Origin of the sequence: Sorangium sp. So ce381 (genome assembly GCF_051473845.1) — a bacterium.
Taxonomy (GTDB): Bacteria; Myxococcota_A; Polyangia; order Polyangiales; family Polyangiaceae; genus Sorangium; species Sorangium atrum.
Map to the genome: position 1 here is coordinate 8,057,744 of NZ_CP150336.1, position 115,343 is coordinate 8,173,086.

At 69.8% G+C, this 115,343-nt stretch carries 88 protein-coding genes and 1 pseudogene (2 of these 89 running past the window's edge); 43 read left to right on the plus strand and 46 right to left on the minus strand.

The features are described from left to right. Window positions 1-335: the final stretch of a DNA polymerase II gene (locus WMF29_RS29750; protein ID WP_437323522.1), read on the plus strand. The gene continues 2,002 nt to the left of window position 1, outside the view; 335 of the gene's 2,337 nt are visible here — the last part of the coding sequence; the start codon falls outside the window, past its left edge; its stop codon occupies window positions 333-335. 99 nt (window positions 336-434) lie between these two features. Here WMF29_RS29750 and pgm read toward each other — a convergent pair whose 3' ends face one another. After that, on the minus strand, window positions 435-2,081 hold the full coding sequence (gene pgm, locus WMF29_RS29755; RefSeq protein ID WP_437323523.1) for a phosphoglucomutase (alpha-D-glucose-1,6-bisphosphate-dependent): 1,647 nt from the start codon (window positions 2,079-2,081) through the stop codon (window positions 435-437). Between pgm and WMF29_RS29760 the strand changes: the two genes are divergently transcribed. Continuing rightward, window positions 2,080-2,265, plus strand: a complete 186-nt coding sequence (locus WMF29_RS29760) for a hypothetical protein (protein ID WP_272094442.1) — start codon at window positions 2,080-2,082, stop codon at window positions 2,263-2,265. The two genes, pgm and WMF29_RS29760, sit on opposite strands and share 2 nt — an antisense overlap. 79 nt (window positions 2,266-2,344) lie before the next feature. Here the strand turns inward: WMF29_RS29760 and WMF29_RS29765 are convergent, their stop codons facing one another. The 5 genes from WMF29_RS29765 to WMF29_RS29785 form a co-directional block, all read right to left on the minus strand. Beyond that, entirely contained in the window at window positions 2,345-3,247 is a 903-nt protein-coding gene (locus WMF29_RS29765; protein WP_437323524.1) for a hypothetical protein, read from the minus strand. Between the two features lie 122 nt (window positions 3,248-3,369). Then, a complete protein-coding gene (locus WMF29_RS29770) occupies window positions 3,370-4,557 on the minus strand; it encodes an oxygenase MpaB family protein (RefSeq protein WP_437323525.1) in 1,188 nt (395 codons plus the stop codon). A gap of 164 nt (window positions 4,558-4,721) precedes the next feature. After that, a complete protein-coding gene (locus WMF29_RS29775) occupies window positions 4,722-5,387 on the minus strand; it encodes an STAS domain-containing protein (RefSeq protein WP_437323526.1) in 666 nt (221 codons plus the stop codon). 293 nt (window positions 5,388-5,680) lie between these two features. Beyond that, complete coding sequence (locus WMF29_RS29780) at window positions 5,681-7,810, minus strand: bifunctional serine/threonine-protein kinase/formylglycine-generating enzyme family protein (protein ID WP_437323527.1); 2,130 nt, start codon at window positions 7,808-7,810, stop codon at window positions 5,681-5,683. Window positions 7,811-7,946: 136 nt separating this feature from the next. Then, a complete protein-coding gene (locus WMF29_RS29785; protein WP_437323528.1) occupies window positions 7,947-9,221 on the minus strand; it encodes a patatin-like phospholipase family protein in 1,275 nt (424 codons plus the stop codon). 116 nt (window positions 9,222-9,337) lie between these two features. Between WMF29_RS29785 and plsY the strand changes: the two genes are divergently transcribed. Beyond that, window positions 9,338-9,997, plus strand: a complete 660-nt coding sequence (plsY, locus tag WMF29_RS29790) for a glycerol-3-phosphate 1-O-acyltransferase PlsY (RefSeq protein WP_437323529.1) — start codon at window positions 9,338-9,340, stop codon at window positions 9,995-9,997. Between the two features lie 36 nt (window positions 9,998-10,033). Here plsY and WMF29_RS29795 read toward each other — a convergent pair whose 3' ends face one another. The 6 genes from WMF29_RS29795 to WMF29_RS29820 form a co-directional block, all read right to left on the minus strand. Next, a complete protein-coding gene (locus tag WMF29_RS29795) occupies window positions 10,034-11,137 on the minus strand; it encodes a purple acid phosphatase family protein (RefSeq protein ID WP_437323530.1) in 1,104 nt (367 codons plus the stop codon). 498 nt (window positions 11,138-11,635) lie between these two features. Then, on the minus strand, window positions 11,636-12,817 hold the full coding sequence (locus tag WMF29_RS29800) for a glycosyl hydrolase family 8 (protein WP_437323531.1): 1,182 nt from the start codon (window positions 12,815-12,817) through the stop codon (window positions 11,636-11,638). Between the two features lie 97 nt (window positions 12,818-12,914). Beyond that, complete coding sequence (locus WMF29_RS29805; RefSeq protein WP_437323532.1) at window positions 12,915-13,685, minus strand: hypothetical protein; 771 nt, start codon at window positions 13,683-13,685, stop codon at window positions 12,915-12,917. Beyond that, window positions 13,682-14,269 (minus strand): RNA polymerase sigma factor, encoded by a 588-nt coding sequence (locus WMF29_RS29810; RefSeq protein WP_272094452.1) that lies wholly within the window; start codon window positions 14,267-14,269, stop codon window positions 13,682-13,684. Before WMF29_RS29810 ends, WMF29_RS29805 begins: the two co-directional genes overlap by 4 nt. 198 nt (window positions 14,270-14,467) lie before the next feature. Continuing rightward, window positions 14,468-15,439: a hypothetical protein gene (locus tag WMF29_RS29815; protein ID WP_437323533.1), complete on the minus strand. Its 972-nt coding sequence runs from the start codon at window positions 15,437-15,439 to the stop codon at window positions 14,468-14,470. Window positions 15,440-15,594: 155 nt separating this feature from the next. Continuing rightward, entirely contained in the window at window positions 15,595-16,236 is a 642-nt protein-coding gene (locus WMF29_RS29820) for an HAD family hydrolase (protein WP_437323534.1), read from the minus strand. Window positions 16,237-16,642: 406 nt separating this feature from the next. On the opposite strand from WMF29_RS29820, the gene WMF29_RS29825 reads away from it, so the two are divergent. From WMF29_RS29825 to WMF29_RS29845, 5 genes are all read left to right on the plus strand, one after another. Next, entirely contained in the window at window positions 16,643-16,774 is a 132-nt protein-coding gene (locus WMF29_RS29825; protein WP_269454198.1) for a hypothetical protein, read from the plus strand. 177 nt (window positions 16,775-16,951) lie between these two features. Then, window positions 16,952-17,734, plus strand: a complete 783-nt coding sequence (locus tag WMF29_RS29830) for an ABC transporter permease (protein WP_437323535.1) — start codon at window positions 16,952-16,954, stop codon at window positions 17,732-17,734. Beyond that, a complete protein-coding gene (locus tag WMF29_RS29835; protein ID WP_437323536.1) occupies window positions 17,734-18,816 on the plus strand; it encodes an ABC transporter substrate-binding protein in 1,083 nt (360 codons plus the stop codon). The genes WMF29_RS29830 and WMF29_RS29835 overlap by 1 nt, the downstream gene beginning before the upstream one ends. A gap of 128 nt (window positions 18,817-18,944) precedes the next feature. Further along, window positions 18,945-20,489: a hypothetical protein gene (locus tag WMF29_RS29840; protein ID WP_437323537.1), complete on the plus strand. Its 1,545-nt coding sequence runs from the start codon at window positions 18,945-18,947 to the stop codon at window positions 20,487-20,489. A 572-nt stretch (window positions 20,490-21,061) separates the two neighbouring features. Then, window positions 21,062-22,114, plus strand: a complete 1,053-nt coding sequence (locus tag WMF29_RS29845) for an SMP-30/gluconolactonase/LRE family protein (RefSeq protein WP_437323538.1) — start codon at window positions 21,062-21,064, stop codon at window positions 22,112-22,114. A gap of 33 nt (window positions 22,115-22,147) precedes the next feature. On the opposite strand, the gene WMF29_RS29850 is transcribed toward WMF29_RS29845, so the two are convergent. Next, complete coding sequence (locus WMF29_RS29850) at window positions 22,148-24,538, minus strand: glutamine amidotransferase (RefSeq protein ID WP_437323539.1); 2,391 nt, start codon at window positions 24,536-24,538, stop codon at window positions 22,148-22,150. Between the two features lie 248 nt (window positions 24,539-24,786). On the opposite strand from WMF29_RS29850, the gene WMF29_RS29855 reads away from it, so the two are divergent. Next, window positions 24,787-26,091 carry a PAS domain-containing protein gene (locus WMF29_RS29855; RefSeq protein ID WP_437323540.1) on the plus strand — a complete coding sequence of 435 codons (1,305 nt, stop codon included), beginning with the start codon at window positions 24,787-24,789 and terminating at the stop codon, window positions 26,089-26,091. Between the two features lie 34 nt (window positions 26,092-26,125). Here WMF29_RS29855 and WMF29_RS29860 read toward each other — a convergent pair whose 3' ends face one another. From WMF29_RS29860 to WMF29_RS29870, 3 genes are read right to left on the minus strand one after another with little or no spacing between them, the layout of a single operon-like run. Beyond that, window positions 26,126-26,548 (minus strand): hypothetical protein, encoded by a 423-nt coding sequence (locus WMF29_RS29860; protein WP_437323541.1) that lies wholly within the window; start codon window positions 26,546-26,548, stop codon window positions 26,126-26,128. Between the two features lie 4 nt (window positions 26,549-26,552). Beyond that, window positions 26,553-27,467, minus strand: a complete 915-nt coding sequence (locus WMF29_RS29865) for a DUF4159 domain-containing protein (protein ID WP_437323542.1) — start codon at window positions 27,465-27,467, stop codon at window positions 26,553-26,555. Beyond that, on the minus strand, window positions 27,464-28,159 hold the full coding sequence (locus WMF29_RS29870; RefSeq protein ID WP_437323543.1) for a hypothetical protein: 696 nt from the start codon (window positions 28,157-28,159) through the stop codon (window positions 27,464-27,466). Before WMF29_RS29870 ends, WMF29_RS29865 begins: the two co-directional genes overlap by 4 nt. Before the next feature lie 143 nt (window positions 28,160-28,302). Between WMF29_RS29870 and WMF29_RS29875 the strand changes: the two genes are divergently transcribed. From WMF29_RS29875 to WMF29_RS29890, 4 genes are all read left to right on the plus strand, one after another. Next, on the plus strand, window positions 28,303-29,766 hold the full coding sequence (locus WMF29_RS29875; RefSeq protein ID WP_437323544.1) for an N-6 DNA methylase: 1,464 nt from the start codon (window positions 28,303-28,305) through the stop codon (window positions 29,764-29,766). Further along, the gene (locus tag WMF29_RS29880) at window positions 29,763-31,094 is read left to right on the plus strand and encodes a restriction endonuclease subunit S (RefSeq protein WP_437323545.1); all 1,332 of its coding nucleotides are present in this window, start codon (window positions 29,763-29,765) and stop codon (window positions 31,092-31,094) included. Before WMF29_RS29875 ends, WMF29_RS29880 begins: the two co-directional genes overlap by 4 nt. A 221-nt stretch (window positions 31,095-31,315) precedes the next feature. Further along, on the plus strand, window positions 31,316-32,728 hold the full coding sequence (locus WMF29_RS29885) for a B12-binding domain-containing radical SAM protein (protein ID WP_437323546.1): 1,413 nt from the start codon (window positions 31,316-31,318) through the stop codon (window positions 32,726-32,728). A gap of 397 nt (window positions 32,729-33,125) precedes the next feature. Then, window positions 33,126-34,055 carry a trypsin-like serine protease gene (locus tag WMF29_RS29890; protein WP_437323547.1) on the plus strand — a complete coding sequence of 310 codons (930 nt, stop codon included), beginning with the start codon at window positions 33,126-33,128 and terminating at the stop codon, window positions 34,053-34,055. Between the two features lie 111 nt (window positions 34,056-34,166). Here the strand turns inward: WMF29_RS29890 and WMF29_RS29895 are convergent, their stop codons facing one another. Continuing rightward, window positions 34,167-34,757: a hypothetical protein gene (locus WMF29_RS29895; protein ID WP_437323548.1), complete on the minus strand. Its 591-nt coding sequence runs from the start codon at window positions 34,755-34,757 to the stop codon at window positions 34,167-34,169. 281 nt (window positions 34,758-35,038) lie between these two features. Here WMF29_RS29895 and WMF29_RS29900 point away from each other — a divergent pair, with 281 nt between their 5' ends. Then, on the plus strand, window positions 35,039-35,596 hold the full coding sequence (locus WMF29_RS29900; RefSeq protein ID WP_437323549.1) for a hypothetical protein: 558 nt from the start codon (window positions 35,039-35,041) through the stop codon (window positions 35,594-35,596). A 27-nt stretch (window positions 35,597-35,623) separates the two neighbouring features. On the opposite strand, the gene WMF29_RS29905 is transcribed toward WMF29_RS29900, so the two are convergent. Next, window positions 35,624-36,814, minus strand: a complete 1,191-nt coding sequence (locus WMF29_RS29905) for a hypothetical protein (protein ID WP_437323550.1) — start codon at window positions 36,812-36,814, stop codon at window positions 35,624-35,626. A gap of 398 nt (window positions 36,815-37,212) precedes the next feature. Here WMF29_RS29905 and WMF29_RS29910 point away from each other — a divergent pair, with 398 nt between their 5' ends. Beyond that, window positions 37,213-38,670, plus strand: a complete 1,458-nt coding sequence (locus WMF29_RS29910) for a hypothetical protein (protein WP_437323551.1) — start codon at window positions 37,213-37,215, stop codon at window positions 38,668-38,670. 67 nt (window positions 38,671-38,737) lie between these two features. Continuing rightward, on the plus strand, window positions 38,738-40,114 hold the full coding sequence (locus tag WMF29_RS29915) for a cytochrome P450 (protein ID WP_437323552.1): 1,377 nt from the start codon (window positions 38,738-38,740) through the stop codon (window positions 40,112-40,114). Window positions 40,115-40,360: 246 nt separating this feature from the next. Here WMF29_RS29915 and WMF29_RS29920 read toward each other — a convergent pair whose 3' ends face one another. Beyond that, window positions 40,361-40,588: a hypothetical protein gene (locus WMF29_RS29920; RefSeq protein WP_437323553.1), complete on the minus strand. Its 228-nt coding sequence runs from the start codon at window positions 40,586-40,588 to the stop codon at window positions 40,361-40,363. Between the two features lie 702 nt (window positions 40,589-41,290). Beyond that, window positions 41,291-43,444: a DUF2169 family type VI secretion system accessory protein gene (locus WMF29_RS29925; protein WP_437323554.1), complete on the minus strand. Its 2,154-nt coding sequence runs from the start codon at window positions 43,442-43,444 to the stop codon at window positions 41,291-41,293. Window positions 43,445-43,700: 256 nt separating this feature from the next. Here WMF29_RS29925 and WMF29_RS29930 point away from each other — a divergent pair, with 256 nt between their 5' ends. The 6 genes from WMF29_RS29930 (at window position 43,701) to WMF29_RS29955 (ending at window position 50,673) form a co-directional block, all read left to right on the plus strand. Next, complete coding sequence (locus tag WMF29_RS29930; protein ID WP_437323555.1) at window positions 43,701-45,611, plus strand: type VI secretion system Vgr family protein; 1,911 nt, start codon at window positions 43,701-43,703, stop codon at window positions 45,609-45,611. Between the two features lie 224 nt (window positions 45,612-45,835). Then, window positions 45,836-46,909, plus strand: coding sequence for a DUF2169 family type VI secretion system accessory protein (locus WMF29_RS29935; RefSeq protein WP_437323556.1), 1,074 nt, complete (start codon window positions 45,836-45,838; stop codon window positions 46,907-46,909). Beyond that, window positions 46,906-48,315 (plus strand): DUF4150 domain-containing protein, encoded by a 1,410-nt coding sequence (locus WMF29_RS29940; protein ID WP_437323557.1) that lies wholly within the window; start codon window positions 46,906-46,908, stop codon window positions 48,313-48,315. The genes WMF29_RS29935 and WMF29_RS29940 overlap by 4 nt, the downstream gene beginning before the upstream one ends. A 19-nt stretch (window positions 48,316-48,334) precedes the next feature. Next, the gene (locus WMF29_RS29945; RefSeq protein WP_437323558.1) at window positions 48,335-49,345 is read left to right on the plus strand and encodes a hypothetical protein; all 1,011 of its coding nucleotides are present in this window, start codon (window positions 48,335-48,337) and stop codon (window positions 49,343-49,345) included. A gap of 104 nt (window positions 49,346-49,449) precedes the next feature. Then, entirely contained in the window at window positions 49,450-49,587 is a 138-nt protein-coding gene (locus WMF29_RS29950) for a hypothetical protein (protein WP_272104033.1), read from the plus strand. A 330-nt stretch (window positions 49,588-49,917) separates the two neighbouring features. After that, a complete protein-coding gene (locus WMF29_RS29955; protein WP_437323559.1) occupies window positions 49,918-50,673 on the plus strand; it encodes a hypothetical protein in 756 nt (251 codons plus the stop codon). Between the two features lie 183 nt (window positions 50,674-50,856). Here the strand turns inward: WMF29_RS29955 and WMF29_RS29960 are convergent, their stop codons facing one another. From WMF29_RS29960 to WMF29_RS29990, 7 genes are all read right to left on the minus strand, one after another. Further along, window positions 50,857-51,960, minus strand: coding sequence for a toll/interleukin-1 receptor domain-containing protein (locus WMF29_RS29960; RefSeq protein ID WP_437323560.1), 1,104 nt, complete (start codon window positions 51,958-51,960; stop codon window positions 50,857-50,859). A gap of 96 nt (window positions 51,961-52,056) precedes the next feature. Next, window positions 52,057-53,772, minus strand: coding sequence for a serine/threonine-protein kinase (locus tag WMF29_RS29965; RefSeq protein WP_437323561.1), 1,716 nt, complete (start codon window positions 53,770-53,772; stop codon window positions 52,057-52,059). A gap of 396 nt (window positions 53,773-54,168) precedes the next feature. Next, window positions 54,169-54,663, minus strand: a complete 495-nt coding sequence (locus WMF29_RS29970) for an HNH endonuclease (RefSeq protein WP_437331180.1) — start codon at window positions 54,661-54,663, stop codon at window positions 54,169-54,171. 1,519 nt (window positions 54,664-56,182) lie between these two features. Next, window positions 56,183-58,153: a DUF3732 domain-containing protein gene (locus tag WMF29_RS29975; RefSeq protein WP_437323562.1), complete on the minus strand. Its 1,971-nt coding sequence runs from the start codon at window positions 58,151-58,153 to the stop codon at window positions 56,183-56,185. Continuing rightward, window positions 58,153-58,647 carry a three component ABC system middle component gene (locus WMF29_RS29980; protein ID WP_437323563.1) on the minus strand — a complete coding sequence of 165 codons (495 nt, stop codon included), beginning with the start codon at window positions 58,645-58,647 and terminating at the stop codon, window positions 58,153-58,155. Before WMF29_RS29980 ends, WMF29_RS29975 begins: the two co-directional genes overlap by 1 nt. Then, on the minus strand, window positions 58,644-59,762 hold the full coding sequence (locus WMF29_RS29985; RefSeq protein WP_437323564.1) for an ABC-three component system protein: 1,119 nt from the start codon (window positions 59,760-59,762) through the stop codon (window positions 58,644-58,646). Before WMF29_RS29985 ends, WMF29_RS29980 begins: the two co-directional genes overlap by 4 nt. 567 nt (window positions 59,763-60,329) lie before the next feature. Beyond that, window positions 60,330-60,569 (minus strand): hypothetical protein, encoded by a 240-nt coding sequence (locus WMF29_RS29990; protein WP_437323565.1) that lies wholly within the window; start codon window positions 60,567-60,569, stop codon window positions 60,330-60,332. A gap of 1,619 nt (window positions 60,570-62,188) precedes the next feature. Between WMF29_RS29990 and WMF29_RS29995 the strand changes: the two genes are divergently transcribed. Beyond that, window positions 62,189-62,902 carry a hypothetical protein gene (locus WMF29_RS29995; protein WP_437323566.1) on the plus strand — a complete coding sequence of 238 codons (714 nt, stop codon included), beginning with the start codon at window positions 62,189-62,191 and terminating at the stop codon, window positions 62,900-62,902. Between the two features lie 4 nt (window positions 62,903-62,906). After that, complete coding sequence (locus WMF29_RS30000; RefSeq protein WP_437323567.1) at window positions 62,907-64,004, plus strand: hypothetical protein; 1,098 nt, start codon at window positions 62,907-62,909, stop codon at window positions 64,002-64,004. Between the two features lie 11 nt (window positions 64,005-64,015). Here the strand turns inward: WMF29_RS30000 and WMF29_RS30005 are convergent, their stop codons facing one another. The 3 genes from WMF29_RS30005 to WMF29_RS30015 all read right to left on the minus strand — a co-directional run bounded on the left by WMF29_RS30005 (window position 64,016) and on the right by WMF29_RS30015 (window position 68,340). Further along, window positions 64,016-65,551 carry a hypothetical protein gene (locus tag WMF29_RS30005; RefSeq protein ID WP_437323568.1) on the minus strand — a complete coding sequence of 512 codons (1,536 nt, stop codon included), beginning with the start codon at window positions 65,549-65,551 and terminating at the stop codon, window positions 64,016-64,018. Between the two features lie 37 nt (window positions 65,552-65,588). After that, entirely contained in the window at window positions 65,589-67,160 is a 1,572-nt protein-coding gene (locus WMF29_RS30010) for a hypothetical protein (protein WP_437323569.1), read from the minus strand. A 67-nt stretch (window positions 67,161-67,227) separates the two neighbouring features. Continuing rightward, entirely contained in the window at window positions 67,228-68,340 is a 1,113-nt protein-coding gene (locus WMF29_RS30015; protein ID WP_437323570.1) for a hypothetical protein, read from the minus strand. Window positions 68,341-68,562: 222 nt separating this feature from the next. Here WMF29_RS30015 and WMF29_RS30020 point away from each other — a divergent pair, with 222 nt between their 5' ends. The 6 genes from WMF29_RS30020 (at window position 68,563) to WMF29_RS30045 (ending at window position 73,222) form a co-directional block, all read left to right on the plus strand. After that, on the plus strand, window positions 68,563-69,615 hold the full coding sequence (locus WMF29_RS30020; protein WP_437323571.1) for an RNA polymerase sigma factor: 1,053 nt from the start codon (window positions 68,563-68,565) through the stop codon (window positions 69,613-69,615). A 150-nt stretch (window positions 69,616-69,765) separates the two neighbouring features. Continuing rightward, window positions 69,766-70,632 carry a helix-turn-helix transcriptional regulator gene (locus WMF29_RS30025; protein WP_437323572.1) on the plus strand — a complete coding sequence of 289 codons (867 nt, stop codon included), beginning with the start codon at window positions 69,766-69,768 and terminating at the stop codon, window positions 70,630-70,632. A gap of 63 nt (window positions 70,633-70,695) precedes the next feature. Next, the gene (locus WMF29_RS30030) at window positions 70,696-70,908 is read left to right on the plus strand and encodes a hypothetical protein (RefSeq protein ID WP_437323573.1); all 213 of its coding nucleotides are present in this window, start codon (window positions 70,696-70,698) and stop codon (window positions 70,906-70,908) included. 496 nt (window positions 70,909-71,404) lie between these two features. Then, entirely contained in the window at window positions 71,405-71,995 is a 591-nt protein-coding gene (locus WMF29_RS30035; protein ID WP_437323574.1) for a hypothetical protein, read from the plus strand. Window positions 71,996-72,485: 490 nt separating this feature from the next. Next, window positions 72,486-72,929: an ATPase gene (locus WMF29_RS30040; RefSeq protein WP_437323575.1), complete on the plus strand. Its 444-nt coding sequence runs from the start codon at window positions 72,486-72,488 to the stop codon at window positions 72,927-72,929. 14 nt (window positions 72,930-72,943) lie between these two features. Further along, window positions 72,944-73,222, plus strand: a complete 279-nt coding sequence (locus WMF29_RS30045; RefSeq protein ID WP_437323576.1) for a hypothetical protein — start codon at window positions 72,944-72,946, stop codon at window positions 73,220-73,222. Between the two features lie 798 nt (window positions 73,223-74,020). On the opposite strand, the gene WMF29_RS30050 is transcribed toward WMF29_RS30045, so the two are convergent. From WMF29_RS30050 to WMF29_RS30070, 5 genes are all read right to left on the minus strand, one after another. Beyond that, entirely contained in the window at window positions 74,021-76,657 is a 2,637-nt protein-coding gene (locus WMF29_RS30050; RefSeq protein WP_437323577.1) for a hypothetical protein, read from the minus strand. A 168-nt stretch (window positions 76,658-76,825) separates the two neighbouring features. Further along, a complete protein-coding gene (locus WMF29_RS30055) occupies window positions 76,826-77,461 on the minus strand; it encodes an IS630 family transposase (RefSeq protein ID WP_437323578.1) in 636 nt (211 codons plus the stop codon). Beyond that, window positions 77,394-77,975: a helix-turn-helix domain-containing protein gene (locus tag WMF29_RS30060; protein WP_437323579.1), complete on the minus strand. Its 582-nt coding sequence runs from the start codon at window positions 77,973-77,975 to the stop codon at window positions 77,394-77,396. The genes WMF29_RS30055 and WMF29_RS30060 overlap by 68 nt, the downstream gene beginning before the upstream one ends. A gap of 791 nt (window positions 77,976-78,766) precedes the next feature. Continuing rightward, complete coding sequence (locus WMF29_RS30065; protein ID WP_437323580.1) at window positions 78,767-80,179, minus strand: hypothetical protein; 1,413 nt, start codon at window positions 80,177-80,179, stop codon at window positions 78,767-78,769. A gap of 17 nt (window positions 80,180-80,196) precedes the next feature. Next, complete coding sequence (locus WMF29_RS30070; RefSeq protein WP_437323581.1) at window positions 80,197-81,645, minus strand: hypothetical protein; 1,449 nt, start codon at window positions 81,643-81,645, stop codon at window positions 80,197-80,199. Between the two features lie 147 nt (window positions 81,646-81,792). Between WMF29_RS30070 and WMF29_RS30075 the strand changes: the two genes are divergently transcribed. Next, on the plus strand, window positions 81,793-82,113 hold the full coding sequence (locus WMF29_RS30075; protein WP_437323582.1) for a transposase: 321 nt from the start codon (window positions 81,793-81,795) through the stop codon (window positions 82,111-82,113). A gap of 318 nt (window positions 82,114-82,431) precedes the next feature. On the opposite strand, the gene WMF29_RS30080 is transcribed toward WMF29_RS30075, so the two are convergent. After that, on the minus strand, window positions 82,432-82,731 hold the full coding sequence (locus tag WMF29_RS30080) for a hypothetical protein (protein WP_437323583.1): 300 nt from the start codon (window positions 82,729-82,731) through the stop codon (window positions 82,432-82,434). Between the two features lie 950 nt (window positions 82,732-83,681). Between WMF29_RS30080 and WMF29_RS30085 the strand changes: the two genes are divergently transcribed. The 3 genes from WMF29_RS30085 to WMF29_RS30095 all read left to right on the plus strand — a co-directional run bounded on the left by WMF29_RS30085 (window position 83,682) and on the right by WMF29_RS30095 (window position 87,275). Next, complete coding sequence (locus tag WMF29_RS30085; RefSeq protein ID WP_437323584.1) at window positions 83,682-84,167, plus strand: hypothetical protein; 486 nt, start codon at window positions 83,682-83,684, stop codon at window positions 84,165-84,167. Between the two features lie 520 nt (window positions 84,168-84,687). Beyond that, window positions 84,688-85,215, plus strand: a complete 528-nt coding sequence (locus tag WMF29_RS30090) for a hypothetical protein (protein WP_437323585.1) — start codon at window positions 84,688-84,690, stop codon at window positions 85,213-85,215. A gap of 71 nt (window positions 85,216-85,286) precedes the next feature. Then, window positions 85,287-87,275 (plus strand): tyrosine-type recombinase/integrase, encoded by a 1,989-nt coding sequence (locus tag WMF29_RS30095; protein ID WP_437323586.1) that lies wholly within the window; start codon window positions 85,287-85,289, stop codon window positions 87,273-87,275. Here WMF29_RS30095 and WMF29_RS30100 read toward each other — a convergent pair. Both WMF29_RS30100 and WMF29_RS30105 read right to left on the minus strand, forming a co-directional pair. Then, complete coding sequence (locus WMF29_RS30100) at window positions 87,272-88,870, minus strand: SNF2-related protein (RefSeq protein ID WP_437323587.1); 1,599 nt, start codon at window positions 88,868-88,870, stop codon at window positions 87,272-87,274. The genes WMF29_RS30095 and WMF29_RS30100 overlap by 4 nt on opposite strands. A 303-nt stretch (window positions 88,871-89,173) precedes the next feature. Continuing rightward, window positions 89,174-89,806, minus strand: coding sequence for a hypothetical protein (locus tag WMF29_RS30105; RefSeq protein WP_437323588.1), 633 nt, complete (start codon window positions 89,804-89,806; stop codon window positions 89,174-89,176). A gap of 113 nt (window positions 89,807-89,919) precedes the next feature. Between WMF29_RS30105 and WMF29_RS30110 the strand changes: the two genes are divergently transcribed. After that, on the plus strand, window positions 89,920-91,296 hold the full coding sequence (locus WMF29_RS30110; protein WP_437323589.1) for a TolB family protein: 1,377 nt from the start codon (window positions 89,920-89,922) through the stop codon (window positions 91,294-91,296). An 80-nt stretch (window positions 91,297-91,376) separates the two neighbouring features. Here WMF29_RS30110 and WMF29_RS30115 read toward each other — a convergent pair whose 3' ends face one another. After that, window positions 91,377-92,252, minus strand: coding sequence for a hypothetical protein (locus WMF29_RS30115; RefSeq protein ID WP_437323590.1), 876 nt, complete (start codon window positions 92,250-92,252; stop codon window positions 91,377-91,379). A gap of 194 nt (window positions 92,253-92,446) precedes the next feature. Continuing rightward, window positions 92,447-96,418 carry a serine/threonine-protein kinase gene (locus tag WMF29_RS30120; protein ID WP_437323591.1) on the minus strand — a complete coding sequence of 1,324 codons (3,972 nt, stop codon included), beginning with the start codon at window positions 96,416-96,418 and terminating at the stop codon, window positions 92,447-92,449. A 113-nt stretch (window positions 96,419-96,531) separates the two neighbouring features. Here WMF29_RS30120 and WMF29_RS30125 point away from each other — a divergent pair, with 113 nt between their 5' ends. Both WMF29_RS30125 and WMF29_RS30130 read left to right on the plus strand, forming a co-directional pair. Continuing rightward, window positions 96,532-98,037, plus strand: a complete 1,506-nt coding sequence (locus WMF29_RS30125; RefSeq protein ID WP_437323592.1) for a serine/threonine-protein kinase — start codon at window positions 96,532-96,534, stop codon at window positions 98,035-98,037. 136 nt (window positions 98,038-98,173) lie between these two features. Then, window positions 98,174-99,103 carry an RCC1 domain-containing protein gene (locus WMF29_RS30130; protein ID WP_437331181.1) on the plus strand — a complete coding sequence of 310 codons (930 nt, stop codon included), beginning with the start codon at window positions 98,174-98,176 and terminating at the stop codon, window positions 99,101-99,103. A 344-nt stretch (window positions 99,104-99,447) separates the two neighbouring features. Here the strand turns inward: WMF29_RS30130 and WMF29_RS30135 are convergent, their stop codons facing one another. Then, window positions 99,448-99,582 carry a hypothetical protein gene (locus WMF29_RS30135; protein ID WP_437323593.1) on the minus strand — a complete coding sequence of 45 codons (135 nt, stop codon included), beginning with the start codon at window positions 99,580-99,582 and terminating at the stop codon, window positions 99,448-99,450. 63 nt (window positions 99,583-99,645) lie between these two features. Beyond that, entirely contained in the window at window positions 99,646-99,927 is a 282-nt protein-coding gene (locus WMF29_RS30140) for a cupin domain-containing protein (protein ID WP_437323594.1), read from the minus strand. A gap of 380 nt (window positions 99,928-100,307) precedes the next feature. Between WMF29_RS30140 and WMF29_RS30145 the strand changes: the two genes are divergently transcribed. Together WMF29_RS30145 and WMF29_RS30150 are read left to right on the plus strand one after the other, a co-directional pair. Next, window positions 100,308-101,372 carry a LysR substrate-binding domain-containing protein gene (locus tag WMF29_RS30145; RefSeq protein ID WP_437323595.1) on the plus strand — a complete coding sequence of 355 codons (1,065 nt, stop codon included), beginning with the start codon at window positions 100,308-100,310 and terminating at the stop codon, window positions 101,370-101,372. Window positions 101,373-101,848: 476 nt separating this feature from the next. Continuing rightward, a complete protein-coding gene (locus WMF29_RS30150; RefSeq protein WP_437323596.1) occupies window positions 101,849-102,073 on the plus strand; it encodes a DUF1993 family protein in 225 nt (74 codons plus the stop codon). A gap of 118 nt (window positions 102,074-102,191) precedes the next feature. Here the strand turns inward: WMF29_RS30150 and WMF29_RS30155 are convergent. Next, window positions 102,192-102,560: pseudogene (locus WMF29_RS30155) on the minus strand (hypothetical protein); the annotation flags it as partial. 698 nt (window positions 102,561-103,258) lie between these two features. Here WMF29_RS30155 and WMF29_RS30160 point away from each other — a divergent pair. The 4 genes from WMF29_RS30160 (at window position 103,259) to WMF29_RS30175 (ending at window position 108,953) form a co-directional block, all read left to right on the plus strand. Next, entirely contained in the window at window positions 103,259-105,133 is a 1,875-nt protein-coding gene (locus WMF29_RS30160) for a sigma 54-interacting transcriptional regulator (protein WP_437323597.1), read from the plus strand. A 375-nt stretch (window positions 105,134-105,508) separates the two neighbouring features. After that, window positions 105,509-106,327, plus strand: a complete 819-nt coding sequence (locus WMF29_RS30165; RefSeq protein ID WP_437323598.1) for a class I SAM-dependent methyltransferase — start codon at window positions 105,509-105,511, stop codon at window positions 106,325-106,327. A gap of 2 nt (window positions 106,328-106,329) precedes the next feature. After that, a complete protein-coding gene (locus WMF29_RS30170; protein ID WP_437323599.1) occupies window positions 106,330-107,784 on the plus strand; it encodes a TfuA-like protein in 1,455 nt (484 codons plus the stop codon). Then, complete coding sequence (locus tag WMF29_RS30175) at window positions 107,781-108,953, plus strand: YcaO-like family protein (RefSeq protein ID WP_437323600.1); 1,173 nt, start codon at window positions 107,781-107,783, stop codon at window positions 108,951-108,953. The genes WMF29_RS30170 and WMF29_RS30175 overlap by 4 nt, the downstream gene beginning before the upstream one ends. On the opposite strand, the gene WMF29_RS30180 is transcribed toward WMF29_RS30175, so the two are convergent. From WMF29_RS30180 to WMF29_RS30190, 3 genes are all read right to left on the minus strand, one after another. Continuing rightward, the gene (locus tag WMF29_RS30180; protein WP_437323601.1) at window positions 108,950-114,580 is read right to left on the minus strand and encodes an AAA family ATPase; all 5,631 of its coding nucleotides are present in this window, start codon (window positions 114,578-114,580) and stop codon (window positions 108,950-108,952) included. The two genes, WMF29_RS30175 and WMF29_RS30180, sit on opposite strands and share 4 nt — an antisense overlap. Before the next feature lie 63 nt (window positions 114,581-114,643). Continuing rightward, the gene (locus WMF29_RS30185) at window positions 114,644-114,838 is read right to left on the minus strand and encodes a hypothetical protein (RefSeq protein ID WP_437323602.1); all 195 of its coding nucleotides are present in this window, start codon (window positions 114,836-114,838) and stop codon (window positions 114,644-114,646) included. A gap of 11 nt (window positions 114,839-114,849) precedes the next feature. Then, window positions 114,850-115,343: the end of a hypothetical protein gene (locus WMF29_RS30190; RefSeq protein ID WP_437323603.1), read on the minus strand. 1,183 nt of this gene lie beyond the right edge of the window; 494 of the gene's 1,677 nt are visible here — the last part of the coding sequence; the start codon falls outside the window, past its right edge; its stop codon occupies window positions 114,850-114,852.

Below are 115,343 nucleotides of genomic sequence, written 5' to 3' on the forward strand. Positions count from 1 at the left end.
TCGTGCGAACCTTCGTGACGGACCTCCGCGCGGGGCGGTTCGACGCGGAGCTCGTCTACAAGAAGGCGCTGAGGAAGCCGCTCGGCGCTTACACGAAGACGACGCCGCCGCACGTGAAGGCGGCCCGCAAGCTGGGCGGGGACGCGGGGAGGATCGTGGCCTATGTGATCACGCGCGCCGGCCCGGAGCCGGCGGGCCAGACGACCGCGCCGCCGGACTACGATCATTACGTGTCGCAGCAGCTCAAGCCGATCGCGGACTCGGTGCTGCGGTGGCTGGGCGGGGCCGATTTCGATGAGATGACGGGCGCGCGGCGGCAGCTCTCGCTGTTCTGACCCGGCGCCGGTCGCGCGAGGCGAATCCGGGGGCGGGCGGCCGCGAGGTCCCCGGCGGAGCGCCGGGAGATCAGGAGTTCGCGGGGGCGCCCGGGAAGCTCACTTGGCCGACAGCGCGTCGGTGACCATCGCGCGCGCCTCGTCGAGCACGCGATCGAGGTGCGCCTGGTCCTTGAAGCTCTCCGCGTAGATCTTGTAGACGTCCTCGGTGCCCGACGGCCGCGCGGCGAACCAGCCGTTCTCCGCGACGACCTTGAGCCCGCCGATCTCGCCGCCGTTGCCGGGCGCGCGCGTGAGCTTCGCGGTGATCGGCTCGCCCGCGAGGGTCTCGGCGCGCACCGCGTCGGGGGAGAGCTTCTTGAGCACGCTCTTCTGGCTCGGCGTGGCCGGCGCGTCGATGCGCGTGTAGATCGGCGCGCCGAACCGCGCGGTGAGGTCGCGGTAGTGCTCGGCCGGATCGCGCCCGGTGCGGGCGAGGATCTCGGCGGCGAGCAGGTCGAGGAGGATGCCGTCCTTGTCCGTCGACCACACCTGCCCGTTCTTCCGCAGGAACGAGGCGCCCGCGCTCTCCTCGCCGCCGAAGCCGAGCGAGCCGTCGAGCAGCCCGTCGACGAACCACTTGAAGCCGACCGGCACCTCGCGGAGCGGGCGGCCGAGGTCCTTCGCCACCCGATCGATCATGCTGCTCGAGACGAGCGTCTTGCCCACGGCCGCGTCGGGCCGCCAGAGCGGGCGGTTCCGGAAGAGGTAGGACACCGCCACGGCGAGGTAATGGTTCGGGTTCATCAGCCCGGCGCTGCGCGTGACGATGCCGTGGCGATCCGAGTCGGCGTCGTTGCCGAACGCGAGATCGTAGTCGTCCTTGAGCGCGATGAGGTTCGCCATCGCGTGGGGCGACGAGCAGTCCATGCGGATCTTGCCGTCGTGATCGAGGGGCATGAAGCCGAAGGTGGGGTCGACTGCCTGGTTCACCACCGTGATATCCAGCCCGAATTTCTCGGCGATCGGCGCCCAGTACGCGATGTTCGAGCCGCCGAGCGGATCGACGCCGATGCGCAGCTTCGCGCCGCGGACGGCCTCGAGATCGACCACGTTGCCGAGATCGGCGACGTAGGGGCCGATGAAATCGTACGGGTGGGTCGTCGGCGCGCGCAGCGCGGCCTCGTAGGGCGTGCGCTTCACGCCAGCGTTGTCGGCGCGGAGCAGCTCGTTGGCGCGATCCTCGATCCAGCCGGTGACGGCGGTGTCGGCCGGCCCGCCGTTCGGCGGGTTGTACTTGATGCCGCCGTCGTCGGGCGGGTTGTGCGACGGCGTGATCACCACGCCGTCCGCGAGCCCCGAGGTGCGCCCGCGGTTGGCGGTGAGGATCGCGTGCGAGATGGCCGGCGTCGGCGTGACGCCGCTCCGCTCGGCGATGAGGACGTCGACGCCGTTGGCCGCGAAGACCTCGATGACGCTGCGCTGCGCCGGCTCAGAGAGCGCGTGCGTGTCCATGCCGAGGTAGAGCGAGCCCGTCGTGCCCTCCTTCGCGCGGTAGTCGCAGATGGCCTGCGCGACCGCGAGGACGTGCGCCTCGTTGAAGCTGCGCCGGGCAGCCGAGCCGCGGTGGCCCGAGGTGCCGAAGGCGACGCGCTGCTGCGGATCGCCCATGTCGGGGCGCTCGCTGTAGTACTGCGCGCGCAGCTTGTCGGGATCGATCAGCACGTCGGGAGGGGCCTTGCGGCCTGCGAGGGGGTGGAGCGGCATGAGCCTCCGCATAGCCGAGCGCGCGGGACGAGCCAACCCTTCCACGGGTGCCGCGGGTCCCGGGCACGGCGAATCTGGATTGCCGCTCGCGCTCCGCCTGGCCTGCTGGAGCGCCGGCCAACTCGTCGGCGTGGCGCTCGTGGAGGGGTTCCTGGGGCGCGCGGCCGTCAAGGTGGAGGCCTGAGCGCCGTTCGCCGCCGCCCGCGGGGGCGCGATGGGCGATGGCGAGGAGAGCCGAACGCCACGCGCTCAGGAGCGGCGGTTCACAGCGGCCTGTCCTTCGCCGCCGCCTCGAGCCAGTCCGCGCACGCGCCGTCCTCGGCGGGCGGCTGAACGCCCTTGATGAGATACCACGCCTCCCGGTGCTCCACGCGGGCGCCGGGCTCCACGTGCTGCAGCGGGCCGAGCGACTCGACCTCGAGCATGTCCGCGTTCGTGAACGTCTCGAAGTTGCACCCCATGTCCGGGTACCTGGCGCCCTCGATGAACGGGAACCGCTTCAGGAACACGTTCCCGTGGTTCGCGTACGCCGCGTAGCCCTGGCTCACGAGCGCGCCCACCTTCTGCGGGTCCTTGCCGGCGACCTGCCGCAGGCGGATCACGCGCTTGCCCCATGTCCACCGGGGCTCGGCCATGTCGGTATACGACCACAGCACGAGCGGCCGCGCCGGCAAGACGCGATCGGGGTGCGGGACGAACGGCGCCTGCGGGAACAGGCACTCGCCGCCGGCCGCCATCACGGAGAGCGACCACGGGGCGAACTCGACGGCATAGGCGCTGTGGTTCTCGATCGCGTGATCGATGACGAACCTGCCCGCCGCGGCGTCCGCCGCGATGCGGACCTCCTTCTGCATTCCGTACCTGTCCGGCGCGGTCCGGAGCACGAGCGCGCCGTTCTCCTCCCGGTGCTCGACCGGATCGTTGTCGGGCTGCAACGTCCGCTGCTCATCCTCGGGACCGATCCAGAGCCGGTGACCGCCGTAGAACCTGTACTTGGTCCCGCCTGTCGCGCCCATGTCCTCGGGGATCTCGGAGAGCTCGTTCGGGCCGCCGATGACGCCGTACCGGATGATGCGCGGGCCGATGTCGAGCGTGACGACGAGCTCCGTGTCGCCGCAGACGAGGCGCGCGGCGCGCTTCCAACCGCCGTAAGGGATGATCTCCATGCGGGAGGTCTCGTACCGCAGAACCGGAGGGCGGTTCAACCCCGACTGCCGCGCCCGCTCCCACGCCGTCGCCCTGGACATCCGGCGCCGCAGCCGCCTCGCCCTGCGAGCGGCGCGACCGCTCAGGTGCCGCCGCCGGCCAAGCGCTCCGGAGGCGCGAAGTCGGCCGGGCGGCCGCCGAGGCCCATGGAGATGACGCGCCGCCAGCGGAGGTCGCCGAGGTCGAGCGCGAGATCCTGCAGGGGCGGCAGCGCGTGCGCGCGGCTCGACGCGGCGGCGACCGCGCGGAGCAGCGGCACGACGAGGGGCGCGCGCTGCCGGGGCACGCCGAGCTGCTGGGCGAGCTCGTCGCCCAGCACGGCCCTGGAGAGGCTGCAGGAGATGGCCATGAACCGCTCGGCGCTCCGGCGCTCGCCGGCGGTGCGCGCGCTGCGGACCTTGCCGGTGAGCAGCGCGTCCACGAGCATGCGCGAGTCGTGGTCCGGCGCGCCCTGCGTCGCGAAGATCATCTCGGCCAGCCTTCGCGCCTCGGCGTAGGACCCGGGGATGAGCTCGGGCTCGACGCCGATGACGTGGGCCACGTAGCGCCAGAGGTGCACGAGGTCCTCCCTCTGGGCGGGCGTGAAGCGGTAGGCGAGCTTGTCGAGGCCGTCGATGACCGCGACCGAGAAGAGCAGCGCCGTCGCCACCATGTCGTGCTGGTTGATCGGCTCGCCCCAGAGGGCCGTCTGCCACCGGCCGCTCGCGCGGATGAGGCGCCGCACCTGCGCGTGCATGACGCGCACCTTGACGGTGATCGCGAAGCCCTCGCCGGAGCGGCGCATTCCGTTCGCCTGGCTCACGGCGTAGACGAACCGGCTCGTCTCGGCGAGGCGGCGCGCGGCCTGCTCGCGGAGCCTCCCCGAGAAGACGAGCGGCTTGTTCCCGCCGGGCGACGCGTACCCGAGGACGAGCGACTGCATCGCGAGCAGGATCCCGCCGAGGAAGCCCGTGCGCAGGAACGCCGCCCCGCCGCGGTTCACCGCCTCCCAGTCCACCCAGAGGGGCACGTGATCGACCGACGCGAAGAGCGCCCGCAGCTCGGCCGGCGCCTCTTTCGCCGCGCGGTCATCGTCGATGCCGCGCGCGAGGGCAGCCTCCAGGAGGCGGAAGCCCTGGCCCGGGGGCATCGACGCGAACGCCTCCACGACGGCGTCGGCCGCCGGATCGACGCGGAGCAGGAAGGGCCCCAGGCGATCGAGCTGGTCGCCGAAGCGACGGCGGGCGTCTGCGGTGTCCTGGAAGCGAGCCGGAATCGTCGCGTTCTCCATGCGCTGGAACAGAATATCGCCTGGCGCACCGGCTGCACTCCGCAAAGGCGACGCCGCGCGGATCGTCACGCCGAGGCGAGCAGCCGAGCGCTCCACCGCGGGGCGTCGCTGCGGCTCAGGGCGCCGCCTTGCGCGACGCCGCGCGCGGACCGGAGCTCCGCGGATCACCTCGGTGAGATCGTGCGCCCGCGCTGCGCAAGGCAGAACCTGAGCCCCTCCCGCAGGCTGCGCATCGGGTTCAGCTCATCGAGCGCGACGCCGATCGTGACGAGCGTCTCCGCGACATGACCGCCCAGCCCGGTGAGGACGCAGCGCGCGCCGAGGAGTTGCACCGCCTGAGCCAGCTTGATGAGGTGCTGGGCGGTCATGGAGTCGATGAGCGTGACGCCGGTCAGATCGAGGATCACCCACTCGACGTCGCTGTCCTCCGCCACGCGCACGAGGAGCCGCTCGGTCACCTCGACGGCGCGCACCGAGTCGAACAGCCCGACGAGCGGGAGCGTGAGGATGCCGTGCCAGATATCGATGATCGGCACCGAGAGCTCCCGGATCGCGCACTCCTGGCGCTGGATGGTGTCGAGCTGATGCTCGAGCTCTCGCTTCGAGGCGGCGAGCGCGGCGAGCGCCTGGCTCTTCTGCTGCGTGGTCACGGAGAGCTCGGAGAGAAAGACGCGCAGCGCCTCCTCGATCACCCCGAAGGCGTCATGTTCGACCTCCGCCAGCTGCGTCAACGCGAGCTCGACCTCTCCGGTGGACGCGAGCGCAACCGCATCGATGACGCGTTGCATCCGGCGTTCCTCGATGGAGATCATGTTCTCGGATTCTTGCATGGGCTCCTGGGGGCGCAGCAGGGGTTGACCGGTGAGGAAGCGGAGTCACCGGGCTCATGCGCTGGGTCGACCTCGCCGGCCGCATGGGAGGACGTGCCCGCGGTGATCTGGCCTCGTGTGCCCGATCGCACGGCTCTACCTATCTATCCCCACATCCTACCTCGCGACCGGGCGTGTGAATCGACCTTCGACCAAGACGGGATAGATAGCCTATCCGCGGCGCGGCTGAAATGAGCCTGGCCGGTTGATCCGCGCTTCCGCGCTCCCCGCCGCCCGCTCTGGCGACCTCGTGTTCAATCGACCGAGCGAACGCAACGAAACCCGGTCGATACGTCACCTGCCTCACGATCGTACGCCAGCCGGAATGTCGCCTTTGCGGTGCTAGCGGAGAAGTCCCACGATCCACCCCGGAGCACGCCCCTGCTGCCGGTCGCCGGCACCTGGGGATCTGTCTGGGCGCCTCTGGCGTACACACCCGGATCCCAGCCGTCGGCCACCCATTCCCAGACGTTGCCCGCCATGTCGAGCGCGCCCGACGGGCTCGCTCCGGCCTCGGCCGAGCCGACCTCCTGGGTGCCCTTGCCGCGCCCGCCGCAGCCCTGCCCAGGAGGCCGAGACACGATCGCGTGCGCGCACCCTGGCGCCTCGTTGCCCCACGGATACTCGCGGCCGTCGGCGCCGCGCGCGGCGTATTCCCACTCGGCCTCGGTCGGGAGCCGCTTGCCGGCGAAGGCGCAGTACGCGGCCGCCTGCGCCTGGTCGACGCACGAGATCGGGTGTCGCGACTTCGCGGGATCCGCCGCGGTGCAGAGCGCGCCGCGCTGCTCGACGTCGGCCTCGGTCGCGCGGGGGCCGTGCAGGCCGCTCGGCGTGCACCGGCCCGCCTCGACGCAGCGCTGGTAGGCGGCGACCGTCACCTCGGTGCGATCGACGTCGAACGCGCGGGTCAGCGTCACGTCATGGGGCGGGCGCTCGGATTTGCCGCCCTTCTCGCTGCCCATCGTGAAGCGGCCCGCCGGAACCCGGACCATGTCGGGCGGGGGCGGCGCCTTCATCTGGGGCGCGGTCAGGCCGCCGAGCGCGCGCGCCGGCCGCGCATCGTCGGGCGCGCGGTAACGGACGAACGCGACGGCGCCTGCGCCGGCCGCGGCGGCCAGCGCGACCGACGAGGCGAGCGCGGGCAACAGGCGCCGCCGCGGAGCGGCCCTGGCGGCCTGCGGCGCGGGAGGGGGCGACGCCGGTTGCGGGGCTGCCAGCGGCGGCGCGCTCGTCGCCAGGCCGCGCATCGTCGTGAGGGACGGCGTGGGCGGCGCGCCGACGGACGTGGGCGGCGCGCCGACGGACGTGGGCGGCGCGCCGACGGACGTGGGAAGCCCGCCGGCGGGCGGGCCAGCGGCCACGCGCTCCGTCCCCGCCACGCCCAGCGCCGCAGCGCCGGGCGCTGCGCCCGCAGGCGGGCTGCCCGCCGCGGGCGCGACCGCGCCGGCGGGCGCGGCCGTCGCCATCGCAGCCTCGAGCGCTCCCCAGAGCTCGCCTGCCGTGCGGTAGCGCTCCCGCGGGTCGATCGCGAGCGCGCGGCGCACCACCGCCTCGACGGCGTCGGGCGCGCTCACGCCCGCGCCCTGCAAGCTCGGGCGGAACGCCGGATCGGTCGCCGCGATGTAGAGCTGCGTGACGTCGCTTCCCAGGAGGGCGCGGTTGCCCGAGGCGACCTCGATGAGCACCAAGGCGAGCGCGAAGACATCGGTCCACGGCCCGGTCGCGCCGAAGCGGTGGTGAAACTGCTCCGGCGCGCCGTAATGGACGGTGAAGGCCCGGAGCGCGCTCCCTGTCTCGGCCATCGCCTGCGTCATGCTCGAGAGCTCGCCGAGCACCTTGGCGATGCCGAAGTCGAGGACCTTCAGCGTGCGCCGGCCGCCGATCTCCGCGAGGAACAGGTTGGCCGGCTTGACGTCGCGGTGGGCGACGCCCTGCGCGTGCGCGACCTCGAGCGCGTAGGCCGCGGGCGCGAGCAGGGCGACCGCCTCGGCGAGCGGGCGCGCCGCATCGCCGCGGGCGCGCCGCTCGGCGATCTCGCGGTCGAGCGGCACGCCATGGAGCCACTCGAGCACGAGATACGGCGTCCACTCGCCCGACGGCGAGACCGCGGCGCCGGTGTCGAGGGCCTGCACGATGCCGGCGCTCGCGCGGGAGAGGCGGTGGAGGAGCCGCCCCTCGTCGAGGAGCATCCGCTGGAACGACGCGCGCTCCGCCGGGGCCAGCGATCCGAGCAGCTTCAGGCACTTGACCGCGACCGGCTCGTCGAACCCGAGGTGCTGGCCGCGGTAGACGACGCCGAACCCGCCCTCGCCGACCACGGCGTCGAGCCGGTACTTGCCGCCGATCGTCGCGCCCACCCAGCCGAAGGGATCCGAAGGTGCCATCTCGCGGCGCGAGTCTACACCGGGCGCCACGGCCGCGCGGAGCTCACGCCGAGATAGGCGCCGAGCGCCCCGACGTCCTCTGAGCGTGAGCGCCCGGGAGGATCCGGACGGATCCAGCGCGTGTCTCCCGATCCCCTCAGGGCGCCCGCTCCTCGAACCCGCCCGGCCTCAACGCCCGCTCGAAGAACGCGCACAGCTCCTCGTGCCGCGCGCGCGCGTCCGCGCGGCCTATCTCGATGAGCGCCCCGGCGAACTCCCCGTCGAACAGCAGGTAAGACAGGAAATCGGCCTCCCGCTGCTCGTCTCCCTCGGCGAGGCGCCGCATCACGCGGCCGAGCACGCTGGTAGTCCGCGCGCGGAACGCGGGGGAGCGCACGAACTCCGCCGCCAGGCTGCCGATGTCCTTGGAGGCGCGGATGAGCAGCGACCGCATCGGCCGCAGCGCGCGCCCCGGCGGCAGCCCGAGCTCGTCGTTGAGCTCGCCGATGAAGCTCTCTCCATAGCGCCGCCGCCCCGCCTCCAGGATCCCGTTGATGCTCTCGAGGCGCGCCAGATCGTTGTCGATCCGGTCGAGCATCAGCGCGTTCAGCGTCTTGCCGAGCAGGAAGAGGGGCCCGGGGAAGCCCGGCGCGTCGCGGTCGGCCGCGCTCGAGGCGGGCTCGATGTACCGCGGATTGACCACGATCACGCCGTCGGCGCCGAGGCGCCGCGCGGGCGACAGCGGGACGTTCTGGCGCAGCCCGCCGTCGCAGTAGAGCTCTCCGTCGATGCTCACCGGGCGGAACAGGATGGGGAGCGCGGACGAGGCGAGCGCGTGCTGCGCGCGGATCGCGGTGGCGCGCGGGGAGATCGTCGGGTCGTGGCTCCAGGGCGGCAGGCCGGGCTCGCGGCGGTGGACGAAGACGACGGTGCGGCCGCTCTTGACCAGCGTCGTCGACACGGTCAGCGCCGACAGGAGCCCCCTCTCGAGGTGGCCGTCGATCCGCTCGAAGGGCACGGCCTCCGCGATCTGCCGCTCGAGGCCCGACGTGTCGAGGATCGCGGCGCGGCCGCTCGAGGGCGCGCTCGCGGCGCCTCCACGGAGCAGGTCGTGCCCGACGGCGAGCACGCCGCGCACGTCGAGGCGCACGAGGTCGTCGATGCGCAGGCGCGTCCATACCCCGGCGAGCCGCCGCGCGCGGCTCCGCGCCTCGTCCGCGAACGCGGCGAGACCACAGACGTTGATGGCGCCGACCGAGGTGCCGCACAGGATATCGAGCGGCGCCTCGCGGCCGAGATCGCGAGAGACGTCCTCGAGGATGTGCTGCACCACGCCGACCTCGTAAGCGCCGCGGGCGGCGCCGCCGGCCAGGACGAGCGCGATCTTGGGGGCGCGGCCACTCCGGGTCGAGACGGGCGCCAGGTCAGCCATGTTCGCAGAATACCATGATCGCCATCACGACATGGGCTCTTTGGCGCGCTTCACGCGTCGCCGCGGCGTGCTACACCCGCCGTGAGCGCGGGCACGGAGGCGCGCGGTGACGGCAGATGACGGCAATCTACCTGGCCCTTGCCTACCTCCTCGGAGCGATCCCGACAGGCTACCTCTTCGCGCGGTTCGTCAAAGGGGTCGACCTCCGCCAGGTCGGCTCGGGGAACATCGGCGCCACGAACGTCTTGCGCGCCTTCGGCTGGGGGCCTGGCCTGGCCGTCCTGGCCGCGGATGTGGCGAAGGGCGCGCTCGTCGCCGGGCCCCTCGCGTCGTGGCTCTCCGTCGCGCCGGGCGGGTGGGTCGCCGCGGCGGGCGGCCTCACCGCGGTGCTGGGCCACGACTACACGGTCTTCCTCGGGATGCGGGGCGGCAAGGGCGTCGCGACCTCCTGCGGCGTCCTGCTCGTGCTGGCGCCGCGATCCACGCTCGCCACGCTGGCCGTCTTCGCGGTCACCGTGCGGGCGACCCGCATGGTCTCGGCGGGCTCCCTCGCCGGCGCCCTCGCCCTGCCCCTCTTCCTCTGGCTGCTCGGCGAGCGGGCCGCCCCGGCCCTCTGCCTCTCGCTGCTCCTCGCCGGGCTCGTCTGGCTGAAGCACATCCCGAACATCCGGCGGATGCTCGCGGGCACCGAGAACACGATCTCGTTCGGGAAGCGGCGCGACGAGGAGCCCGACGACGAGCGCGACGGCGCGCCGCGCGACGACGAGCGCCGCTGACGGCCGCGGCGTCGCTCGTCGTCGCGCGGCGCCCGCTCACTTGGAGATGGTCTTCGCGAAGATCACCGCGCCTTGCTTGTCGATGAACTCGAACAGCAGGTTCCTCCCCTCGAACCGCAGATAGGCGAAACCCTCGATCTTGTCCGTGAAGAAGAGCTGCCCCCGCTCCGTCGGGACCGAGGGGGACACCGGGCGGGTCTTCGAGCCGGCGCCGCTGACGGCGAAATAGGTGCTCGGGCAGCCCTCGTCTCGCCCCTTGTCGATGAACTCGAGGTTGTGGTCGTGGCCGGCCATATACATGTCGGCCCCGCAGTAGATGGCCTGCTGCATGGCGAACATCCCGCTCATCCCGAGCGACGGGTTGTCCGAGGCGTGAGCTCCGGACGTGTAGCGGGGGTGATGGCCAAAGACGATCTTCCACGTGGCGTCCGAGGCGGCGACCCGCGCGCTCATGTCGCGCGCCTGGTCATCGGAGGTGAAGTCGACGGTATCGATCCCGAAGAGATGGACGTCGCCGACGCGAACGTCGTAGTACGAGGCGGGCATGTGCCACTTGGCGCTCATCCGCATGCCGGGCCCGTCGCCCACGGGCAGCTGCGAGTAGTCGATCTGCGCTTGCCGCACGCCGTTGCTGCTGGGGCCGTGGTCGTGGTTCCCCAGCACCGCATAGAACGGGAGGCCGTTCAGGCCGGCCCTGTCGTAGGGCTGCTCGAACTTGGGCCCCCACTGCGTATCGCCCGTGTCGGCCACGCCGTTGTCGTAGAAATTGTCGCCGTTCATCATCACCGCATGACAGCCCCCGACCTCGATGCACTTCTCGCTCATCCGATCGGCGACCTGGTTCTGCGCGAGGTTTCCCTCGCCGGTGTCGCCGATAGCGATGATCCTCACGACATCGAGGTGAGAGACGACGGTCCCGATGGCCTGGGCGCCCGCCGCGCCCAAGGTCGCGCCGTGGTCCCCGGGGATCCCGCCGCTCGGCCCGGCGCCGCTGCTCGCGGCGCCCGTGCTGGTCGGCTCATCGCCTGCCCCCGCCAGCGCTCCTGCGCCCGGGATCGGCACGCTGTCCGCCACGCCGCAGCCCGCGCCGAAGACGATGGCCGGCGACGCGGAGAGGACGAGGGCAACAAGGGACTTCATGGAGATCGCGAGAGGACGTGCTGCGCGGAGAGGCTTCATCTGGCGCTCATTGTAACCAACGCCGGTCTCCGATGATCACCCGTCCAAAGCTTTGTTCGTCCCGGCGCGCCAGGAAACTCGAGCACACCAGCTCTTCCACCCAGGCCGGACACAGGCATCAACACGGTATCCGCGCCGCGGGCCGGCCCCCTCCAGCGGTGCCCGTTTTTGCTTGACGTCGGCGAGATCCACACGCACAAATTGAACATCACTTTCAATATCAACAATGAAGCCAACGTGATCCGAGGGACGGCCCCTGCCTCGAGCCTGTACCGATGCGCCGCGCTCGCCGCTTTCCTCTGGTCCGACGTTCGCCGGGAAGAAGCCTCGTGAGCTCGCGCACTCCGCTTTCTGTCGGCCGCCTGCTCCCATCGGAGCTCTCGTGCCTGCCGGAGCCCGCGCACGAGGAGGGCTCGCCTCCGCCGCCGACGATCCTCGCGAGCGCGAGCTCGCGCCGGATCAGTACACGCGAAACTGCCCGCTCAGCGTCAGCAGCGAGAGCATGTGGAGCAACCCCGAGAAGTAGCGGGTCTCCCCGGTCGCCGGCGGCGTCGTCCACACCGCCGCGATGTAATCGGCGCGATCTTCGGTCGTCGCGACCAGCCCGGTGACCCCGTTCATGAAGATGAGCGCCGACTCCGGCGTGGCGTTGAGCATCGCGCCGTCGATCTTGAAGACCGCGCCGTACTTGCCGATGCCCAGCTTCGAGAAGAACCCGAGCAGCCGGTCCGCCTCCTCCACTTGCCACGGGTCGACCCCGAACCAGACGTGGTCGAGCGCGAGGCTCAGCTGCGTGCGGTAGGCCTCGGAGCCGAAGTAGTCCCAGTTGAGCACCGGCGTGCCGTCGAAGTGCGTGCGCACCGGGATGAGCCCGGTGCTCGGGTGCGCGGCCTCCTGCCAGTGTGTGCGCGCGCTGGCGGCAGCCTCGGACCAGAAGGGGTCGCGCATGGCCTGCGCCCAGAGCTCGTAATAGGCGGGCATCTCGATGGAAGGACGGGTGACGTCCGCCGCCGAGACGTGCGGGTAGTCGTAGACGAGCTTCGTCGTCGAATCGAAGGTGTTCGTCACACCCGAGTCGACTCCCCCGTTCAGGGCCTCCTTGTGGCGCATCACCTCGAGCAAGTTGATCGCGTCCAGCCCATAGTCGATGGTCCCGGTGTCGCTCCCCCAGCGGCCGTGGGCGAAGAACAGCGCCATCGCGATCTGCTGGAGGCCAAAGGGATCGGCGCACAACATCGGGCCTACCGGGGTGTCGCACCACGACATGAGATAACCCTGGTTGGGACCGGACGTGGGCTGGAGCGTGGACTTGGCGTATCTCCAGAGCCGGTCGAACTCGTCTCGCTTGTCGAGCTCGACCGTGATGATCATCCCGAGGCCCATGCCCTCGGAGCGCACACTATTGTGGTAGTCGTCCCAGATGTAAGCCTGTTCCTTGCCAGGCACCGTATAGTAGACGGTCTCGTCGCTGGGATCGCCGTAGAAGAGCTGATTGAAGCTGTCCTCGATCTTGGCCGCGATCTCCTCGTCCGTCTTGCCGAGCACGTCGCGGAACGCGTTGGGGTACTCGGAGGGGCCCGTCAGCGGGCCGAGCTCATCGCTGCTCATTCGGTCGTAGCCGAGCGAATCCACCGTGGTCATACACCCAGGCAGCACACACACCGCCATCCAGGCACCGGCGACGCCGGAAGCTGCGCGGAACGAACGGAGGCGGGCAGGGCAACGCATGACCCAGAGTTCAGTTGTTTACATAGCGCCGTACCCGGGAAGCAAGCACGCTGTTCGGATGCCGGCGAAGAAATGCCGCGGCGCGCTGCGAGGCAGCGTCGGAGCGGCCGCTCTTCGCGAGCGCGTCGATCCGCAGGACCTCGGCCTCGAGGCTCAGCCGCCCGCGCGGATGCGTCCTGGAGTAGGCGTCCAGGAGCGAGAGCGCGCCTCGCGCGTTCCCGCTCGCGAGCATGGTGCGCGCCGCGTCCAGCGCGCCGAGCTCCGCCTCCAGGGCGGCGGCGCCCGTACCGGACGGCTTCGGATCGAGCTTCGTGGCCGCAGCGCTGCTGCCACCAGCGAGCGCCGGGGCGATCGTCTCCTCCGCGACGGCCTCCACCGGCGCCGGCGCCGAGGCTGGCGCCTGGACCGCCGTCTGCGCGACCGGGTCGGCGAGCGCGGCGCCGAAGCGGTGCGCCGCGGCGACCTCCGACGCGTCTTGCCCGCGCCAGGCGAGGTAGCCCGCCGGGATGCCCGCGAGCATGCCCACCGTCGAGAGCGCGACGAGGATCTTGGTCCAGCCGAGCTTCACGGCGAGCGACGAGGACGTAGAGGACACCCCTGCGGCGGAGAGCGCCGCGGGCGCCGCCACGCTGGCCGACAGGGCGGCGGCGCCGGCGAGTCCCAGCGCGGCAAGCGTCTTCGCGCGCGTCTCCGGTGACGTAGAATACGACGCGCCTGCGCTCAGCAGCGCGCGTTCGAGCGGGTTGTCGCTCTCATCCAGTAGGCGACGTGGTTCCATCATCGTCTCACCTCGCTCGTCGAAACGAGCTCCAGCGCGCGGACGCGCTCACGAAAATCGGCCCTGGCCCTTCGTAGCCGAGAGGCCACGGTGCCCTGCGGGATCCCCAGCACGCCGGCGATCTCCACCATGCTCATCTCCTCGAACTCGTACAGCACGAACACGGTCCGCAGATCTGACTCCATCTGGTCGAGGACCTGATCGAGCATCTGTCGCGCGTGTTTCTGGCTGGTGAGCTGCTCGGGTGTCGCAGCGTCCACAACCTCCGGCGGCTCGGCCGCGGGGAACTCCCGCCGACGCGCGGCGCTGCGGCGCGCGTGGGCGGCTACGTGAAGCGCGGTCTGGAGAAGAAAGCTCTTCTCGGCGCCCGGCCGGACGTCGTCCAGCCGCTGCGCGGCCGCGATGAAGGTGCGTTGCACCGCATCGTCGATCTCGGCAGCAGGGGTCCCCGCGTTGCGGAGCACCCGCCCGATGAAGTCAAGATGAGCGTCCACCATCCGTCGCAAGCGCGCGTCCCGCTGCTTCACGCTGGCCGCCGGTGGCGCCACGCTCGCCGGCTCGCTGTCAGGCAAAGCAGACGATGTCATGACGTCGACAACCATACTCACCGCGAGGCGAGGCATGAGACCAGTGAAGAACGGACACTACCGGGAAGCAATGGGCGACAGCCAGAGCGGAACATTGTCCTCGGGTCGGGGGGGGCAGCGTGCCTGCGGCCCAGCTTCCGGATGCCGTCCATGGGTCATAATTCCCAGCGCGAGTCGGAGTGATCACAGAATCCTGGCTTAGAAGTTGTGCACGATTCCAACGCCGACGAGCGGCGAGATCGCCGGCGTTTCACCGACGGTCTCTGCAGACCACCCCAGTGTGAACCGCCGGTGGACGAGCGGCACGGAGGCGCCCACCTCGAGCTCGAGGGCGGTGTCCTCGCCGAGGAGCGCAGCGGCGCGCACGAGGCCTCCGGCGCTCCACCACGACCGCACAGCGGACTCCGGGTTCGAGACACCTCGCCCCGCCGCCGCGAGCCAGCCGCCGGCGGCGACGACGCAGGGCTCTGCGGTGACGATACGGACGAGCTGCCAGCGCAGCGGGCACGCGGAGAGGGCCGCCGCCGCCCACTGGATGAGGGCGCTGTCGCCGCCCGACAGCAGGTCGTTCCGCGCGTACATCAGCGAGAGACCGAACGACGGGCTCAGCGGGCCCTCGAGGTGCGGGGTCACCCGGACACCGAGGGCGCCGCCCAGGCTCACATGAGGTGCGACGACCTGGGTCACCAGGGCGTGCGCGCCGAGCGTGAACCTGAGCGGGAGCGGCGGCGCCTCTTGCGGGGCGACCGGAGGCTCCGGGGGGACCGCGGGCGGCGGCGCAGGGGGAGAGAGGGGCGCGGTCACCTCGGCCACCTCGTCGAGCGCGAGCGACGCGGTGAGCGAGAGCGCCTGCACCACAACGTCGCACGACGTGGCATCGACGATCCGCGTGTCGGTCTCGCCGCCCGCGTGAACGACGCGCAGCTCGCCGTGGACCCCGGCCCCGCCGCGGCTCAGCCGGACGCGGACACCCCAGCCGTTCTCGCCGTCAGCCGCGAGGCGTACGCGGTCCGACCGGGCACGGATGCCCTGGTAGAACTGGTCGGCGGTCGCGCAGTCCGCCGGGGCATCGAAGTCGATGCGAATGGGGATCGGCGCCGGCGCCGCGGTGGCTGACGACCAACCGAGGACGACGAGCTCGATGAGCGAGATGCCGTCACCGGAAGCCACGGGCCCGAAGGTGCCACGAACCGTTCGCGAACCGCCAGATGGTCATGCAGCCAGCCGATGTGCAACGTGCAAAAATCCAGGGTGGTGACGCAGCGCGGCGGCGGCGCGCACACTGGCGCCGTGAGCTACCTCATCGCGCAAACGTGAGGTCGCGCTCACGCTCCTCCGAGGCGAACGAGCACCTCGCGCAGCGACCCGAGCTCCGCGTCCGCGCCGGTGAAGTCCGACGGCGCGGTGAGCGGCGACGGGACGACCCAGCACGTCATGCCCGCGGCCTTGGCCGACCGGAGCCCGCGCTCGGAGTCCTCGATCACGAGGACATCGCGCGCCGCGAGCCCCAGCCGCTCGCAGGCGATCCGGTACGGCTCGGGATCCGGCTTGGCGCGCGCGTACTGGTCCCGCGTGAGCGCGAACTCGAACCACCGCAGGAGGCCCGTCGCCGCGTGCGCTCGCTGGAACGGCTCGGGCTTGCTGCTCGTGACGATCGCCATGCGAAAGCGCGCGGCGAGCTCCGTGACGACCTCGCGCACGCCCGGCAACAGCGTGTCTCCGCCCGCGACGAGCTCGAGGTACCGGCGATCCCTCTCATCGGCCAGCCGCCGCACGCCCGCCTCGTCGACCCCGCGAGCGCTGGCGAGGTGCCAGGCGCCGCGCGCCTCGACGAGGAACAGCTGGCGATAGTCGTCGATGGTGAGCTCGACGCCGACCGACGCGATCGTCTCGCGCGTCGCCTGGAAGTAAAGCCCTTCGGTGTCGACGAGGACTCCATCGTTGTCCCAGAGAATGGCCTTGAACACGCCGGGCCTTCGTAGCGCCGCCCCTCGATGCCGGCAAGCGAGCTCCGCGGCAGCGGACGCCGCGCCTCGGCCCCTCGGCGCTCGGAAGGACGCGCCCGCGCGAGCGCGGATGCGCGCCGCCGGGCCGTCGCGACTCACGTCGTGGACGCCCGCAGCGGACACCCATCTGCTTGCAGGCAGCGAGGGACCCGGCCGAGCGCGTCGGCCGTTTCCCTGCCGCCCTGCCTGTCGGTGGGAGAGGCAACCCAGGGGCAAACCTACGAGGCGACGAGGCGACAAGGCGAGACACGGAGAAGCCGAGACATAAGCGCTCGCGAAGTACAAAGTTCGTGACTGCGCCACCAGGGATGGTGCTAGCCTCGGTCAAGGCGGATAACACCAACGCATCCACCGAGGCGGTGCTCCCATGGGTGACAAATCTCCGAAGGCCAAAGAGCGACAGAAGAAGCAGGACACGGCGGAGAAGAACCAGAAGAAGGCAGCCGCGACCGCCAAGGCGTCGCCTGCTCCGGCCGCGCCCGCCAAGAAGGGCAAGTAGTCGGACCGAGCGGGGCCGCGCTCGGCGCGGTCCACACCCCCTTTCGACAAGCTCCCCACCTCGCCTCTCCCGGGGCTCGGCGCGCGGGTCGCTCGGCGCCGGGCCGCGGAGGGGCCAGATTTCTTCCACCGCAGCATCTTCCTGGCGCGGCGGCCTCGCGCTAGAGAGGGCCGAGCCGTGCGACCCACCCCGCTCCAAGCCGTCGCGCCGCCGCTCGCCGCGCTCGTGATCCTGCTCGCGCTCTGGGAGGCGCTCGCCCGAGCGCTCAGCATCCCTGCCTACCTCCTGCCGCCCCCCTCGGACGTCGCGCGGGCGGGCGCGGTGGACGCCGGCCCCCTGCTCGCCGGCGCGGTCACGACGGCGAAGGCCGCGCTCGCGGGCTTCTTCCTCAGCGCCGTGGTCGGCGTGCTCGCCGCCATCGCGCTCGCCTCGTCGCGCCCGCTCGAGCGGGCGCTCTATCCCTATACCGTCTTCCTGCAGACCGTCCCGATCGTCGCCATCGCCCCGCTGCTCGTGCTCTGGTGCGGCCCCGGCCTGCGCGCGGTCGCGGTCTCGGCGTTCATCGTCTCCGTGTTCCCGGTCATCGCGAACACGCTCACCGGCCTGCGCTCCGTCGAGCCCGCGCTGCGGGATCTCTTCCGGCTCTACGGGGCCGGCCGCTTGGCCACGCTCCGCAAGCTCGAGCTGCCCTCGGCGCTCCCCCACCTCGTGACGGGGCTCCGGATCGCGGCGGGCCTCGCGGTCATCGGCGCGATCGTCGGGGAGTTCGTCGCCGGCTTCTCGGAGGACGCCGCCGGCCTGGGCATCCTGGTCCTCTCCGCCTATCGCCAGCTGCGCACGGATCTGCTCTTCGCCGCCGTGCTGCTCGCCTCCGGGCTCGGCCTCGCGCTCTTCGGCGCCGTCGACCTCGCCGGCAGGCGGCTCTTGCGGCGCTGGCATCCTTCGGAGATCAATCGCTGATGCACTCCCCCGACAGCCGCCGGTTGTTCCTGCAACGCCTCGCCTCCCTGGTCGCCGTCCCCCTCCTCGCCCCCGCCTGCTCGCGCTCGCAATCGTCGGAAGGCGACGGGCGCGCGTCGTCCGCGTCCCCGCAAGGAAGCGCGCCGGCCACGCCTTCCCAGAGCGCGCCGGCCGCGCCCGCCACGGCTGCCCAGAGCGCGCCGGCCGCGAAGGTGAAGCTCGCCCTCAACTGGGTTCCGGAGCCCGAGTTCGGCGGGTTCTACGCCGCGCGCGAGTCGGGCGCGTTCGCCAAGGAGGGGCTCGACGTCGAGATCCTCGGCGGCGGCGCCGGCGTGCCGGTCGTCCAGATGGTGGCCGGCGGGCAGGTGGATTTCGGCATCTCCGGCGCCGACGAGGTGCTCACCGCCCGCGCCCGCGGCGCGGACGTGCTCCCCCTCCTCGCCGTGTTCCAGACCTCGCCGCAGGCCATCATGACCCACGAGAGCCGCGGCGCGAAGAGCATCGCCGACATCCTCAAGTCGGGCACGCTCGCGATCGAGCCGGGGCTGCCTTACGCCGCCTACCTCAAGAAGAAGTACGGGTTCGACAAGGTGAAGGTCGTGCCGTACGACGGCGGCGTCGCCCGCTTCGTCGCCGACAAGGACTTCTCCCAGCAGTGCTTCATCACGGCCGAGCCGATCGCGGCCAAGCGCAAGGGGAGCGACCCCGCCGCGTTCCTGGTGGCCACCGAGGGGTTCAACCCGTACGTCGTCGTCGTGATCACGCGCGCAGCGCTCTGGAAGGAGAACCCGGAGCGCGTCCGCGCGTTCGTCCGCGCGACGCGCGAGGGCTGGCGCACCTACCTCCAGGATCCGACGCGGTCCAATGAGATCATGGCCAAGCTCAACACCTCGATGGACGCGGAGACCTTCGTCGCCGCGGCCGAGGCGCAGCGGCCGTTGATCGAGACCCCCGAGACCAAGGAGAAGGGCCTCGGCGTGATGACCAGCGAACGCTGGGAGACGCTCGCGAAGCAGCTCGTCGACCTCGGCGTGCTCCAGAAGGCGCCGCCGATCGACGAGGTGCTCGTCGCGATGCGCTGATCGGCACGACAGGCGCCCCGCGCGCGGCGCGCGGCGCGAGATCTCGGCGCGCGACTTCGTCTAGAATGTCGCACGTCGCCGCGCCTCCCGGCGCAGCCGCGCCTCAACGCAAGGGAAGAACGCCCTCCATGGCTTCCACGCATCGACCTCGGGCCAGCCGGCTCCCGTTCGCCTCGCTGCCCCTCGCGGCGGCGTACGTGCCTGCCGCCGTCGCCATCGCCTTTGCCGCGTGCGGCCCCGAGTTCACGGCGCGCCCGCCCGACGCGTCGACGAGCTCGAGCACCGGCGGCGGGAGCGGCGGGACCGGCGGGAGCGGCGGCGGGTGTCCTGGAGGCGGCATGATCTGCGGCGACGCATGCGTCGACCCGATGACGGACGCGCAGCACTGCGGCACGTGCGACGTCGCCTGCCCGACCTTCGGCGGCGAGCCGACCTGCCTGGACGGGGTCTGCCAGTCGCCGGCGTGCGAGGAGAACCGCGGCAACTGCGACAAGGACCCCGAGAACGCCTGCGAGGTGGATCTCCTCACGAGCACCGCGCACTGCGGCAGGTGCGACAAGCCCTGCGGCGGCCAGTGCGTGCGGGGCGCCTGCGTCGCGCCCACGCACATCGCGGCCGGCACGGATTACACGTGCGCGGTGCTCAGCGACGGCTCGGTCTGGTGCTGGGGCAGGAACACCTGGGGCAACCTCGGCGACGGGACGCTGCAGCAGGATCGACCGATCCCCAAGCCGGTCGCGGGCCTCAGCGGCGCCACCAGGGTCGCGGCGAGCATCTCGTCGGGGCGCGCGCACACGTGCGCGGTGCTCAGCGACGGCTCGGTCTGGTGCTGGGGCGCGGGCAACAGCGGACAGCTCGGCGACGGCGAGGCGACGAACTCCCCCTCCCCCGTGCGCGCCAAGGAGCTCGCGGGCGCGACCCAGGTCGCCGTCGGTGGGACCCATACGTGCGCGGTGACGACATCGCACGAGCTCTATTGCTGGGGCGAGGGCAGCTCCGGCCAGCTGGGCTATGGCGACGAGGTCGATCGGGTCGAGCCCACCGTGATGCTGGACGGCGTGGACTCGGTGAGCGCCGGCCTCTCGCACACCTGCGCGGGCATGATGGAGCGGATGGGCGAGCGCACGATGAACTGCTGGGGCCACAACGAGAGCGGCCAGCTCGGCATCGGCAACTTCAACCAGCAGAACACCCCGCAGCCCGTCGCGGGCCTCACCAGCGTCGCGCTCACGGCCGCGGGCGCCTTGCACACGTGCGCCGCGCCGGCGCGCGGCGTGGCCTCCTGCTGGGGCAAGGGAGAGCAGTACCGCCTCGGGACTGGCGTCGTGAACCCCGAGGCGATTCCCCGGAAGATCCCGGACCTCGTGGACGTGACCCGGATCTCGCTCGGCGCGAGGCACTCCGGCGCCGTCCTGGCGGGCGGCGAGGTGCTCATGTGGGGCGACAACGCGAAGGGGCAGCTCGGCACCGGCACGCAGGATCCGGGGCTCCTTCCGGAGCCGATCGGGCTGACCGACGTGGTCGAGCTGGCCCTCGGCGCTGACCACAGCTGCGCGCTCAAGCGCACGGGCGAGATGCTCTGCTGGGGTGACAACAGCAACGGCGAGCTGGGCGACGGGACCGTCGAGCCCCGGCTCGTGCCGACGCGCGTCGTCTGGCCGACGCCGCCGTAACGCGACGCCTCGACCGCGGGGACCGCCGACGCACGCGCGGTGAGCCGACAGGGCATCGCCCGACGCGCCTCAATGGCCTTCGAGGACATCCGGCAGCATTCACCACTACCCGACCAGGACGCGATCTCCGCCTGTTGCACACATCTGCCGCCAGGGACACCACGTAACATGACGTGGCAGACGTGACGCGCGCCGTGCAGTAAGGGCGCAAGCGCGCAACCACGCGGACACACATGCGAAAACAGACGTGGGCGACGCGGGCGACGCGCGCGACGCGCGCGATGCGAGCGCCGGTCAGCTGGTCAGCCGCCACCCTGATATTTCATGAACCGGATAATTTCGACTCGACAGCCAATCAACTCAACCGCATATACTCCAGCTATCATGACCGCGTCGTCAGCCTGACGAAGCCAGGCAGTTTGCACTTTGGCTTCTCGACGCGGCCTATTTCGACAACCCCGGTCCGACAACCATGGACCCCTGGAGGGCATATGTCGCATTCCGCCACGTCAAAATCATCGCACTCCAACGGAAAATGGTTGGCCTGCGGCGCGCTGGTGCTCCTCTCCGCCGTGTCGCCGCTGATCCCGGGTCCGGCGCTGGCGCAGGGGGGATGCTACGGCGAGATCAAGACGTTCGCGACGGTCCCGGCGGCTCCGGGGTTCCCCGAAGGGATCGCGGTCCATGGAAATCGGGTCTACGTCTCCGGCCCAGCGACGTTCGGCACCGCAGGTCAAGGCCCGTCCAAGATCGCTGTATTCGACAGGGACAGCAAAGTCCAGAAGAATACGATCGTGGTGGCGGGCGAGGCGCTCGGCGCCGAGCATGCCCTGAGCTGCATCGCCGTCGACGACGACGGCCGCGTCTACGCGCTCAGCACGCAGCTCGGCCTCCTGCGCTTCACGAAGACTGGACACGGATATGTCCAGGAGAGCTACGGCGATCCGCTGCCGGATCTACCGGCTTGTGTGATGGCCGCGCCGGGACAGGCGTGCTCGCCGACGCCCTTCCCGACGCCGCCGCTACCGAACGATATCGCCTTCGACGAGGAGGGTTACGCGTATGTGACCGACTCGCTGCAGGCGACGATCTTCCGCTACGCGCCCGGCGGCGGCGCGCCGGAGATCTGGTTCCAGAGCACGGCCCTCGTCGGCAGCGGCGACCTGCCGCTCGGCGTGAACGGGATCCGGCTCGATCCGGAGCGGGAGCACGTCTATTTCTCTGTGACGTTCTCCCCGACGGATACGAGCCTGGGTTCCATCTACCGGCTCCCCCTCGTCGACGCCCCCGATGAGGCCGATCTGGAGCTGGTCCACGACTACGATGCTGGCGAGGCGCCCGACGGGTTCGCGTTCGGCAAGTCGGGGAAGCTCTATGTCGCGCTCGCGGCGGCCAACGCGATCTCGGTGCTCGACGAGCACGGGGTCGAAAAGTCGCGCATCGAGAGCGCACCAGGCGAGGAGATTCCCCTCGACGCCCCCGCCAACGTGGCCTTCAACGACCCGGCGCAGATGCTGCTCATCGTGAATCACGCGAGCTTCACAAGGAACCCCGAGCACTTCGGGGTGCTGAGGGTCTGGGTCGGCGACAAGGCCGATCCGCTCGAGAAGCCGTCGCTTCCTTGAGACGAGACCAGGGCTCCGGACGCCGCCCTCGCCTCAGGTGAGGCCCCCGCGCCGGCGCACGATCCAGTGCGCGCCGAGCGCAGCGGCCGCCGCCAGCGTCCAGGCCCAGGGGGGCAGGAGCGGCGCGACGTGGCGCTCGGCCGCCACCTGGGTCGCCGCAGGCAGCGACAGCGAGCCGGCGCCCGACGGGAGCACCGACGCGCCGCCCGTCGCGCGGGCGATCGCCTCCAGGCGGGCGACGTCGGGGCGGGGATCGGCCCACTCGTCGCCGCCGCGCTCGCACGCGAAGTCGCGCCGCGTCGTCGCCCGCTTCTGGTCGCCTCCGTCGCCAACGGCGCCTTCAGGGACGATCTCCACCGTGGCCGAATACCCCCCGGGCTCGAGGCGACCGGCGGCGAGCTCGACCGGCTCGCCGCCCTCGCCGATAGGCGCGGTCAACGTCTTCACGACCGCGCCGCTGCCGAGGCGCGCGATGGTCACCCTGGCCTCGCCGCGCTGCCCGGCGAGGGGGCGCAGCACGAGCGCCGTCTCCTCGCCCGCGAGGCAGCCGCCGCGCGGCTCGATCGCGGCAGGCTCGAAGCGCGGATCGCGCATGAGCCAGCCGAGCAGGGCGTCCCAGAACGCGCCGTGCGCGCGGCCCGCGGAGCTCGAGGCGAACGCGCTGAAGAGCAGGCGGTGGCTGCCGTCGAGCGTCAGCGCGATCGTCCGGCCGCTCTCGTGCTCGCCCAGCGAGAGCACCGGCATCGGCGCGCCCGACGCCGTCGTGCGGGTCGGGTGCGTCATCAGCACCGTCGCCCCGGGGAGCGGATCGCCGACGACGTTGGTCCCCGGCATCTCCGGCATCTCGTCGCCGATCAACGCGAGCAGCGGCGCGAGCACCGGCGCCGCGCGGCCCGCGGCGGTGATGCGCGGCACGAAGGCGCCGAGATCCACCTTGGGCGCGCGGCCGATGTCGAGATCCACCGGCAGGACGCGGGCGAGCCGCGTGCGCGCATAGTTGCCCGACACGAAGGCGTTCGGGCCGCCCACCATGATGAGCCCGCCGCCCTTGTCGACATACTGGGCCAGCGCCGGGAGGTGCTTGGTCAGGCCGTACGGCGCGGCGTCGAAGTCCTGCAGGACGACCGCATCGAAGCTCGAGAGGTGGACGCTGAAGAGCTCGTCGACCGGGAACGGGATCAGCGCGAGCTCGTCCGAGGACGCGTTCACCTCGTCGCCGGGCGTGCGCAGGATGAAGAAGGCCACGACGTCGACAGAGGCGTCGGCCTTGAGCCACATCCGGAGCGCGCGCACGTCGTACGTCGGCCGGCCCGCCACGTGGAGCACGCGGATGCGGTCGCGCGCGACGTCGAGCGTGACGTACCGGACGTCGTTCTCGGGGAGCTCGTCGCCGTCCGGCGCCTTGATCGACACCTCCAGGATGCGGGTGCCGGCGCGGTCGAGCGTCACGCCGAGCTCGACCGTGCCGACGCCGCCCTCGACGTGCGCCGTGCCCGTGGCGAGCGTCGTGGGCGCGCCCTGCTCGCGCAGCTCGCGGGCCACGACGGGCACCGCGTCGCACGCGAGGCCGCCGCTGCAGCCGATGTCGATGCGGAGCGAGAGCGGCTGGTGGGCGACCGCGGCGCCGGAGGTGCGGACCGCGCGGACGCCGGCGTCGCGCACGGACTCGGTCGCCACCGCGACCGTGTGCACCGGGACGTCGAGCCCCTCCAGCGCGGCCCGCGTCGCGGCGGCGGTGTCGTCCGGACCCGGGCGATCGAGCCGGCCGTCGGAGACGACGACGAACGCCGACGGCCGCTCGTCGGTGGCGCGGGCGAGCGCCTCGAGCGCGGCGCTGAGGTCCGAGCGGCGCTGCGGCCGGCCTCGCGCGGCCGACGCGGCCGACGCGGACGCAGCGGACGCAGGGGCCGGCGCCCCCGCGCCCGCGTCCCTGTCGGGGGTCGCAGCGGCGCCAGCGCTCCCGCCCGGCGCCGGCGCGGCGCTGCCGCCCTCGCCTGCCTGCCCGTCGGCCGGCAGCGGCGCGCCTTCGCCGAACACGTAGCGGGAGAGTCGGACGTCGGCGCGCTTCCCGAGCTCCTCGAGCGCCCGATCTGCGCTGTCGCGGCGCGTCCCCGCGACGCCCGGCAGGTCCATGGATCGGGAGCCGTCGACCAGCACCACGACCTTGGGGCCGACGAGGCTCCCGCGCGACGTGACCGCGACCGGACGGAGGATGGCGGCGAGCAGGCCGAGCACGGCGAGCGCGCCCGTGAGCGCCGTGCTGAGCGCCGCGCGTGTCGACGGGGCGCCCACCGCCCCGGCGGCGCGGCCGCGCGCGCGGACGAGCTCGAGCACAAGCAGGCCGAAGCTCAGGGCGGCGACGACGCAGGCGACGGCGACGACCGGCGACGAGAGGTCGCCCGAGGGCGCGAAGCTCCGGGTCACGGCCGCTCCGGGAGCGAGGGGAGCCCAAGAAGCATGCGAGGAGAGGGAGGCCCGCTCGCCGCGCCGGCGTGGGAGAGCGAACGCGCGGGCTGCGAGTCGAGGGCGCGTGACACGCGCGGAGCCTAGTACATCGGAGCGGGGTGTCCCAGCCCGGCGCCGTCACTGCGACCTCTCGGGCGACCTCGAACGACCCGCGAGCCACCTTGAAACGCCGGGCACGCCGCGCGTAGGCTCGAAGCCTTGTGACGATGCGCGAAGAGCTGGACGAGGCAGGGCGGCTCAGGGCAGAGAATGCAGATCTACGCGCGCGCGTAGAGGCGCTGGAGAAGGCGCTGGCGGAGCGCTCCAACGGTCACGCGCAGAACGGCGCCGCGCCGGCAGGCGCGGAGGCCCTCGATGCGCTCGAGGGGCTGCCCACGGCGGTGCCGGCGGTGATCCACTGGCGCCTGGACGGCGCGGTGACGTACTGGAACGACAGCGCCGAGCGCCTCTTCGGCTGGAGCGCGAGCGAGGCCGTCGGGCGCCCGCTGGCCGACCTCGTGGGCGCGGTCCCCGTGTCCGCCGCCGCGGCGCGAGCGTTCAACTTCGCCAGGGAGGAGAGCCGCTTCGCCGCGACCGCGAGCCAGTGCAGGACGAAGGGAGGTCACGCGCTCAGCTGCCGATGGACCTACGCCGTGCTGCGCGACGGCCGAGGCGACGCGCAGGAGCTCGCGGCGCTCGTCGATGACACCAGCGACCGGGAGCGGAGGGAGAAGACGGTGCAGGGGCGGTACCAGCTGCTCCTGCAGCTCGTGGACAACGCGCGGAGCTCCATCTTCGTCAAGGACACCGCAGGGCGCTACGTCCTCGCCAACCGTCTGCATGCGCAAATGATGAATAGGCACGTCCTCGAGCTCATCGGCCGAGATGAGTTCGAGCTGGCCGCCGTGGACCCCGGGGCCAGCGCGATGATCGTGGCGAAGGAGCGCGAGGTGATGACCGGCGGGCAGGTCATGCAGTTCGAGGAGGTGGTGCCGATAGGCGGCGCTCAACACCACTTCTTCACGGTCAAATTCCCGATCCACGACGAGCGCGGCGCGCCGATCGGCATGGGCGGCATCGTGACCGAGATCACGTCGCTGAAGCGCGCGGAGGCGGAGCGGGCCGCGCTGCAGGAGGAGATCATCTTCGCGCAGCAGGCCGCGCTCCGGGAGCTGTCCACGCCGCTCATCCCGCTCGCCGACCGGGTGGTCGCGATGCCGCTCGTCGGGACGATCGACAGCGGGCGCGCGGAGCAGATCATGGAGACGCTGCTCTCCGGCATCAGCAGCCAGGGCGCCCACACGGCGATCCTGGACATCACCGGCGTGCGCGCCGTCGACACGCACGTCGCGGACGCGCTGACGCGCACCGCGCGCGCCGCCCAGCTGCTCGGCACCCGCGTTGTGCTCACCGGCGTCCGCCCGGAGGTGGCGCAGACGCTGGTCACGCTCGGCGTGGATCTCTCCGGGATCACCACGCTGAGCACGCTGCAGAGCGGCATCGCGCACGCCCTCCGCCACGCCAGACGGTAGCTGAGCGCGCCCGGATACCGGAGCTCCTGGCCGCTCAGCCCTCCTGCGTGAGGTACCGGAGGAGCGCGGCCTCGTCGCTCGTGACCAGCCGTTCGATGCCGTCATCCCTCGCGAAGCGCTGGATCTGGAGCGCACCGACGACGCTCTGCACGAGCACGCCGACCCGCCGGAAGCCCCGCAACCAGTGCGGTCGGAAGCGCTTCATCGTCGCCTCGAACGACGGATCGTTCCTGCCGGGGACGGCGCGGATGTCGACGAAGAGGGAATGATGGGAGCGGCCCAGCCTGTCGAGGACGCGGATGAGCTCTCCCATCACGGCCTCGATCTCCTCCAGCGAGGCGAACGGCCTGGAGCTGCGGACGGTCCAGACGACGCGCAGGGACGCGTCGAACAGCACGGTGAAGTGGTCGTCCTGCCAGACCAGCTTCGGAGCAGGGGCGAGGCGATCCGACGTCATCGCCTCACGGCCGCGAAGGCGCGGAGCGGGGTCGGTTGTCGTCGATGGCGCGGCGGCGCATCAGGAACGGCGCGTGCACCTGATCGTCCTTGTAGTTCGAGCAGAGCACGTACATCGCGATGTTCACGGCCAGGCGGAACGCGCGCTCCCGCTGCGCCTCGCCCCCGGGCGTGACCTCGACGCTCGGCCCCCCGCCCTCGGAGCGCGCCAGGGCGCCGGCGAGGTCGTGGTCGGAGAAGATCACCTGTGGCATGCCGCCGCGCACGATCGCGGAGAGCTTCGGCGGGCCCTCGACCCGGCCGACGGCGCGCGGGAGGAGATAGAAGGAGCGGAAGACGACGTTCTCCGTGCCGATCGGGATGGGAGAGCCCTCCGGCAGGACGCGGGCGAGCTCGCGCCGCGCGGCGCGGCCGAACGCGCCGCTCCCCGGGGCGAAGTCGTCGACGAGGAGCACGCCGCCGAGCGCCAGGAAGCGGCGCAGGCCGAAGACCTCGCGCTCGGTGAGCGGCGGGAGATCGCCCTCGCCGCCCCAGAACGCGAACGGCTCGGCGAGCAGCGCCGGGTCGTCGGCGCGGACCGTGGTCGGGTTGCGGCGCGCCGGCGCGCTCGTCCGCCGCTCCAGCTCGAACGACCAGCGCGCGGGGGCGGTGGCGCGCACCCCCTCCCATCGCGCGTCGCCCGTCAGCAGCGGCCGCGGGTTCCACGCCCCCTCCTCGCCGAAGGCGCGCACGGGGCGCGGCACCGCGAGGAGGAGCAGCGCGGAGACCAGCACCAGCGCCAAGACCGCGAGGCGCCGCGGTCGCGCCGCGACGAGGCGCAGCGGCCGGGCCGAGGCGGCTGGGCGCGAGGGCGGCAGCGCCACCTCACCGCCCCGGCCGCGCGGCCGGCGAGCGCCGAGCCGGCCGAGCCATCGCCTCAATCGAAGTCCTCGACCCGCCATACGCCCGCCTCGCGCCGGAGCTTCACCTCGTGCCCACCCGGGATCTGCACCGTCGCGGAGTCGCCGGCAATCCGGACCTCGAGCCCCTCGGGCTGAGCGAGCCCCTCGACGAGCGAGCGGAGGTCGCTCTCGATGGCGGCGCGCGTGGCCGGCGTGAGGACGCGCAGCAGGCCGGCGTAGCTGCGGCGCGCGAGGACGCGGCGGAGCTGCTCGAGGGCTTGCTCGGGGGTGCGGCCGCCCGCAGGCAGCGCGTCGGCGGCCGAGATCCGGAAGGCGCGCTCGCGCTCGTCGAGCTCGAGGGTCGCGATCTCGCCGTCCGGGTAGCGGACGCGGGCGCGGGTCTTGACCACGACCCCCGGCGCCGTGACGCTCCGCGCCTGCTCCGCGAGCTCGGCGCGCGCCTCGGCGACGCGCCGCCGCACCTCGTCGCGCGACATCGCGGTGCGGCTCTTGTCGCTCAGCATGCCGTAGATGGCGTCGGCGTCGCCGCGCGCCGCGGCGTCGGCGTAGACCTGCACCGCCTCCTTGGGGTCGGGGAGCGAGGACGACGCGCAGGCGAGGCCGGACAGCGGCAAGAGCGGCAAGAGCGACAGGAGCGGCAGCGGCAGCCGCGGCGATCGGGGCAATCGCGGCAAGAGAAGCGCGAGCAGCGGGGTGAGGGCGCGCGGCACAGGGCGAGCCTAGTACATCAACGGCGGCGCGTCCCAGCGCCATGGACGAGCGCGGCGGCCGCCGTGAGGGGCCCGGCCGTGGTAAGCCGGCTCCTTCCGCGCCTCGCCTTCCCGCTCCACGACCCGAACGAAGCCGCCGCCGCATGACCGACGTTGTTGGAAAGCTCTGGGGGTTCTGCCACACGCTGCGCCACGACGGCATCGACCACGGGGACTACATCGAGCAGATCACCTACTTGCTCTTCCTGAAGATGGCCGCCGAGAGAGGCATCGATCTCTCGCGCGTCGAGCACAGGACGCCCCGCGGCGAGGTGGATGCGACGGACTGCTCCTGGCCCGCGCTGCGCGCGCGCAGCGGGCAAGCGCTGCTCGACCGCTACGCCGACGTCCTCCGATCCCTCGACGGAGCCCCGGGCGTCCTCGGGGAGATCTACGCGGGCTCACAGCCGCGCTTCAAGAGCCCCGCGAGCCTCGGGAAGCTCGTCGACCTCATCGACGAGATCGAGTGGACGCGCCTCGGCGTGGACATCCAGGCCGCGGCGTACGAGGGCCTGCTCGAGAAGGCCGCCGCCGAGGGCAAGAAGGGCGCGGGGCAGTACTTCACGCCCCGCGCCCTGATCCAGTCGATCGTGCGGTGCATCAGGCCCGATCCGCAGGGGAAGCCGGGCTTCTCCCTCTGCGACCCGGCGTGCGGCACCGGGGGCTTCCTTGTCGCCGCCTGGGAGTGGATCGAGGCCGAGGCGCGGGGAGCGCTCGACCGGGAGGCGGCGCGCCGGATCAAGGCCGGGGCGTTCTTCGGCCAGGAGCTCGTCGCGCGCCCCCGCCGGCTCGCCTTGATGAACCTGTACCTCCACGGGATCGAGCCGAGGATCGCGCTCGGCGACTCGATCGACGCCACCCCGCCGGACGAGCGGTTCGACGTGATCCTGACGAACCCGCCGTTCGGCACGAAGGGGGCGCACGAGACGCCGCGACGCGAGGATTTCGCGATCGCGACAGCGAACAAGCAGCTCAACTTCATCCAGCACGTGCTGACGATCCTGAGGCCCGGCGGCCGGGCGGCGATGGTCCTGCCGGATCATTGCCTGTTCGCCGACCAGGCAGGCGCGGTGCTCGAGGTCCTCGCCAGGGGCTGCGACCTGCACACGGTGCTGCGCCTGCCGCACGGGACCTTCACGCCGTACAGCGCCGGGGTGAAGGCCAACGTCGTCTTCTTCACGAAGGGCCGCGCGACGGAGAGGGTCTGGATCTACGACGCCAGGACGGGCGTCCCGTCGATCACCAAGAAGGGCCGGCCGCTGTCTCCGGCGCACTTCGCGGAGTTCGAGCGGTGCTACGGCGGCGACCCCGACGGGCGCGGGGCGCGCGAGGCGGCGAGCTCCAGCGAGGGTCGGTTCCGCAGCTTCGAGCTCCGCGAGGTGAAGGAGCGAGATTTCAAGCTCGACGGGCTGAGGTGGCTCAGGGAGGAGTCGCTCGACGAGGCCGGCGAGCCGCCCGAGCCGGAGGAGCTGGCGACCGACGCCCTCCAGGAGCTGGCGGAGGCGGTCGCCGCGCTGAACCGCGTGCTCGCGCTGCTCGAGGGCGGGGCGAAGGCGGCGGAGGCGTGAGCGGGCCGCTGCCCGAGGGATGGGCCGAGACGACGCTCGCGTCGCTCTGCTCGCACCGGAGCGGGAGCTCGAAGCTCATCAAGGGGAAGCTCCACGCCGAGCAGCGGCCAGGGCGCTACCAGGGGTTCAGCGCCGCCGGCCCCGACGTGTGGTGCGACGGCTGGGAGCACGAGGGCGATGCGATCGTCGTCTCCGCCGTGGGGACGCGGTGCGGGAAGGCGTTCAAGGCGCGCGGGCGGTGGTCGGCGATCGCCAACACCCACGTTGTCTGGCCGGATGAGCGGGCCGTCGACGTCGATTACCTGTTCCTCCACCTCAACGACGAGGGATTCTGGGCGAAGGGCGGCTCCGCGCAGCCGTTCGTCAAGGTGCGCGAGACGTTCGAGCGGCCCTTCTCTCTGCCTCCCCTCCCCGAGCAGCGCCGCATCGTCGCGAAGGCCGAGGCCCTGCTCGGCGAGGTGGACGCGGCGAAGACCCGGCTTGCGAGGTCGTCGCTGCTCCTCCGGCGGCTCCGGCAGGCCGTGCTGGCGGCGGCGTGCTCGGGGAGGCTCACCGAGGACCTGCGCGCGCCGGGCGCCGCTGGGCTGGCGGAGGGACCGGCGGAGCCCCTGCCGCGCTGCTCGACGTCGGCGCCGGCCGCGCCCGGGGCGAGCAGCGACGGTCCCGGGCGTCCCCTGCCGCCGTCCTGGGTCCTCTGCCCGTTCGGCTCCCTGGTGGACAACCACGATGGCCGACGCGTCCCGGTGAGCTCCGCGGTTCGAGAGAGGCGCCGGGGGCCCTATCCGTATTACGGCGCGTCGGGGGTCATCGACTCGATCGATGGCTACCTGTTCGACGGCGATTACCTGCTGATCGCCGAGGACGGCGCGAACCTGCTGTCGAGGAACACCCGGGTGGCGTTCGCCGCGAGCGGGAGGTTCTGGGTGAACAACCATGCTCATGTGGTCCAGCCGAAGGCCGGCGTGGTCCTCGGGTACCTCGAGCTGCTCCTGAACTCGCTCGACCTGCAGCACCACGTGACCGGCTCGGCGCAGCCGAAGCTCACGCAGGCGGCGCTCAACGGCATCCCCGTGCCGGTGCCGCCGCCGGAGGAGCAGGCGGAGATCGTCCGCCGCGCACAGGCGCTCTTCGCGCTCGCCAGCGAGGCCGAGGAGCGCGTGGCCCGAGCCGCGGCCCGGGCCTACAGGCTACCGCACACGATCCTCGCCAGGGCGTTCTCCGGAGAGCTCGTCCCCACCGAGGCGGCGCTGGCTCGCGCGGAGGGGCGGGGCTACGAGCCGGCGGAGGCGCTGCTGCGCCGCGTCCGGCGCAATGGGGCAAGCGGCTAGCTCTCGGTTCGATCGACATCGAACTTCATCGATCCTCTCGCTTCCTCGGCCCCCGCACGCGTCCACCACCGTCCCTCCACGGTAGCTCCTCCCGCTTCTGGAATCGCCACGGGCCGCCTTCCGTTATCCTCAGCACGCCTCATCGGATCACCTTCGCCCACGGCTCCACGCCGTCATCGCGGGTCCGATCCGATGAAGCGCATGATCCCGAGGAGGTGCTCATGAAGGTGCGGATTGTCGTGAGTTACGTCCCCCGCTATCGCCGGGGCCACCGCTTCCACTTCGTCCCGCCCGTCACCGGGATTCACCTCGCGGCGATCACCCCGCCTGAGCACGAGGTCGAGCTCTTCCACGAGCAGGTGCGCCCCGTCCCCGTCGACGCCTCGCCGGACGTTGTCGCGCTCTCGTTCTTCTCCGGCTTCGCGCGCCGCGCCTACGCGCTCGCCGATCGCTACCGCGCCCTCGGCGTGCGCGTCGTCGCCGGCGGGCCGCATGTCTCGTACTGGATCGAGGAGGCGCTCCAGCACGTCGATGTGGTGGTCACCGGGGAGGCCGAGGCGGTCTGGCCCGCGGTCCTGCGCGATCTCGCGCGAGGCACGCAGCGCCGCATCTACCACGGCGAACCGGCCTCGCTCGCCGGGCTGCCGACCCCTCGCTACGATCTGCTCGAAGAGCGCTTCCTCGTCCCTCGCGTGCTCCAGGCGACGCGCGGGTGCCCGTTCACGTGCAGCTTCTGCACGGTGCCGGACCTCAACCCCGGCTTCCGCGTGCGCCCCGTCGACGAGGTGATCCGCGACATCGCCACCACGCATTTCCCCCGCTTCTGGCAGGAGAAGGTGGCGTGGTTCTGGGACGACAACCTGCTCGTCCAGCGCCGCTGGGCCAAGGAGCTCCTGCGCGAGCTCGCCGGGCTCGATCGCTGGTGGCTCACGCAGGCATCCATCGATATCGTCAAGGACCGGGAGCTCCTCGACGCGATGGAGCGGTCCGGCTGTATCGGCATCTTCCTCGGTATCGAGAGCCTCGACGAGGCCGATCTCAAGAGCGTCGACAAGCGCCAGAACCGCGCGCGCGAGTACCGCGATGCCATCCGCAAGCTGCACGATCGCGGGATCTGCGTGATGGCAGGCTTCATCTCGGGCTTCGACGATCAGACGCCGGAGGTCATCGCCTCCACGGCCGATCGGCTGAACGAGATCGGCGTCGACGTCCCGTTCCTGAGCATCCTCACGCCGTTCCGGGGAACGCCGCTGTACGACGAGCACCGGCGAGACGGGCGCATCCTGGAAGAGCGCGACTGGCCCCATTACAGCGGCTACGGCGTCGCCTTCCGGCCGGCGCGCATGTCCCCCGAGCAGCTCCTCGCCGCCCACCGCCAGATGTGGAATCGCGCGTTCGGCCCGGCGGCGGTGCTCGAGCGCCTCGCGCGCGGCGCGCGGTCGCTGAGCCGCGGGGCCATGATGCTGTCGGCGGCGATGAACGGCTTTTACGGCCTGAAGCAGATCACCGGCAACGAGCCGGCCGCGCCGCCGCTCGAGCCGAAAGGGACGATCCGGCACCCGGCGCCCGGGGGCGCCCCGGCCCGGCTCTCGCGCCTCGGCCTGAAGCGGGACGGCGTCGGAAGCTCCCGGTGATCACCGGTCCACGTACACCGCGAGCGTCGATGATCTCGACGGTCACCACGCCGTTGTCCCTGACGTCACCACCTCTGCTCCGGCCCCTGCTCGAGCCCACAGCACGCCCCGCACGCAGCGCGTCCGGCGACCCGCGAGGCCCAGGCCCGCCAGGTCAAGGCAGCTTGACAAGCATGCTGAGCGGACTAGACCCAGACACTCGTGCGCAAAGGTAGTCTTATGAAGGCGAGCAGCGAACCGATGTCATGAGACATTGTGCTTCCGACGTGCTTCGTATCCGAGGGTCCGGCTGGACCTCGGAGCAGCAGCGCCGGAGCAGGCGCGCCTGCGGAGCCTGTCCCGACGCTGAAGATCTGCGCCTCGCGTCCGTCGTTCTCAGCAACTGAGAGGGTGGGATATGACGACGTTCGAGAAGCTGGTTCCAGGCCGCTTGCTGGCCGCCGCCGCTGCCGTGGCCCTCGCCGTGGGCCTGCGCGCCGCGCCTGCGCGTGCGATCACCGGGAATTATGACCCCGACCCGGTACACACCTACGTCGGCATCGTCGTGTTTTACGATCAGGACGGCGTGCCTTCTTCGTTTCAATGTTCGGGCAGCCTGCTGTCGCCGCGCATCTTCCTGACGGCTGGGCACTGCACGAACGACGCGTTCAATTGGTCTTACGCGCGGGTTTACTTTCATCAGTTCGCGGCCACGCGCTTCGACCCGGTGACGCAAATGGACCCCGTGACGGGCTATCCTACCGGATGCGTCGGAGACGACCCGTACTGTGTCACCGGCCACATGCTGTACGACTTCGGCTTCGTCAACTTCCTCAGCATACCGGACACCCACGACGCTGGGATCGTCGTCCTCGACGAACCGGTTGCGTTTGACACAAATTTCCCGAGCCTGGCCGCCCCCGGCACGCTGGATCAGCTCGCGACGGGGCGGGGGACCCAGGATACCACGTTCGTCGTGAGCGGTTACGGGTTATCGGACAACTGGCCACCCAACAAGCCGGTGGAGTGGCTCGGCCAGCGATTGATGGCCACCACGAAGCTGCAGAACCTGAGGAACGTATTCACCGACGGCTACAATTTCCAGGTCTCGATGTCTCCGGGAAACGATCGGGGCGGGCTCTGCGTCGGCGATTCAGGCGCACCCCTGCTCTGGGATGACAGCGACATCATCGCCGGCCTCGCCAGCTTCGGAAAACACCGGCAGTGCCTCGGCAATGGCTTCGCGTTCCGGGTCGATCAGCAGGAGCTGCTCGACTGGATCCTCGAGATCGCCGCGACGGTGGGTGAAGACGACCAGATCTCGGTCGTGCCGATCCCGGCCGACTGACTCGAGCTGCAGTCGGGTGAGGGCGAGAGCCGGCGGCCTCCCTCGCAGGCGCCCGGCCGGAGGTAGCAGCCCTTCCGAGCCGGCCACGAGCCCCCGCGAGCGAGGGTCGAGCTAGGGCAAATCTCTGATCTCGGACGTGCAGGCGCCCTTGTCGCAGCGCGCCGCCACCGCCTCCTCGCTCTCTTTCTCGAGCCGCCGGCCGTCCTCCGCGAGCGGCGGACCCGACAGGCAATCGCACAGCGGGGAGCTGGCGACGCACGCCGCTTCGGCGGCCTCGAACGCTTCCTTGTCGTCCGCGTCCACGCCGACGAACAGGATGTCCCCGCAGCAGGTCCTGACATGCGGCAACACGACGCAGTCGCTCGCCTGTTCGCAGGCCTTGCTGAACGCAGGAAAGCTCGACTCGCGGCACGTCAGGCCATGGCTGCTCTCGCCCCCGGAGCCGCCGGCCCCGCCGCTCGCGGCGCTGCCGCCGCCGCCCCCCGAGCCGCCGGCGCCGGCGCTCGCGGCGCTGGCGCCGCCGCCCCCGCTCCCGGTGGTCCCTGACCCTCCACCGGCGCTGCCGCTCGCGCCCGCTCCGCTGGTGCTCGTGGATTCGGCGCTCGCAGGTCCATGGTCATCCTCGCCGCACGCCGCAGCGCACAGCGTCGCCCACGCAATGAAGGAACCACGAGCCAACCAGAGAAAGCACTTGTGTGTCATGGCCGCCGCGTCGAGCACGGGACATGCCCGCTCCGGCACGCGTGAAACATGCTGCTTTTCTGTGCCATGGCGAGCCACGACATGGCAGGGCGCGGCAGGGCGATCACGGCAAGTTCGGGGGTGGCGGGCATGAGCGCGGGCGTCCACGAACACGCGATTGCTACGATTGTAGCAGACATGAAAGGCTCGCGTGTCGCGCGTCCATCCAACCACCGCGCCAGGTCGAAGCAGCCATACGGTCACTTGACGCCGAGGGCGCAAGAGGGTGATGCTCCGCCGCCATGGCGGGCTGGAAGCGGGTGAACGCGTCCCTGGCGATGGCGCTGATCGGGCTCGCGGCTGCGGCGACAGGCGGATGTACCGCGCTGGCGGGGCTGGACGAAAGCTACCATCTGGTGGGCGGGAGCGGAGGCGGCGGCGCCTTGGGCGGCAGCTCGGCGGGAGGCGAGGCCGGCGGCGCCTCGGGCGGCGGCTGGGCAGGGGGCGAGGTCGGCGGCGCCTCGGGCGGCAGCTCGACGGGAGGCGAGGCCGGCGGCGGCGATGTCGGCGCCGCGGGCGGAGCCGGTGGCAGCGCCGAGTGCGCGACCTGCTCGTTGCCCCCTTACGACACCGACGATCCGGCGGACCTGTGCGAGGCGTCGGCCGAGATTTACGAGGTGCTCATGGACTGTCTCTGCGCTGCCTGCGGCCTGGTGGAGGAGTTGCCCTGCTATGGCGCGTGCGGCGCCGGCGAGGCGCGGAGCGCCGAGTGCAACGACTGCCTCGTCTCTGTGGCCGCCGAGGTGGAGGGCGAGTGCGAGCCGGAGGTCGCGGCGTGCGAGCTCGACACGGGCGAGTGAGCTCGACTTCCGAATAGCGGCGTTCGCTCAGCAGGGCGTGAACATCTCGGCGCCGAGATACGTATTCGTGAACTGGCTGTTGACCGGGTTGCCCAGGTAGTCGTAGCACTGCACGTTGACCTGGGTGTCCGAGCCGACGCCGGTCCAGTACGAGACCTTGCAGTACTGGTTGCCATAGCCGTACGCCGTCACCATCGCGGTCGAGTTGTACGACAGCATGTTCGGGTACCGGACGAAATGCGACCCGACGGGCGCGTTGTGCCCCGCGCTGATGCCCGGGCCGAAGTAGCAAGGTTGCAGCGTGTTGTACAGACGCGTGTAGCTCGCGGGCGGGGTGTACGATGACGACACCGGGTCGCTCGCCCACGCGAAGCCGCCCACGCGGCCGGTGCTCGGCATGCCGAGGTGATAGCTGAGGCTGAACAGGCTGTCGGCCGACGCGCCCGCCGCGCCCCAGCAGCCCACGTCGATGACGGTGTCGGCGCCGCTCTGGGTCCAGCCCGAGACGTTGCAGTACTCCATACCGCCGCCGTACGCGGTGACATGCACGGTGCTGCCGGTGGCGGACATGCCCGGGACGCGGACGGTGTACCGGCCTGTGTTCACGCGGGTGATGGTGCTGTACTGGCTGCCGCTCGTGTACTGGTACGTCGTCGAGGGCGTGTACGGCGCGTTGAGCGAGGCAGACGCCTGGTCGTTCCACAGGTACGCGCCGCCATAGCTGTTGTTCTCGCGCGAATAGAGCGCGACGAAATAGGTGTTCACCGGGGCGCCGCCCACGGTGTGGCAGCGGACGTTCACGCGGAGCGTGGTGGCGAGGGCACCGGTGCCCCACGACGCCACCTTGCAGCGGTCGCTTCCGCTGCCGTAGCTCGCGACCTGCACGTTGCCGCCGGCGCCGGCGAGGTTCGGGAAATCGACGTAGTAGATGCCCGTGCCCGTGTTGGTGATCGTGTTGGTGCCGCCGGCCGAGTTGTACGAATACGACGCGTTGGCGTTGATGGTGCCCACGCTGGTCAGGGTCGACCACACCCAGCCGAAGCCCTGCGTGGACGAGCTGGAGAGCATGGCCTCCTCGGCGCTGCCGGTGTCCTCTTCGGAGAGCGCCGCGGCCTCGGGATCCTGCGTATCCGCGACGCAGCCGACCGCGACCGTGGCGGCGAGCGAGGCGAAGGACGACACGAGTACAGCCAAGATGCCATTCTTGAGCATCGACATGGGGAGACCTCTCAGAGTGAAATAGGGACTGCGGTGCGCGCCCTCTCTCGCGGTGCGCAGCTTCGCGGAGACGCGGGGCTCATTGCAGCGCGCGGGCCAGACGCGGAGCGTGCGAGCTGCTGCGGCTTTCCGGGGGTTCTCTCGTGGAGAAGGGGGTCGCCGGTGGTCTGGGCGTCACACGCGGCTGCAGGACTGTCGCCCGGCAGAGGACAAGGGCGGCGCGGCCCCGCAGCCCATCACGACCATCGCACCGCCGAATGCCACGGCGCGCACGATCTCGCGCAGACCCCGGCTCAGCCTGCGGGGCGCCCCGCGCCTCCGCCCCTGGCCGCCCATACGCCTGAGCTTATCACCTCGTCGCTTGTGGCGCGGCGACCGCGCGGGCATGAAGCCCGCTCATGCCCCTCCGAGAGCTCCTCCCCATCGTCCTCCTCGGCGCAGGAATCGCGCTCGGCGCGGGGAGCGCGGCCTGCGCCGCGCGACAAGGCTCGACCGGCGCGAGCTCGTCGAGCGCCGCCGCGCAGCCGGCGCGGCCAAGCGCACCGGCGAGCGCCTCCGCAGCGGCGCCGGCGCAACCGGCGGCGAGCGACCCGGCCGCGCCCGGGGGAGCTGCGCCCGAGCCGCCGCCGGCGTCGGCCGAGCAGATCGCGCGGCTCCCGCCGGGCGCCGCGATCTACGCCTCGCTTCGCAACAGCGCCCTCGACGTTGCCGTCCAGTACGTGCCCCAGATCGCCGAGGTCCTGATCGAGGCGAACCGCGCGCTCGGCAGCCAAGATCCGCCGGACGTGACGCTCGCGAGGGCCGGCGTCGATCCGCGAAGGCCGATCCTGGGCGCCGTGGTGCCCGCGTCCGAGAAGAGCGCGCGCGCGGTCGTCGACGCCATGGCCAAGGGGGCTTCGGGCAAAGCTCTCGAGAAGGTCGTCCGCGGGCACGCGGCGGACGTGACGCGGGTGCGGCTCCTCGTTCCCCTCGTGAGCGGGGCGGACCCGCGGCGCGCCCTGGCGACCGTGATCGACGTCCTGACGGGCGGCGCCCCGCTGGACGCGTGCCCGGGGGCAGCGCGCTGCGCCGGATTCGGCGCCCGGGCGCCGCTCGGCGTGGCGCAGGGCGGGATCGCCGCCGTCGCGATCTACGCGGACGGCGCCGACCTCCGGCTCGACGTCGTCATGCCGCTCTTCGGATCCGGCGGCGATCCGGCCGCCCTGAAGGAGCTCGTCGCGTTCGGCGAAGAGGTCGGGGGCCCGGAGGGCCGGTGCTCCAGGTTCGACGCGAGCCCCGTGGTGTCGGTGTGCCTCGATCCCGACCGGATGGGCGAGCTGGGCGCGACGGACGGCTACGGCAAGATCGCGAGGGCGCTCTCCGGAGGCTCCGTCGATCCGAAGGTGATCCCGGGGATCGCCGCCCAGGGCTTCGCCGAGGCCCGGCAGAACCTCTGGCTCGCTGCGCCGGCGCGCAGGCTCGCCAGCGACGGCACCCTCGGGGTCACCGTGCAGGGCAAGCGGGGCCGCTTCGTCGCGTCGTGGGCCCTGACGGACGCCTCGCGCGCCGGCGTCGAGAGGGCGTTCGCCGCCGAGCGATGCGCCGTCGGCGACGCCGCGGTCACGGAGCTCTTGCCGGCGCTCCGCGCGGCGGTCGGCGAGCCGGGGAAGGGCTTCGACGACCCGAAGAGGGTCGTCACCGCGTTCGAGGAGGCAGGCTGGTCTGCCTACCTGATCGCCGCCGCCGGTACATGGGTGAACCTGCTCGGCGTGATCGGGGGCGTGCTCGAGCAGGGCCCCGGGACCGACCCCGACTACCAGGTGTGCGCCCGGTACGATGACGGGCGGCTCGTCCTCGTGTCCGAGATCCGGAGATGACAGCGCGCCTCTCGCCGGGCGCCCAGGCCGCGCCGGCGCGATGGTACAAGAGGAGTACGCACCCGCCATGAGCACCGCCCTCCCCGCTTCCTTCACCGATCTCCCGCTCCTGCGGGGCCGCAATCCCCTCGCCCGCCGCATCGAGACCCGGCATGGCTTCCCCATCCTCCCCGGCCGCTTCCCGGTCGTGGGCCACCTGCCGGCGATGGCCGTCGACGAGCTCGACCTGCTCCGCGAGGGCCAGCGCCGCTTCGGCTCCCTCTTCTTCTGGGCCCCTGGCGTCGATGCATGGCAGCTCATCTACGCGTCGAACGAGGCCTTCTCGCTCTTCAAGAGCAAGGCTGTCGACTCCTCGTACCTGACCGAGCGCGGCGTCGGTCACATCTTCGGTCAGACGCTGATGGCCCACGACGGCGCCTCGCACCGCCGCCTCCGCACCGCGATGAACGGGCCCTTCTCGCCGAAGGGCCTCGACGCCGCGGAGGTCGGCGCGATCGTCGCGACCAGCGTCGAGCGCAAGGTCCGCTCGTGGCTCGGCCGGCGTGACGTCCCGCTGCTGCGCGAGACCCGCGAGCTGGCCCTGGAGGTGATGTTCAAGATCACCGGCGTCGAGGACGACGAGCTCCCCGAGTGGCGCCACCATTACGAGGATCTGATGCTCGTGGTGTTCAGCCTGCCCGACGTGCCGGGCTCGCCGCGACGCCGCGGCCTCCGCGCCCGCGCCTGGCTCGACGAGCGCATCCGCCGGATCCTCGCCGGCGTGCGCGCCCGCGGCGACGCGAAGGGCCTCCTGCCCGCGCTGCTGGAGGCCCGCGACGAGAACGGCGAGCCGCTCTCGGAGGAGGATCTGGTGGGCAACCTCCGCCTGCTCCTCCTCGCCGGCCACGAGACCTCGGCCTCGGTCATGGCCTGGTGCGTCGCCCACCTCGCCGAGAGCCCCGCGGTCTGGCGCGCGCTCCGCGAGGAAGCGTCGAGCGCGCCGGATCTCCCGCGCTCGCCCGCGGATCTTCGCCGCTTCCCCTTCGCCGAGGCCGTGTTCCGCGAGGCGCTCCGCCTCCACCCGCCGGTGGCGCACGACGCCCGCCGCGCCGTCGCCGATTTCGAGATCGAGGGCCGCGCCGTCCCCGCAGGGACCCACGTGGCGATCCCGCTGGTCCTGCTCTCGCGCGATCCCGAGCTCTACCCGGCTCCGGACAGCTACCGCCCCGAGCGCTGGCTCGACCGCAAGGAGGCGCTCTCGCCGCTCGAGATCGCCCAGTTCGGCGGCGGCGCGCACTTCTGCCTCGGCTATCACCTCGCCTGGATGGAAATCGTCCAGTTCCTCGTCGCGCTCGGGCGAATACTCCCGGCCTCGGGCCCCAGGCTCCAGAACGGATTCCCCGCCTCGCGCTACCTCCCGGTGCTCCGCCCCGCGGGGGGCACGCGCGTCCGATTCGATGGCTGAGGCGCCGCGTCCGGCGACACCATGACAAGCAGTCTGTCGCGCGGTTTATGGCGCGATTGTATAGCAGCGCTCATCGGGCCGTTTCGCGCGGGGCGCCGCGGGGCGCGGCTGCGGTGTCTTGCAGCCCGGAGGCTGCGAGCCGTTCCCGTCGGCGTATCCCGCCTCTCTCCCGCTCGACGTCGCCGCGATACTCAGCTGGCAAAGCCCATCTGATTCATCGTCTTGTCGGGCCGCATCTGTTGACCATCAGGAGAGCACTTCGGCGGCGTTCTTCGCCGCAAGGACGTTGTCGATCCAGCGGTCGAGGGTCGCAATGTCCGTGCACGCCTGGATGCGAGCGCTCTCGCTCTCGGTGAGCACGATGTCTGCACGCGCCAGCAGCCGCAGCAGCGTGTCCCTCTTGCCCTCGAGCTTGCCCGCACGCATGCCCTTGAGCTCGCCCTCACGTAGGCCCGCGAGCTTGCTGCGATCCATGAGCTCCCGCACGAACGGAAACCGACGTCGAAGAGCGTCGCGAGCAAGCGGGGAGCAAGCTCCGGGTGCTCGCGGAACGAATTTGCGGTGGCGAACCGTCGCGATCCGTCACTTTCGTCGAGATTTCGGGGGAGCGTGACGACGGATCGCAGCCCCTCGGAAGGCGCAGGCCCAACGTGGGCCCAGCCGGCGAGCCTGGGACGTGTTGAGCTCGCGCCGGCCGACCCGTCACCTCGATCTGCGCTGGTTGACTCGCTCGCCCGCACGCTGAGCCGCGCTGTCGCGCTCGGTGATATAGAGGCCGCCCGGGTGGTTCACGAGGCGATCGGTCGGCTGCTCGGGCTATCGGCGGCATCGAAGGGGCGAGCAAGGTCGCGCCGACAGTAGCAGGCTGCATAGACGAGGCACCGAGGTAGGACAGACGCGGAGAGCCGCGGAGGCCGAGCCACGTCGGCACGGTCCGCTTAGTCCTGGCTCTGCCGGGGCCTGGGTACCGCCGACCCCGACGACGCGCCGCGCTCGCTCAACGACCTCGCGAGGTCCGACAGGCCCTGCGACGCGGCGAAGGCCACCCCAACATCACCGCCGCGGAGAGGCATAACATGCTCTTGATGGGTACGATGGGCTCCGGTCGAGCCGGAGGGCCCAGGCCCATGCGGTTGTGCCTATCTTAGAAGCTCCCGCCGCTCAGCGCGCCCGCCTTCAAGCTTCGTCCGCCTTCCGCATTGCAGCCCGCACCGCTGCCGCCGCCTTCTTGTCTTTCACGATCCTCTCCAGCCACACCCGCCGGATCCGCATCATCGACTCATCCGGCAGGCCCAGCTCGGCCAGTGCCGCCTGGCCCTGCCCCTGCTCGGCCGAGATCACAAGCTGTGCGTACTCGCCCGCTGTGATCGGCCCGCGCTCCTTCTCGAGTGCCGCCACGTAGGCCGCGTCGTACGCTGACAGGAGCTTCTTCTTCCGGCGCGCGATCTCGTCCTGGATCTCGTCAAGCCACTGTTCGTGCAGCGACTGCCAATTTTTCGGCGTGAGCTTCTCCGCTTTGAGGATGGTGTCGCAGTCCGCCGGCCGCTGCGCGAGCTTGGCCGCAATGACTGCGCAACGCTCGATGGGGTAGGCCGCGAGAGGCGGTGCGGGCTCCTCCGGCGCGGGGAGCGGACCAGGCTTTTTCGCCTGGGTGTCAGGCTCGGGCGCCTCCTCTGCCGAGGGCTCCATCGCCCCCATGTCTGGCCTCGCCAGTGGGCCGAGCATGGCAGGAGGGGCGGGCTCCTTTGCCGTCAGGGGCGGAGACCTCGCATCGCGCTCAGGCGCAGGCGGCGCGTGCAGCGCAGGCGACAGCGCTGGAGGGATCGCGACAAGCGGCGGACGCAGCACCTTGTCAGGAGCCTCTGCTGGCTCCGCCCCTCGCGGCGAAGACTCTGCTTGGTGACGTAGCGCAGGCTCAGCTCGCTCGCCCTGCACGAATGGCAACGCGGGTTTCGCGGCGACCAGTGAAGCCGCGCTGGTGGCAGTGGGCGCATCGGCGGGCGGCTGCGCCGCGGCTGCCGGAGTGGGTACCGCGGCTGCTCGTGGCGCGGCCTGAACGAACGCAGCGGCCGCGGCCTCGAGGTGCTGTGCCCGACTCGACGGGGGTACCGCGGCCGCCGGCGGCGCGGACTGCACGAAGGGGGGGACTGCGAGGCGCTGCGCCGGGCTCGACGGGGGAGCAGGTTGGCCCGCGGGCACTGTGGCGAACGGTAGGGCCAGCCGGGAGACGGCGAGATCCTGATTCGCGTCCAACGGCAGGGTGCAGACCTCAGGGTCATCCTCGTTGTGCACGGCACTATCGCCATCGTGCGCCTGGTCGTAGAGCGCTTGGAGCCCGATCTCGCTCATCGCGCCGCCGCCGGCCCGGCCGCTCGCGAGCCCCACTCCAGAACTGCTGGCCACGCCCTCGCTGTCGTTACTTACGAGGGTCGGATAAGGCCCCTCCAGCGCGACCAGGATCTGCCCGGCCTCTTGCGGCTCTCGGAGCGGGACCTGGCCGCGCCAGGTCACCGTGCAGATGCAGCGGTCGGTGTTGATCCAGAGCAGATCGGGCCACATGGCGACGCCCTGCGAGGGCTCGCCGGGGCGGTCGACGTAGGCGCGGGGGTGGAGCCCCGGGAGGCTCGTGACGAGGTGCGGGTGCTCGGGGTGGAGATGCTCGAGGATGAGCCGCTCGTCATTGCGGAGCGCGGTGGTCTGCTGGTCGACCGGCGCGGCGTTGAAGTAGCTGATGTCGAGGTCCGGGGGCAGGGGCTGACGGTGCCAGTCGTTGCCGGGGAACGTGGCCGCGTAGCGCCCCAGCTTCTGCCGGCGGGTGGGCCATCCGGAGGCAACGGGTCCAAATCCCACGGGCTCGATGACGTCGTCCGGCCCGATGACGACAACGCCTGGACGCTGGAGGTTGGGGAGGTTGCGTCGCCCGTGGATGTCGCGAGCATGGGGGGGCATGCCGACGGGGTTGGAGGTGCCGGGGCCGCCGCCCGCATACTCCCAGAGCAGCGGCATCCTGGTGAAACGCGAGCTCTGATCGAGGACGCCGTGCTGCGTGAAGCTGCGAGTTCCGTAGACCTCGATGGCCTTGTCGATGTCATTCACGATCACGCGGGCAGTGAGGGATCGGACTGCCGTGCCGTTGGGCGAGAAGGCGTGGCCAACGAGGACGACGTCCGCCCGGGCGCGGTGGGGGACGAAGTCGGAGGCCGCATAGAGACTCCAGCACGCGTCGTCGCGCCAGTGGCGGTCGGATAGGTGGAGCGGCTCCTGCTCGGCCGCGAGGGCACACACACCGGGGTACAGCTTGAACGTGCTTTTACAGACGAACGTCTGCATCCAGGCGCCTGGATGGGGTTGCCACACGACCAGGCCAACGGGGAGCTGCGAAAGGGAGACGACCTTCACTCCGCCGGCGATACTGCAACCATCAACACGAGGCGTCAATGTGTGGGCGTTCGACCGTCTGAACGGCCGCACTGGCGGAGCCCTGAGCGTACAATGCGCGCGGGCCCCTCTTGCGGACAGGGATGGCTGCCGGATAGCATCGGCTGTCCGCTCTACAAGCGCAGGGTAGACCGGGCTAGGAATGCCCATGGCCGACACGCACCCGAGCATGCGAAACAAGGGAACCGGACTGAGCTCGGGGGTCTACCGAGTCGAGGCGCAGATCGCGTCGGGCGACATGCTCGATGTGCGTCGCTTCCATGTCACCGAGCGGATGTCCTCGCTCTTCGAGGTCCAGATCGTCGCCGTATCGGACAACCCGGATATCGACTTCGAAGCCGTCATCGGCCAGCCCATGACCTTCACCGCGCACGCGAATCAGACCCGCGTCTGGTCCGGACTGTGCAGTCACCTCCAGCAGGTGGCCGTCGAGGAGCGCTACCTCTCCACCTACGAGCTGACCCTGGTCCCGCGGCTCTGGCTCGCCACCCAGCGCCGCAACTACCGCATGTTCCAGCACAAGTCGGAGGTCGACATCGTGCTGCAGCTCCTCGGCGAGTGGGGCATCTCCCCCACGCGGCAGCTTGCCGGCGAGTACAAGAAGCGCAAGTACCGCGTCCAGTACGGCGAGAGCGACTACACCTTCATCAGCCGCATGCTGGAGGACGCCGGGGTGAGCTTCTACTTCGACAACGGCGGAGAGAGCCGGCTCGTCCTCGACGACCGCCCCCAGGCGAACGTCGCCCGCGTGCCCATCACTTACCGCGATCACCCGACCGACGCCGACCGCGAGCACGTCACCAAGGTCGTCGTCGGCCGCCGCCTGCGACCCGGCAAGTACACGGTGCGCGACCACGACCACCGGAGGCCCGCGAACTACAAGCTCCTGGCCACCGCCTCCGGCGCCGGCCCCGTGGAAGATCAGCTGGAGCGCTTCCATTATGTGCCTGGCGCGTTCCTGTTCGAAAGTCAAAAGGGCGAGAGCTCGCCGACAGCCGACGATCAGGGCAAGTACCGCGCGGACGAGTCCGAGGGCGAGGCGCTCGCTCAGCGTCGGCTGGAGGCGAAGCGCGCCTCGGCACGGGAGATCGTGTTCAAGACCAACGTCATCGATCCCGCACCGGGCGCCGTCCTCTCGTTCCTCGAGCACCCGAAGAGCGAGCTCGGTCCCGACAAGAAGCTGCTCGTCCTCGAGTCCCAGCTCTCCGGCGAGGTACCGGCCGAGTGGGAGCACTCCTGCGTCGCCGTGAGCGCCGACGCGCCCTACCGACCGCCGCTGCGCACGCGCAAGCCCCGCGCGCAGGGCGTCGAGAGCGCCACGGTGGTCGGTCCGCCCGGCGAGGAGATCCACGTCGACGAGTTCGGCCGCGTGCGCGCCCACTTCCACTGGGACCGCGAGAGCAAGATGAACAACGACTCGTCGTGCTGGATCCACGTCAGCCAGCCCTGGGGCGGCGCCGGCTTCGGCGGGACCAACCTGCCGCGCATCGGACAGGAGGTCATCGTGGACTTCCTCGGCGGCGATCCCGACCGGCCCATCATCGTCGGCCGCGTGTACACCAACCTCCAGAAGACGCCCTACTCGCTGCCCATGAACAAGACGCAGAGCGGCTGGAAGAGCAACTCGAGCCCGTCCACGTACGGCTACAACGAGATCATGTTCGAGGACAAGGCCGGTAGCGAGCTCGTCAGGATGCAAGCCGAGAAGGACCTCCACAAGCTGGTCAAGAACGATCAGGAGACGACGATCGGCCGCGACCGGACGACGGGGATCGGCCACAACGAGGACGTCACGGTCGGCAACAACGCCACGAAGAGCGTGCTGAATAGCCTGCGCGAAGCGGTGGGGATGATCCGCGCCCGCGCCGTGGGTGTCGACGAGGTAGTGCAGATTGGCCGGAATCAGACCATCGACGTCGGGGAGAAGATCGAAATCACGTGCGGCAAATCGAAGTTCGTGATGGACAAGGACGGCAACATCACGCTCAAGGGCGTTAGGATCCTGGTCGATGGGAGCGAGCATGTCCAGGTCTTCGGCGATCCGATCGATCTCAACTAGCCCTGAATGCGGTCGCAGAAAGCGGTTCGAGCCCGGAGCTTCACGCCGAGCCACATCCCGCGGCGTCCCGTCCGGTGTCGTCCTTCTTGGTGTCCATGCAGGGACCAAGATCGAGTTCGTCATCGATCCTACCTGAGCAGTGCCATGCTGGCCGTGAATCGAACCGCCTTTGCTGCGACGCACCTCATCGACGGCACCCGCGTCGCCGTCCACCGCCGCTAGCCATGTTGGCCGCCAACGCGACCCCCTTCGCCGCGCTAGGGTTCGAGCAGAAGCACCGTGACGGCGCAGCCATGGCCGTCGTCGCGGCAAGGGGCACGCTTCTACTCTCGCCCGAAGGCCGGCTGTCGATCGCCCCCGATCAATCCTTGATCCTCGCCGACGAGTACGAGGGTGATCCGCATGCGACACCGATGCTCCGGGTCGGCCTGCTCATCCCTTTCAAGCCCGCGGCCGACGTCACCCTCCTCGCTGATGGCCACGCCCCCGGGGGCGTGGCCGCGCACGTCTGGCAGGTGGGCGCGCGCGTCGGGGAATACACGCGCTTCCTGAGGGCGTATGCGCCGCGCGCGTTCGAGCCGGACGCCGGCGGGTTTCGGCTTTCCACGGGAGAGCCGGCGGCCCGCGCGTCCATCGACTACCGATCGGCCGCCGGCGGCATCGTCATCGGCGATCCCGAGGGCAACGTCGACGCGCGCAACCCCATCGGCCGGGGCGTCCTCGATCGCCGCCACACGCCGGCCGATCGCGCCTACCCCGCGCCCACCATCGACAGCGAAGCCGAGCCTGTGGGCGACCCGGCGGCGCGGCCAGAACCGCAGGGCTTCGGGCCCGTGCCGCCCTGGTGGCAGTTTCGCAGCCGCTTCGCCGGCACCTACGACGACGCCTGGCTGGCGACTCGCCACCCTCAGCTCCCCGCCGATTTCGACTATCGCTTCTACCAGACCGCGCACCCCGGCCTGGTCTTGCCCGGCCATCTCCGCGGCGACGAGCGCGTCGAGCTCCAGGGCCTCACGCCGGGGGGCGGCGCGCTCGCGTTCACGCTGCCCGGCCACTCGCTCTGGGCCTGGTTCAAGTGGGAGCGGGGGCGCCGCGTCCCGGTGCGCCTCCACCTCGATGGCATGCACATCGATGTCCGCGGCGAGCCGCCTTGGTCTGTCCAGCTCACCTGGCGCGCCTGGGTGGCCATGTCGCAGGGCTTCGATCGTATCGATCTCGCTGCCGCGAGCCTCGAAGAGGCCGCGGCGCTGCCGTGGTGTGACGAGCGAGGGCTCGTGAGCCCGGGGAGCGACGCATGAGCATCCCGCGCGAGGGCAGCCGCGACATAGGCGAAGGCATCATCGTCTCGACCTGCCCGGATGTCTGCAAGACGCCGGTCGGCCCGGCGCTCGTCCCCATCCCTTATTCGATCTACGCAAGGCAGAACCAGGCGGCCGTGGACACCGCGACCACCGTGCTGCAGACCGGCGATCGGTCGCACAACATGGGATCGAAGGTGACGACGTGCCAGGGTGATGAGCCGGGCAGCGGGCTCGGGGTCAAATCGGGCACGGTGGGCAGCGTCTGCGAGCCCAAGACCTACTCGCCCACCGTGCGCATCGAGGGCAGAAACGCGATCCGCCACGACGACGCCTGGTGGATGAACGACCGCAACACCGAGGGGAAGCTCATCTTCGTGCGGGACACGCGGGTGATGAGCGCCAGCGACCGCCCGGTCCAGGTCGCCTTTCTCGACACGACGGGGGCGTACACGGGCACGGGCACGGCCACGACGCCGGGGAGCGCGCCCGCCGCGGGGCCCATGGGGGCGGCCGCCAGGCTCAACGCGCTGCTCGGCCTCGGTGCGCTGGGAGCAGGCCTCGGGGAGATGGCCGGTCAGTATTACATCGGCAATGAAGGCATGTTCGCCCGGAGCATCGATCAGCACCTTTATGGCCAGATGAGCGCCGACCAGCGGAGTGCCGCCTATGGATCGAGCGGCTGGTACTGGAACCAGGTAGATAGCACCAACAATCAGCTCTCGCTCAAGGCGGGCACCCTCGTCGACTTCCGCCAGATGACGCCCGAGCAGCTCGAGCAGCTCGTGAGGCAGCCGTGGCCCTCGGCCGAGAAGATCCGGCAGAACGCCGAGCGCCTGCGGGCGCAGCGCGCGCGACAGGAGGAAAATGCGCGGCTCGCCGCCGCAGCGGGCAACGTGCGCGTGACGCGCGAGCGAGACCCGCCTTGCAACGTCGGCCCATACAGGACTATCCGCGGCACGTGCGAACCCGGCTACCAGGCGCACCACATCGTGCCCGACTACACCCTTCGTTATGGCACGAGGGCCGAGGGCGAGGCGGGGATGAAGCGCATCCCCAACTTCCCGTCATTCGGCGACGGGCCCGCCATCTGCCTCCAGGGCAACGCCGGCGACGACGGCTCGGAGCACTGGGAGGCGCACGGCGTGGACGCGAGCATCGCCCAGCTGGGCGTGAACGGCACGCCGCCGGGGACGACCGCCATCGGCAGCATCATCGACCTCTCGGAGAATCAGGTCGTCAACCTCCGCCGGGAGTGCGAGGCGCAGATCCGCGCCGCGGTGCAGGCGGGCTTCGCCGGGGTTGACCGCGCGCAGCTCGGCCGCACCACCATCATGCCGACCGTGGCCGGGAGCCCGCAGTACGAGGCGCTCAGCACCGGCATGCGCCCGGGCGGTCGCTACTGAGGTCGAGGGAGACATCACCATGACGACGCCGCTCACCTTCACCCGCGCCAAGGCCGCTGCCGCGGACTTCCTCTGTGTCGCCGGCGTGCCAGACGGCCAGGAGCCCTTCACGCCGTTCACCCGGCTCTGCCGTTACGATGCCGGCGATCCGGGGCCGGTGAAGTGGTTCTACGACGACCTCCAGGTCGCGGTCACCTCGATCGCCCGCTTCACCCCCGCGCCCGGCGCGCCGACCTCGTTCTGCGTGCTCTCCGCCGAGGGAGACGTCGTGCTCGTGCGGCCACCGTTCCCGCGCGAGAAGATCCCCGGCGCCGGCATCACCTCGCCCGACGCCGAGCGCTGGGGGCGCCTCGCGCGCCTCCGCCCTGTCGGCGACCACCTCTACGCCTGCGGCGACGGGGGGCAGGTCTATCGCCGTGTCGGCGGAGACTTCGGCGCCGGCCGCTGGGAGCACCTCGATCGCTCGCTCTTGCAAGATCCCGAGGAGCGGGCCCGGGCGCTCCTGCGCGCGCCGAGCTCGCCGGCCGCGGAGCACAAGGTCTTTTACTGCGTCGACGGTCCACGCGAGGACGAGATCTACGTCACCGGGACGCGCGGCACGATCCTCGTCTGGGACGGCGCCACGTTCACCGCTCTCCCGCCCGTCACGGCCGCGGCGCTGGTGAGCATCTTCGTCGAGGACGAGAAGCGCATCTGGATCTGCGGGCGCGAAGGCACGCTCCTCCGCGGCAACCGGCGCGAAGGCTTCCGCGCGGTCGCGGTCTCGGGCCGGCGCCAGATGTTCACGTCGATCACCAGGCACGACGGCCGGATCTACCTGGCAAGCGGCGCCAATCCGCGCGGCCTCTTCACCTACGAGCGCGGCAGCCTCCGGCGAGTCTCGACCGGGCTCGTGCCCGAGATCGAGGACGCGCACACGGTCGACAGCGTCGGCGGCGCGCTCTGGGTCGTCGGCTCGAAGGACATCGTGCGCCTCGAGGGCAGCCGCTGGGAGCGGATCGACCACGTCGACAACGCTCCCATCCGTTGACACTTGACGGTCATCGTCATCGGATGATGTGCGCGTGGTTAGCGTGGGATGCCCCTCGAGTGGTGCGAGGTGAGGATGCGAATCGTCTTGTCGCGCCTACACGCATGACACCGCCCAGGCCCGGCGTGGAGGCAATCACCTCGGATCCGTACCCTGCGGCCGACGTCATCGAGCCGCCGCATCCGCACGCGCACGCGCTCGGGCTGGCCCTGGCGATCGCGGTCGTGACCCTGCGCCGATGACCGCCACCCGGTGCCCTTCCTCAAACACCGACGTCGCTGTGAAGGCGACCGCGACGAGGGGCTCACCGCTGCCTCCGCCACCGGTGCCGCCCGGGCTGCGGCCGTGCCGTGGTGCCGCGGAGGGCTGGTGCCGCGGAGGGCCAGAGCCGCCGTGTGGTGCACGGAGCTCGGCGGGCGCGACGGCGCGCTGCTCGCCGCCCGGCATGCCCTCTACCAGCGGGCCCGCCGCAGGACGCCCTGGCGCTGGACCGGCCAGACTCGCAACTGGACACCGATCGGCGCCGTGATCCTCAACCCCCACGCTCACGAGGCTCAAGCACTCATGAGGATGTGACCAGATCAACGGCCAACTATCTTGACACCCCCCGGATCGTGCTCGGCCTGCCGCTGCTGGAGCAGGCTGCCGCGCGCGAGGGCAGCGCGCTCCGTGACGTCCGACTCGCGATCAACCACCTGTGCAGGGGCGAAGCGCGCGCCCGTGCCTCCGGGGAAACCACCTTCGCCGAGTTCGCTGAGCGGGTTCTTTCTGGAAAGCTTGCCGAGCAGTATCCGGACCATGTGAAGGCGATTCGGACAGCCGATAAATATGAGCAGAGGCTGGGCCACGTGCTCGACGTGCTAGGCCCCGTTCCCCTCGTGCGCTTCACACTCGACCATGCCGACCACGCGATGTCACGGCTGCCGGCGCACCTGGAGCCCGGATCGCGCCGGAATATTGCGATCGTCATCCATCGGCTATTGGCACTGGCTGCCTCGACGCCGGAGAGGTCCTCGCGGAACGAATCTGCGGGGGCGAACGGTCGCGATCCGTCGCTTTATCCGGGATTTTGGGGGCACCAAACCGCCGATCGCACCAGTTCGGAAAGCATGGACCCAACCTGGGCCCGACCGCCGACGCTTGAGCTTGGCGAGCTCGCGCCAGCCGACTCGTCGGCTCGGGTCGCCGTGGTCGCCTTGCTCGCCGAGGCGCTCACCCGCGCTGTCGCCCTCGGGGATGGGGTGGCGGCCCGGGTTGTCCACGAGGCGATGGGCCGCCTGCTCGGCGAGCCACCAGCACCGGGGAGGCGAGCAAGCTCGCGCCGGTAATCGAGCCCGACGCCGATGGCACGCTGCGCCCGACAACTCCTCGGCGCCCGCCGGCCCGGCTGAACGCAGGAGGGCTCCAAGCGCCCGCCCGTACCGCCGACAAAGCCGCCACCGACCACGATCGAGCCCGGGGGAGATCCCCCTGATCGGACGCTCACTGCCAGGGGATGCGGCTGGAACTTGTCACGTCGAACCGGCGGGGGTCCTCCCCCGGGGTGATCCCGCAGGGCGAGGAGGCACGGGCCACCCGGCCGTTTGCTGGGATTCGCCCTGGTAACCGGCAGCATTCGCGCAGAGCACCGTGAGGTCTACCTCGATAGGAGACGCGTAAGGATTCAGTTTCAGGCGGGCGCGGAACTCCGACAGTTCGCCCGAGCCCATGAGGATCTTGACGTTCACCGTACCCTTGCCGTCCGGAGCGACCCGATGCTGGAGGATCTTGGTTTCCGCCGCCTTGTTCTGCGCCAGCCCCGCACGACGCCAGCACGCTCGCGCAGACAGGATCCGGAACGGTTTTTCCCCGTGGTTCTCCACCTCGAAACCAACCACCGGCATCTCGTCCTCCGGCGAGAATCCGGAGCCATGTTGGAGGAGGAATGGGACGACCGCAGTTTCAGCGCGAAATCGTGCGCGAGCCAGCTCGTCGGAGCCGGCGGCAAGGGCCTGCCGATTGCTGCTCATGGATCCATGAGCCTGCGCGCCGGGACCGATCGCCAGCGCCGGAATGGTCACGCCCGTGAGATTGGTCACGAAGACCGGACCGCCGGTTTGTGTCCCCGGCTCGCTCGCAAGCCCATGCGTCGCTTCGCCGTCGCCAAGGCGATACGAGCCGAGAGCTGCCACTTCCCGCACCAGCTCCGCCAGCACCCTGTCTCGAGCGTCGCCATGGTAAGAGGCGATGGCCTCTCCGCTCTCCGGTCGCAGACTCAGCTCCGAGAGCCAGTCGTGGCCTTGCCAGAAGCACGACCGGAGCAGAATGGGGATTACCTGGAGCTTGCCCTCGCGACGCCGCTCCAGGAGGCGCGGTACCTCGACCTCTTGCAGAGCATCGGAGGCGAAGAAGTCAGGCGACAGGAGCAGCAGGACAACGTCGGCCTGCTCTATGGCTTGCTCGATCTCGCAACGGATGCCCGCTCCGGCCTGAATCCGGCCCTCACTCCAGACGTCCAGGCCCGCGATGCGACGCAGCGGCTGGAGGTGCCCAAGCAGCGCGTCAGCCAAGGCGACGTCGTCAACAGCGGAGCTGTGGCGAATCAAAAGCCGCAGTTTGGGGGCAGCATTGGGCATGGGGTAGCTGGTATGATCGCGCGGGCCCGAGCAGCGAGCAACCGCACCGAGAAGTTTTCCGTCTCTTGGTAGGTGTCCCTGCTCCTGCCGACCACCTCACCTGTCGGACGGTCGAAACGAAGCAAGCACCCGCCGAGCGATCGGGTCGAAATACGCGTCGTGCTCCATGGGATATGAGAAGGAGACCCCGGACATGACGCCGTTGCGCAGTGTTTCCTTGTTATGCGCGTAGGTATCTCCTTGGCGAATCTTCACGGAGAACGATTCGGAATCGACGGATTCGGTCACCAAAGCATTGCCGCTCGCTGTGATACTAGCCCTGAATTCTCGAAAGCGAGACCAAACAGTCGCAGACTCGTCCCATTGAAACATTCCAGCACCAGTCATCTCGACGACCTTGTGAAAGACGAAGCTACGACCGTCGCCATTGGCCGGGCCTGGCTGCGGAACCAGGAACGTGGGGACGTCCACCGAGAAGCCGAAGCGACTGTTGTAGTATCGCTTGTACTCGACCTCGGACAGGAGCCCGGGGGGCGGATCGTCGACATGCTGCGTCCCCGGGAAGAGCGGAGGATATACAGGCTCATCGGCCGGATGCTCGTTTTCCTCTCGCGTCGCGACCATGGCCACTCCACCTGCGCGGGACATTGCGGCCGACAGAGCTCGAAGCAGAATTTCAGCGTGTCGATGCCTTCGCCACGGATCCCAGTCGAGCGCACGAAGGAGCTCCGTCTTTACCGGATCGGCAACGTATAGGCCATCAAACGCGGCTTCGGGGTTGCGCAGGACGTCCATGGGAAGATCCTTCCCGTACAGACCGAAAAGCGCCGTCATGGCGATGCTGTAGACGTCGCTCGCGACGCTCGCCGCCATCGAGCCGTCGAGTACCTCGGGCGCGGTGTAGACGATCGTTCCTATTGCCGCAGTCCGCGTTCCGCCCGTTGTGTCAGGCGCACCGACGAGATCGAAGTCAGTGAGTTTCGGCACTCCATGCTCGTCGAGGACGATGTTGGCCGGCTTGATGTCCCGGTGGATGATTTGCCGCGAGTGCGCGAGGGCCACCGCCTCGCAGACCTGAATGATTAACGGAAGCACGTCGATCTGCCTGATTCGCGATTCGATGACGGCGCATCGGAGATCGCCCCCCGGCAAGTGATCCATGACGAAATAGTGCCATCCGCCATCCTCGCCGTAGGGATCGATGACGCGCACCACGGCCTCGTGCACCAGTTCCTGCATGATCCGCGCGCCGCGCTGGAAGCGGCTGAGGCGAACTCGGTCGCCGGCCAGGTTGCTGTGCAGCACCTTGATGGCGACCTCGTCGTCTCGGTTCTTGTCGTGAGCACGCCACACCGTAGCGAAGCCGCCCCGGCCGATCTCGTCGAGCAGCAGGTAGCGACCATCGCCGAGCACGTCCCCCGGTTTGAGCTGCCCTCCCTCCCGGAGGCGGCGCTTGAGATCGAGGATCTCCTGCGTCACGCGCGCGAACTCCGCTCCGTGCTGCTGGAGTCGGAGCTTCCTGGCCTGAGCAGCCGCCAGCTTTTCGCTAAGGAGCCGTGTCTCAGCGTCGGGGTAGCTCGGTGTGAGCTTAGAGGCGGGAGCCGTGCCGGCAGCCGCGGCGAAGATCACCGTCCCCGCCTGGACCGTCACGCCCTGGATCTCCATGACGCCATGGGCCTGCGATTCGTGCCCTATCGCCGCTGCAGCCAACATGGAGTGCTCGATCCTCGTCTCGAATCGGGCGGCATTGGGCACCTGCGCTTCCTGGTGCGCTGGAGGAGCGTCTTGGTCGTTGTCCGTGGGATTGGGCACAGCTCGGGAGTATCGCCCAGGGCCCGGCGATGCGCAAGCGACAGCCGCTCTCATAGGATCTCTTGGAGAGACCCCGTGGTTCATCTGCGGCGCTCGACGGCCCCTACGAACGAGGTAGGAGGTTCTCTCTCGCCCTGGTCGGGCTACGCGCAGGGACCTCAGCAAGTGCGGTTCAATTACCTAACCGAAATGAGTGAGTCGATGTAGGTGTAGCCGGGTTCCGAAGACACCGCGCGGGAATCCGCGGTGACTCGACTCCCTCCGCCTTTCAGTATAACGATGCGACGAGCCGCAGGCGCGAACCCCGCACCGCCCGCGAGGCGGAGCAGAGATGGGCCGGAGGACCGCCTCGGGCGACCGTTGGATTGATCGCTGAGTTTAGCGATTCCTTCAGCCTTATCCGAGTCTCGGCACGTTTGAACGAAGCCTCCTTAACATCTGCACGCGAGTGGCGTCACTCGCGTGGTGAAATGCCCGGTGGCAGTTCGGACAGAGCGCCACCGCATTCTTGATATCATCATAACCGCCTGCAGCGAGCATGTTGACGTGGTGAACTTCGAGATACGGCGAACCGTCTTCCCGACGGAACGGCGCCGGATTCTTGCAGCACTCGCAAACCCCGCCTGCTGAACGCTCCACGAATTCAATCACGCCTGGATGCCGAGCGAAGCGCAGCATCGAGATCGGGTGCTTTGCTGGTGGTGCCGTTGCCCTTGGAGGGGGTGGTAGCGGCCTACCTTCTTTCAGGGCTGTGGTCGCAAGTCGAAGTTCCTCAGGATCGGCAGTTGGGATTGCTATGGCGCCTCGTAACCTCTGTCGATCCGAGAATTCCGGGTGATCGAGGAGAAATTTCCGCACTCCACGAAGACGCTCAACATACCATGGCAACATGTCATGCAGAGCCTTGGCGCCTCTGCTTGGAGCTGTTGCTTGGACATAGTGCCTATAGTCAACAACCGTCTCATGCTCTCGCACTTCCCCAGCGCCGAGACAAGCTTGCAGCTCGGTCTGATGGCGTCGGAGGAAGAGATGAGCAGCACCGCCGAGCTTCCTCTTTGGGATATAGATTCCGGCCGCACACCTCCTGTCCGTGGGAACTACCCAGGCAAGGTACCTGCACCACGGCAGCGAGCTACTAAGCCGCAGGGTCTCACTGCGCTCCCAGTCATGAGGGCTCGGTCGATTTGGAAGGTCGCTTCCTCGGAGTAACTTCAGCAGAGCCTCCCACAGTTCAGTCCGAAGGTCAAAGGCACTCTGCTTCGAAGAGGTTGGCACGGTGACCTCCTGTAGAAATAACTCGCCTAACGTCTACGGCCTCACCCGCGAGGCGCGGTGCCGAGCGCAGCGAGGCTCCGCGCACCGCGGGAGCAGGTCGTCGTTCGGCGGAAATGCCATTCTATACGGCGATCGCAGACCACTGGTTCGCATAGCGGATAGCGGATCCCCTGAAATCCCCGAATGAGTGGGCTTCCGGTGCGGAGCGGACCGGGTTTCACGTAGATGAGAACCCGTGCGTCAATCGGAATTTGAGGATAGGTTCCGGCCGGTACATTACCGGAAGCAGGTTGAATGCGGTCGAGGTCGAAACCCATAATTCGACCCCCATGCAGCGCCGCAACCTGTTGGAAGGGGCGCCGCGGAACCACCGGAAACGGCAGGTAGCATACCGGGTCAACACCCAGTTGGTCGACCCACGCAGCCTCCTCATACCATTGAATCGTTCTAACGAGGTACGTCATGCTGCTTTAGGTCCTAATGCCCAGCCCCGCACCGGCAGGGACCAGGACCACAGTATGCGGTTGCGGCGTCTCTGCCAGCACCCGCATAGTCGATGCGGTTTCCCTCTTCGCTGAGGAAGACATTGCAGCCCCTTGGACTGCTCCAAATCCAGAAGTTGCCGTCAAATGGCGAGTCGTGGGTGTGGGAGCATTTGCCGTCCCCACCATGACCGATCGTAAAATCCCCTTTGCTCCCCATCTGCGTCAAGTTGGACTGCCACCGTTGCAGAAGGGTCCGCGCCTTGTGTCTACAATTCGGATCAGTGAGATTCACAGAGATCGAAACCGTTGCCATCGGTTCAAGTCTCCTCGGGGGGGGTGAATGTCAGTGTGAGTATGCCAGCAGAAGGCGCGGGAGACCGTGGCCGGACGGCCGGGCGCTCTCACGCGTCGCCCGCCGAACGACTGGGCTTGTGCCGCGAGCGGGTCCGCGTAGCGCACTCGCTCGTCGGATCGGAACCAAGCCTGAGTTGGGCGGCCGTCTACGCCCAGTCCTCCCTGCACGAGGCCCGGGATGCAAGCGGGCGTGCGCTCGCTTCCCGCCAGCCAGTTTCTGGACGCCACGGCGCGTATATGCTCAACGGTGCACGCTCCTCGCCTGCAAGCCCCTTCGCGTTGCCTACCTACCTTCTTCAGCGCCCTTGGAGCCAAGAGCGGGGAATGAGGTAATCCGTATCGTCCGGGTGCCAATTCTCGATGACATCTACCGTTGGAATTCCCCCGAGCGTCGACTCGTCTGCGTGCTCGGTGACGATGATCTGGACACAATAATGTGTACGCCGCAGCCCCTCTTCCAGCGTCTCGAAGATACGGCGCGTTGCCCGTACTTCGTGAGACTCCGCGCCAAAACGCCGGCGGCTGGGATCGAAACCCGCCGGGAAGTACACCTGGCTGGGCTGATCGATGACGAGGAAACTCGGCACGGGGCTCCACGTCTGGTTCAGGAAGTACTCGTGAAGCGCGAGCGCGACCGCGATGTGATACCCCATCCAGTTCTCGCCGCTGCCGATCTCCCATAGAAAGTCCTCCCGCCGGCGCTGGACGTCGCGAAACACGAGCGCCAAGTCCTTGATCCTGATCTCAGCGTCCTCGTTCGCTCGCTCAAGCTGCATCTGGCCCGCGTAGTGTCTGATCTTCTCCGTCACGCGTCCAATGGCGATACGGAGACGTCGCTCACGCCCCGGCACGTCGAGAGTGCTCCGCAGCTCCGCAAGACGACGACGCAGCCTCTCCAGCTCAACACTCTGGTCGCTATCTGGTTCCACCAAGCCGATATTGCGAACGGCCTCCTCGAGCCGCCCTACGAATCGATACACCTCTTCGAGAGCTTGCCCGTTGTCTTCCTTCGGCGCCTCGAGTTCGCGACGCGCGGCCCGAAGGGCTCGGAGCTCCTCCTCCGCGTCGCGCAGCTCTTTCTGAAGTCCGACGCGCTCCGAATCGAGCAGACTCGGCACCGTGCCAGCAACACGAAGACGCTCTTGCAGATCCGCCGTCGCCCTCTGCAGACTCACCAGCTCCTCGCCGGCCGAGTTCTGCTCGGTGCCACAGAGCGGACATTTCCTCCGTGCAAGCCGCTCCGAGAACCAGCCGACGCCGGCGACGCGACCGGATTGCCGCGCGCCTTCGGATGCGAACTGCGAGAAGCCGTCACGTAAGCTGTTGATCTGCTGCAGGCGTCGCCTCAGGTCGCCGATCTTGGACGCCACCTGACGCTCCCGGGCGCGCACGTCATTAAGGCGCGCGACCGCCTCCTCGGTCCTGCCGGGCTGGAGAGGGGGGAGCACTCGCCGAACTTCGTCTGGAATACGGGCCAAGGTTCGCACGTAGTCATCGGGGGATGTGGGCTGCGCCCAGTGATCCGGGACGAGTGAAAGCTCGCGTGCTCTCGCGTAGAGCCCGGCCGCTTCCGCCCTCCAAATATCGACTGCCCGATTGCGACGCGCCATGTCTGCTTCGAGCCGGCGCAGTCGTCGCTCCACGTCGGTCATCTCGTGCTCGGCCGAGAGATGATCGGGCTCGACCGCGCCGAGCACGAGTGGAAAGATTGTGCGGAGCTTCTCCCGGTGTTCCTGAGTATCCGCCTTGAAGAACAGCGTGTATGGATTCGCGACGATGTGCTGCGGCAGAAAGTTGAAGGCTGCCATGTCTCGAAAGCTCGGTCGAGCTTGGAAGCCGCTCGGCACGGTTTTATCTGTGTCGAAGGGGAGCCGTGGAAGACCAGCGAGCGTGTCCATGCGCAACTTGAATGCCTCGCGGTTGCTGTTTTTCTCGAGGGTCCGAGGTAGCTCGATCTTCGCACGCTCCTGAACGTGGTAATTGCTGCTCTCGATCCGGTCGCCCGGCTCTTCGCGCGCCACGAGCATTTCGATCGACCCGAGATCGAGGAGGACACCGTACCAGGCGACGCTCGTCCGAATGGGGCCGACCGGAATCGCACACTTCCCGCTGCCGAGGCAGTAGTCGATAATAGCCGTGATTGACGACTTCCCGGTACGGCTCCGACCGGTGATCAAGTTGATTCGCCTCGGCTCGAACGAGATGACCCGCGGTTCGAGGCTGTCGTCCTTCGGCCATAGGACAATCTTGCGAATAAAGCAATGCATCAGAATCTCACCCCGAGTCGCAGGCAGATGCTCACGACGTCCTCAGCTGCAAACCACCAGCCCAGGCGCTTCGCCGCGCCGAGGATCGTGGCGACATCGTCCTGGCCGGATTGGAGTTCGGGCGGGAGCGTCTTCCGCTTCGGCGTAACGCGCGGCCACGGCGTGGCGTGGTCCCATTCGAGCAACGAGCTCGACACGGCGACGTTGAGCGCCTGAAGGCTGCGCGTAGCGAGCGCCTCCAGGCGTCGCTGGAGCCCAGCGATGAGTTCTGGATTATCGTGAAGCGCCTTCAAGAGGCCACTATCCGCTCTCATGCGATGGATCGTCGTCGCGGTTCGACGATGGTATACCATGGGCAGGACGATTATGCAGGTCGGTAGCTCCGGCCCTTCCCGTCCTTCTGCCCGATCCATGTAACCCCGCGCGAAGCTCCAGAGCGCAGTCGCACCCAGCGCCGCATTCTGAACGAGATCGTGCTCGAGGGTCGTGCTCATGACTGCGGACCATCAGGATGCCAATGAACCCGCCCCACGTCGGCGCGAGTGTGATACCCTCCCGCGGTGAAGTACCGGTGCTCGGTAGCTTCGCCCGCAAATCGTGCTCGGTATTCGCTCTCGACGGTCTCGCCGTAGATGTCACGCCCGACTGCTTCGGCGATCTTGTTCTGCCGGTTCCGGCGGTGGCGGCGGAGAATGATTTTCCACCGTTCGTCCAGCTCGTCGAAGAAGCTCGTCCAATCGTCCGGAACCACGTCGCCTTCCGCGCTCAGGCGCATTTGCTCGGTACTGAATCGAAGCAAATCTTCGATCGCCTGCTCGACATCCTCCGTGTCGGCGTCGATCTCCAACAACCGCTCGACGAAAGCTCTCGCGCGATGGCCGTCCCGATCCGCCTGACTGACGGCGATGAGGCTCGCGGCGCGCTCTCGTCTGCGACTCCGGCGAAGCGAGTCGAGAATCGCATGAAGCTGCCGATCGAATGCGGTTCGGTCGATCCAGCCTGCCCGTCGCTGCCGCCAGAGATCCATAAGTGTGTCGTGCATCCAGCCGAGGAGCGCGTGCACGATCCGATCGCTGTTGGAGTCAGGAGGAAGATGAAGGAGCGACACGGTCTTGGCGCGGAGTTGCGCGACGCCGGCCGCGCGGTCTTCCAAGCGCACTCGTCGAATGACGGACGTGATCGCTTCGTCATCGAATGCAGCTACCCTTCGCACCAGGTCGGCAATGTCGTCACGTGGATCCGATGCGATCACGCGAAGCGCCTTAACGCACTCGTTGATCTCTGCTTCCGTCTTCTCCGAGGCTCCGATTCGAGCGGCGAGGGCGCTGCGGGGGACATCGCGCGTGGTGACGAGCCAGAGTTGCGCGCGCTTGTGGAACGGTGTTCCGGTTTGAGCAGCTTCGAGCCAGATGAGGAGCGAGTTCCATAGGCCCTTACTTCGATCTTGGAATGGATGGCCTGACGTTTGGAACGAGAGCTTGTCCTGTTCGCTGATGCCACCGCCGTCTGCTTGTCGGACGACCACATCGTCGTCCGTTTCCACGCCGACAAGGTCCTCTGCCGAGGCTTCCGCGAGGCGGAAAAGAGCTCGCTCCAACTGGAAGTACATTCCTCCGGAGGGCCCAGGTGCCGAGTGGGTGGAGGTCATGACTCAGTACAATACTCGGCCGCAAGGACGTGAGGAACACGATGATCTACACCCATATCATCGATCGCGGCCCGCTCGGCGTCATCAGCACCCTCGACCGCTGACCGCGGCTCCTGTACAAAGCGCCGGATATCCTTTCCACCCCCGCATGTCCCGCCCCGGTTCATCGTGGGTAGGTAGCGTAGCCGACGGTTGACCATCCTTGTCAAGCAGCCGGGGGCCCGATCACGCCGACTGCACGCACGTGTGGCGGCGTTCCTACCCGGCCGAAGGAACGGGGTGGTAACCCGGATTCACGCTGGGACATCCTGCCATCTAGACCTACATGTAGAGCGGTGGGGCACGGAGCGCCTGATAATGCGCCTTCTCGGGCGTCAGCTCCGCAGGGTAGCCGAGCCCACTGTTTGAGGCGCTTCCACCTGGAGGAGATGATCCGCGACGCCGTCCACCCGACCGAGCTCACGTTGCCAGCGAATCGACGCGGCCGTCTGCCTGGTTGAGTACGCAGGCGGGGGGCGGCTGCGGAGATCAAGACGCACGCCGGGCGCCCCACGGGAGGGGCTGCAGCCAACAGATGGACGCACGCGAGCTCGGGATCGCGCCGGCGTCGCGCTGCTTGGTGCCGGAGTAGACAGCGGCCGCGGGGTCGAGGTGGACGCCGGTGCGCACGGAGCCGTCGTCGGCGTCGAGGTTCACCTGGATGACTCCGCGCACGAAGTCGGCACGGCGCGGGTCGGCCAGCTGGCGCCCGTTCTGCGCGGCGTACATGGCGGCTGAGCAGACAGCAAGGCCGCGTTCCTCGGTCCGGAGCGGCCGGAGGTGCGAGGGGCCGCCGCCGGCGCGCTACATGGCGCTCGGGCAGACAGGCCGCAGGATCGAGGTCCGCGCCGCTCCGCGCGCGGGGGTCGAGGTGGACACCGGCGCGTTCGGGGCCGTCGATGTCCGTGTGCTCAAGCGCGTCGGGCCAGGCCGTCGCTCGTTGCGAGCGCGGGCGCCCAAGCCGCGCGTGGTCGCGGCACGGCAGAATCGTGAGGCACACGGCCCGCCCTTGTCGCGCGGGCGACGTTGATCGAAGGCCCGCGGCTGCGCAGCGGCGTGGTCGAGCTCTTGATCCGTCAGTTCTCCCGCTCCGCTCGCCGGCGTACCGTGCGGTGTGATCGAGGTGATGGCGCTCCTGGGCGATCTGCAACGCATGCGCGAGGTGATCGGCTTAGGCGCGGCTCAGCAGCTCGACGACCCCGAGAGGCCGCCGGGGCAACAGCGGCGACGCCCTCGAGCAGCGGAGCGGCCTGCGGGATCGTCCGGGCTGCGGGGCCCGCGGAGCCTAGGCGGGCCATCCGTAGCCGGTCTCATAGCTGCCCGCCGATGGGGCCACGACGTGTGACGCTCGCGCCGACACGGACGCGCGAGCGACGTCCTGCAGCTCCAGGCGCGTGAGCGCTAGCGCGTCGTCGCCGCCGACCGCGCAGGCCACCGTCAGGCGCCGCGCTCGCGGGCGGCGTGGCCGCACGAGCGACGTCGTGCCACGCCACGCGCGTGGCCGTCACAGCGCGCGGCCACCGCTGGCTGCGCGCGGCGCCGCGCCGGGTCGGCTTGCAGCCGACACGCGCAGCCCGGGGCGCGTCGTCGGTAGCGCGCTCTCGCGGCGGCGTGGACAGGCAGCTGGCGCCAGCAGGCCGACACGCGCCGGAGCCGCGCAGGTCGCTGCGCGCTGGCGCACGCTCTGGACGGTACGACCCCTGGCCCGTGTAGTGTTCTCGTCTAGATTCCGTTTGACGCCGATCCTGTGATCAGAAGAATGGGCCGCGTCGCCACGTTGCTCGCGTGTTTCGGACGACCGGCAGGGAGACGATGAGGACGACAGACCGGCAGATCTCATCGTCGGCAGTGTTCGCTCTCCTGCTCAGTGTCGTTCCGACGCAGGCCGACGCCTCTGAGCTGAGTGCCGGAATTAGCTTCGGGGGGATCCAGGCTGGCACCGTGACGCACCTCGCCGTGAGTCCGCACGCGGGAATATCGTGGCGCATCAACGGCAACATCCTATTAAATGTTCACGATCTGTTCAGCGTCATGCCTCCAATTCAGATAGGCGGGGCCGGTGTCTACAATAGCACCATCGCCGCTCTCGGATATGGGTGGAAGAATGGCGATTTTAGTGCGGGCCCATCCGTTGCGATCTACTTCATGCCGGCTTGCGGAAGTACATTGTGTGGGCACGTTGCCGGGATGGCGGTAGGCGCGCATGCGCAAACCAACGCGTACGTTGCAGGGCCGCTCGGCGTCTCGGTGAGCGCCAATGTGGATTGGATCGGCGGGAGCAGCCTTGTACTCCCAGGCTACGTGTCCGTGCTTGTCGTCGTCGGCCCTGTGCTTCGATGGAGCATAAGATGAACGCAAAAAGAACTCTGCTGATCATTGTGGGCATTACCATCTGCATGCTAACGGCATGCAACTGGACGGTAGGAGACTGCTATCCCCGCGAGGAGTGGGTGAAGGGCGAAGGTGCAGGTGGACCAGTCGGGCCGCCCGTTCCTGTCTTCACCTCCGTCGCGTCGGGGGACTTCGGGGCGGAGCCGCCGAGCGGACCGGAGTACGGCAGCGAGCGCAAGATCCAGTGCAACAAAACGGACGACGAAGACGAGGACGAGGAGGAAAGCCCGAGCGACAGTTCGGAGAGGCCGACAGCTAGCCCGACGAGCCCGCCAGATCCCTGCCAGCAGAGCGGCGCTCCGACCATGGGGTGCACAGGCAAAATACCGATCGACCCGCGAGCCTTCAATTTTGTTACGATCGTCGCCTACGATGGAACCGTGAGCGGTTGGCAGGAGGCAAAGGCAGATCTATATTTCGGTCACAATTTGGAGGGTGACGCAGCGTGTTCGGTCATCGTAGGAATGCCCATTCGAAGCGAGCGTTGGGGGTTGACATCACCAGAGACGGCGGCAATATACGCCGCCAATGTAGCGAACGCATGCGCGGATTTTCTGTATGAGAATGGAGGCCGGGATCTTCCGCAAGGTATATTCTGCGAAAGGCATAAGAGCTGCATGAGGGAGCGTTTCCCCAAGATGTATGAAGAGCTTGGTGCCAGGGTTAAGTGACTCCATGAAACACAGCATCGATGAGCTGCTCGGCATTGTCTATCGATACTATCCACGTGGGGTTGGGCTCACCAAGGATGGCGATATCGACGTCCAGCTCTGCAAGAAGACGGAGGAGCACGCTCGGCTCGTGGCCGCGCGGATCCAGGCATCGAAGGACGAGCGCTGGCACTCCATGCTGCGTCGCATCGCAGAACGATTCCCTGGCATGCTCATGAATCACTCTCTACACCTCCCCACCGGCGGCTGGGACGGCTGCTATTCATTTACGATTGATCTGCCAAGATCCACCGGTGAACCGATCTGGTTTCACGTGAGCTTCCTTGCTCCTTATTATATTGTCCACAGTTTGCGCACGGTTGAGATCGTGAAACAAACGAAGGACTTGTTCGCGGTCGAATTTCGAGACGTGCGTTTCCTTGTTCATCGAAGCCCATTCGATCCAGGTTTCGTGTCGCGCCCGGACGATAGCCTCAGGTCTGCCGCTGTGGGGAAGAGCTACGCTAGCTTCGAACTCTTGCCGGAACAGCAGCCGTGCGCGGAATGGATTTCCCGCGACATCGAAACGACGTTCGGTTGCAAGCCCATGCCGCCGGAGATCGGGACCATGCTCGTGCCCGATGTGACAGCGGGCCTGGGTCTTCCGGGTGAGATCAGGCTCTACGATTGCCTGTTTTCAGACCAGCATACATGGGTGAAGCCATCGCCGTCTGAAGTGTCGGCGCCCGGTGTAGATATCGAAGCGAGCAGGCTTACGGATTCGCTCGTTGCGGTACTCACCGTGCTCGCGGCGACTTATCGAATCGCATGGACTCTGATGCCAGAGGTGCAGAGCGGTTCTTCCTACTGGGTGGTAACGACAGATGGGGTCCTCCACAAAGAGGAAGTTACAAAGGCGCTTGCGAAGATTCGCCCGCTCCTTGAGTCGCCCAAGACTCCTCGCGGCATCGCTGCCAAGCGCGAACTCGAAGCTGCCGTCCGCGAGCTCGAAGCGCTGATCGCTTCGTGGGATGGTGAAGGCGAGCCGCCGGCCGCCATGGTCGCCTGGGCTTCCAGGTTCCTGGCGACTTGGCCCGTGCACTCGGTCGCCGATCTCCCGTGACGTGACTGGGGCTACTCGGGAAAGCGAAGCGTCTCGTGCCTCTCGCCGCTCTGCCCCATCGTGGTCGTGCCATCGTGGTTCCAGCTCATGCCGCCATGGCCCGGCTGTCCGATCTCGAAGATGACGCCCTCGAGCGTGAGCTGGCCCTCGTCGAGGTAGGCGACGCCGATCGAGTCGCCGCCGCGCCCCGGGCCGCCGTAGCCGCCGTGGCCTCCTTCGCCGCCCGGGCCGCCGAAGCAGCCCTGAACGGCGTCCACGTCGGCGGCGCCCGGTGCGCCTCGGCCGCCTCGGCCGCCTTCCTGGGGCGGCCCGCCGTCGCCGCCCCTGCCGCCGGAGACCGTCGTGATCTCGCTGTCGCGCACCGTCACCCGGGCGTGAAGCGCGAGGACGCCGATGGTCGGACGTCCGTTCGCTCCCCCGCGGCCCCCCCGGCCTCCGCAGCCGCCGGCCCCACCCGAGCCTCCTCCTCCGCCTCCCTTGGAAGCCGAGCCGCACACGGCCAGCCCGCCCCGGCGACCGCCGCCGCCGCCGCCCCCCTGGCCCGGGGTGCCCCACGTCCCCTCGCCCCCCGTGTCGCCCTCCCAACCGGTCTCGGTGAGGCGCCCGATGCCCTTGCCGGGCGCGCCCTGCGTTCCCGGAGCCCCCGGGCCCCCGGCGAATCCGCTTTCGCAACGGCGGTTTTCTCGCTCCCCGATGCCGCCGCGCGAGGGCGAAGTGTAGACGGGCTCCCCGTCGCCGCCATCCCCGGCGCTGTCGGGCAGCCCATCCCCTCCCTTGCCACCGACGCTCGTGTGCCCGCTCTCGCACCGGTTCACCGCCGCAGGTCCGCCGGCGACGAGGGGCGCCGAGCACCCCTCGCCAGCGAAATTGCCATCCGGTCCGTCCGGCTGATCGGTCGGCCACTGCTCGCCATCGCTGCCCGGTATTGCGCCGTCTGCGCGGATCTCGCTCCGCACGATCTCCACCCCCGTGTTGGACTGGACGAGCACGCCGAGCGGACCAAAAGCCCCAAGGTTGAGATCGGCGAGCGTCGACACCCCGTCCGCGGCCCCGCTGTCCTCGGGACCCGCGGGCTCGACGATCACCATGGGGTCGGCGAGGTCGGCGATCGGCTGGTGAAAAAATGTGGTTCGCGGGATTTCAGGGTCGCGATTCCATCGCCGGCAGTGAAAGCCCCCGAGGAGGTCCACGCCGGAGGGCACCCTGATCTGACGCACCGGAAATCCGTCGTTGCAGATGAACATGCGGCCTCGTCCCGTGCGCGCGAGCTCGACGGCACGCTCGACGGTGGCCAAAGGCTTCGCCTTCGTGCCGGGGTTTCTGTCGTCGCCAAAACCGTAGGGTCCAGCGATGAACACGCCGCAGCCGTCGTCGAGGATATCGGCGGCGACGTGCTCGGCGCAGACCGACTCCGGGGGCGGCTCTTGCTCGCACGAGGTGCCCTCGCAAGACGGCACGCCAGGGTCGTTCACGTCGGGCGCAGTTCCGCAGCCGGTGGCCCACGGCGACAACAGAAGGACGAAGATAGCAGCGGTGGTCTTTCTCATGTGCGCATCCTGACGTGCGCTGTCAGCGCAGGGTAGTTCATCGAGCCGGTTCCGGATCTAGCGTATCGAACGGGTACCAGAACAGCGCAATCCCGGCTTTCCCCTGGCCGGGCGTGTTTTCGAAGGGTGCATTGCCGCCGCGGCCACCCTTGCCGGCTTGTCCAGGCAAGACCTTCGCGAACTCCGTGATGGCCACGGAGGCGCCCACGGAGCCGATGCCGAGCGAGTGGCCGCCGAGACCGCCGCCGGCATCGCCCCCGCGACCGCCGTCGCCGCCAAAGCCGCCGCCGCACCCTCGCGACGTGTCGGTCAGAACAGCGTCTCCGCCGTGTCCGCCGGCAACCCCAAAGCCTCCCCACTGGCCCGTTCCGCCGACCCCGCCGTCGCCGCCCTTGGCCCCGAGGACCGTGCTCGCATCGACTGTGAGGTCGCTCCCCTGCAACGCCACGATCGCGATGCTCGCGCCGCCGTAGTCGCCTCCCTTGCCCCCCTTGCCACCGCAGCCGCCACTGCCCCCCGAGCCGCCGGCCGCACCGCCCTGGGGCCGACCTGCCGGACACGCGTTCCTGGCGGAGTCGCGACCTTTGCCGCCCCCGCCCCCGCCCCCGCCCTGACCGGCGCCGCCCTTCGCTCCATCCTTCCCGCGGACGCCGACCCATCCGTACTCGTCCAGGAGGCCAGCGCCATCCGCTCCGGCAGCGCGCTCCGCAGGAGCGCCGTCGGCTCCGTTCTGCCCCTGCCTGCATGCCATGCTGACCGCGCCGGATCCACCCAGGCCGCGCTCGGTCGGATTCCCGAGCGGCTCCGGCAGCCCTGAAGTTCCGTCGCTGCCCGTCTCGAGGCCTCCATCGCCCCCCTGGCCACCCGTCGACTCGATCCCGTCGCCGCACGCGGTCACGACCGGAAGGGCGCCCAGCGCCGCGTCCGCGGTGCAGGCGTCCGAGCCGTCGTTCCCCAACACGCCGGAGTTCGCGCGAACGCTCGGCGCGTCCTCGCCCGGCTCTCCATCCTTGCCATCACCTGCGAGGATCTTGCTCTGCCGCACGATTGCCCTGGCCCCAGGGCTCAAGATCATCGCGATCGACGACTTGCCGTCGTCCGCGGACGCATCCGCCGCCTCGACGCGCACGCCGAAGACCGTTGACGTCGCGTGCTCTTTGTCATCCGCGATCACCCTCAGCGGGATACCCACCTGCGGAGCGATGATCGTCGGGTGATTCGGTCCGCCGAACGACCCGTCATACGACCAATCGCCGCCGTCACACAGGCGCCCGCCCCAGAGGTCGACCCCGGAGGGCAGCGTGATCTTCTCCTCGAACGACCCGCCGCACGCGTACACGCGCCGGGTCGCTGCCTCTCCGTGGCCTCGACCGTGCGCGGCGAGCCCGATCGCGTGCTGGAGCGTCGCGACCGGCGCTCCCTTCGTGCCGGGGCTCGTGTCGTCGCCCTGCTCGCTGACGAACACCCCGCATTCATCAAGGGCCGGCGCGGTGGCTGGATCGCCGTCACAGGGTCCCGGTTGCGGAGGAGGGCTCTCGCACAGGAAGCTCTCTGCACAGTCGTCAGAATAGCACCCAGAGGCGCCGGAGGCGCCGGCCATGCCGAGCATGATAGGCGCGAGGGAACGCAGGAGCTCTCGACCTCGCCAATTCAATATGCGACGCATGTCCCTCCCCTCACCATGCTCCTTCGAGGATCACACCTGCTCGCTCGCTCGCCGCCATGGGTACGATGCGGAGGCGTTCGGCTGGTCGCGCATCCCCGAAGATCGCCACTTCTGTCAGAAACGAGGCCGCCGTCGCGATCCCAAACACGGCGCTTGTCGCCAGCGACACCTTGCCAAGGGTGGCGAACAGGTCCCGCTCCTTGACCTGGGCATGAATGTCGGCGCACGCCCCCGGCGCGCTCGCTTGGCGGCAGGCATCAGACCTCCACCCCTGCTCGCGGCGTACAGAATTGGCCTCGCCTAGATTGGTGTGCACCACATGAGCGCGCAGGAGGAAGACCGCGCCGGCCGCCGCCGTCGCCGTCGTGAGCACGACGCCGCCAATTCGCACCGTCCCCGGCCAGGTAGCCGACGGCGCCGGAGCCTGCGTGGAGGTCCTCGCCGCCTGCGCGTCCGTGGCCGCTTTCTTCGCTGGGCCCCCTGCCTCGCCCTCGCCCGTACCGCTCACCGCCGAGCGCGGTAACTGGATCGTCATGATCGGCTCGGTCGCCGCCCGCGCATCCAGCGTTTGGGAGCCTTCCTCGCGGCCCGGTGCTCGGGCCCGCACCATGTGCTTGCCAGGCTCGAAGAATAGTCTGTAGGTCCGCCTGGGTAAGCCGATGGGCTTGCCGTCGACGAACACCTCGGCATCAGGCGGATCCACCGACAGGTAGAGGCTGGCGAGGAACGGAACGGCCTTGGCCAGTCCATCCGCGAATCCTTTTTGCTGCTCAGGAGAAAGCGCCTTGCGCCGCTCAAGGCTCCAAGCCAGGTGCTCCGCCGCATCACGGAACTTGCGCAACTTGAGCTCGCAAAGGCCCAGCTCTCCAGCGATCTCGGCGGATTCTCTCTCTGTAACAGATGTCGAGTCGATCGCCTCGAAGGCCGCCTTGTAGGCGGCGTGTGCCTCGGTCCACTTTCCCGATGCCCGAGCTCGTCGGGCACGGCGAAGATGGTCTTTTACGCTCGAACCGTCGCTCTGTACGGTTGACGGATTGCGGTCCTCTGCACGGACCGGACAGGTACTGCCGGTCACGACGCCGACCATCAGGCAACTCCAGAGCGACTGCGCAACAAAACGCATGCACGAACGGTACTTACGCCAGCCGTGGTGCGTCAACGGCGCTGGAAATGTCGTAGCCTGAACGTTCAGATGAGAAAATCCCGCCCGATCCGGGAATGCGACCACCGCTGTTCGTGCAGTCGCGGATGCCGCGTCCCTACATGTCGCACATGGTCCGACGGACTCTGGGGCCGCCCTGCACTTTTTTGAAGCCCTCCAGGCGGCTCAGGTGTTCTACCGGTGATGGGCGAGCCAGCCAGCACCCCCACCGGCTTCGAGTTCCTCCGGCGCCTCGCGCGGCGCCTCGGGGTCCCTGCGCAAGACGCGGAGGACCTCGCGCAGGACGCCTTGCTGCGGGAACTGGAAGCGGCTCAGCGGGTCGAGCTCGGGGAGGCCCGAGCGTCCTACGGTGCCACCATCGTCCTGAACCAGGCGCGAAACCACGTCCGGAACGCACGCCGTCGGGGGGAGGTCCTGACCTCGTTCGACGACCACGAGCTTCGGGCGGAGGGCCCGACTCCTGAAGAGATGCTCCGCAGGCAGCAACGGGAGGCGCTCCTCCATGACCTGATCAACCAGGTCGACCCCAAGTACCGCGACGTCTTGATCAAGCACGCGATCGAGGAAGTGCCGCTCGTCGAGATCGCCTCCGAGCTGGGGATCAATCCGAAGACGGTCAGGACACACTACCGCCGAGCGCTGGAGGACCTCTACGCGGCCGTGGAACGCCGGAGGGTGCGGCAGCGCTCGCACGGATGGGACGACGCTGCGTGCGTCCCGTTCGCCTTCCATTTGCGCTGCCGCGAGGGGTGGTCGAGCAAGCTAGGCCGCCTGGGCATCAAGATCCTGGTGCAGGGAGCGATCGTCGTGCTGACCGGTGCCGTCGTCGCGGCGTTGCCGGACTCGTTCAACCCGGCGTCGTGGTTGCGGGCGGCGGTGGTGCGCGCTCCTGCGCCCGCTCCGGCGGTGGTGGAGATCGCGCCGCCTCCGGCCCAACTTCCCCTGCGCGCTTCGGCCACGCCCACCGCGCAGGAGGTCGCGCAGCCGGCGCAGGACCGAGACGCACGGGCGCCTGCTCCGTCAGGCGCGCCGGTTCGTCGTACCTCGCTCCCCGTCCGCGCCGTGGTCCCAGCCGTCAGCCAGCGCGAGCAGAGCCTCATCGACGAGGCCCGAAGGGCCATCGAGAACCACAACGCGGTGGCAGAGGCGCGCCGATTGCTTGAGACACATGCGCGGGAGTTCCCGCAAGGACAGCTCGCCGCGGAGCGCGAAGCACTCCTAGCGCAGATTCGCTGAGTCCTCGGCGTCCCTCCGACAGACAGCGGGCGGTGACGCAGGTGGTGTCGTCGGACAGCACAAGGCCGAGATCTGCCTTGCGTCCAGACAAGGACGTTCACGTCCAGGAGACGAAACGCGATGGATAGGATGGAGGATCTACTTGGTGCGATGTGGCTCATTTCGCCGCTCGGGCTCGCGATGATCGCCTGCGTCGCAATCGGCTTCGCGGTCACCGCGCGCGAAGCGCTCGGACGCGAGCGCGGGCTTCGCGAGGCGCGCGAGCACGCGCATGACGACGACGAGGCAGCCCTCACCGATGCGAAGGAGCAGGCAGCGGGTGAGCGGGACCGATACCGGCGCCTTCTGGACTGTCACGTCGACGCGGCGCTCGCGGAGCTGACAGACGCCCGTGCGCGCCCCGTCCCCTGGCCAGGAAGGGTCCTCGAGTCGTTCTGCGCGACGATGCCTTCGTGGAGGAGGAAGCTGGCCGAGAGCACGGGGTTGGAGCCGAGGGAGGTGGAACGGTTGCTGAGGAGTGACCTCCCGATGACGCCCGGTCTTGCCCGGCAGCTGGAGGCCTTCACCGGCACGCCGGCGCGGTACTGGGAGCGCCTCTGGCAGCTGCACGACGACCACCGGACGGACGCCGAGGAGACCGTGGTGATCCTGGTCGGCGAGCCCGTCACCAAGCGCGAGAGCTCGGCGCGTCCCGCGTCGTCGCCGGCGCAGAGCTCGACACCGCCGACGCTACCTCCCCGCGCGCTCGACGTTCCTCCGCCCATGGTGCTGTCTCCCGAGCTTGCGGCCAGGAGCCCGCGGGCGAAGCTCCCGCCGCCTCCACAGCCGCGGCTTCGGTCGCCGGTCCCTGTCCGCGCCGCCACGGGGACAGAGCCCGCCCGGCGCGCTGCGACGCTGACGAGCTTCCCGGTACAGCGTGACGAAGGGAGGCCGGGTTCCGCGAACGCTGCCGATTGGGAGGACGTAGAGCGCTCTCCGCTGAACACGACACTTCCGGGAGTAGGGAGCCATGGGTGAATTGGGTGATATCATTATGCTCCGGAAAGCCAGCGAGATCTCTGTGCGGGGAGTGGGACTGCAATGAGCGTCAAGGGCCTGGTTGTCCACTTTCGGCGCGACTTGGACGACGACGAGGCGCAGCGAACGATCGACGCGCTGATGATGATCAAGGGCGTTGTCAAGGTGTCATCTGTCAAGGCCGGTTACGAAGACGAACTGAACCGGCAGCGGGTCAAGCGAGATTTGCTAAGCAAGATTGACGGGCTTCTGAGGGATGACGAGGCCACGATCTAGCTGCCGACGAACCCACGTCATCGTGGCGTCGACGCAACCGGCCCGCCGCGCCGCAATTGGGATGCGCTTGAGGGCGACGCTGGCGCACGGACGACGTCGTGCTGCTCCAGGCGTGCGCCCCTGAGCGCGCGGTGAAGAGCCGGCCGACAGCGCCGCGACGGGCCGCGCTCGATGTCGCACCCGCGCCGCTCTCACCAGTGGGCGAAGCCAGCCGGATCTCAGGCGACCGTCGCCTTTGACCATCCGCCTCGAGAACCGTGCGGCGGTGCGACGCCGCGCTGAGGGCTTCGCTGCCCACGCCGGCGGGGGCGCTGCGGCGCCCGTCAGGGCGGGTTGCGCCGAGCGACGCGACGATAAGCACCGTCAGGGAGATGGAGGGGGCTGGGGCCCATCCTGATCAACTTGTTTGAGGGGCGCACAAAGAAGCCCCCTCAGAGAACTTGGTGAAGTTCGTCCGAGGGCGCTCCCCTCCGGGTGTCAGGACCGGAGGTGGACCATGCTGGACGACCCCCATCTTGGACGCGAGTTCTTCAGGGTGCTGGTGGAGGTGGACGAGGCGGTGACGCGCCGGGTCGCGGTCGAGGGCTGCCCCGTGTGCGACGGGCCGCTGCACCGGAGCGACTACGACCGCAAGCCGCGTGGGGCCCGGGTCGTGCCGGCGGGCGAGGCGTTCGCCCGTCGGTTCAGCTTGTGCTGTAGGCGTGAGGGCTGTCGGATGCGTGCGATGTCGCCGTCGGTGCGCTTCCTCGGACGGCGGGTCTACTTGGGGGCGGTGGTGATCCCGGCGAGCATCGTCGCGCTCGCCCTCCTCCGCGCAGCTGCGAATATCTGGCGACGGACGGGGGTGCCGGCGCGCACGACGCGCCGATGGCTCGGCTGGTGGCAGGGCCCATTCCTGCGCACGGGGGTGTTCGTCTCGATCTGCGCGCGACTCATCGGCGTCGACGTCGGGCCCGTGCCGGCGTCGATCGTCGATCGGATCGAGGGTACGCAGACGCAGCAGGTGAGGACGATGCTCGAGCTGCTGGCGCCGCTCACGACGATCTCGGTGCCCGACGGATCACGTTTCTTGAGGGGGAGCGCATGAGCCTCGCGCCCCGCAGAGGATGTGATCTCCGCGGGGATTCCGCGGCGATGTAGGGTCGAACACGCGAGCGACGACGAGACGTCGCTCGTGAAGGAGGCCCTCATGAGCCAAGACCCGCGGGCGATGGCGCGCCCGCCACGGTCCGTGTCCGTTGAGGATCTGCGCCGTCCCCATGTCCCCGTCGGAGCCGCCGCGAAGGAGGCGCCGATGAGCCACCCGATGAAGCCCGACGACGGGGCACCGGCGCGCGCGCGCTGGGCACGTCTGCGTTTCTCGATCATCGGCCAGTTGCTCGCCTCGCCGCCCGAGCCTGGCGAGCTGGCCACCCGCATCAACGAGCTGGCGAGCAAGCCTTGGACGCACCCGACGACAGGGGAGGCAATCCGCTACTCGGCCAAGACGATCGAGCGGATGTACTACCTCGCGCGGGACGAGGCGGACCCGCTCCGCGCGCTGGAGCGATCACATCGCCTCCACCCTGACGCGCCCCGTGCTGATCATCGACGAGGCCCAGGAGACCCTGACGACGGTGCTCAACGAGCTGAGCATCCTCGCCAGCAAGGACTTCGACTCGAGGCTGCTCCTCTGCATCGTCTTCGCCGGCGACGCCCGTCTGCCCGAGCGCCTCCGCTCGGCCGAGCTGCTGCCCCTCGGCTCCCGCATCCGTCGGCGTCTCGTCCTCGACTACGTCTCCCGCGATGAGCTGCTCGCGTGCCTCAATCATCAGCTCGAGGCTGCCGGCAACCCGAGCCTCATGACCACCGAGCTCAAGGCCACGCTCGCCGACCACGCCGCCGGCAACTATCGCGTGATGATGAACCTCGCCGACGAGCTGCTCACCATCGCCGCGGCCCGCGAGCTGCCGCGCCTCGACGAGAAGCTCTACCTCGGTGTCTTTGGCCAGTCTCCCAAGCCCCAGCCGCGCAAGCGCTGAAGGAGATGCACGCCATGCTCCGCTCCCCCGCGGTGTCCTTGCCCGTCGCCGAGCCCCTCGCGCTCATCGACGCGACGCTCCTCTTCCTCGTCCAGGTTCTACTCGCCAGGCACCCCGAGCTCTACGCGCCCCCGGCGAGTGGTACCGAACCTCGGCCTCCACCCGGCACACGCGCCGCCCACCACATCATCGACGCCATTCGCGAGGTGCACAACGCCATCGAGATCTACAGCGCCGCCCTTCCTGACACGATCTCCCCCGGCGGCGCCGCTGACGACGAGATTCCGTTTTGACCCAACGCCGGCCCGTGAAGACGGGGACCCCGCCGATCGCGCGATCCGCCTCTCCCATCGCCCGCCGAGAACCACAGCATGACGCGTCGCGCCCTCCCATCCTCTTGACCGGCTCCTCCAACCTTCCTGAGCGCGCTTACCTCGCTGCGCCAGTTGACATAGTCGTACACCACGACGTGGTCGTGCCATCCAGAAAAACCGAGTAATTTTAGCAGGTAAGCGTGTCCCGTGGGCTCAGCGGTTACCACTCTACTGTACGCGCCGCCCAGATTGGCACCCCGCCGACGGCTACGGCGACGTCGGCGCCGCGACCAGTGGGTGCCTCGCGGCCGCGTGCGTGCGATCGTTCGAGCGGGGCGCGGCGCCCGCGGGGCGTGCCGCGCTCTTCGCGGGCTCCGGCGACGGGACCCGCGCGGCCGTGTGCCTCGTCTCGGCTGCAGCGAAGAGGGCGTGAAGGAGGAGCGATATGCCTGTCACCGTAGGAGTCAACTCGCGCAGCGGATAGGGAGCCCTACCGAGCACCGAGGCGAGGATCACGAAGACCTCGCGGGGCGAGCCCTTGGTGCGCGATTACGAGGCTGGCGGCGATGGGCGCGTGGTGCCCAAGGAGCCATCGATCGCTGGCCCGTCTCGCCCGGTCGACAAGCAACGAGCGCCGACCCTCGTCGCGGGCGTCGACGAGCTTCTACTGCGCATCCGCGGACGCGCCCCATGCGCTCGACCCAAACGTCGAGCGCATGGGGTGGAAAGGAAACCCAATTCCTCCGTGGGCGAGGGGCGCCCGCGTCGGCGCTTTCATCACGGCTGCTGGATCAGCGGGGTCAGCCCTTCGGTGATATCGATGTCCCAGAGGAGCGTGCTCCCCTCCCGTCGGTAGGCGAACGTCGCTCCCTGGAACTGCCCGATCGCGATCAACCGATCGAGGGGTGGCGGGCTGATCACGAACTCTCGCGCGACCGGTGCCTCGGTGTGGAGCGGATTCAGATAGCGCTGGACCACGCTGGTCGTCAGCGCCACGGCGGCGTCCTTGACGGTCCCTGCGGGGCCGAGGACCGGATCGCTCTGGGCCACATTCACCACGCTCGTCCTCAGATTGCCGGGAGCGCGGACCCCGACCGCGGGGAGCAGCAGAGTCTCCAGGGGGCGCTGCAACGAGGCCCGCAACCCCAGCTCCACGTCGAGTTCGTGACGGACGACCGCGGCCAGATGCGTTTGCAGAACCGTCACTGAACGAACCCAGATGACGCGGATCTCGGGAGGCTGGCAGAACGGGATCGACGTGCCGATGCCCAGCCCTCCGCGTGGCTCGGGGAGCCCGCCGAGCCCGCCGAGCCCTCCGCGTGGCTCGGGAAGCCCGCCGAACCCGCCCAGCCCTCCGCGTGGCTCGGGAAGCCCACCGAGCCCTCCGCGCGGGCCGATTGGATCGATGGAGCCGATCGGATCGACGGGATCCAGCGTCCCCCCCGGCTGCCTGCTGCAACGCTCTGGGATGAACCGCCCCCCCGGGCCATAGTCGATCTGGACCGTCTCGATCAGCAGCGTGGATTGAGCGACGAGGCGAAACGCTACGTCTGCTTGGGGGACGGGCACCAGATCAAACGAATCGATCCGGAGCCGGGCCCGCACCTCCGTCTTGCTCAACGGACGAGGGCTCCTGACCAACAGCGGATACGCTCCGAGCGGGCCGAGCGACACTCGCAGGGTGTTCAGCGCGTCGGCCATGTTGAATGGCTGGTCCTTCGGGGGCGGCGGGGCCGGAGGGAGGGTGAGCCCCGCCCCAGTGATGTCTGCGAGGGCGAGATCGTTGTCGATCCGGAGCGGGCCGCAGAGCTGCTCCACCCAGGCGCGCAGGAAATCCTCGCTGAAGGCGTAGAGCACGCGATCATTGGCGGCGATTGGCACCATCGCCGGAGAGGCGAAGAGGAAGGACGCCAGCGAGACCATCAGTCCCAGGCCCCTGCCCTCCACCAGCGCGGCCTTGCCCGACTCCAGCGGAGGGGCGCCATCGGCGTGGAAGCGCCCGGGCCAGCCCAATTGGAATGCTGCCGACTCCAGAGCCCTTGCCAGGATCTGGACCAGATCCAGCTCGAGCGTTTGGTTGAGTTGGCCCGCCAAATTGGCCGCCGCGACGATCGGCAAGTTGAGCAGGTTGGTGCTCATCACTCCGAAGGAGGCCCGGAGTGTGGCTTCGTCGACCTCCACCTTCCAGCGATCCCCGGAGGCGTCCGGCGCGAGCCGGAGCTTGGCCCTGGCGTCGAAGGCATCGACGCGCACCGGGCCGCCATTGGCGATCATCGCAGAGAAACCTCCTGCCGTCGCGACGTTAAGCGCCACCGCCGCCGGAGTGCTCGCTGGCTGGAGAGAGTACATGGCCGTTCCCGAGACGGGACCGAAGGCGATTGCGATCTCCAGCCCCTTGCCCATGGCGCGGAGTCCGGTAATCTGGATGGCCCCGAGATCGGTCTCCAGGGCCAGATCCCACACCCTGGCCTCGATAAGGTCGTTCTCGTGATGGAGGACGGGCAAAGGCACCTGGAAACGGAGAGTGCCAATCTCGTCGAGCTTGGCGTTAACCTCCCGGGTGAGTTGCTGCTCATCCAAGCCGCCGCCACCGAGGGCTAGCATCAGGCGTAGATGGGTTGCGAGCGTGTCGCGGATCCGGATGCGCGACCCGTCTGGCCCGCGCAGCTTCGCCTCGTTCAGCCGATCGAGCCAGCGGATCTCCAGCGGCGCTGGCGTGCCATCGGCATTGGCACGCAGCGCGATCCGGCCCAGCACCCGGAGCAGGGTGTTGACGCGACCACGCATGTCTTCGAGCCAGGTGTCGCTGACGGCAAACGCCGCTTCGCCGGTAGGCCCGGGGGCGAAGCCAGGGTCGAGTGCCGGCCCGATGTTGAACGCCCGAATCCGGAAGGAAGGCGCCAAGGGCGCCGCAATGGGCCGGGACTCGGTTCGCCGCGCGACTGCGGCCGGCGCGGGGGCGGGCCCCGGGTCTAGGCGCAGAGAGAGCATCGGCTCACGATCGCCAGGATCGAGGAGCGTGACCCGGGTGACGACGTTGCTCTCCACCGGCGCGCCAGAGAGGCCGAGGACAGCGGCGATCCGCTCCGCTGCGGCGCGATCGACGCCCGCCTGCGGCGCGCACTCCACGTTCACGAGCACCCCGCTGCCCTCGCCTAATATCTCCCTGCCGGGGACGCGGTTGCCTGACACGGTGACCTCCCGATCGATCGACTGCCAGCGCTCGATGCGCAGGCTGAACCGCGCGATAGAGCCGTCCAGCGGAACTGGCACTCCACCGACGCGAAGGGCCTCAAGTCGACCCGCGTCGACGACGATCTCCAACCTGCTCGACTCGTCCTTCAACGCCTGCCCGAACACATGGGCAGACGGCAGCGCCGCGCCTACCTCGACCCGGTATGCGAAAGATACCATGGAACCTACCTCATTGTTGGCGGCCCGAGCGTACCAGCCCGCCCCGGAGGATGTCGAACAGAAACTCGCGACCCGCGCTCCATCGCTAGGCCAGGTGGCCTGGAGCTCCAGAAGCACGCGGGACCACGCAGCATGTGACACTGGCGGCGCCACATCTGACTGCACAGACTAGTGCTCTGACACGATTCTGTTGAACCAGTCGGTCCCGAAGATTCGCTCGGCATCGTGGACGGTGAACTTCCAGTTGATCTTGCGGCGAGCCCGGTCCGCGGAGGCATTCCACTGCCGGACGCGGACCCGGAGCTGCGCGAGCGTCGGGATGCGGTTGCGGCCGAGGCACTCCCTGGACACGAGGCTGGCTTCGATCTCTGCGGCGTTCAGCCAGCTCGCGTGCTTGGGCGTGTGATGGAACTCGAAACGCGAGGCAAGCGCGTGGCCCCGCTCGGCCCCGAAGGCCTTGATGAGCGATGCAGGGGTGTGGGTGTTGAGATTGTCCAGGACCAGATGAATCCGACACGCCCGCGGGTAGGCACTGGCAATACGCTCGGCGGCGAGCGCGAAGGACGGACGCGTCCGGTCCTCCGTCGCGTGGGTGAGATGGCGCCCTGTCTTCGGCTCCACGATGCAGAAGATGTTGGCCGTCCCCCGACGCACGTACTCGTAATCGATGCGCCGCGGCTTTCCTCGGCGCATCGGCCTGTCGGGCCGGGCGTTGTCGTGCAGGACGACGGGGCGCTCATCGAGCACTACGACCGGTTCGCTCGGGTCGTAGGGCCGGGCGTACAGCTCCAGCACGTCCTTCATCCGCTCGACGAACGGCTCGTCGATCTTGGGAACGCACCACATTTTTTTCCCGCCAGGGCTTGATGTCCTGGTCGGCGAGGGTCCTTCGTATCGTCTCTTGGCTGACCGAGCGGACGATCTTTCGCCGCTCGGCTTCGTCGGCGATCAGGGCGATGGTCCATCGCGCCCGCCCCTCGGGCGGCGGACCGCAGACCATCGCGATGAGCGCAGCGGTCTGGGCACTGTCGAGCAGCTTGGAGCGACGCCGGCGGGGCTCTTCGCTCAGCGCATGCTCGACCCCGCCCTCCAGGAAGCGGTTGGCTACGCGCCGCACTTCGCGCCGGTACGTTCCCGTTGCCTCCGCCGCTTGGGTGATCGTCCAGCCCTTATCCAGCAGACGGAGCGCCTGGATCCGCCGCGCTACCAACATGCCCAGCGGGCCCTGCCGCTCGCGTTGGCGCAGTGCCCGCTGCTCCTCCTGGCTGAGTTGGAGCCCCTTGAACCTGGGCCTCGGCTGCTTTCGTTCTTCGCTCACGACCGCCCAGACGCACGAGCCGGGCGAAACGGATCGTCAAATCTGCGGGGCGGCACTAGCGTACATGCATCCTGGAAGGTCCAACACGGTTTCAAAATGTCGAGGCTGTTTGTTTGCCGGTATCCCCCGAGTTGAAAGAGTCAGTCGTTTACGCGGCTCGCAACGTAAATACTGCGTGGCCTTGAGTGCATCGACCCCAGCGTGGTGGCCGCGCGATGGGACGCTGGGAATCGCCTGCAACACCACCTCGCGCAACTGCTCCGCTATAGGCCCCGATGCGTCTACGAGGCCGGCAGCGACGGTCGCGTGCTTGCAAAGGAACCCTCGATCGAGGGACTGCGGCCGGTCGTAATCACCCGGCCGCCGAGCCGCGAAGGCGATCTGACCTGGGTCGAGCAAGAGGCGATCGAGAAGCGCTTGGAGGCGCGGCTCGAAGAGATCCGTAAGGGGGAGGGGTAGGTCAGGCGAGCGCGCGGATAGGGAGCCCTACCGACTTCCCGACGTGAAGAGGAAATTTGCCCCGCCCATCCAGTTAACCTAACGCCACAACCACGACGTGGTCGTGCCATCCAGAAAAACCGATTAATTTTAGCAGGTAAGCGTGTCCCGTTGGGCTCAACGGTTACCACTCTACTGTACGCGCCGCCCAGATTGAGGCGCGGCCCAGATTGGCGCAAGTGCCGGCGGTGAACGGTAAACGTCGGCGATCATGTGGCCGCGATCTTCACCGACCCGACGCGGGATGCGATGATTACCGACACCTGACGGCCGGCGTCAAGCCGGTCGGCGCTTTAGCGCCTCGGATTGATGACTCGTCCAAGCGCGATCTCCCGAAGGGCACGGATATCGATATCCGTGCGCACGGGTCCTCGCGCATCCACGGGTGATGGCTGACTCGTCATGTCGAGTTTCGAGACGAGGGGGAAGTTGTGGAAGATGAAGTTGGACCCACCGATCGGTTCAGCCTCGGGGTTTGGCTGTCCCTGCATCACGGTCCTCGAAACCCGCTTCATCCCAGTGAAGACGCTGCTTCCACCGCCACCGCTACCGCTAACGTCATCTGGTACTGGCATCGACGCCTTTTCGTCGGACCCGCCACACATGCCTCCTTGATCGGGATCCCCGTCCTGTCCGCCAGCGGATCCACCACCATCGCCAGTCGAGCCAGTGCCGCCAGTCGAGCCAGTGCCTCCGCTTGAACCGCTGCCCGACGCCCCGCCAACTGCTCCCTGCGGTGCACTACCGTCGCCGGTCGAGCCACTCGCGCCGCCGCCAGTCGAACCAGTGCCGCCAGTCGAGCCAGTACCTCCGGTCGAACCGCTGCCCGCTTCCGGCGATGCTCCGCCGTCACCTGTCGTGCCACTCGCGCCGCTAGTGCCTCCCTGCGACTGCCCGCTGCCGCTGGTTTCGCCTCCACAAACCACCCCTCCGGCTGCTTCGCCGATGTCGCCCCCTTGGGATCCCCCTGCAAGGCCGCCCGCTACGGCGCCCGCTCCGGCACCCAGCACCGTGTACCCGATGGCTTCGAAGGGATCACCCGTGGACGCGCCGACGCCAAATCCGAGAATGGCCCCGCCAATGGCCCCAGCAGCGGCTCCTAGGATGCCACCGATCACGGTGCCGCCGAATCGAAACCCTTCAGCACAGCCCGACAGCATCTCCGTCTTGCTCACAGCGCGCGGTCCACCAGTGACGATCGTCGCTCCCGTGCCAGTGATGGGCCCGGCAGCCCCAACGCTGCGGACGACGGTCCCGAGAATCGCTCCACCGGCCATGCCCGTGCTCACGGCCCCGAAGATCGCACCACGTTGACCATCATTGAAGCCAGTGAGTATCATCGACGGCTGCGCCAGGTCGAAGAAGTAGATACCCGACGGCTTGGACCTGCCGGGGTTCTGCGCCAAGCGGTCCGCAATCAGGTCGAGCGTTCCAAGGCCGCGTCGGAACGACTGCGCATCTAGCTTCTGTGTCAGGCTGAGCAGCGAGAGAAAGACTCCGTCGACGCCCTCTACGCCGCGCTCCTTTACGAAGTCCCGGACGATCGGAAAGAACTCGCTGATCCCAAACTCGGGAGTTACAGCGGCTCGCGAGAGAATCATCCCCGTGGCTTGAGCATGGCGGAGCGTATAGCCATCGGCCCACAGCTGCCTCAATCCCGCAAGCGCCCGGTACGGCCGTCGGTAGTGGATCGTCAAGGTCTTCATGGTTGTCTCGCTGGGCATCAGCGCCTCGGGTTGACGACTCGCCCAAGCGCGATCTCCCGAAGGGCACGGATATCGATATCCGTGCGCACGGGTCCTCGCGCATCCACGGGTGATGGCTGACTCGTCATGTCGAGTTTCGAGACGAGGGGGAAGTTGTGGAAGATGAAGTTGGACCCACCGATCGGTTCAGCCTCGGGGTTTGGCTGTCCCTGCATCACGGTCCTCGAAACCCGCTTCATCCCAGTGAAGACGCTGCTTCCACCGCCACCGCTACCGCTAACGTCATCTGGTACTGGCATCGACGCCTTTTCGTCGGACCCGCCACACATGCCTCCTTGATCGGGATCCCCGTCCTGTCCGCCAGCGGATCCACCACCATCGCCAGTCGAGCCAGTGCCGCCAGTCGAGCCAGTGCCGCCAGTCGAGCCAGTGCCTCCGCTTGAACCGCTGCCCGACGCCCCGCCAGCTGCTCCCTGCGGTGCACTACCGTCGCCTGTCGAGCCACTCGCGCCGCCGCCAGTCGAACCAGTGTTGCCAGTCGAGCCCGTGCCTCCGGTCGAGCCAGTACCTCCACTTGAACCGCTGCCTGACGCCCCGCCAGCTGCTCCCTGCGGTGCACCACCGTCGCCTGTCGAGCCACTCGCGCCACCGCTCGCCGGGCCGCCGCCGTCGGATCCACTTCCACCTCCGGGGCTGCCAGCGCCACCTTCGGTGTCTCCTCCACACACTACGCCGCCGAACGACGTGCCAATGTCACCACCCGCAGAGCCGCCGCCGAGTCCTCCTGCGACGCCGCCCGCAGCAGTTCCCCACGGTCCGCCCCCTGCCAGGGAGCCCGTCACCGCGCCCGCGATGGCACCGAGGACCGCACCGATCACGGTGCCGCCAAATCGAAACCCTTCAGCACAGCCCGACAGCATCTCCGTCTTGCTCACAGCGCGCGGTCCACCAGTGACGATCGTCGCCCCCGCGCCAGTGATGGGCCCGGCAGCCCCAACGCTGCGGACGACGGTCCCGAGAATCGCTCCACCGGCCATGCCCGTGCTCACGGCCCCGAAGATCGCACCACGTTGACCATCATTGAAGCCAGTGAGTATCATCGACGGCTGCGCCAGGTCGAAGAAGTAGATACCCGACGGCTTGGACCTGCCGGGGTTCTGCGCCAAGCGGTCCGCAATCAGGTCGAGCGTTCCAAGGCCGCGTCGGAACGACTGCGCATCTAGCTTCTGTGTCAGGCTGAGCAGCGAGAGAAAGACTCCGTCGACGCCCTCTACGCCGCGCTCCTTTACGAAGTCCCGGACGATCGGAAAGAACTCGCTGATCCCAAACTCGGGAGTTACAGCGGCTCGCGAGAGAATCATCCCCGTGGCTTGAGCATGGCGGAGCGTATAGCCATCGGCCCACAGCTGCCTCAATCCCGCAAGCGCCCGGTACGGCCGTCGGTAGTGGATCGTCAAGGTCTTCATCGGGCGCGAGTTTCGCCCAGGCTCAGCCCCGTGCGCAAGGGGAAACACATTGCAGAAGCAGCCGTAGGGGAACGATGACGCTGTTCTGCCTCTCCCGGAATCTAACGGCCAGCCCGCCATGCTACGCACGGGGGAAGGAGCCCGTCGATGCCGAAGCGAGCCCGTCGGAACCATAGCAGCGAACAGGAGGCGGCGTTGCTCAAGTGCAACCACGTCGAGAAGATCCCGGTCTCGGACCTGTGCAACAAGCAGAAGCTGCAGCCCAGCCTGTTCTACACCTGGCAGCGGCAGCTGTTCGAGAACGCGTCAGCCGTCTTCGACGGCTCCAAGACGGGTGTCTCGGCGCGTGAGCAGGAGCTGCAAGCGCGCATCGCCCAGCTCGAAGCGAAGCTGGCCAAGAAGGACGCGGTGAACGCCGATATCTCCGAGGAGTACGTGAAGCTGCAAAAAGAGCTTGGGGAGCCCTGACGGGCCGCTGGGTCAAAGCGGATAGGGAGCCCTACCGACTTCCCGAAGTGAAAAGGGAATTTGCCCCGCCCATCCAGTTAACCTAACGCCACAACCACGACGTGGTCGTGCCATCCAGAAAAACCGATCAATTTTAGCAGGTAAGCGTGTCCCGTTGGGCTCAGCGGTTACCACTCTACTGTACGCGCCGCCCAGATTGAGCTCGTCCAAACGGGGGCGCCGACGTGCCACGCGCCCACACGTTCGCCTCGTCCCGGCGTCTGGTCGGGTGACCGTCGGCGGTCTCGTGGCGGCTCGCTACTCTGCGGCGCCGTCCATTCAGGAGGCCGGGTCGTCCGGGTCGCGGGTCCGGGATCGCGGCGAGGTCGGCTCGGCGGGCAGGCCGAGGTGTTCCAGGATCTTCCTGGCGGTCGCCTTCTCGATGATGGCGGCGAGAAGGCGCAGGCGGCCGGCGCAATGCGCGCAACGGAAGGCGTCGAGCCCGAACGTTCGACGGATGAGCTTGGCCCAGTCGATGCGCGGCGAGGTCGCGAGCAGCAAGCCGCCGAGGAGCCTGTCGAGGTAGCGGACGGAGATGCCGAAATCCGTGATCACGACGTCGCCGGCAACAGCGGCCACCGCGCAGCGAGCCGCGGGCATCACGGCGGGCCCGGCGGGTGCTGCTGCGAGCGGCGGTGAGGAGAACGTTTGCGGGCTGAAGGGTACGGCGGCGCCCCCCGGCGCGGATGTCCGCTCCGCACAAGGTGGCACGGGGCCGGGCGAGGCGCGCTTCGGCGTTGGCGGCTGCTCCTCCCACATCCGAACCTTCGTTGTTGCGGTGTTTCGGGTTCGAGGCGGAGCCTGAACGAGAGCCCGTGAGGAGGCCCGAAATGGTAATTCTGACGACCCGGTATCTCGTCGCGAGTTACCGGGATCTGGTCAAATGTGGAAACCGCTCTGGTGACGCGCAGTTGGACCGCTTCGAGGGAGCGCCCGAGGGGCCGATTTTGGGGGGGCGCGAAGGGGGTCGATTTGGTAATTTTGCGCGAGGTCGGCTGAGCGTCTCCGGCGAGCCGCCGACCTCCGTTGTGTCGCATGCGACAGGGCGGCGCGCGGCAGGCACGACCGCGGGCCGGCCCGAGTGGCGCGGCGTGAGCTCTTCCCGGCGGACGCCGGGGCGGCCTGGGCATGGAGCCGAGCACGCCGCGGGGCGCGAACACGGCGCACGGGGCCGCGGAGCTCGTCCAGGCGAGAGGCTGGCGCAAGGCGGAGCTCGCCCAGGTGGACGCCCAGCGCGGCTCGCGGCCGCGACGCCGAGCGAGCTGGCCCCGCTCGACGGCCGGGCCGTGGGATCGCCGGAGGGGTCACCTCGCACACCGAGGTCACGTGATCGGACCCCAGCGAATGCCAGTCAGGTCACGGTGCCACGTGAGAACCGGCGTCCTGTTGGTCGCACGCTGCATCAGACTTTAATGCCGTCGCCCTCGCCAGGAGCCGACTCTTGTACTGTGTTTTAACGCTCTTTAAAGTTGAACGGAAAATGAAGGCTTCGCCCTGGCAGGTTTGTGGTTCGGTGCTTTTGTAGACGCATGAGCTCGCGGCGCTGGTACGAGCTCGCGTGCGGAGTTGTCCGCGCGCCGAGCCACGTCCTGGAAGAGTGTTTCCAGATGAACAAGCAGACCCGGTGCCACTTGCGCGCGATCGCGCGGCTGCACCCCGAGATCGGCAACCTGTGTGATCAGCTTGAAGCGCCCTGGAACGCCGTGCGAAGGATCGCGCACGCGCCGGGGGCGGCGGAGCAGTGGGAGCGCGCGGCGCAGGTGCTCGGTGAGCTCGTGGAGAAGCGCCGGGCGACGGCGCCGCGCCGGTCGAGGCTGGAGGCTGTGCGCCTGGAGGCGCTGAAGCGAATGGGACCGCCGATGGAGGGGGGAGGAAAACTTGAAAGCAGCCTGCGAGCCGCGTGGGAGGCGGCGGAGCGCGGGACGCCCGCGGTCTCAAGCCCACGTCCGAGCGATCGGCATGCCGGTCTGCGGTGCAGCGCTGCCCGGCGGAAAGCGCGCGAGTCGAGCACATGAAGCGGCGTCGCGTTGGACTTTCGCCGCGTACCTCTCCCGTGCGTGCCTACCGCGCCAGCTCGCCGATCCCAATTCAGGGAGCAGGCGACGCTGGCGCATGGGCGACGTCGTGCAGTTCCAGGTGCGTCAAGGAGTGCTGCGACGGCGCCGGTACGGCGCCGCGCTCGGCCCGATGGACGAGGCCGACGGCGCAACGTTCGCCGACGTCCGCCTCGATCTCTGCGACGGCGTCGCGCTCGCCCGGGGTGGACAAGGCCCGATGGGTGGCTCTACGTCGCCTCCACGCGCGGCGTCGCCGGAGCGCGCGAATTACCAAATCGAGTCCTTCGCACCCCCCATTTCGGCCCCTCGGCAGGGCTTTCCAGAACACCCAACCCCGCGATGCGACAGGGTGTTTTCCCCAGGCAGGTCTCCAAGCAACTCGTGCCGAATTACAGGCGACACGGAATTACCGTTTCGTACTCCTTTCAGAAGCGGCGGTCACGGCCGCGCACGAACCCAACACAGATGGAGGTATGGCATGACACGAGCGGCTCTCGCGCGTGTATCGGCACCGCTTGCTCTTCGTCAGGCTGGTAACGGCACGCGCGCCAGCGACAGAGCGAGCCTGGAGACGCCCACCGGCGGATGGTCCAGCCCGAAGGTGATCGACCAGCCAGCGACGGCGACGGCAACCGCAACGCTCGCGATCCCGCTGGATGGGCTGACGATCACGGCGCCGCAGCCGGAGATGCTCTCGCAGAAGAACGTCGAGGCAGTCACCGGCATCCCGGCGCGCGTCTTCCTCGACACCATCCGCGCGCCGGGCTTTCCCCTGCTGATCACCAAACTCGGCAAGCTGCGCCTGGTCGAGCGCGAGGCGTTCGTGGCGTACCTGCGCGCGCTGGCCAGTGAGCCGGCGTCGCGTCGCACCGCCGAGGCGGATGAGAACACTCGGGTTGCCGCCGTGCTGGCCGCTGCCGGGCTCGAACCTGTTCCGCAGCCGCCCACCGGCCGAGCGAGCGCCCGTCACGCAGATGCGAGGCGTGCTAGGCTGGCGCTGAAGTAGAGCGGGCCCGCTCGGCGCTACCAACGCCGGACGGGCCCTTGATCGACCCCCGCTTTCCCGGAGACCGACCCATGACCGACGTACCGCAGCGGCGGGCGCGCGCCAAGCGCTCGCCGGCAGTCGCCACCTCGTCCGTTCCTTCAGCCGGATCGACCGAGCGCCGCGCACGTGCGAGCCGCCCTGGCGGGCGCGCCTCGCCGCCGGAGGCGGGAGCTGCGCCCGGTGCGAGCTTACCGGGAGCGTCGAGCTCTCCAGAGCGCCCGCAGGGCACCACGCCATCAGCGGCAGGCGACAAGCGCGCCAACGGCTCCGGGTCAGTCCGGTTGCGCAGGAACACGTGGACCGCGCGTCTGAGCCTCGGCGAGGCGGGGCGACGCACGTTCAGCCTGCCGACGTGCCGGACCGAGCACGACGCCAACGCGCGGCTGGAAGTGTTGGCCGATCTCAGCAGGCACCTGCTCGCTGCCGGACAGATCGTGCTCGGCCTGCCGCTGCTGGAGCAGGCTGCCGCGCGCGAGGGCAGCGCGCTCCGTGACGTCCGGCTCGCGATCAACCACCTGTGCAGGGGCGAAGCGCGCGCCCGTGCCTCCGGGGAAACCACCTTCGCCGAGTTCGCTGAGCGGGTTCTTTCTGGAAAGCTTGCCGAGCAGTATCCGGACCATGTGAAGGCGATTCGGACAGCCGATAAATATGAGCAGCGGCTGGGCCACGTGCTCGAAGTGCTAGGCCCCGTTCCCCTCGTGCGCTTCACACTCGACCATGCCGACCACGCGATGTCACGGCTGCCGGCGCACCTGGAGCCCGGATCGCGCCGGAATATTGCGATCGTCATCCATCGGCTATTGGCACTGGCTGCCTATCCGGCGCGCATCATTGCGCACAACCCGCTGCCGCGCGGGTGGATTCCGAAGATAGAGAATAATAAGGCAAAGGGTTACTTGTACCCTGATGAGGATCAGCGCCTCATGAGGAGTCAGATGGTCCCGCTGTGCTTCCGGATCTACTATGGCTTCCTCACGCGCGAGGGCATGCGAGCCGACGAGGCCGGAACTCTCGAATGGTCGGACGTCGACCTTGACCGGGGAGCCGTTGTTCTCGATGAGAACAAGACCGATGACCCCCGCGCCTGGGCACTATCGCCTGATGTGGTGCGCGCGCTTCGTGCTTATCGCGAGCTCTGGCCGGACAATCGGCGTGTCTTCGTCGGGCCAAAGGGGGATCCCTTGCCGGGTTGTCACGGGGCGGAACGCTTCAGAGAGCACCTCCAACGCGCGGGAGTCGATCGACCCGAGCTGTTCGAGACCACGGAGTCGAGGCTGAACATCCGATTGCACGACACTCGAGCGACCTTCATTACCATCAAGCTCGCGAATGGTCGCACGGAGACGTGGATCTCCGACCGAACCGGACACAAGTCGAGCGGCCAGATCCACCACTACAAGCGCGCCGCGCGCAAGATCGCCGAGCTTGGGCTGGGCGACTTTGCCCCCCTGGACGAGGTGATCCCCGAGCTGAGAGGAAAGGGCGGCTCGGTAGGGGGAGGCCATACCGCGTCCGCTGGAGCAGACACGGGCTCGGCGAGCGCCGAACCTTCCGCCTCCGGCGCGCCGCCCGGTCAGACGGCGCCCCAGGGCGATGTCCCCGCCCCCCTCACGGCGGACGCTGGCGCCTTCACAGGCGGTTCGTTGGGCCCGCGTTGGGCCACACCGGAAGACGACTCGGCCAAGCGTCAGTCGGAACCAATTGAAATAATAGACATTTATGCCGCTGACGCCTCGGCGCCGGAGAGGTCCTCGCGGAACATCTCGACGAGGGCGTTGTGCTCGAGCGTCGGCATGACGCTCGGCCTCGAGCACCCCCCGTGCCGACACGAAACGACGGGAAAACGCGAGGAGAGATCCGCCTCAGGGGTGGCGGCGCCATGGCGGATGGAGACGGCCACGACGCATCCCTCCACGGCAGCCCGACACAACGACTTGGTCTTCTGCCGCGCGTGGGTGCGCGCAGCGCGCACGCGCGTCGGTCAGCAAGCCTTGTTGGGCCGTATCGGCAGGCATTAGAGCATCTCGCACGCGGCTCCGGCGAGCAACCGCTCGATCTCGCGCATCGTCTCGACGTCATCGCCGACCATCGCCTTCATCGACCGGATCCTGCGGCACACGATCTCGGCGATCTTGTCTTCAACGGTATCGTCGGCATACGCCCAGTAGACCTGCGCAAAGCGTCCATCGCGGTGACAGCGGCCCTCGATCTGCGCCATCTGGATCGCCGACCACCGCAGATCGTGGATCACCTCCGAGCGCGGCACCTCGTTGTGCTCGCCCTGGTGGAGCGAGATCCCCTCTTCCACGGTGAAGAGCACCACGCGCGGCTCGCCGCGCTGGAAGCGGAGGCGCTCTGCCTCCTTCTCGCCGGCCGGCAGCGCGCCGTGGATCAGCGCGCACGGGACGCGCTCCCGGGCCAGCGCGGCCTCCACGGCCTCGAGCGTCTCCATGAAGGCGATGGAAACCGCGACCTGATGCCCGTTGTCGAGCAGCTCACGCACCAGCTCCACGGTGCCGGCCACGCGGATGAGCGAGCTCTTCTGTCGCAGGCGCAGCGTCGCGGCGAGCGCCGACCTCGGGTTCGCGCCCTTTGGCAGGAGGTCCATCTCCCGGCGGAACGCGGTCCACGCCTGCGCGTAGAGCTCGCGCGCGGAGGCGTCGAGCTCGAGCGGGGTGAGGATGCGGTTGATCGCGGGCCAGCCGGCCACGTCCTCCGGGCGACGCCGCATCCCGACCGCGGGACGGCCGTCGAACAGGAGGGCACGCACCTTCTCGCAGTCCGCCGGATCGCCGCGCCAGTCCCACCTGCCGAACGCGCCGCGCGCAACCCCGAGCCCCTGGCCTTCGCACCACTGCTCGAAGTCCTTCAGATCCGCGGAGCGGCTCCCGGTCGCGCTCGCCAGGAGCGGCGCGAGATACGACAGCTCCAGCGGGTTCTGCCCCGCGGTGGCCGAGAGCCACAGCACGAACCGTGCGCGTGCGTTGAGCTTGACCGCGAGCTTGGAGCGCGCCGCCGCCGGGTTCTTGCAGCGGTGGCTCTCGTCCCAGATCACCACGTCGAACTCCGCGGCGCTGCCGGCGCGCGCAAGGCCCTTCTTCGATCGTATCCTTCGCCGCGCCTCCGGGGTCACCTCGAAGAGCTTGCCCAGCCGATCATAGTTGATGATCACGATCTCTTTGCCTGCGTCGCCCATGGCCTGAACCGTGCGGCGCCAGTGCGCGACGACGGCGAGCGGGCAGACGATCAGCACCGTGGTGACGTCCGGCATTTCGAGGACCGCTGCCCAGGCGGTGATCGTCTTGCCGAGGCCGACGTCGTCGGCGAGGAGGAACCCGGCGCGCCTGGCGGCCTTCGCGGCGGCGATGGCCCGCACGCCGTCCAGCTGGTGCGGGCGGAGGACCATCGCCCCGGCGGGGGCGGCCGGCGCGGGCGCGGGGTCGTCGTTGAGCTCGTGCTCGACGCGTCGCTCCCACGAGTACGGCGCGGCGCGGAACGGCGCGAGGGCCGGCGGGAGCGTCTCTGCGCGAACGACGAACACGCCGTGCTCCGCGTCCCAGCGCGCGCCGCTCGCGGACGCGACCGCGCGCATCGCGAACGGGACGTCGAGCACATGGGCTCGCTCCGGCGCCGCACGCGGAGCGGGAGCCGGAGCAGCCGCTGTGGAAGCTCTACGCGGGGCCGACACCGTTCGCTTGGCACGCATCGTCGTCATGACGACCCTGATACCAGCGCGGACGCGCGCCCGCGCAGAAAGCAGCCATGATGTCGCGATCGGGCCGTACGACGCGCCGGGCTCACTGCGCTGGAGCTCGCTCGCGGGCAGCCGGGGAGACCAGATCCCGTGTTGCGCAACGATCGATAAGGAGCAGCTCCGAGCGGTAGGGGGCTCGAAGCAAGACCTCTCACGGTCGAGCTAGAAGACGCCGCGCATGGCGGCGCCGAGGTGCAGGATCTGGAGCGGCGTGTCCGAGGGCGTGCGGAGGGGGCGGAGCTGGTATTCGAGGACCAGCGCAGGCTGCGCGTCCTCCTCGGGGAAGAGCACGAAATCGAGGCCAGCGCCCGCGTAGAGGTCGGCGCGGAGCGCGTCTCGCTCGCCGCCTACCTCACCGCCCAGGCTCAGAAAGGGATCGATCCGCTCGTAGGCCGTCATCTGGGCGAAGGCGAGCGGCCGAAACTGGCCGCCGAGCGCGAGCACGCCGCCGTCACGCCCCTCCACCTGCTCATAGCGGAGCGCGCCGGCGAGCCCGATTCCGCGCACGCTCATCGAGGCGCGCAGGCTCACCCCGCCCGGCTCGGCCCAGTCGCTGATCGCGCCTGCGGCGCCTATCTGGGCCTGGCCCCAGAAGCGGAGCTCATTGAGCGCCTCGACGACGGCGGAGCCCAGGGCGGTGAACGCGGGCGCCGAGTCCGAGGCGCTGGCGGCGGCCGGAGACAGGAGCGCGGCGGCCACGGTCGCGGCGCCGAGGGCGCGCCCCGCGGGCGAGCGTGCGCGGAGGAAGGGGCGAGGGAGGGCCTCGTCCAGGGTGGGCGGCGCAGCGACGCTCATCGCGCGAGCCTATCACCCCTCGCGTGGGCGCCTGAAGGAGCCCTGCCGTTCGAGCGGCTCGCGGCGCAGTGCTCCGAGGACGGGATGAGCGCCCCCTGCCGCGGCGTTCTCCCATGACCATGCACGAATGGACGCAGCGCGCTGCGATCGCGTGGCTCCTGCTCGCCGCGTGCACGCCCAGGCCGGCGAGCGACGGCGAGCCCCCTCCCCCGCCCAGCGCCTCGAGCGCGGAGGCCTCGCTCCAGTGCGCCGACACGGCTTCGCCCGCCACCCCTGCCCTCGCGGCGTCGCCGGCGCCGAGCGCGGAGCCTCCAACCGCTCCCTACCAGCCGCCCCCCGAGCCAACCGCGGAATCGACGGCCCCAGCCCCGCGCCGGTCGATCGGCACGTTCGACGACTGGGTGAAGGCGTACGCGGGGCTCGGCGAGCCCGAGGCGGAGAAGAGGCCGCCGCGGCTCCGCCTCGCCAAGGAGCTCGCCCTCACGTCGGGGCGCATCGCCTTCGTGCGCTCGGGCGATGTCTTCACGATGGACCTCGCGACGGGGGTCGAGGCGCAGCTCACGCGCAAGACGCAGCGCAACGTCGCGCCCACGTTCCTCGGCGACGGCCGGCGGATCGCCTTTCTCAGCAACCGCGACGGGATGGCCTGGCGCGTCTTCCTCATGAACGCGGACGGCACGGAGCAGCGGCCGATCACGGGCAAATTCGCTGCGTGGTATGGCGAGCCTTCGTTCACCATCTCGCAGGACGGCGCCCGCGTCGCCTACGTGGCCAGGGCGCGAGCGCCGGCGGACGAAGGCCTGGAAGAGCTTCACCTCGTCGACGTCGCGAGCGGCGACGATCAGCGCATCGGCGCACCGACGCCTCTGAGCGAGTGCACGTTCTCGCCGAGCGGCGACGCGATTCATTGCGTCGCAGGCGAGTTCGACGCAGAGCACCTCCTCTCGGTGGATATCGCCACGAGGCGCGTCAGGCGCTTACCGGACGCGGGCAATCACATGTTCAGCGCCGCCCGCTCGCTCGGCGATCGCCTGCTCTTCTCGGCGAGCCCGACGGGGGCTCTCTGCTGCCAGCGGTCGCAGCTCTACACGACGGCCCTCGACGGCACCGGGATCGAGGGGCTCGGCTCGTTCTGGGTCTCGGGCTCGATGCACCCGGAGGTCTCGCCGAAGGGCTCGAAGATCGCCGTCGCGTGGTCCGTCCGCGTGGGAGGGTTCGGCGCCGATTACTGGAACGAGCTCACGCTGCTCGACGCGAACGGCGGCGCCGACCGCCCGCTCACCAGCGCGTTTCCGCGCCCCTTCTACAGCGCCTACGAGCCTGCCTGGGCGCCCGACGATCGCCACCTCGCCTTCACGCTCTCGTTATGCCCTTACGCCGGCTGCGAGCCGAGGATTCGAAGCGTCGTCGTCGTCGACACCCGGGACGCCAGGGCCGTGCCCGCGTTCATCGCCTACGGCGGCAACGCCTCGTGGAGCCCCGTTCCCTAGAGAGACGCCCCTTCGGCGACAGCGCCGCGCTGGCTGCTCGGCCGACGGCGGTGCTCCTTTTGGACGGGCGTCGCCGCGCCTCAGAGCCCGCAGCTCGGATAGAGGTTGAAGGCGCCGTCCGCGGTGAGCTTCGACGAGATCGACTCCGGGTACGACACACCGTCCGCGTGGCACGTCGCATAACCGGCGGCGTTCGTCGTGCAGTCCGTCTCGTTCGGGAGCGAGCCCTTGCACGATCCGAGGAGGGTGAGCTTGCACGTCGGCGACGAGTCGCAGATGCGCAGCTTGGCAAACTGGCTCCACACATTGCCGCACGCGAGCTGCGCGCCTTCATCCGCGCAGGCATAAGCGACTTCCTGGCCCGGGACGAAGATGTTGCCGAACATGGTCGCGTCCGGGAACGTGTACTGCGCCGGGTTCATCCACGGCGCGTCCGCGAGGCCCGGGTGCTGGCCCACCATGCGAATCGGCACCTCCTCCAGGAAGCCGTTCAAGGTCTGGAGGATACACGCCGTCACCCAGCGCTGCGGGGACGTGGCGGTCATGGCCTGGCTCCGCCACGGCGCCGCGAGGCCGAGCGCCCCCTGGTACACGTAGGAGGACGCGCCGACCAACCCCTTCACCGTCATGTCCGGGCGGAGCGCGCAGCCCACGACATAGTGGAGGAGCTTGCGGCCCTGCGCTGTCTCCAGGAGCGGCGTGTTCACCAGCTTGCCAGCGCCGTCCGCGAGCGGCGCCATGGCGAGCCGCTGGAGCATCTGTATCGTCCGCGGCTCCCAGAGGAACTTCGGATCGTCGCCGTTGGGAAAGACATACGCCTGCTCGACCGACGCCACATCGCCCTCGGCAGCGATGTCCTCCTCGTTGTCGTCGGCCGGCACCGGCGTCACCACGCATCCAAGCGCGAACAGGCACGTACCGAGCAGCGCAGTCACCGGGGTTCCCAAGCTCGACATGATTTTCTCCTGAGGCGACGCCGTGCGGCGCGTCCTGACCGGCTACTTCCAGCTTTCGTGCCAGGCGGCCGACCCCCTGCCGCGCGGGAGGCCGACGCGCGTTTTTTGGCAAAACATCAGCAACATCAGAGATTTACAATCTGACCCCGGCGCGAAGACGGACGCCCGGGGGCGTCGGATGGAGGCTCCGCCCCTCACCCGCTGATGCCCGGAGCCGCCATCCGATCCAGCTGAGCCGCGAGCCGCGCCAGCCGCGTGCGGAAGCCCGGCGCCTCGTCGAGCTGCGCTGTCGCTTCCTGGAGAGCACAGGCGGCCTCCAGCGGCCGCCCGCCGGCGATCGCCATCTCGGCGCGCATCGAGAGCAGCTCGACGAGCTCGATCGCCAGGAGACCGCCCCGGCACCGCGACAGCACGTCCTCCCACGGATCGGCGCTCGCGGACGGCTCGCGAGCGCGGAGGCCCTGCTCGCAGAGCGCCAGGTGGAGCGCGCGGTGGAACGCCCACAGCGAGGGCGCCGAGGGGTCGGGCGGGCAGCTCCGCTCGATCCACGAGAGGTGGCGGCTCGCCTCGTCGTGGCAGCGCCTCGAGACGAGGATGCGCGCAAGGAGCAGGGAGCACTCGGGCGCGGCGTGCTCGAAGAACCGCCGCTCGAGCACGTGCGCGCGGCGGGCCAGCTCCAGCGCCTCGTCCCCGTGGTCGCTGGCGTGGAGCAGCTCCGCCGCGTTCAGCGTCACGTGGCGCTCCAGGACGGGGTTTCCGAGCTCGCGCGCCAGCGCGATGGCGTGGCGCATGTCGGCCATGGCGAGGTCGAGCTCGCGCCGCATCGCCCGCAGCGGGATGCGGCACGTGCAGGCGGCGCAGAGGTGAGGCCAGTCCTCGGCGGACGACGCCAGGGCGAACGTCTCGTCGAAGCGGGCGTTCGAGAGGTCGAGCTCTCCCAGCCACATCAAGGCGGGCGACAGCAGGAGGAGCGCGACGATCCTGGTCCCGTAGTCGCCCTCGGCCTCCGCGCTGGCGGCGCCTCGCGTGAGGAGCTCGACGGCCTCGGCGACCCGGCCACGCCGGAAGCAGGAGCGCCCCTCGGCGACGAGCACGCGGCCCTCGAGAGAGAGAGAGCGCGCGCCGAACCGGTCGACGAGCGCGCGCGCCTCCTCGACGCGCTCGGCCGAGCGCTCGAACTCGCCCGCCCAGTCGAGCGCGGCCGCCTCCTCGAGCAGCACGTCCGCGAGGGAGGCGTCGTCGCCGAGCTCCACGGCGAGCGCCCGCGCGGCCGCGAGGTCGTCCGTGGCCTCGCGCGTCCGGTCGACGCGGTAGCGGCTCTTGCCCCGCCCCGCCAGCGCGCGCGCTCGCCGGCGCGCGTCGTCGGCCGCCGCGAACGAGAGCGCCGCCGTGAAGTGCCGGTCCGCCTCGACGTGGCGGTGCCGCGCGAACGCGAGATCGGCGAGCGTGAGGCACGCGTCCGCCGCCGCCTCCCGCGCCCCGCACCCGCCGGCGTGCCGCGCGAGCGGCGCCAGGAGCTCCGGGCGAGGCCCCTCCGCCTCCACCCTGGCCGTGAAGTAGGCGAGCGCGCGCCGGTGGATCTGCGCGCGCTCCGCCGGGTCGAGCAGCTCGACCACCGCGTCCCGGAAGACGGCGCTCTGGAGCGAGTATCGCTCGCCCGCGCCGCGCTCCAGGATCGCTTGCTCGACGAGGGCGCTCAGGCCGTAGCCCGCGTCGATGGGCGTGCCGGCGTCCCCCGCCCGGGCGATCGAGTCGAGGATCTGCTCGAGCTCCGAGCGGGCGAACGAGTCGCCGAGCACCGCGCAGAGCCGGACGCACGCCGCGAGCTCCGGCGAGAGCGCGTCGAGCCGCCGCTCCGCGAGCCATTGCCACGCGGGCGACGGGGGGAGGTTGTCGAGCTCGGCCGTGGCGACGTAGTGGGTGCCGGCGTTCACGCGGCGCTTCACGAGGCCGGCCCGCTTGAGCGAGCGCACGAGCTCCGTGAGGCACGCCGGGTTGTTGCCCGCCCAGCGCGCGAGCCGACGCAGCGTCTCGGCAGGGGGGTACTCCGCAGGCCGCAGCAGCTCGGCGGCGAGCGCCATCGCCGCCGCGTCGTCGAGCGGCGCCAGCGCCGCGCGGTCGTGGCGCTGGGTGCGCGCGCCCCAGGCGCGGCGCACCTGCTCGAAGCGCGGGTGCGCGGCGACGAGCACCCACAGCGCGACGCCGGAGCCGTCGAGCGTGGCGTACTCGAGCGCGTCGACCAGCGCGTCGTCGGCCCAGTGCGCGTCGTCCACGATCACCGCCACCGGCCCGCGCTGGGCGCGCCGGCGCAGCGCCTCGCCGAGCGCCTGGACCACGCCGTGGTGGAACGAGGCGGGCGCGCCGCGCGCGGGCAGCGGCGACCAGCCGAGCGCCGCCGCGACCGACGGCCACGTCGCGTCGCCGAGCGCGGCGCCGAGCCGCTCGCGGCAGAACGCGGCGACGTCCGGCGGCGCCTCCGCGGGCGCGTCGAGGACACGGCCGAGGAGCTCCGCCGCGTCGCGCGCGGCGTCGCCGAGCAGCGGCTGCGCCGCGCGGAGCGAGACAACGAGCGCCCCGGCGTCGCAGCGGAGCGCCGCCGAGGCGGCGTCCGCCGCGAGGCGGCTCTTTCCGAGCCCGGTGTCGCCGATCAGCGTGAACAGACCGGGGCACGTGCCGTCGAAGGCCGCGCGCGCGCTCTCCGCGATCGCCGCGAGGACGTCGTCGCGGCCGGCGAGCGGGGCCTCGATCTCGACCGACGGCTCGGCCTCGGCCGAGGCGGGCCGGCTGTCGCCGTCCTCGCGCGCCGGCAGGGCGCGCTCGATCTCGGCGGAGAGGGCGACGCCGGACCACGGCTCGGGCGGCAGCCAGGTCTCGGGTCGCTCCACGGCGGCGCCGTACGCCGAGACCGCGCCCCGCGCCCTGCGGCGGAGGGTGACCGACGCGAGGTGCAGCGCCGCGCGCGCCCCGTGCTTCCCGGCGAGCTCGCGCGCGGCGGCGAGCGCGGCCTGCGCCGGGTGATCGGTGTCCTTGCCGGAGAAGACCGCCACGTAGCGGCTGCCGCGCTGCCGCGTGATGAACCCTTTGCGGCCGGTCACGGAGGCGATGACGGGCGACGCCGCGGCGGTCGTGTCCGCGACGAGCAGCACGACCGAGCTCCGCCCCCCGGCGATCAGCCTGGCGCCGGTGGAGTCCGCCGGCGGCGCGGCCGGCGCGGCCGGCGCGCCCGGCGCGGCCGGCGCGGCCGGCGCGCCCAGCCCGGCCGGCGCGAACGTGGCGCGCGCCGCGGCGAGGGCGCGCCGCAGCGCGGGCGCGTCCGACGGGCGGCGCTCGCGATCCTTGGCGAGGCACGCCAGCGTGAGCTCCTCGAGCGCGGCGGGCACCGGCGCGAGCTCGCCCGGGCGCTCCGGGCGCAGCGTGAGGTGCGCATGCTCGAGCGAGGCGCCGTCGCCCGCGAAGGGCAGCCGCAGCGTGAGCAGCTCGAAGAGGATGACGCCGAACGCGTACACGTCGGCGCGCACGTCGACCGCCTCGCCGCGGAACTGCTCCGGCGCCATGTACTCGGGCGTCCCCAGGACCACGCCGCTGCGGGTGAGGAGCTCCTCCCGCGCCGCGTCGCCAGGCGTGCGCTCGGAGCGCCTCGTGAGCCCGAAGTCGAGCAGCACGACGCGCTCGTCCGCCGCCCCGGAGCGGCGCTCGATGAAGAGGTTCTCCGGCTTCAGATCCCTGTGGATCGCGCCCCTTCCGTGAGCGGCCTCGAGCGCGGCGAGCACGGCGTCGGCCCGCGCCGCGGCCCAGCCCGGATCGGGCGGGGCGGCGAGGGCGGCGAGCTCCGAAGCGAGGGTGCGGCCGAAGAGCCGCTCCATCACGAGGTAGGGGCGACCATCGTCGAGCCGGCCGCACCTGTGGAACCGCGCCACGTGCGGCGGGCCGATGCGCTCGAGCGCGTCGGCCTCCCGGCGGAAGCGCTCTTCCAGCATCGGCGTGGTGGACATGCCGACCTTGACGGCGACCGGGGCGCCGTCCTCGTCCGAGACCCCCGCCCACACGATCGCGAAGCCGCCCTGCCCCAGGCGCTCGCCGAGCGAGATGCCGGGGACGCGCGGCGGAGCGGGCGCGGAGGGCTCGCCAGGCGGCGGCGTCCATCCGTCGAGGGGGCACGGCGCCATGCCCTCGCGACGCCGGTGACACAAAGGACAGCGATGCACTCGGCCTCTCCAACGCAGGCGCACAGGCGCGCACGCGAGCGCGCACCACGCCTATGCTATCGTCGCGGGCCAGCATGGCACACGTCGATGACGACACCATCCCCAGCGCGCCGCGCGGGGTGGTGAGCCCCACCGACGAGACGGTCACCCTCTCGGCCGGGGAGGAATCCATCGCGGGTGGCCGGTGCAGCGCCGAGGTGCCCTCGCGCGCCGGAGACTATGTGCTCCAGAGCGTCCTCGGCGAGGGCGGCTTCGGCGTCGTCTACCGCGGCGAGCACGCGACGCGCGGCACGAAGGCGGCGATCAAGGTCCTGCACGCCGAGCTCGCGCTGCACCCCGACGTGTGCCTCCGCTTCGAGCGCGAGGTCGTCGTGATGCAGCGCGTGCGGCACCCCAACGTGGTCGACGTGCTCGACGTCGGCAGGCTAGAGGACGGCCGCCCCTACTTCGTCATGGAGCTGCTCGACGGCGTCAGCCTGGAGACGCACCTCGAGGCGCGCGGCCGGCTCCCGCTGGAGGAGGTGCTCGCCCTCCTCGATCCGCTCTGCAGCGCGCTCGACGCGGCCCACGCGCAGGCGATCGTGCACCGCGACGTGAAGCCGTCCAACGTCTTCCTGTGCTCGGGCGACATGCAGAGACGCGGCCCCCGCGTGGTGCTGCTCGATTTCGGCGTGGCGAAGCTGCTCGACGCGCCGGGTCCCGCGCTGACCACGTCGCGGCACGTCCTGGGCTCGCCCTCCAGCATGTCGCCCGAGCAGCTCCTGGGCCGTCCGGTCGACGCGCGGACGGACGTCTACGCGCTCGGCGCGCTGGCGTACGCGATGCTCACGGGAGAGCCGCCGTTCTCGGGCGCGTCGTTCCCGGTGCTGCGCCAGCTCCACCTCTTCGCGAGCCCGCCCCGCCCGAGCGCGCAGGCGCGCGTGAGCCCGTCGCTCGACGACGTGGTGCTGCGGGCGCTCAGCAAGGACCCGGCGGAGCGCCAGCCGTCGGCGGGGCAGCTGCTCACCGAGCTGCGCGCGGCCGTCGCAGCGCCGCGGGCGGCGGGCGCGACGACCGCGGCGCCCCGGCGATCGGCCATCGGCGTCCACGTGGAGGTGCAGGCCGACCCGGGCGCGCTCGATGAGCCGACGCCGGACCTGCTCGACGACTTCGAGTCCGTCCTGCCCTTCGCCCTGTCCGAGCTCACGCAGGCGGGGTTCTCGACCGCGGTCGAGACGGGCACGACCGCGCTGGTCACGGCCGACCGGCCCCTCGACCCGGCGCGCGACGAGGCCGCGCGCCGCGACGCGCTCGGCGCGGCGCTGTCGCTGAAGCAGCGGCTCGAAGCGCGCTCGGGGCGCGACCGGCGGGTGCACGTCCGGCTCTGCGTGCACGTCGGCGAGCTCCTGGCGAGCGCGGACGGCACGCTGACAGGCGGCGATTTGCTGGAGCTCTCCGGGTGGGTGCCCGAGGGGGCGGCGGAGGGGCTCTTCGCATCCCCCGCCCTGCTCGACGGCCTCGGCGTCACCGCGCACCCCGCGTCCGTCTCGCCCGGGTCGAGCGCGCTGCTCCGGGTGCTGGAGCCCTGGCAGCGGGCGTAGCCCTCGGCGGCCGCGCCGAGGCGGACTCGACGCGGCGCTCCCCGGCGGGCGGCGGCGCGGGAGGCCGCGAAGCGCCGGCGCCCCCGGATTAAGTCCGGATCAAGGCCCAGCGCGCCGATCGAGCGGCATCCTCGCGATCATGAGCACAGACGGCACCGTCTGGTGCTGGGGCTCGAATTCCCACGGCCAGCTCGGCGCGCAGACCGGCGACTGTCCCGGGCTCCGCTTCCCTTGCAGCGCGGTCCCGGTACAGGCGCCGGTCACGGAGGCCGTCAGTCTCGCAGCGGGCCCGCACCACGCCTGCGCCGTGCTGGCGCCGGACGGGGACGTCCAGTGCTGGGGCGCGGCGCCGAGGGTGACCGACTCTGGTTTCCACGCGCTCTCCGCGGCGGCAGGCTACGCCCATACGTGCGTCCTGTTCGCGCCCGCGCCCGGGCAGGATCCGGCGAGCAACGTCGTTTGTTATGGCGACAACGGCGTGGGTCAGCTCGGGCTGGGCACGAGCCTGGACGTCGCGTCCAGGCCGATCACGAGCGACGCCGTGTTCGGCTTCGTGCAGCTCGCCGCGGGCAACGACTTCACCTGCGGCGTCGACAGGGTCCAGCAGCTGTTCTGCTGGGGCCAGAACCAGTTCGGCGGCCTCGGCTGGGGCGTCGATGGCGAGGATTCCCCCGAGTGGTGCCGGGGGAACGGGCGTTGCGCGACGCAGCCAGTGCGGGTGGAGATCCCTTATGCGAAGCACGTCGCGGCGTACTACGAGCACGCGTGCGCGGTGGCGCCGCCCGGCGTCGTGTACTGCTGGGGAACCCCGTCGCGCACGAGCCCGGCGAGCGCCGGGGAGTGCTGGCCGGGGTCTCCAGATTGCGCGCCCATACCGCGGTTGGTCTCCGGCGTTGTGAACGCGGCCTCGGTCGCCGTCGGCAACGGCCACGCGTGCGCGCTCACCGGCGCGAACGACGTCTACTGCTGGGGGCTCGACACGCACGGCCAGCTCGGCCGCGGCCCGGGTGCGTCGTTCGAGGCGACTCCAGTGCGCATCCAGATCCCGTGGGAGCCGAGGGACTGATTCCGCGCGTCACAAATCCCGCCAGAGAAACCGATCGGATATGAGCAGCCGTCGAAAACAACAATAATTTCCAATGCTTCCGTCTGTTTCGCCGCCGAGGGCGGCTCCGGTGTGGCCCGACGGGGCGCCCTCCGCCGCTGCGTCGCCCGCGGTGAAGGGCTCGCGGCATCACCGGTCCCACCGTACGGCCACGCTGCGCGCGCTGGGAAGAAAGAATTACCTACTTGCGGGCTCGAACAAGTGGGCTGAACGCCTCGCCATCCGCCCCGCGCCCAGCATCTCGACCCCGGCGAAAGCCGCAAGAGACCAGGCCATGGCGGTTGGTGCGCGGTTACGGCTGAACGTCACGACGGGACGTCCAGCAGGACCTTGCCGACCGCGCCGCTCTCCACCGCCCGGTGCGCGTCGGCGGTGCGATCGGGCGGAAAGCGGACCAGCGGCAGGCCGTGCTCCTCGACCCTCGCGACCATGCTGCGCACGGACGCTGCAAGGACCGAAGCCGCAAGGACGCAAGGGGCTCGAGCGAGAGAGCGCACGCGCGTCTACTGGAGCCTGTGGAGCAACTCCGTGTCCTGGTCGCCCAGCAGGTAGGTGGCGATGAAGGTCGCGGGGGCCGAGCTGGAAGCGTTGTCGAAGCGCTCGATGGGCGCGCTCGCGGGCTCGAAGATCGTTTGCCCTGCCGTGTAGTACCTGGCCGGTTGGCCTTTTACCTGGAATAGAATACGCCCTTCGGTCACATAGCAGACGACCGGACCGGGGTGCGTGTGCGGCCCTGCCTCGAACCCAGGGGGCAACGTCAGCCGCTGCACCTCGACGCGAGTCACGGCCTTCCCGCCCGCGACCGCGTGAGTTCCAAGCGAGGCTCGCTCCAGGACCGAGTCCCGCGTGCATCCCGCGCCGGCACAGAGCAAGGCTGTCGCCATCGCGAGCGCAGCCCGGGAGAGGCGGCGCCCGCTCCCGGGGAGCGCGCTCCCCGGACGCCGCGTGCGACGAGGGCTGTCGGCGAGATCGCGAGGGAGGTCCCCTTCGCGCAGCGGCGGCTCGCCGTTCCGCCGTGAGACGTGAGCGAAACGCATAGAGTGTGGGTCCTTGTGCTCTGTCAGGCGGCTCCGGCTCGCCTTGACGCCACCAGCATGACGGAGCACCATCATGCTGAAAATCAGGAAGTTTGGTACGGAGAGTTCAGCAAAACGGGACGGTTAGCATGCAACGCGTCACCTTCGATCTCGACGTGCTGCGCAGCTTCGTCACGGGGATGGAGCTGGGCAGCTTCGCCAAGGCGGCGAACCGGGTGGGCCGGTCGACCTCGGCGGTGAGCGCTCAGCTCAAGAAGCTGGAGGAGCAGGCGGGCACGCCGCTCTTTCGCAAGGCCGGGCGCGGTCTCGCGCTGACGGAGGCGGGCGAGACGATGCTGGCGTACGCCCGCCGCCTGCTCGATCTAAACGACGAGGCGGCGGCCGCGGTCCGCGGCGTCGATCTCGAGGGCTGGGTCCGGCTCGGCTTGCAACAGGACTTCGGTGACGTGCTGCTCTCCGAGGTGCTCGGGCGGTTTTCGCGCGCCCACCCGAGGGTGCGGATCGAGGTGCGGGTCGCGCGCAATGCGGAGCTGCTCGAGCGGGTCACGTCGGGCCGGCTCGATCTCGCGCTCGCGTGGGGCGACGGTATGGGCGCGCCGCACGGCGAGCGTCTGGCCGAGCTGCCGATGCGCTGGATCGGGTCGGCCGCGGGGTGCTCTGCGTGGACCGGGGCGGAGGGCGAGCCGCTGCCGCTCCTGGCCATCGAGGCGCCGTGCCGGTTCCGGGATGCCGCCGCGGCGGCGCTCGATCGCGCTGGCATCCCGTGGCGGCTCGCGTTCACCAGCCCGGACCTGGGCGGGCTCTGGGCCGCGGCGGCGGCAGGGCTCGGGTTCACCGTGCGCACGCCGATCGGCCTGCCCGCCGGCGTGCGGGCGCTCGGCTCCGGGGAGGCCGGGCTGCCGGCGCTGCCCGCGCTCCCCCTGGCCCTGCACAAGGCAGAGGCGGAACCGGGGCTCCCGACCGCCCGCCTCGCGGCCCTCGTGGTGCAGGCGCTGCAACGTCCCGTCGAAATCGCTCGTGGAGTCCAGCGCGAAGCCCTCGTGGAGGGCCGCGAACGCATCGCTCCCCTCGAGCACGTTGGCCGCCTGGTCCGGAACCCGGAGGCGCAGGTCAGAGGCCACAGGCACCTCGACCTCCTCGGCGCAGCCGGGCCCCGCGGCGGACGCGGTGCCGAAGGCGGTGCCGAAGAATGATGTCATGAGGTTCTGTATCAGAAGCTGAAGCGATGCTTTGTACCGAGTCATGGGATCCTGCATCACAACGAGCCGGTGCCCGCTTCAGTGCTCGCCGGTCTTGCCGAGCTCGGAGGCCAGGCGCGCCGTGCCGTCGCTTCGCATCGCGAGTGTCCGCGCGGTTGACTCGAACGGTTCCGGCACGACGCCGACGCAGCCGTGCGGCTCGTCGCCGAGACGCGCATAGGCCTCTCAGCGACTCCTGACGACGCGGTTGGAGCGGGGGTGGGACGATTCAGAGGGGGCGCGTGCTGATTCGATCAGGGCGAGCGGGACGGGGGGAGCGCGCCTCGGGGAGGGGGCGGGGGCATTTGCCTGGGGGGGCGCCCGGACAGCGTACGCGTGGAGCCGCCGGGCTTCGGCTTCACGACCTGCGTGCACGCCGACGCGAGCGCGGCCGAGAGGTCGCCGACCGACCGAGATCCAAGGAGACGCACATGACCATCACCCTGCACAGCCTGACGACCGGGACCTTCATACCCTTCCTGCGCAACCTCTCCGCCCTGCTCGACAAGGCAGCGGCGCAGGGCCACGACGGCGCTGCGCTCGCCCGGATCCGGCTCGCCCCCGATATGCTGCCGCTCTCGATGCAGGTGCGCTTCGTCTGCGACCAGGCCCGCTTCGGCGTCGAACGTCCTTCCCGGCGTCCGGCACGGTGCTGAAGCGAATGTCTTCAGCCATGACCGGAGGAGCGACGTTCGGCCGGGTCGGCGATGACTGTTCATTGAAGAATGAGCCCATCGCCAGGATCACGTTCCCGTGGGGGATCGATGCTTGCCTCACGATCCGCTTGGAGCCGCTGGTCGCGGGAAGCAAGAGGAACATTCCTGTCTCGATGTGGAGGGCCTCGTTCGTCTTGTCGTCGGCGATCCGCTGGTGGTACTCGACGCCGAAGATGAACTCGTCCGCGATCTCGCCGCGATTCGGGACCTGCGCGCCGATCGGCGAGAACGTCAGCGTCTCGATGAAAGGGTTGACCTTCAGGATGAACTCCCGGTCCTTTCCCCCGGCCTTCGGTACTGCGATGACCGACAGACCCTTACCCATCCACGTGCCGAGCAGATCGGCGAGGGGATTCAGCTCGTTTGCGGTCTCTTCCAGAGCGGAGCTCGCACGGACCGGAGGCAGCGGCGGCGTGTACGTCGACATATGCACCGATCCTTTCGAATGACCGCGCCACGCGCGGCTTGTGGTTGTCTCAGGTGGCTACGTGATTTCGAACAGCGTGAGCCGTAGGGTCGGATTCCTGATGCCCTCACCTCGTGCTCGTCCGCCATGCCGCGACCAGCTCGGAATGACCGAGCGTCCGCCGGCCGATCACTGCCCTGACAGGCTCGCACAGGTCCCCTCGGCGCCCGTCGTGATGAGGTCTCGCGGAGAGCGGTCACCTCGACGGTTGGAGCTGCTCCGCGGGTTCTTTATTCGGATTACAAGACCCGTGCCTCGCAGCCGACCGGAAGATGCGGTGCGCCCCGGGTTAGAGAGGGGGCGACGATACGGGCGCGCGTCCGGGCTACCGGCGGCTCGGCAGGAGGGCATTCCGTCGGCGGAGGAAGCTCGTCACGCGGCCGGTATCGCTGTTGAACGTCTCGGCGGGAGGTTGCCGGCGCCGAGACGGCAAGGACTTGCCGGCAAGAGGTTGCTCGCGCCGAGACGGCAAAGGTTTGCCGGTCGAACGCGACAAAAGGCGGCGGAGCCCTGGACGACCCAGCGTCCGGCCGTCGCAGGCGTGCACCTGCCGCGGCTGCTTCGGCCCCCACCTCTGCCCACAGCGCGCTGGCGCGGTCCGGTGGTGTCTGTTGGAGCGCTCGAACGAGCCTGATATAGAGACCAGCGAGGGGTAATGCATGCAATCGAGCAGCTCGGTTCAGGACGACGCGGGGAAGACCTGGACCATGGAAGGGAAGGCGATTTCAGCGATCCAGCAGAGCGCGGCGCTGCGCATCGCCCTCCTGTGGCGCCACGCCGGGAAGGCGGAGACGCGCCTGCTCTCGCTGGACACGCCGCTTGTCGTGGGGCGCGCCGCACCTGCGGCCCTCTGCATCGACGATCGCACGCTGTCACGGGAGCACGCCCGCTTCCTGCTCTCTGGAGGGCACGTCTGGGTCGATGACCTCGGATCGAAGAACGGTATGTTCCTCGATGGCCGCCGCGTCTCGCGCGCCAGGGTCGCGATCGGCGACGAGGTCGTGCTCGGCAGCGTGGCGCTGCGGGTGCAGGCGCTCGGCGCCGGGGGAGAGTCCCTCGAGCTCGACGGAGAGGAGAAGCTCCTGCGCTGCGTGGAGGACGAGCTCACGCGCGCCCGGCATTTTCGCCGCCCGTTCGCCCTGCTCCACGTGCGCGTCGGCGCGGCGATCGCGGCCGAGGGCTGGATCAAGACCGTGCGCGCGTGCCTTCAGCCGGTGCATCGTCTGGCGCTCTATGGCACCGGCGCGGCCCAGGTGCTGCTGCCCGAGACCAGCGCCGAGGACGCGACCCGCATCGCCCAGGCCATCGCGGGCGCATTCGTCGGCAATGACGCCCGGCTGCTCGTCGGCGTCGCGCTCTACCCGGACGTCGGCGGCACCGCGGACGAGCTGTTCGCGGCCGCGCGCGCGGCCGCTCGCCGCGCCTCGCCCGAGCAGCCCGTGGCGCGCGGTCCGGCCGCGGGTGCGGCGACGGTGCTCGCGCGGGAGGAGCCGGCCGAAGGGGGCATCATCGCCGGTCAGAAGATGCGTGTGCTGCTCGAGACGGTGAGGCGCGTCGCTGCCTCGCGCATCCCGGTCATCCTGCACGGCGAGACGGGGACGGGCAAAGAGGTGCTCGCGCGGATGCTCCACGAGAGCGGGCCGCGCAAGGGGCGGCGCGTGGTGCGCGTCAACTGCGGGGCGATCCCGAAGGACCTGGTCGAGAGCACGCTGTTCGGCCACGAGCGCGGGGCGTTCACCGGCGCGCTCCAGCAGCAGAAGGGGGTATTCGAGGAGGCCAATGGCGGCACGGTGTTCCTCGACGAGATCGGCGAGCTGCCGCCCGCGGCGCAGGCTGCCTTGCTCCGCGTGCTCGAGGTGGGGGCGTTCAGCCGCGTCGGATCGAGCCGCGAGGTCGAGGTCGACGTGCGCGTGGTCGCGGCGACGCACCGGGATCTGGAGGCGATGGCCGCGTCGGGCGCGTTCCGGGCTGATTTGTATTATCGGCTGGGCGGCGTCGTGATCGAGATCCCGCCGCTGCGTGACCGGAGGGACGAGATCGAGCCGCTGGCGCGGCAGTTCTTGCGCGTGGCCAGCGCGGCCGACGGTCGACGTGTCGAGGACATCACCCCGGAGGCGCTCGCGCTGCTCGGCGCGTATGCGTGGCCTGGCAACGTGCGCGAGTTGCGCAACGTGATCGAGCGCGCGGTCGTGGTGGCGCGCGGGGCGATCATCGAGGCGGAGGACCTGCCGCCGCGGGTGCGCGCGGCGGAGCGTGCGGCAGACCCGGGGCGGGCGTCGGACCCGGGCCGCATCTCCGCCTTGCCCGACTCGGGCGCACGCTCTGCGGCGCCGTCTGCGCCGGAGGAGAACCGGGCGGAAGCGGGGAGCCCGGCTCGCGGGAAAGTCCAGCAGTACGAGGCCAAGCTCCTCTTCGATACGCTCGAAGCCGTGGGCTGGAGCCGGGCCGAGGCCGCGCGGCGGCTCGGGATGCCCGTTCGGACCTTGTCGTACCGCATGAAGGTGCTGGGGCTGAAGCGGCCCCCTTGTTGCTAGTCGGGTAGGCCGGGATCGACTACCCCCCGGCCCCCCACAGATCCGGACGCGCGGAATCCCCGCATCCGGCTCTTCGGGACACGGGTTCGCTACGAGCGCCGCAACGCGCGGCTGAAGCGGTCCTTGGCGGTCCTGCGTTTGATCGCCCAGTTGCCTCGCCGCGACCTGCCCCAGTGATGCGTGAAGCCGAGCAGATCGAACGTCGACGGCCACGTCGGCGACGCGACGCCGCTCGGCGGGGGTACTGACGGCGACCCGCGCCGTCGTCGAATGCAGGTTGCCCAGCGATCCGCGAAGCCTCGCGGGAGGCCGATTGCTCGCCACATGCCTCCAGGAACACGTACGCTACCGCAGCGCGCGCGAGCAAAGGTCCCCATGGACGACCAGACGCTGATCGATCGCTATCACGCACAGCCGGGCAAGACGCACTCCATGCTTGAGGGCTTTCGGGACGCCGAGGGGCGTTCCTCCTACGAGGTGCTCGCGGAGGAGACGGACGCTCTCCCGCGGGACGCGCGGGTCCTGGATCTGGCCTGCGGAGACGGCTACCTCCTGGCATTGCTCGCGCAGCGGGGCTTCGGCGATCTCGCCGGCGTGGACCGGAGCGCCGAGGAGCTGGCCGCTGCCCGCGCGCGCCTCGGCGCGGGCGCCGACCTCCGCTGCGAGGACGCGTCCGCGCTCTCGCTGCCCGAGGGCTCGGTCGACATCGTCGTCTGTCACATGGCCCTCATGCTCATGGCTCCGATCGAGCCGATCCTCGCCGAGGTCGGCCGCGTCCTCGCGCCGGGAGGGCTCTTCATCTCCGTCGTCAACCGGCCTCTCCGCGATCCCGTGTTCGCGATCCACCGGCGGGAGGTCGGTCGCGTCACGGCCGAGGCGGGCATGCTCCGCCTCCGGCTGGGCGACTCCCGGGTGTACGCGGCCGAGGGGCTGCGCGATCTCCTCCACGCCGGGCCGTTCGACCCCGAGCGCGTCCACCTCCGGGACTTCGTCGTCCGAGCGCGGGCGACGCCTGAGCGGTTCGCGTCGATGCTCGCGCTGGTGTACGACGTCTTCCGGCTGCCTGCGCCGCAGAAGGCCGCGCTCGAGCAGAGGCTCCTCGGCGCCTGGACGCCCCTCGCCGGCGAGGACGGCCTGCTCACGTGCAGCATGGGGATGCGCCTCTCCGTCTGCCGCCGCGCGGCCCCGCGGTGATCGTGGAAACGGCCCGCCGCAGCGACGTGGTCGTGTTCCTGGGGCCGACCCTGCCGGCGTCGCGCGCGCTCGAGATCCTCGACGCCCAGTACCTGCCTCCTGCCGGGTTCGGCGACGTTTACCGCCTCATCGGCGGCGACGTGCGCACCGTCGTGCTCGTCGACGGGGTCTTCCACGGCCGCGCGCCGGTGTGGCATCGCGAGATCCTCGACGCGATGGAGAGCGGGATCCGCGTCTATGGCGCAGCGAGTATGGGCGCCCTGCGCGCCGCGGAGCTCTGCGCCTACGGGATGATTGGCGTCGGGACGGCGTACCGGTGGTACGCCTCCGGCGCGATCGACGGCGACGATGAGGTCGCGCTGCTGTACGCCGGCGCCGAGCACGGCTACCGCCCGCTCTCCGAGCCGCTCGTGAACGTCCGCTTCCGGCTGGAGGAGGCGGTCTCCGCGGGTATCCTGGAGCCCGGCGAGGCCGCGTCGCTGAGCGCGGCGATGAAATCGATGCCCTTCTGGCAGCGGACGAGGGAGGCGCTCTCCGAGGCCGCCCGGGCGATCGACGAGCCCCGCCGCGCGCGGCTCGACGCGCTCCTCCTCGACCCCGCGCTCGACCTCAAGCGGCGGGACGCGATCGAGGCGCTCGAGAGCGCGGCTCTGCACCTGGGCGCGCCGGACTCCGTGGCGGGCGCGCGCGCAGCACACGCGGCCCCTATGGCCGGTCCCTTGTACGCGCGCTCGTATCACGATCATCAGCGGCTCATGAAGCGCGCCTTTCCCCGCGCCCGCGGAGAGCGGCTGGAGGGACGGGCGCTCGTCGATCGCCTGCTCTCGTCCCCGGGCCGTCGCCGGGCGCTCTCGTGGTCGCTCGGAGCGCGGTTCTTCGCCCTCGCGTGGGCGCGGGAGCGCGGGGTGGTGGTTCCGGCGGACGAGATCACCGCCCTGGAGGCGGTCATCCACGCCCGCGCCGCGATCCCTTCCCGTACCACGTGGCTTCGCGCTAACGGGCTCACCGAGGCCGAGCAACGCGACCTCCTGGCGCGGCACCTCGTCTGGACGTGGCTCCTCACGCAGCCCCCCGAGCGCTTCGGCATCCCGTCTCTGCCGGCGCCGGGAGACGAAGGCCCGTGGCCTCCCGAGCCCGACATCGAGGCCCTGCGGCCCCTCTGCGATCGGTCCGGCCTCCTCTGCGCGCTGCCCTACGTCGCCGCGTGGTGCCGGCTCGCAGGCGCCGCCCCGGGGCCGAAGGCCGCGCAGGCGCTGACCGACCGCTGGCGCGACGCGCTCCGCGCCGTCGACGCCTCGCTGCGCGAACCTCTCTTCCAGGCCATCTGGGCCTTGGAGAAGGGGCCGGTCCACTTCGGGTACACGACCTGGTCGCTGTCCGCCGAGCTGCTCGCTGCGCTGCAGATCACGGGCTCGGTCGCCGCGCTCGCCGCGAGCTGGGAGGAGAGCGCGGCGTGAGCGCGCCCTCTCCTGCGTTTCGCCGCGGCACCCATCGCCTGGTCTCGCCGGAGGAGACGCTGGCGCGGCTCGCGCCGCACCTCCTCGACTTCGGCATCACCCGCTGCGCCGAGGTCACCGGGCTCGACGCCGACCTCGGGGTGCCGGTGTATGTGGCGATCCGGCCTCGCGGGCGGGTGCTCCAGAGCTCGGCGGGCAAGGGCCTGACGCGTGACGCCGCCAGGGTCTCGGCGCTGATGGAGTCCGTGGAGCTCGACGTCGCGGAGCGCCCCGATCCTGCGCTCCTCCGCCGCGCGAGCTCCGCGGAGCTCACCGCCGCGGGGTGCCGCGTCGACGCGCTTCCCGAATGGGTGGCCCGGGCAGGGCGGTTCTTCGGCGATCGCTTCCGCATCGACTGGGTCGAGGCCGAGGACTTGGTCCGCGGCGGCCCCGTGTGGGTGCCCGCCGGCGCCGCCTATTTTTGCGAACCGACGCCGTGCCGCACCAACACCAACGGGCTCGCCTCGGGCAACGATCTCGTCGAGGCGACCCTGCACGGGCTCTACGAGGTCGTCGAGCGCGACGCGGTGGCGCGCCTCGTCCGCGACGATCGGCTCGACGTGCGCGGGTCCTGCCGCGTGCTCGATCCCGCCACGGTGACCGACCCCGATCTCGCCGCGGTGGTCGCGAGGATCGAGCGCTCGAGGACCAAGGTGGTGCTCCTCAAGGTGCTCTCCGGCCTGCCGATCCCCACCTACTGGGCCGTGCTCCTCAACCGGGAGCCGTTCGCCGGGGTGTCGACGCTGAACGTGGGCTACGGGGCGCACCTCGACGCGGCCGTGGCGCTCTCCCGCGCGCTCACGGAGGCCGTGCAGTCGCGCCTGACGATGATCCACGGCTCGCGCGACGACATCGTCGGAAAGCCCGTGTACGTCGCCCAGGTGGAGGGCGCGGAGAACGCCGGCGAGAGCCGCGCGTTCCATTTCTTCGACGCGCTCGCGCCGGAGGCGCGCGCGGAGGTGGGCACGTATGAGGGGGGGCTCGACGCGGCGCTCGGGGCGGTGCTCTCGATGCTGCGGGAGGCAGGGCACGATCGCGTGTACCGGGTCGACCTGCGCTGCCCCGCGCCGGGGCTCTCGGTGGTCAAGGTGCTCGCGCCGAGCCTGCGGTACGAGCCCGCGCTGTTCTAGCCGCGCGCGGAGAGCCCGGCGTCGATCCAGTCATCGTCGAAGACCGCGGCGTAGATCGGGTTGCCGACGCGCAGCTTGTCGAACGCCTGCGTCACGAGGCCCGAGAGGAGGAGCGTCCCTTCGAGGGGCGACTCGCCGGCGTCCACCTCGCCCTGTTCGCGGATCCGCCGGTACAACGTGAGGAGCGCCGCGACGTCGCCGGGGGCGCGCAGGATGCGGGCCTCGACCGTCTTGAGGTGCTCCGGCTCGTCGCGATGGCGCCACCTGTCGATCACCCTCGATCGCACCAGGTTGGCCACCCACGCGCGCTCCTTGCCGGCGGGCGGGCGGGACTCGTCCTCCACGACGAGCCGGCAGAGCTTCTGCGTGAGGAAGGGCTGGCCCCCCGACCAGTCGAGCACCGCGCGGAGGATCTGCTCGCCGTCGCCGGCGCGCGAGAGGCCGGGCGCGAGGCTCAGCGCCTCGTCGTAGCGGAAGCCGGCGAGCGGCACGGCGCGTCCAATGTTGAACGGCGTGCGGAGCTTGTCGCGGACGAGATCGGTCGGCGTGGCCACGCCGAGGAGGATGAAGGTGAGGCGCGCGTACCGGGGATCGGAGGCTCGGCGGTTGTAGAACAGCCGCACCAGCGCGAAGAAGTCGTCGGGCGAGAAGTCGAGTCCGAGGACCGCGTCGACCTCGTCGACGAAGACGGCGATCGGCTTGTCAACGCGGGCGAGGATCTCCTCGTCGATCAGCGCGTCGAGCCGCTGCACGGGCGAGAAGTCGGCCCTGTCGCGCCACCACCGGCGGAGATCGAGATCCCGCTGCAGGCCGAGGCCGGTCACCAGCATGCGCGCGACGCCGGCGTACCACTGCTCGGCGGTGACCTCGCGCGAGCCGATCGACGTGAGGTCGATCGAGACGCAGGCGACGCCGGCCTTTCCGAGCCGATCGACGGCGCGGACGCGCAGGCTCGACTTGCCCATCTGCCGGGTGTTGAACACGTACGAGAGCTCTCCCCGGCGGATGTTGTCGGCGAGCAGCGCGTCGGCCTCGCGGCGCACGTACGCGGGCGAGTCGGCGGGGAGGCTGCCTCCGACGCGGAAGTGGAGGTCGCGGAGCTCGTCGGACTCCTTGAGCAGCGCGTTCTCGATCGACACCGCGGCCTGACCCATCAAGAGCGTGAGGACGTCGAGCCGGTCCTCGTTGAACACCGACGCGGCCCGGTTGTTCTCGAGGTAGGAGACGGCGACCAGGCGGCCCTGGTACAGGATGGGCACGCAGAGGAGCGATCGGCAGCCGCTCGCGCGGACGTGGGGGTCGTTGATGAACATCCCCTCCGCGGCGGCGTCGGCGAGCAGCACCGGCTGCGCCGTGCGCGCGACGTACTGCACGACCGAGCGGGCGATGCCGTCCTGATCGTGGAGCGCCAGCGACAGCGATTCGAACCGCGCGTCGTCGACGATCTCGCCGCGCGCCTTGACGATGAGCTGCTCGTCGCGCGCGAGGACGAGGAAGCCGCGCTCCGCGCCGGCGTTCACGAGTGACACCTGCATGACCGTCTCGAGGAGCCGGCGGAAATCGGTTTCGCGGGTGACGGCGCGCGTGGCCGCGAGCAGCGTCCCGAGGTCCAGATCCCCAAGCTCGCTGGTCGTGGTCGTGGTCGTGGAAGCCTTCGCTTCGGCCCGGGGCTGCCCCGCAGCGCGCACGCGCCCGGTGCCCTCGCGCTCGAGGAGATAGCCGTAGCGGCGGCGCAGGAAATCACGCTTCGCGGCCCCGCCCCACACGCCGTAGGTGTAATGGGCGTCGCGCATGTAATGACCCGCGAGGCGAGTGTCGCCGCGATCGAGGAAGAACAGCGCGGCGCGCTCGAGGGCCAACCCCTCTTCGTGGGTGTATTCGTGCTCGTGCGCGAGGTCGATCGCTCTGTCGTAATGATCGCGCGCCTCGGAGATGCGGCCGGTGACGCGGGCGAGCTCGGCGGCCATCAGGTGATACTTGTGGGCATAGTTGACGGGACACTCCGCGCCCCACCGTTTCATGCGCTCGACCAGGGCGCCGGCCTCTCGAAGGATCGCGGGTTGTTCCTCCAGCGGGGCATCACCATGCGTCGCGAGCAGAGACAGACATTGGTACAAGAACGTGATAGGAATGAACGACGAGCCGGGCTGATTGCCCTTCTCGACCACGCGGACGAGCCGGAGCGCCTCTTTGTAGTCGTGAAAATGGTAGCAGAGGATCGTCCTGAGAAAGTGCAGGCTGAAGATCGCGCTCATATCGCCCGTCCGCTCGTGGACGGGCAACTCCGTAGCCTCGTCGTACGTGTCTCCCTGCAAGCGTGTGGGCTCGCGGCTGAGGCCGCGGAGATTGCGGACCGCTTGGTGATACAGCCGCAGATACATGAGGAACGGGCCCTGCTTGTGCCTCTCCAGGGCCACGGCGCTCTCGGCGTACTGTTCGTCGAGCTGCGCGAGATTGCTCCCGGAGAGGAACCCCATCGCCGAACTGCCCTGGAGGCAGTTGGCGGCGGCCGCGATGTTGCCGGTCTCCAGGCCCGCGCGGTACCCGTCTCGCATCTTGGGGACCGCGTCGCGCATCGGCCTCTGCCAGTGAAAGATGTACGCGTTCCCCAGCACCGCTACGTCGGGCACCAGGGCCTTGCTCCGACGCTTCTCCACCAGCGACTCGGCCAAGCAGCCGAACTCATAGCCAAGGTCGAGGCGATCGCGGCCGCACAGCGCCATCCCGTAGAAAATAAAACCGTTGATCGAGTCGTCGGAGAGCCCGTGGCGCAGGGACAGGAGCACCATCTCTGCAGCGACGAGCGGCGCCAGGAGCGGCTGCGTCAGGTATGTGGGCGCGCGGAGGCTGCTCAGGATGTGGAGCGCGGCCTTCGGCTCGGCGTCATCGATGTCGGCGAGGTCCAGGAGGTCGCGGGGCCTCCGTGGGCCCATCTCACGCTCGACCTGCAGGAACGCGGCCTCGACGTCCGCCTCGGCCGGCTCGACGGGCAGCGCGACGCCGAGCGGCTCGAGGATCTCGCGTGCCGTGGCGATGGCCGCGGGAAACTGATACCGAGCGACGTGCGCGTCGATCCGGATCTGAAGCGCGTTCACACGCTCCATGAACTGGCTCGCATGGCGCAAGAGCGCGTCGAGGTGCCGCTCCATGGTTGCGAAATCGGGGACGAGATAGGCGGCGTCCGCGGCGCCTTCGGTCAGCGCCAGGGCCTGCGCGTAGCCTGCGCGGAACGCGCGTTCATGGACGGCGGGTGACACGCCGGACGGCTCCGACTCTCCGTCCGGAGGGGCGCCGAGCAACACAAGGCCGTGCTCGAAGTACGCGAGCGCCGCGGCGTTGGCGACGGCTGCCCGCGCCCTCCTCCCGGCCTTGAGGTCGAGGGTGGCGACATCGCGCCGCTCGTCCTCGTCCTCGATGAGGCGGCGGGCTTGGTTGAGCTGATTGACGATCGCGAGCAGGTGGGCATCGGCCGACTTGCCGGTGTAGTATGCGCGCATGGCGCGGCCGATGCGCAGATGGATCGCGGCGTGCTCCCCGGCTGCGCGGAGACCGTACGCGGCCTGCTGGATGCGATCGTGCCCGAACTTGTAGGCGACGTCGATACGCTCGGACAAGCCCTCGATGCCGGCATCGAAGAGGCGGTAGTCTCCCGTCGTGGGAATGAGGTATTGCCTGGCGAGCGCCGGCATGAGCGCCTGGGCCACCTCTTCCGCCGCGCGGCCCGCGACAGCCGCGAGGAGCCCCAGCTCGAAGTGGTTGCCGATGTACGCGGCCTGTGCGAGCAGGTCGCGCGTGGGGGACGGCAGCTCCTGCAAGCTCTCGATCAGGATCTCGACAACATTATCGCTGAGGTCGAGCAGCCGGAGGCCCTCCGCGTCCCATCGCCAGACGCCCGCGGCGTGATCGAGCGTGACCACGCCGCGAGCCACTAGCGTGTCGAGGAAGGTCTGGACGAACAGAGGATTGCCCCCGGTCTTCTGGTGGATCAGCTGGGCCGGCTCGCGAACGTCCTCGATCTCGCGGTGCAGCGTGTCCGCGAGGAGCGCGGCACTGTCCTCGGCGTCGAGCGGCTCGAGGTGGAGTTCGCGCATCGAGACGCCGGCGGCTCGGACGTCCGCGAGCATGGCGCGCAGCGGGTGGGCCGCCGGCGCCTCGTTGTGCCGGTACGCGCTGACGATGAGCAAATGAGGGATGGGCGTGCCCGTCATCAGGCGTTTGATGAGGTCGAGCGAGGCGCCGTCGGCCCATTGCAGATCATCGATGAACAGCACCAACGGATGCTCGGGGCCGGCGAAGACCCGGACGAGGCCGGCGAGCGCCTCGATGAAATATCGTCCAGCCTCGGCGGCCGGCGTAGGGCCGGCGGGCAGCCGGCCATGGAGCAGCTCGAGGCGCGGGAGGAGCCCCGTGAGCGCGGGCAATATACCGGCGGAGGCAGCGTGGATGGCAGCGGCCCACGCGGCCATTGGCGCGGGGGGCTCCATCAGCACGTAACCGATAAGGCCGTCCAGCGCGGAGACAATCGGACCATACGGTGTGTCGCGCTGAATCTGGTCGAATTTGCCGGCAACGAAGAAGCCGCGCCTCTGGGTCACCGGACGGTACAGCTCCTTGACCAACGCCGACTTGCCAACGCCCGGATGGCCCGACACCATGACGAGCTCGGTCGCCCCTGCCGCGGCCCGCTCGAACGCCGAGAGCAGCAGGTCGACCTCGGCGCTGCGGCCGTACAGGCGCGTCGGTGGAGAGAGGCGCTGGGCGACGTCGTGCGACCCCAGCGTGATCGAAGGGACGTGGCCCTCCGCGCGCCACGCGCGCCGGCACCGGTCCAGATCGGATTGCAGCCCGCGGGCCGACTGGTACCGACCGGAGGCGTTCTTGGCCATCAACTTCTCGATGATCGCGGACAGGATGGGTGGGACGTCGGGGCGCCGCGCGCGCAGGGGCTCCGGGGCACGCGCCAGGTGATAGTGGAGCAGCTCGACGAGATCCGCGGCCTCGTACGGCGGCCGGCCCGTGAGCAGCTCGTAGAAGGTGCAGCCCAGCGAGTAGAGATCGGCGCGGTGATCCAGCGGCTGGTTGATCCTGCCCGTCTGCTCGGGCGACAGGTACGCTGGCGTGCCCTCGAGTTGACTCGGGTGGTCGAACGCGACCGTCTCGCGCGAGAGCCGCGTGGCGATGCCAAAGTCGATGAGCTTGACCGCGCCCGAGCCGCGATCGAACACGATGTTGGCAGGGTTGAGATCCTTGTGGATGACGGCCTCTTGGTGGACGTCGGCCACATGCCCCGCGATCGAGCCCGCGACAGCTAGGAACTCGCCGACCTCGATGCGGCCGGCGAGCACCAACTGCGCGAGCGACTCGCCGCCGAAGTCTTCCTGGACGAAGAGCCAGTGGCGACCGGAGTGTACGAAGTCGTGCGCCTTGACGACGCCGGGGAGATTCAACCCCTTGACTATCTGGTACTCGCGCTTGAACCGCGCAATGCGCTCCGGCGTGGGCCGGACGTCCTTGAGCACCTTGAGGATCACCAGGAGCCCGTCGGCCTCGCGGACGGCGCGGAATACTAGCGATTGCTCGCTCTCGTGGAGCTGGCTCCGCGTCTCATAACCTGCGGCGAAGAACATGGGTGACTCCTGGCAGCGGCCTTGCGCAGCCGGCGAGGTGGGCGGTGACCTCGAGTAGGGCCGTCATTGCTGAGGCTCGTCGCCGTCTCCGGGGCGCTCCGGTTCCTTCCCCGGTTCCTTCCAGGGAAAATCATCCGGATCCGACGTCTCGTCCTCGCCCGGATCCAAAAACGCGGCAGCGCCGATGCTCCGCGCGAGTTCTGCCGGCGACAGATTGTCCGATGATGGCCATTTCGAGGGATCGTCATTCGTCCACATGGTTTTTCTCCTCACGGTTGAGTGGGTCGGCGCCGGGCTGAGAGCAGCACTTCCGCCGAGCGCTCATCCTTAGCTTCGAACACGAGGAACTCCTTGAGGACCTCCACCCTGTCGGGGGTCAGAAGCCAGAGCGGCGCCAACAACCACTCGTTGTCCTTCGGGGAGGCGAGGAGGAGGTTGGCGATCTTCTCCAGCGTGAGGTTGACGTCCACCTGCTCGAGGTTGACGTCCACCTGCTCATCCTGTCCCAGTGCCTTGAGCACGCCAAGGGGCGCGTTGATTTGGCGCGCATCGTCGAGGACTTTCCCCAGCTCCTCTACGACGATGTTTTTGGCTATGCCGTGGACTTCCTGCTGGAACGTCTTCAGTATGACGCCGATCTTGAGCAGGATCATCAGGACGTCGAAGACACGGAGGAGGATGAGCTGCGAGCCGCTGGCCAGCGCAGTCCAGAGTGCCTTCCCACCGAGCTGGAGGCGGGCGCTATCGAACTCGTCGCGTGCGC

Excerpts from the sequence above, each read along its gene's own strand:
- WMF29_RS29760 (WP_272094442.1), top strand. The coding sequence starts at position 2,080 with ATGAGCCTCCGCATAGCCGAGCGCGCGGGACGAGCCAACCCTTCCACG.
- pgm (WP_437323523.1), bottom strand. The coding sequence starts at position 2,081 with ATGCCGCTCCACCCCCTCGCAGGCCGCAAGGCCCCTCCCGACGTGCTG.
- WMF29_RS29765 (WP_437323524.1), bottom strand. The coding sequence starts at position 3,247 with ATGGAGATCATCCCTTACGGCGGTTGGAAGCGCGCCGCGCGCCTCGTC.
- WMF29_RS29770 (WP_437323525.1), bottom strand. The coding sequence starts at position 4,557 with ATGGAGAACGCGACGATTCCGGCTCGCTTCCAGGACACCGCAGACGCC.
- WMF29_RS29775 (WP_437323526.1), bottom strand. The coding sequence starts at position 5,387 with ATGCAAGAATCCGAGAACATGATCTCCATCGAGGAACGCCGGATGCAA.
- WMF29_RS29780 (WP_437323527.1), bottom strand. The coding sequence starts at position 7,810 with ATGGCACCTTCGGATCCCTTCGGCTGGGTGGGCGCGACGATCGGCGGC.
- WMF29_RS29785 (WP_437323528.1), bottom strand. The coding sequence starts at position 9,221 with ATGGCTGACCTGGCGCCCGTCTCGACCCGGAGTGGCCGCGCCCCCAAG.
- plsY (WP_437323529.1), top strand. The coding sequence starts at position 9,338 with ATGACGGCAATCTACCTGGCCCTTGCCTACCTCCTCGGAGCGATCCCG.
- WMF29_RS29795 (WP_437323530.1), bottom strand. The coding sequence starts at position 11,137 with ATGAAGTCCCTTGTTGCCCTCGTCCTCTCCGCGTCGCCGGCCATCGTC.
- WMF29_RS29800 (WP_437323531.1), bottom strand. The coding sequence starts at position 12,817 with ATGACCACGGTGGATTCGCTCGGCTACGACCGAATGAGCAGCGATGAG.
- WMF29_RS29805 (WP_437323532.1), bottom strand. The coding sequence starts at position 13,685 with ATGATGGAACCACGTCGCCTACTGGATGAGAGCGACAACCCGCTCGAA.
- WMF29_RS29810 (WP_272094452.1), bottom strand. The coding sequence starts at position 14,269 with ATGACATCGTCTGCTTTGCCTGACAGCGAGCCGGCGAGCGTGGCGCCA.
- WMF29_RS29825 (WP_269454198.1), top strand. The coding sequence starts at position 16,643 with ATGGGTGACAAATCTCCGAAGGCCAAAGAGCGACAGAAGAAGCAGGAC.
- WMF29_RS29835 (WP_437323536.1), top strand. The coding sequence starts at position 17,734 with ATGCACTCCCCCGACAGCCGCCGGTTGTTCCTGCAACGCCTCGCCTCC.
- WMF29_RS29840 (WP_437323537.1), top strand. The coding sequence starts at position 18,945 with ATGGCTTCCACGCATCGACCTCGGGCCAGCCGGCTCCCGTTCGCCTCG.
- WMF29_RS29855 (WP_437323540.1), top strand. The coding sequence starts at position 24,787 with ATGCGCGAAGAGCTGGACGAGGCAGGGCGGCTCAGGGCAGAGAATGCA.
- WMF29_RS29860 (WP_437323541.1), bottom strand. The coding sequence starts at position 26,548 with ATGACGTCGGATCGCCTCGCCCCTGCTCCGAAGCTGGTCTGGCAGGAC.
- WMF29_RS29875 (WP_437323544.1), top strand. The coding sequence starts at position 28,303 with ATGACCGACGTTGTTGGAAAGCTCTGGGGGTTCTGCCACACGCTGCGC.
- WMF29_RS29885 (WP_437323546.1), top strand. The coding sequence starts at position 31,316 with ATGAAGGTGCGGATTGTCGTGAGTTACGTCCCCCGCTATCGCCGGGGC.
- WMF29_RS29890 (WP_437323547.1), top strand. The coding sequence starts at position 33,126 with ATGACGACGTTCGAGAAGCTGGTTCCAGGCCGCTTGCTGGCCGCCGCC.
- WMF29_RS29895 (WP_437323548.1), bottom strand. The coding sequence starts at position 34,757 with ATGACACACAAGTGCTTTCTCTGGTTGGCTCGTGGTTCCTTCATTGCG.
- WMF29_RS29900 (WP_437323549.1), top strand. The coding sequence starts at position 35,039 with ATGGCGGGCTGGAAGCGGGTGAACGCGTCCCTGGCGATGGCGCTGATC.
- WMF29_RS29905 (WP_437323550.1), bottom strand. The coding sequence starts at position 36,814 with ATGTCGATGCTCAAGAATGGCATCTTGGCTGTACTCGTGTCGTCCTTC.
- WMF29_RS29910 (WP_437323551.1), top strand. The coding sequence starts at position 37,213 with ATGCCCCTCCGAGAGCTCCTCCCCATCGTCCTCCTCGGCGCAGGAATC.
- WMF29_RS29915 (WP_437323552.1), top strand. The coding sequence starts at position 38,738 with ATGAGCACCGCCCTCCCCGCTTCCTTCACCGATCTCCCGCTCCTGCGG.
- WMF29_RS29920 (WP_437323553.1), bottom strand. The coding sequence starts at position 40,588 with ATGGATCGCAGCAAGCTCGCGGGCCTACGTGAGGGCGAGCTCAAGGGC.
- WMF29_RS29925 (WP_437323554.1), bottom strand. The coding sequence starts at position 43,444 with ATGCAGACGTTCGTCTGTAAAAGCACGTTCAAGCTGTACCCCGGTGTG.
- WMF29_RS29930 (WP_437323555.1), top strand. The coding sequence starts at position 43,701 with ATGGCCGACACGCACCCGAGCATGCGAAACAAGGGAACCGGACTGAGC.
- WMF29_RS29935 (WP_437323556.1), top strand. The coding sequence starts at position 45,836 with ATGTTGGCCGCCAACGCGACCCCCTTCGCCGCGCTAGGGTTCGAGCAG.
- WMF29_RS29940 (WP_437323557.1), top strand. The coding sequence starts at position 46,906 with ATGAGCATCCCGCGCGAGGGCAGCCGCGACATAGGCGAAGGCATCATC.
- WMF29_RS29945 (WP_437323558.1), top strand. The coding sequence starts at position 48,335 with ATGACGACGCCGCTCACCTTCACCCGCGCCAAGGCCGCTGCCGCGGAC.
- WMF29_RS29950 (WP_272104033.1), top strand. The coding sequence starts at position 49,450 with ATGACACCGCCCAGGCCCGGCGTGGAGGCAATCACCTCGGATCCGTAC.
- WMF29_RS29960 (WP_437323560.1), bottom strand. The coding sequence starts at position 51,960 with ATGCCCAATGCTGCCCCCAAACTGCGGCTTTTGATTCGCCACAGCTCC.
- WMF29_RS29970 (WP_437331180.1), bottom strand. The coding sequence starts at position 54,663 with ATGTTGCCATGGTATGTTGAGCGTCTTCGTGGAGTGCGGAAATTTCTC.
- WMF29_RS29975 (WP_437323562.1), bottom strand. The coding sequence starts at position 58,153 with ATGCATTGCTTTATTCGCAAGATTGTCCTATGGCCGAAGGACGACAGC.
- WMF29_RS29980 (WP_437323563.1), bottom strand. The coding sequence starts at position 58,647 with ATGAGCACGACCCTCGAGCACGATCTCGTTCAGAATGCGGCGCTGGGT.
- WMF29_RS29985 (WP_437323564.1), bottom strand. The coding sequence starts at position 59,762 with ATGTACTTCCAGTTGGAGCGAGCTCTTTTCCGCCTCGCGGAAGCCTCG.
- WMF29_RS29990 (WP_437323565.1), bottom strand. The coding sequence starts at position 60,569 with ATGTACGCCGCGCAGAACGGGCGCCAGCTGGCCGACCCGCGCCGTGCC.
- WMF29_RS29995 (WP_437323566.1), top strand. The coding sequence starts at position 62,189 with ATGAACGCAAAAAGAACTCTGCTGATCATTGTGGGCATTACCATCTGC.
- WMF29_RS30000 (WP_437323567.1), top strand. The coding sequence starts at position 62,907 with ATGAAACACAGCATCGATGAGCTGCTCGGCATTGTCTATCGATACTAT.
- WMF29_RS30005 (WP_437323568.1), bottom strand. The coding sequence starts at position 65,551 with ATGAGAAAGACCACCGCTGCTATCTTCGTCCTTCTGTTGTCGCCGTGG.
- WMF29_RS30010 (WP_437323569.1), bottom strand. The coding sequence starts at position 67,160 with ATGCTCGGCATGGCCGGCGCCTCCGGCGCCTCTGGGTGCTATTCTGAC.
- WMF29_RS30015 (WP_437323570.1), bottom strand. The coding sequence starts at position 68,340 with ATGCGTTTTGTTGCGCAGTCGCTCTGGAGTTGCCTGATGGTCGGCGTC.
- WMF29_RS30020 (WP_437323571.1), top strand. The coding sequence starts at position 68,563 with ATGGGCGAGCCAGCCAGCACCCCCACCGGCTTCGAGTTCCTCCGGCGC.
- WMF29_RS30025 (WP_437323572.1), top strand. The coding sequence starts at position 69,766 with ATGTGGCTCATTTCGCCGCTCGGGCTCGCGATGATCGCCTGCGTCGCA.
- WMF29_RS30030 (WP_437323573.1), top strand. The coding sequence starts at position 70,696 with ATGAGCGTCAAGGGCCTGGTTGTCCACTTTCGGCGCGACTTGGACGAC.
- WMF29_RS30035 (WP_437323574.1), top strand. The coding sequence starts at position 71,405 with ATGCTGGACGACCCCCATCTTGGACGCGAGTTCTTCAGGGTGCTGGTG.
- WMF29_RS30045 (WP_437323576.1), top strand. The coding sequence starts at position 72,944 with ATGCTCCGCTCCCCCGCGGTGTCCTTGCCCGTCGCCGAGCCCCTCGCG.
- WMF29_RS30050 (WP_437323577.1), bottom strand. The coding sequence starts at position 76,657 with ATGGTATCTTTCGCATACCGGGTCGAGGTAGGCGCGGCGCTGCCGTCT.
- WMF29_RS30055 (WP_437323578.1), bottom strand. The coding sequence starts at position 77,461 with ATGAAGGACGTGCTGGAGCTGTACGCCCGGCCCTACGACCCGAGCGAA.
- WMF29_RS30065 (WP_437323580.1), bottom strand. The coding sequence starts at position 80,179 with ATGAAGACCTTGACGATCCACTACCGACGGCCGTACCGGGCGCTTGCG.
- WMF29_RS30070 (WP_437323581.1), bottom strand. The coding sequence starts at position 81,645 with ATGAAGACCTTGACGATCCACTACCGACGGCCGTACCGGGCGCTTGCG.
- WMF29_RS30075 (WP_437323582.1), top strand. The coding sequence starts at position 81,793 with ATGCCGAAGCGAGCCCGTCGGAACCATAGCAGCGAACAGGAGGCGGCG.
- WMF29_RS30085 (WP_437323584.1), top strand. The coding sequence starts at position 83,682 with ATGAGCTCGCGGCGCTGGTACGAGCTCGCGTGCGGAGTTGTCCGCGCG.
- WMF29_RS30090 (WP_437323585.1), top strand. The coding sequence starts at position 84,688 with ATGACACGAGCGGCTCTCGCGCGTGTATCGGCACCGCTTGCTCTTCGT.
- WMF29_RS30095 (WP_437323586.1), top strand. The coding sequence starts at position 85,287 with ATGACCGACGTACCGCAGCGGCGGGCGCGCGCCAAGCGCTCGCCGGCA.
- WMF29_RS30105 (WP_437323588.1), bottom strand. The coding sequence starts at position 89,806 with ATGAGCGTCGCTGCGCCGCCCACCCTGGACGAGGCCCTCCCTCGCCCC.
- WMF29_RS30110 (WP_437323589.1), top strand. The coding sequence starts at position 89,920 with ATGACCATGCACGAATGGACGCAGCGCGCTGCGATCGCGTGGCTCCTG.
- WMF29_RS30115 (WP_437323590.1), bottom strand. The coding sequence starts at position 92,252 with ATGTCGAGCTTGGGAACCCCGGTGACTGCGCTGCTCGGTACGTGCCTG.
- WMF29_RS30120 (WP_437323591.1), bottom strand. The coding sequence starts at position 96,418 with ATGGCGCCGTGCCCCCTCGACGGATGGACGCCGCCGCCTGGCGAGCCC.
- WMF29_RS30125 (WP_437323592.1), top strand. The coding sequence starts at position 96,532 with ATGGCACACGTCGATGACGACACCATCCCCAGCGCGCCGCGCGGGGTG.
- WMF29_RS30145 (WP_437323595.1), top strand. The coding sequence starts at position 100,308 with ATGCAACGCGTCACCTTCGATCTCGACGTGCTGCGCAGCTTCGTCACG.
- WMF29_RS30150 (WP_437323596.1), top strand. The coding sequence starts at position 101,849 with ATGACCATCACCCTGCACAGCCTGACGACCGGGACCTTCATACCCTTC.
- WMF29_RS30160 (WP_437323597.1), top strand. The coding sequence starts at position 103,259 with ATGCAATCGAGCAGCTCGGTTCAGGACGACGCGGGGAAGACCTGGACC.
- WMF29_RS30165 (WP_437323598.1), top strand. The coding sequence starts at position 105,509 with ATGGACGACCAGACGCTGATCGATCGCTATCACGCACAGCCGGGCAAG.
- WMF29_RS30180 (WP_437323601.1), bottom strand. The coding sequence starts at position 114,580 with ATGTTCTTCGCCGCAGGTTATGAGACGCGGAGCCAGCTCCACGAGAGC.
- WMF29_RS30185 (WP_437323602.1), bottom strand. The coding sequence starts at position 114,838 with ATGTGGACGAATGACGATCCCTCGAAATGGCCATCATCGGACAATCTG.